This is a genomic window from Streptomyces sp. NPDC005774, from assembly GCF_042871645.1.
Lineage (GTDB): Bacteria > Actinomycetota > Actinomycetes > Streptomycetales > Streptomycetaceae > Streptomyces > Streptomyces pratens.
Genome location: NZ_JBIAIV010000010.1, coordinates 1 through 110,990, shown reverse-complemented (window position 1 = coordinate 110,990; position 110,990 = coordinate 1). Strand labels below are relative to the sequence as shown.

The following is a 110,990-nucleotide window of genomic DNA, read 5'->3' as shown; positions in this document are numbered from 1 at the left end:
ACGGACGTACCCGCTGCACCGGATCACCGGGGTCGCGGAACTGGCGAACGACGAGAGCTGAGCGGGCTCCGCCGTCCGGGGCGGGCCCCCGCGTACGCTGCACGTATGACACAGAGCACCGCGGCGGACGTCGACGGCTACCTCTCCGAGGCCCCGGAGGGACGCAGGGCCGCCCTGAGCGAGCTGCGGCGGTTGTGCGGGGAAGAGCTCAAGGGCTTCGCCGAGGTGATGGCGTACGGCATGCCCGCCTACGAGCGGGACGGCACGGCCGAGATCGCCTTCGCCTCGCAGAAGCGGTACGTCTCCTTCTACCTGATGCGAAGCGACGTCCGCGCGGCCTTCGAGGACCGACTGGCAGGGCAGGACATGGGCAAGGGCTGCCTGCGGTTCCGCAGGCCGGAGGACGTGGAGAGCATCGACTTCGGCCTGGTGCGTGATCTGCTGCGCGCCACGGCGTCCGGACCGGGCACGGTCTGCTGAGAGGCGCGGTCCACCCTGCCTCCGCTCCTGCTCCTGCTCCTGACTCCTGCTCCTGTGGCCGCTGTCACTCCGGCCCTCAGGGGCCCTCAGGCGGCGGGTGATCAGGCAAACTGGACGTTTGGCCGAGCTGTGCCCGTGCAGTGCCCGTGCCGAGCCCGTCGCAGAAAGGCAGCCGCGCGTGAATGGTCCGCTCATCGTCCAGTCCGACAAGACGCTTCTCCTGGAAGTCGACCACGAGCAGGCCGGTGAATGCCGTCGCGCCATCGCGCCGTTCGCCGAGCTGGAGCGGGCGCCGGAACACATCCACACCTACCGGGTGACCCCGCTCGGCCTGTGGAACGCACGGGCCGCCGGCCACGACGCCGAGCAGGTCGTGGACGCGCTGGTGAAGTACAGCCGCTACCCGGTGCCGCACGCGCTGCTCGTCGACATCGCCGAGACGATGGACCGCTACGGCCGGCTCAGCCTGTTCAAGCACCCCGCGCACGGTCTCGTCCTCACCAGCACCGACCGGCCCGTGCTGGAGGAGGTGCTGCGCTCCAAGCGGGTCGCCCCGCTGGTCGGCGCCCGCCTCGACCCGGACACGGTCGCCGTGCACCCCTCGGAGCGCGGGCAGATCAAGCAGGTGCTGCTGAAGCTGGGCTGGCCCGCCGAGGACCTCGCCGGGTACGTGGACGGCGAGGCGCACGACATCGAACTGCGCGAGGACGGATGGGCGCTGCGCCCGTACCAGAAGCAGGCCGTGGAGAACTTCTGGCACGGCGGCTCCGGCGTGATCGTCCTGCCCTGCGGCGCGGGCAAGACGCTCGTCGGTGCCGGAACGATGGCGCAGGCGAAGTCGACCACGCTGATCCTGGTCACCAACACCGTCTCGGCCCGCCAGTGGAAGCACGAACTGGTGAAGCGGACCTCGCTGACCGAGGACGAGATCGGTGAGTACAGCGGGACGCGGAAGGAGATCCGGCCCGTCACCATCGCCACGTACCAGGTACTGACGACCCGCCGCAAAGGCGTCTACCCGCACCTGGAACTGTTCGACTCCCGGGACTGGGGCCTGATCCTCTACGACGAGGTGCACCTGCTGCCCGCGCCCGTCTTCAAGTTCACGGCGGACCTCCAGGCCCGGCGGCGACTGGGCCTGACGGCGACGCTGGTGCGGGAGGACGGCCGCGAGTCGGACGTGTTCTCGCTGATCGGCCCGAAGCGGTTCGACGCGCCGTGGAAGGAGATCGAGGCGCAGGGCTACATCGCGCCCGCCGACTGCGTCGAGGTCCGGGTCAACCTCACCGACTCCGAGCGGATCGCGTACGCCACCGCGGAGACGGAGGAGAAGTACCGCTTCTGCGCGACGACCGCCACCAAGCGGAAGGTCACGGAGGCGATCGTCCGGCGGTTCGCGGGGCAGCAGATCCTCGTCATCGGGCAGTACATCGACCAGCTGGACGAGCTGGGCGAGCACCTGAACGCCCCCGTGATCAAGGGCGAGACGTCGAACGCCCAGCGGGAGAAGCTGTTCAACGCGTTCCGGGAGGGCGAGATCAGCGTCCTGGTCGTCTCCAAGGTCGCGAACTTCTCGATCGACCTGCCGGAGGCCACGGTCGCCATCCAGGTCTCGGGCACCTTCGGGTCCCGGCAGGAAGAGGCCCAGCGGCTGGGCCGGGTGCTGCGCCCCAAGGCGGACGGCCACCAGGCCCACTTCTACTCCGTCGTCGCCCGCGACACCATCGACCAGGACTTCGCGGCCCACCGCCAGCGGTTCCTGGCGGAGCAGGGATACGCGTACCGGATCATGGACGCGGACGAGCTCCTCGCCGACAGCTAGCGCGGTGCCCGGGTGTGCGGTCACCCCTGGGGAAGGTTGAACACCAGCACCACGGTGAAGAGCGGCGGCAGCAGCGAGAGCGCTGCCGCCGAGGCGCGCAGGGCCGACCACCGGATCCTCCACGGCAGCACCCAGGACGTGAACCAGGCGCAGAAGGCGAGGATGCCGCCGACGGGCATCGACCAAAGGACCACGTCCAGGGCGGTCATCAGCCTCTGCGAACAGCCATCGGGCCCGCAACCGTCGGTCGCCATGACGGACATCGCGCCCGACAGGAACGCCACGGGCAGCAGAGCTGCCAGGAGCACGGTCACGACGGTGGGCGCCACCCAGGCCCAGCGGTCCCGGTCGGGCGGGTGGGGCACCGCCGGCATCAGAGGCGCGAAGTGGGCTTGGCTCATGACGCCAGTCAACCCGCGTGACGGGTGCCGGACACGAGTGCGCGTACTCAGCCGGTACCTGCCCGCCTACTCAGCCCGCGCGACTGCGGGCGGGGCGGGGAAGGCCGGGGCTCGGGCGGGCCGTCACCTCCGGCGAACGCCCGCCTCCTCGCTGTACTCACCGAGGACGGCGACCGAGAAGAAGCTCTCGGCGAAGACCCGGACCGCGCGCAGGGCGTTGCCGATGCGGTGCGGGGAGTGGTGGACGGAGCCGATGGCGGTGGCACCTCGATGCGGGGCGCCCCGACCACCGGCCTGGCTGCCTGGGGTGAAGGTCGCTGTGCTCATGTATCCAGAGTGCGCCAGATCACCCATTCGGGGCATCGGTCCCTGGGCCCGACTTCAGGTCACGTCGCGTACGCCCTGAGACGCACGGTCTCCCCTTCGAGGAGTACCCGCGCCCCTGAGAGCCCTAAGGGGTGCAGAAGCCCGAACCCTGAGGCCGAAAACGAGACCGGGCGGCGGGCGGCGGGCGGCGGGCGGATTAATCGTTCGCCCCCGGTGCGGGAGCCGACTAGACTCTCCCGCTCGCCCCGGCCACCGGAACAGAAGCCGCCCGGGGCTTTCCCGCCTCCCTCGCCGGAGTGCCACCGCCCGGACGGAAACCGGACGGTCCGCCATGCCGTGATCACACGGCATCACCGCCAGCACCAGCCGGAGGCAGACCCGTGCCCGCGCACGTCCCCGAACCCGCCACCCCAGCCATGCCCGCCGCCGGCACCGAGGTCGACAGTGACGTCAACCGTGACGTCGACGGCGGAGGCCCACTGGCCCGCGAGCGCTCCCACCTCTCCGCGTCCCGTACCGCCCTGCGCGCGATGCGCGAGGACGTCGAGGCCCTGGACATCCGCGACGTCACCGCGAACTGGGTCAACGCGCAGATCCTGGAGCGGCAGATCGGGGACCGCATCAAGGCCCTGGCCGACCTCAGCGGCACCCCGCTCTTCTTCGGCCGCCTCGACTACCTGCACGCCCCGGGCGCCGAGGAGGCGGAGGGGGCGGAAGGGGAGCGCCCGCAGCCGGAGGCTGCTTATCGGAGACTGCACATCGGGCGTCGGCATGTGCACGACGCCGACGGCGACCCGATGGTGATCGACTGGCGTGCGCCGGTCTCCCAGCCGTTCTACCGGGCGTCCAAGAAGGACCCGATGGACGTCGCGCTGCGCCGCCGTTTCGGCTACACCGGCGGGGACCTCACGGCGTACGAGGACGAGCACCTGTCCGACCCCACCGAGGCGGCCGTCACGAGCAGGCTGCTCCAGCAGGAGATCGAGCGCCCGCGTGTCGGCCCGATGCGGGACATCGTCGCCACGATCCAGCCCGAGCAGGACGAGATCGTACGGTCCGGCCTGTCGGGCAGCGTCTGCGTGCAGGGAGGTCCCGGTACCGGGAAGACGGCCGTCGGCCTGCACCGGGTCGCCTACCTGCTGTACGCCCACCGCGAGCGGCTGGCCCGCACGGGCACGCTGGTCGTCGGGCCGAACCGGTCCTTCCTGCACTACATCGAGCAGGTGCTGCCCGCGCTGGGCGAGCTGGCGGTCGGGCAGGCGACGGTGGACGACCTGGTGGCCCATGTCGAGGTGCGCGGGACGGACGACGCGCGGGCCGCGCTCGTCAAGGGCGACGCGAGGATGGCCGAGGTACTGCGCCGGGCCCTCTACGCGCACGTGACCCTGCCCACCGAACCGGTCGTCGTCGTGCGCGGCTCGCGCCGCTGGCGGGTACCGGCGTACGAACTGGAGGAACTGGTCCGCCAGTTGCTCGACCGGGACATCCGCTACGGCGCCGCCCGCGAGGCCCTGCCGCAGCGCATCGCGCACGTCGTGCTGGTGCAGATGGAGCGGGCCGGGGAGGCACCGGACGACAGGGTGCAGGACGCGGTGGCCCGCAACAGCGCGGTGAAGGCGGCGGTGAAGGCGCTCTGGCCGGCCGTCGACCCGGCGAAGCTCGTCCTGCGGCTGTTGGCGGATCCGGAGTTCCTGGCCGAGCACGCGGCCGGACTGCTCGACGAGGACGAGCGGAAGGCGATCCTCTGGGCGAAGCCGGCGCGGTCGGTGAAGTCCGCGAAGTGGTCGGCGGCGGACGCGGTACTGATCGACGAGGCCACCGACCTGATCCGGCGCACCCACTCCCTCGGGCACGTGGTGCTCGACGAGGCGCAGGACCTCTCCCCCATGCAGTACCGGGCGGTGGGCCGGCGCTGCACCACCGGTTCGGCGACCGTCCTCGGCGACCTGGCCCAGGGCACCACGCCGTGGTCGACCCGGAGCTGGGAGGAGGCGCTGGGCCACCTGGGCAAGCGGGACGCGGTGGTCGAGGAGCTGACCGCAGGTTTCCGCGTCCCGACGGACGTGATCGCGTACGCCTCCCGGCTGCTCCCGCACATCGCGCCGGGCCTGACGCCGGTGGCGTCGATCCGCGACAACCCGGGCTTCTTCTCGATCCGCCCGTCCGCCACCCACGCCGGCGCCGGCGGGACCGGTGACGGCGGGACCGACGCCGACGGGACCGGTGACGTGCTGGCGGCCTGCCGCGAACTGCTGGCCCACGAGGGCTCGGTCGGCCTGATCGCCGCCGACGCCCGGATCCCGGAGCTGGCTCGGGCCCTGTCGGAGGCGGGCATCGGTTACGTCGCGCCGGGCGAGGAGACGACGTACGACACCCGGCTCACCCTGGTGCCGGCGTCCCTGGCGAAGGGACTGGAGTACGACTACGTGGTCCTGGCCGAGCCGCGCGCCGTGGTCGACGGCGAGCCCGACGAACGCACCGGCCTGCGCCGCCTGTACGTCGCCCTGACCCGCGCGGTCTCGGGCCTGATCGTGACGCACGCGGCCCCCCTGCCGGAACAGCTGCTGGACTGAGCCGTTCCGGCAGAACCGGTCCGGCGGAACCGGTCCGGCGGAACCGCCGTCAGCCGCCGCCGACCGCTCCGTCGACCGCCCCGTCCACCACCCTGCGCCACTGTGCGACGGCCTCCGCCGAGACGGGCCCGGTCCATCCGCCGGGCCGGGCCGCGCCCCCGATGTGGAAAGCGCGGATCCCGGCGGCGAGCAGGGTGGGCACCTGCTCCAGCCGCAGGCCGCCGCCGACGAGCAGCTCCTGCTGGTAGCCGGGTTCGCCCCCTCGCCCGCGCCGGGCCTCGGCGAGCAGGGTGGGCAGCCCGTCGGCGACACCGCCGGGCGCGCCGGCCGTCAGGTAGGTGTCGAGGCCGGGCAGCCCGTCGAGCTGCTTGCGGAGAGCGTCGCGGTCGGCGGCGCGGTCGATGGCGCGATGAAAGGTCCAGCGGCAGCCGTCCAGCACACCGGCCACCCGCTCCACGGCGTCCAGGTCCACCCGGCCGTCGGCGTCGAGGAACCCGAGGACGAACTCCTCGGCGCCGGCGTCCCGCATCTCGTGGGCCGTGCGCACCAGCCGGTCGGGGTCACCGGCGGCGAACCCGTCGGCGAGGCGCAGCATCACCCGCAGCGGGAGGCCGACGGCCGCGCGGACGGCGGCGACGGTGGTGGCGGACGGGGTGAGTCCGTCGGCGGCCATGTCGGTGACCAGCTCGAGCCGGTCCGCACCTCCCGCCTGCGCGGCAACCGCGTCCTCGATGTCGAGCGCGATCACCTCCAGGACAGCACGCTTGCTCATGGGACCCCATTCCTCGGCATTCAAGGGCGTCGACCGGCGACCGGACCCACCGCAGAGAGACTCGGCTCCCTAGAGGTCTAGTCCAATCCAGCCTACGCCCGCCCACCGGGGATCCGCGCCCCCACACTCCGCGGCCGGCCTCACCCCCCGAAGATGTTCAGCTCCGCGGCCTCCGCCCCGGCCAGCTCGTACGAGGCCCCCTTCACCGAACGCCCCGCGTACAGCCGCACCAGCGTCGCCCCGTCCCCGATGTACCGCGCCAAAGGACGCTCCCCGGAGACTCCCCCGAGCCGCAGCGGCTCATCGGCGTCGTCGAGGTCGGCGTGCAGCGGCAGATGCCCCATCGTGCCCGTGACGTGGGCCAGCAGATCGAGCGCGTACGGCAGTCCGGCCCCCGCGTACGCCCCGGGCTCCCCGAGCGCCTCGCGAACGTCCCCGCCATGCACCCATTCGCCCAGCGCGAGGATGTCCAGCAACCCACCGGCCCCGGCGATCACCGCCCCGGCCCCGGTCATCCCCCGCTCCAGCTCGTCCACCACACGCTGGTTGCTCCAGGCGCCCCGCTCGGCGATGTCCCGTTCGTTCGACGCGGGCGAGAACACCCCCTTCTCGAACCGGCTCTCCACCACCCGTGTGAGCGCGGCCGAACAGTGCGCCAGCACGTCCCGCACGGTCCACCCCGGGCAGGCCACGACCGGCAGGGCGAAGTCCTTCTCCGCCCGTCCCCGCAGCAACGGAACCAGCGCGTCCCGCTCAACGGTCAACAACCGCCCGGGAAGCCCGGGTTCACGCACAGCATGTACATCAGCAGGAGTCGTCATGCGGGCCAAGCCAGTAGCGGCTCGAGGCCCTGTCGCGGTTCAAGGCCACATCGCGGCTCAGCACCGGCGGAGGCTTCGTCCGTGGGCCGTCCGGGCCTGCCGACGCGTCGTCAGGCCCGGACGGAGGTCAGCTCGCCGGTACGGGTTCCAAGTCGTCGTTCTCCTTCGTGGAACCGGAGACCGGGACCGGACTGCCGGCGGTGCCGGACGTGCCGGAGCTGTCGGAACCAGGCTGTGTGCCAGGCTGCGTGCCCGGTGCCCTCCTCTCCCGGTGGGCCAGCCACAGGTCCACCAGGAACTGCAGGACCAGGCCGGCCGCGCCCCAGACCGCGATGGTCAGGAGGTTGCGGCCGATGCCGTGGCCGTCGAAGTAGACCAGCGAGCGAGCGGTGTCGACGGCGGCCGGCAGCGGGAGGACGTCCTGAAGCATGCGGAACAGGTCGGGGACCATGTAGACGGACATGCCGCCGCCGGAGGCGGGGACACCGGCCAGCATCAGGACCAGCATCACGGGGATGATCGCGGCGAGGCCGAACGTCCGGGTGAAGACACCCGTCACCAGCGAGACGCAGAAGATGGTGACCGCGCCGAAGCCGATCAGTTCGAAGGCATGGCCGTTGACGGCGCCGATCAGGACGTCGAAGAGGAACCACAGCCACAGCGCCATGCCGACCGCCCAGCCGGCGAGCTTCACCACGAAGTGGCGCAGCCGCGTCAGCTCCGGGGCGCCGCCGCGCAGGACCGCCATGATCAGGAAGCCGGCCATGATCCAGGACATGCCGACGTACATGCTGTTGCTGCCCATGGTGTCGTCACTGGTCAGCGGCTTGATGTCGGTCAGTTCCAGGGGGATCTCCGCGCCGGCGGCGACCTGCTGGAACACCGACTGCAGCGCCATCTGCTGGCTGGAACCGGCCGCCGAGGAACTGTAGAGGGTGGCTGTGCCGTCCGCCGTGGACGGCAGGACATAAGCGCCGACGACCTCCTGCTCGAGGATCCGGTCCTTGACCTCGTCGACGGAGGTGCCGGTCCGGATGTCGAGCATGGCGCCGAGCTGCGGCTTCAGGCCCTCGGCCAGCTGCTCGGCCTGTCCGGCGTCGGCGGCGACCACGACCACGGGCATGTCGTGGAGCTTCGGCTGGTGCATCGAGGCGCTCATGCTGCCGACCACACCCACCAGGATGGCCAGCGGGAAGGCGACCGCGGCGAAGTAGCGGACCTTCGGGGAGCGCACCGGGCCGCCGGCCAGCGCGGGCAGCGGGGTGCTCACGTCGGTGACCTGGGGAGCCGCCGGGATCGCGGTTCCGGAGCGGCGCTCCTTGAGCAGCGCGAGCACGAAGGCGACGACGATCCAGACACCCAGCGGAAGCAGGTAGCCGCCGATACCACGGCCGTCGAAGTACAGCAGGGAGCGCAGGGACTCGCCCGCGGCGGGCAGCGGCAGCACCCCGTGCAGGAACTGGAAGAAGCCCGGCATGTTGTGGACGGGCAGTGCCAGGTTGGACGCCGGCATGCCGAAGACGACCCACAGCAGCATCCCGAACAGGACGGCGAGCGGCCCGACGAGCTTGGTGAAGAGCACCTGCGTCATGCCGACCGCGCCGACGGCCAGCATGCCGACGCCGAGGAACTCCAGGTAGTGGCCCTCCACGGCGCCCACGACCGGGCCGAGAAGAGTCCAGATGACGGTGCTGGTCACCGCCGCCCACCCGATGAGGAGGGGGACGAACCGACGCAGCGTCAGCAGGAACGGCAGCGACATCGTCAGCACGCTGAGCGGCACATAGCCGGCCAGCATCATGCCCATACCTGCGAAGAGGACCGCGACACCCGACATGTCACCGTCGGGGAGCGGGGCGACGTCCTCGGTCGTGATCTGCCACTGGTTCTCGGCGGCCACCGGGGCCAGGAGCTGCTGGACCGTACTCGCCTGGGAGGCACCGCCGGCCGAGGCCGTGTGGATCACGGCCTCGCCCCGGCCGCTCGCGGGGATCTCGAAGGCGCCGGAGACCTCGCGGTCCTTGAGCAGGTCGAGCGCCTCGCCGGCGGTGGCGACCAGCCGCGGCTCGAGGGGGTCACCCGGCAGGGAGTCCAGCGCGGAGACGACCTTCTCCGCCATCTGCCCGGAGCCCACGACAGCCACCGGCATGCCCTTGGGGGCGGGCGCGTGCATGGTCCCGACGTAGGTCGCGTACATCATCGTCACCATCAGGAAGGGCATGGCGAAGAGGGCGACGTAGCGGCCGATCCGGGTCTTCCGGTCTTCCTCCTGGGGCGCGCCGGGCAGGCCCGGGGTGCCGGACGCGGCGGGAGAACCGGCCGGGCCGGGCGAGGGGCCGCCGGCCGGCGGGGCGGTGGTGGAGGGCTCCACGAAATCTGGCTCCTTGTCGAAGGCGAGGGCAAAGGCGAAGGCGAAGAGGGCGGGGCGTCGGAGGCCGGCCGTCCGGCCGAGGAAGGGGATGGTCCTGTCAGGGCCATCGGCCGCGGAAGCGGAGAACCGGGAAGTCCGGCGGTAAGTCACTCGACTTACAAACCCGTCACCAATGTAAGTTACATGACTTACATCCGTGTGCGTGGGTTACGTTGTCGATTCCGCCACGCACATCCGCCACGCACGGTCACGCAGGACAGGAGATGACGACTACCGATGGCCAAATCAGAGGTGGCGCGCACCGCGCTGCTCGATGCCGCCGAACGCCTCTTCGTCCAGTCGGGCATCTCCCACGTCTCGGACCGCAAGGTCGCCGAGACCGCGGGAAACACCAACCACTCGGCCGTGGGCTACTACTTCGGCGGCCGCGAGGGCCTGCTGCGCGCACTGCTCACACGCCACCTCTCGGTGCTGGAGGAACCCCGCCGGGCGATGTTCGAGCGCTCCGACTCGCTCCTGGACGACGTACGCAGCCTGGTGGTACCCGTGACGGACACCCTCGCCGAGCTGCCCCGGCCGACCTGGCGGGCACGGTTCGTCAGCCAGGCGATGCACCATCCCGTCACCACCGCGCTGCTCTACGGCATGGCGGCCCAGGCACCCACCGCCACACTGATCATCCGGTCGGTGGTCACCCGCCTCGACCACCTGCCCCGGGACATCGTCCGGGGCCGGGCCATGCTGATGACCCACATCGTCATGTCGGCGTGCGCGGACATGGAGGAACTCGCGGAACGCGACGGCAAACCGCCGCGCTGGCACGCGGCGGGCGACTTCCTCTCCGACTCCATCGCCGGACTGCTGACGGCCCCGGTCAGCCGGCGGCCGGCCGAGGACGGCGAGGGATTCCTGCCTTAGCCGTCGACGCTCCGTCCTTTGCAGCGCTCACGCTCCGCGGCAGGTCCCCCTCGGGAACACTCGGGCCGCCCCCGAAGAGGCGGCCCACGGTACGGGCCGAGTTCGACCTCTGACCCTCTCGGGGCGCGCAGCAGGAACAATGGCCGCATGGTCGACACCGGTGTTCTGCGTGAGCGTTTCGTCCGGGCTCTGGAGGGGGCCCGCGGTCCCGAGGGCGGGAGCGGGGCCGATCCCGCCCCCTACGCCGACAACCTGCTCGCCCGTTGGCAGGAGCCGCAGCGGCGCTATCACACCGTTGCTCACCTCGCCGCCGTGCTCGACCGGGTCGACGAGCTGGAGGGGTACGCGGACGACCCCGACGTCGTACGGCTCGCCGCCTGGTTCCACGACGCCGTGTATCTGCCCGACCGGTCCGAGAACGAGGAGCGGTCGGCGCGGCTGGCCGAGCGGGCGCTGGCCGAGGCCGGGGTGCCGGAGGCGAAGGCCGCCGAGGTGGCGCGGCTGGTGCGGCTCACCGTCACCCATGATCCGGCCGACGACGACCATGACGGCCAGGTGCTGTGCGACGCCGACCTCGCGATCCTCGCCTCGCCCCCGTCCGCGTACGCCGCCTACACCGCCGCCGTCCGCGAGGAGTACCACTTCGTACCCAACGATGCCTTCCGCGAGGGGCGGGCCGCCGTACTGCGCCAACTCCTCGGCCTGCCAGACCTGTTCCGCACACCGTACGGGCGGGAGCGCTGGGAGGCCACGGCCCGGTACAACCTCCGCGGCGAGCTGGAAATGCTGTCGACCCCGACGCCGCCGCCCTCGTAGCCTGCCCCTCATGCATGCCTTGGGAGCGGAACAGCCGGCGGAACGGGTGGAGGAGGTTGTCGCGGACTGCGTGACGGCCCTGCGGGCGGTCACCGACCGGAAGTGGGAAGGCGTGCGGGCCGGGCGGCTGGAGTGGGACTGCCGGGAGACCGCGGTGCACATCGCCTCCGATCTCCTCGCGTACGCCGGTCAGTTGGCCGGTCGGGCGCAGGACGCGTACATACCCTTCGAGATGACTCCGGACGACGGCACCGACAACGCCGCCCTCCTGACCGTGATCGAGACGACCGGTGCCCTCCTCGCCGCCACGATCCGCACCACCCCGCGCGCGGTCCGCGCCTTCCACCCGTATCCCTTCCGGCAAGCGAACCGCGAGGGCTTCGCCGCGATGGGGGTGGCCGAGGTGCTGCTGCACACCCACGACATCACCGAGGGCCTGGGCGTACGGCACGAACCGCCCGCCGAACTGGCCTCGTTCGTCCTCACCCGGATCTTCCCGCACGTCCGGCCGGGGCCCACCCCCTGGCAGACCCTGCTGTGGGCGACCGGGCGCGGCGAGCTGCCGGGGCGCGAGCCCGTCGGCCCGTGGCGCTGGAGCAGCAATCCGGTGCTCCGCAGCGAACGGCTCGGCCTGGAGGGCCTCACGCCGGCGAGCGCCGCCGACCTCGGCACGGGCGGTGACGGCGGCTTCGCGTGGGCCGGTTCCACTCCCGCCGACGGCACCCGGGTGGGCGCCGGGATGATGGTCAAGCAGTACGAGGAAGGGGTGTTCCGGCCGGAGTGGACCGCGTACGTCCTGGTCCGGCGGGAGGACGACCTCGCCGTGGGCGCGATGGGGTTCCACGCCGTCCCGGACGAGGACGGCCGGGTCGAGGTCGGCTACGACCTCGTCGAGGACGCCCGCGGCCACGGCTACGCCACGGAGGCGCTGCGCGCGCTGTCGGCGTGGGCGCTGGCCCAGGACGGCGTACGGATCGTCACCGCCGTCATCGACCACGACAACGTGGCCTCGCAGGGCGTCGTCACCCGCGCCGGATTCACCCGGGCCGGCGAGGACGAGGCGAAGGGCGAGTACCTCTACGAGCTCCGCCGCTGAACCGCGCCCCCGCGCACCGTACTCTTGCGTACCCGCAGGCCCGCTCCGTGCAGCAGCCGTACCACCTCGCGGCTGCTGACCTCCACCGCGCCGGCGAGCACGACGTCCGTGTACCGGTGCTGGGGGATGTCGTAGTGGTCGCGCTCGAAGGCGCGGCGGGGGACGCCGAGGGCGGCGGCGAAGGCGTGCAGTTCGTCGTAGGAGACGTCGCTGACCAGGTGGGACCAGAGGCGGCCGTGGCCCGGCCAGGTGGGCGGGTCGATGTACACGGTCATGCCGAGGCCGCACCGCCCGTCGCGCCGCCCGCCCCGCTGCCCGGGGCCCCGCTCAACGAACCCACCGCCGCGACCTGCACGCCCGCCTGGTGGCACACCCAGTGCGGGTCGGGACCCAACTCCGGTTCCACCTCCAGCGCGTGCGGGTCGTCGGAGCCGCACACCGGGCACAGCGGCCAGCGTCCGTACCGGTCCAGCAGGGCGTCCTGCACGTCCTGGGCGACCAGGCCGGCCACGAACTCGGCACCCTGAGGCCACTGTTCGACCCACCAGCGGCGCTGCGTCACGGACTCCTCGACGAGTGAGACGACCTCCGCCCCGGCGACCTCGTGCGCGACCAGGTCGGCGAGCACGAGTGCGCGTGCCGCGTGCAGGGCCTGCTCCAAAGGACTGACGGGGCCGACGGGGCTGTCGTCGGGGCCGTTGTCGGGGCCGTTGTCGAGGCCGTCGGGGTCACCGGGGTCGTCGTGGGGGTGCATGCCCCTATTGTGCGCACTCTTGACCACGCCACCGAAACGAAAATATCTTTCAACGGTGACCCAGGATGTGAAGGAAATTTTCGCGGACCGGCGCCGCACCAGCACCTCCGGCAATTCCGTTGCCGCCCCGCCCGCTCCCGCCGCCCTCGCGGCCAAGGTCCGTACGCTGGCGCCGTCGATGACCCGTTCCATGCAGCGGGTCGCCGAGGCCGTCGCGGGCGACCCGGCCGGCTGCGCGGCCCTCACGGTCACCGGCCTCGCCGGACTCACCGGCACCAGCGAGGCCACCGTCGTCCGCACGGCCCGCCTGCTCGGCTATCCCGGCTACCGCGACCTGCGCCTGGCCCTCGCCGGGCTCGCCGCCCAGCAGGAGTCGGGCCGGGCCCCCGCCATCACCACCGACATCGCGGTGGACGACCCCATCGCCGACGTCGTCGCGAAGCTCGCCCACGACGAGCAGCAGACCCTCGCCGACACGGCCGCCGGACTGGACACCGTCCAGCTCGGCGCGGCCGTCGCCGCCCTGGCCGGCGCCCGCCGGACGGACGTGTACGGCATCGGCGCCTCCGGCCTGGTCGCCCAGGACCTCACCCAGAAACTGCTGCGCATAGGGCTGATAGCCCACGCCCCCGGCGACCCGCACCTCGCCGTCACCAACGCGGTGCAGTTGCGCGCCGGTGACGTGGCCATCGCGATCACGCATTCCGGTTCGACCGGTGACGTCATCGAACCGCTCCGGGTCGCCTTCGAGCGCGGGGCGACGACCATCGCGGTCACCGGCCGGCCGGACGGGCCCGTCACCCAGTACGCCGACCACGTACTGACCACGTCCACGGCCCGCGAGAGCGAGCTGCGCCCGGCCGCGATGTCGTCCCGGACCAGTCAGCTCCTGGTGGTGGACTGCCTGTTCGTGGGGATCGCCCAGCGCACCTACGAGTCGGCCGCCCCTGCCCTGTCCGCGTCCTACGAGGCACTGGCCCACCGGCACCGGAGCGGTTCCCGCTAGCCGCGGCCCCGCCCCCACACACACCACCACAGTTCCAGCACCGGACAGACCGGAGAAATTCGTTCCATGACCCACACGTCCGAGTCCTCCGTGCCCGCCACGCCCAGGACGCCCGGCGCCCCCGAGACGCCCGGCGCGCCCGGCCCCCGTACCCTCCGCGCGGAGTTGGAGACCCTGACCACCGAGGCGTTCCGTCCGGAGCTGGCGGACGTCGACCGGCTGCCCACCCTCGGCATCGCCCGGCTGATGAACGGCGAGGACGCCACCGTCGCCGCCGCCGTGGCCGAGCGGCTGCCCGCGATCGCCACCGCGATCGACGCCATCGCCGACCGGATGGTCCGGGGCGGCCGACTGATCTACGCGGGCGCGGGCACCGCCGGCCGGCTGGGCGTCCTGGACGCCTCCGAGTGCCCGCCGACCTTCAACACCGACCCCGGCCAGGTCGTCGGCCTGATCGCGGGCGGCCCGGGTGCCCTGGTCACCTCGGTCGAGGGCGCCGAGGACTCCGCGGAGCTGGCCGCGGCCGACCTGGACGCGCTGGCGTTGACCGCCGACGACACGGTGGTCGGCGTCTCCGCCTCCGGGCGCACGCCGTACGCCGTCGGCGCCGTCACGCACGCCCGCGCGCGGAGCGCCCTGACGGTGGGCCTCGCCTGCAACGCGGGCAGCCCGCTCGCCGCCGCGGCCGAGCACGGCATCGAGGTGGTCGTCGGCCCGGAGCTGCTGACCGGCTCCACCCGCCTCAAGGCCGGCACCGCCCAGAAGCTCGTCCTCAACATGATCTCGACGATCACGATGATCCGGCTGGGCAAGACGTACGGGAACCTGATGGTCGACGTGCGCGCCTCCAACGAGAAGCTGCGCGCCCGCTCCCGCCGGATCGTCGCCCTCGCGACGGGGGCGGCCGACGCCGACATCGAGCGTGCCCTGGCCGCCACGGACGGCGAGGTGAAGAACGCCATCCTGGTCCTGCTGGCCGACGTGGACGGCCCGACCGCGGCCCGCCTCCTGAACGGGGCGGACGGCCACCTGCGCGCGGCACTGGCAAAGGCACCGGGCCCGGCACCGAGCCCGGCACCGGGCCCGCAGGACGCCACGGACTGACCTGGACCGACCCGGGCCCGAACCGGTCGCACCCGGGACTGGGATACTGGACCCGTCCACCCACTCCGGAGGCGACCATGAACCACGCGCAGCTCACCGCCCTGGGCCGCGCCCTGCGCGTCCTCGGTGAGCACGGTGAGGCCCTGTCCGGGGACGCCCCGGACGCCAAGTTGCACGAGGTCCGGGCGGACCTGAAGCGCGCGCTGGACCGGCTGGAGGAGAGCGTCAGCACGGCCGTGCCCAGCACGCGCTGCCCCGAGCACCCCACCGGCCCGGTCGACGAGAGCGCCCCCGACCTGTGCCTGCTGTGCGAGACCCGGCGGCGTACGGCCCGCCGCGCCGAGTTCAACGGGCCGGCGCACCGGCAAGCGCCCACCGGGCCCGTCCCGTCCCGGTACGGAATGCACAGCGACCGCCCCCAGCCCCAGCAGCGCTGGCTGCCGGAGCTGTGGAACGGTCGGGCGTGGCAGTTGTGCGGCACCCCGCGCCGCGACCGCCGCGAGGCCGAGCTGTTCATCGCGGCCGAGGTGCGCGGGCCCCGGTCCGCCATGGCGTACCGGCTGGTGCTCGAGTTCACCGACTACGAGGTACTGCGTGTGTGGGGTATCCCGGCACGGACCGGCAGCGAACCGACGGGGAATCTGTAACGCCGATTCCTCACGGCCTCGCGGCCTCACGGCCTCACGGCCCTGTGACTACGCCTTGGCGGCCGGAACCCCGGCGGACGCGGTCCCCGCCCCGGCCGAGCTCTCCGCGCTCTCCGCACGCGCCACGGTCGGGCCCTCCGGGCGCCTGCGCGGGATGAAGGCCGCCACGACGAACCCGACGAGCGCGGCACCCGAGCCGAGCGCCAGCACCGTGCGGAAGGCGTCCTCGGAGGGCACCGCGAACGCACCGAGCTGCGTGGTCATCTGGGCCAGGACGACACCGGCGACGGCGCTGGCGACGGACGTGCCCAGGGACCGCATCAGCGTGTTGAGGCTGTTCGCGGAGCCCGTCTCGGAGGCGGGCACGGCGCCCATGATGAGCGCGGGCATCGCCCCGTAGCAGAAGCCGATACCGGCGCCGATGACGCAGGACGCCAGCACGAAGTGCCAGACCTCGGCCATGAGGACGACGTTCAGCCCGTAGCCCGTGGCGACGATCAGGGCGCCGATCATCAGCGTCACCTTCGGCCCCTTGGCACGGGAGACGAGTGCGGAGACCGGGGCCAGCGCCATCATCACCAGGCCGGACGGGGCCATGACCAGGCCGGCCGTCAGCAGCGACTTGCCCAGGCCGTAGCCGGTCTGCTCCGGAAGCTGGAGCAGCTGCGGAATGACCAGGGACATGGAGAACATCGCGAAGCCGATCGCCACCGAGGCGGCGTTGGTCACCAGCACCTGGGGGCGGGCCGAGACCCGCAGGTCCACCAGCGGCTCGGTGACGCGCAGCTCGTAGAAGCCCCAGGCCACCAGGATGACGACGGCCGCCGCGAACAGGCCGAGCGTGGTGCCGCTCCCCCAGCCCCAGTCGGCACCCTTGGAGATCGCGAGCAGCAGGCACATCAGGCCGGCCGCCATCCCGATCGCGCCGGGCACGTCGAACCGGCCGCCGGTGCGTACCTTCGACTCCGGTACGAAGGCCGTCACCAGGGCGAGCGCGACGACGCCGAGGGCGGCCGAGACCCAGAACAGCGCGTGCCAGTCGAAGTTGTCGGCGATGAGCGCGGCGGCGGGCAGACCGAGGGCGCCGCCGACGCCGAGCGAGGCGCTGATCACCGCGGTCGCCGATCCCAACCGCTCGGCGGGGAGTTCGTCGCGCAGGATGCTGATGCCGAGTGGGATCACACCGGACGCGAGGCCCTGCAGAGCGCGGCCGACGATCATCGGGGTCAGGCTGTCGCTGAGTCCGGCGACCACGGAGCCGATGATCAGCATGCTCATACTGAGCAGGAGCATGCGCCGCTTGCCGTACATGTCGCCGAGGCGTCCCATGACCGGTGTCGCGACGGCCGCGGCGAGCAGCGTCGCGGTGATGGCCCAGGCGGTGTCCGACGCCGAGGCGTTCAGGTACGCCGGCAGCTGTCCCACGATCGGGATGACCAGCGTCTGCATCAGCGAGACGACGATGCCGCCGAAGGCCAGTACGGCCACCACGGCGTTGGGTTGGGGCGGCGCGGATTCCCCGGCCGCGGCGGGCCGGGTGGGTGCGTCGGACATCAGGGAGCTCTCCGTCGTGGCTCAGTTCTCATTGACTTGGGCAACTTTATAGAGGTTAATTGAGTTAAGCAAGTTAATGTGGCGGGGTCTTTTAGCCGGTCTTGTCACCATCGAGCGGACACCGGAGCGGACACCGGAGCAGGCCGGAGGCCGAAGCGGGGAGCCGCACCGGGGGCTCGCGCAGAGGGCAGAAACAGGCAGGAGCCCGGCGCGGGGGGGGGGGGGGGGCCCCCCCCCCCCCCCCCCCCCCCCCCCCCCGCCCCCCCCCCGCCCCCCCCCCCCCCCCCCCCCCCCCCCCCCCCCCCCCCCCCCCCACGTACGCGGGGGGGCCCCGGGGGGGGGGCGGGGGGCGGGGGGGGGGCCCCCCCGGGGGGGCCCCCCCGGGGGCCCCCCCCGGGGGGCCCCCGGGGGGGGGGGCCCGGGGCCCCCCCCGCGCCGGGCTCCCCCACCTCCGAGGATCCCCCACCTCCGGGGCTCAGTTCAGCTCAGCGTCTTGAGCGACGCCGCGTCGTACGACGCGAGCTCGTCGATGCGCCCGCCGAGGACCTTCGCCGCCCACTGCGGGTCCTGGAGCACCGAGCGCCCCACCGCGACGAGGTCGAACTCGTCGCGCTCCAGCCGGTCGAGGAGATTGTCGAGACTGCGGAGCTCCGCGCCCCGCCCCTGGAACGCCTCCTGGAACTCCCCGTTCAGGCCGACCGAACCGACGGTGATGGCAGGCCTGCCGGTCAGCTTCTTCGCCCAGCCGGCCAGGTTCATCTCCGAGCCCTCGAACTCCGGGAGCCAGTAGCGGCGGGTGGAGGCGTGGAAGGCGTCGACACCGGCGGTCACGAGCGGTGCGAGGATCGCCTCCAGCTCCCCGGGGGTCTCGGCGAGGCGGGCGTCGTAGGCGTCCTGCTTCCACTGCGAGAAGCGGAAGATGACGGGGAATGCGGGCGAGACCCGCTCGCGGACCGCCGCGACGATGTCCGCGGCGAACTTCGTCCGCGCCACCGGGTCGCCGCCGTAGGCGTCGGTACGGCGGTTGGTGCCCGCCCACAGGAACTGGTCGATGAGGTAGCCGTGGGCGCCGTGCAGTTCGACGCCGTCGAAGCCGATGCGCTCGGCGTCCGCGGCGGCCTGCGCGAACGCGCCGACCACGTCGTCGATGTCGGCCCGCGTCATCGCCTTGCCCGTACCCTCGGTGCCGTCCGTGCGTACGCCGGACGGGCCGATCGCCGGGGCATCCGGATACGGCGCCTTCCCCTGCTCTCGAACCATGCCGATGTGCCAGAGCTGCGGCACGATCGTGCCGCCCGCCGCGTGCACCGCGTCGGCGACCTGCGCCCAGCCGGCCAGCTGCTGCTCCCCGTGGAACCGCGGCACCCGGTCACTGAGACCGGCCGACTCGTGCCCCACGTACGTGCCCTCGGTGACGATCAGCCCCACACCGGCGGCGGCCCTCCGGGAGTAGTACGACACCACGTCCTCGCCGGGAACGCCGCCCGGGGAGAACATGCGGGTCATCGGTGCCATCGCGATGCGGTTCGGGACGGTCAGGCCGTTGATCACGGCCGGACGGGAGAGCATCGCGGCGACTCGGGCGGCGGTCTCCGTGGCAGTGACGGTCACGTGGGGGCTCCTCGCTGTGGATACCAGTCAGTACGTGCACGTGCATTAAATGCACACCCGCACCAACCGGCGACAACGGGGAGGCATTCCGCCCACCCCTCCCGACCGGGCGTGACCCCGGTCACACCCGCACACGGCCCGCCCGGTCGGCCGCCCACCCACTCGCCCTCCATCCGGTCGAACCCCGGAGCCCCCGAGGCTCAAGCCCCGACACCCGAGCCCTCTTTTCAAGGAATGGGTGGAGGGTCCCGACCCACCCTCCCACCCCGCATGTTGACTTGACGCAGTCGGTTTGCCACGCACAGTCACGAGGGTCTAGCGTGCCCGCATAACGAACAGCCCCCGCCCGGTGATGCCAACACCTGCGGGGGCTTGACCTACGAGATCGAAAGAGCGATCCCATGGCTGACGCCAACCTTAGTGCCGCCTTCCCGCCCGCGCACGTGTCTCCGCACCCGATGGCCGGTCCGGGGTACGGCAAACGCTCCGCTCCGGGCCAGTCCCCCCGCACGAACCACGACTTCGCGCACCTGCCGCCCCGCGAGGCGGCCATCGCCGCGTTCGTCGACCGCCTCCCCGACGGCGCCGACATCTCCGTGAAGACGCTGGCCAGGACGCTCCCGTACGGTCAGTGCGCTCTGCGGACCACCCTCAACAACCTCCATCGGGCGGGCCACTTGCGCCGCGGCCGGGAAACCGTGACGGCGACGGACACGGGCGGCGGCTCGCGCTGGATCACCCGTTCGTGGTTCTCCCGTACCGCGCGTGGCGACGACTGGTGGGCCGCGTTCACCCGTGGCGACGTACCGGAGGAAGCACCATCGGAGCAGGTTGAGCAGGCCCGCCCCACCCGTTCCCGCGCCCACGTCCTGCTCGCCGCCCTCGGCCGCGAGGTCCCCGCGCTGTCGCTCTCCCAGGCCGACTGCGCGCAGCTCGCCCCGCTGGTGGCGGAGTGGTTCGCACGCGGTGCCACCGACGAGGCCGTACGCACCGCCCTCACCGCCGGCCTGCCCGTACCGGTGCACCACCCGGCCGCCCTGCTCCGCCGCCGCCTGACCGACAAACTCCCGCCCGAACCGCCCTCCGCCCCGGCCCCGTGCCCGCCCCTGCGGCTCCTGGAATGCGCGAAGTGCCGTACGCCGGGACGTCCCGAGGCGCTGCCGGGCGGCGTCTGCGGCGCGTGTCGGGGTGAACGCGCCCCTGCCCGCTCCCACACGCCCCTGTCCGCCACCACGGTCCAGGCCCGCGCGGCCGGGATCCGCGCTGCGATGTCCCAGAAACGACGCGAAAGGACACCCGCATGACAGCTCCTACGGTCCGGCACCACCACCCCAGGGCACGATGGAGGAAAGGAGGCGACGCCATGACACCCGACACCGCTGACCGCCCGCAGATGTCCGTCGAGGACTTCGAGGAGCTCGTCCGCAGGGCTCCGAGGGAGATCCGCAACCGGCTGGAGTTCCTCGGCGGCCGGCTGTGCGTCCGGCACGGGCCGCTCGACGTCGACGAGTTCGAGGAGCTGGCCGAAACCGCTCCCGAAACGGTGCGGCTCGAGTACATCAACGGAAGGGTAGAGGTCAAGGCCATGCCGGACGGCAACCACCGGTCGATCTTCATGTGGCTGCTGCGCCAGTGCATGCAACAACGGCCCGACTTGGACCTCGTCCCCGAGTCCGGTCTCAGGGCCGAAACCTATCGCAAGGGCCGCGCCCGGACGGACGGCACTCTCGTTCCCGTGGACCACTTCAGGGGAGACGGCGAGTGGTCCGCTCCTGACGGCTCCCTCATGACGGTGGAAATCACCTCTCACGACCGCGACACCGACCGGCGTGACCGCGTCGACAAGCCCGTCGGCTACGCGGGAGCAGACATCCCCGTCTACCTCCTCATCGACCGCGACCACCACACTGTCGTCGTCCACAGCGAGCCGAAGGACGGCCGTTACCAGCAGTCCCGGTCCTACCCCTGGGGGGCGACCGTCGAGCTCCCGCCCCCGGTGAGCGTCACCCTCGACACCGAAAGGCTCAAGGACTACGCCGACTGAGCCTCGCCGGTCCGAGAACGCCCGAGGGCGGCACCCCCTGTCTGAACAGGAAGTGCCGCCCTCGGCACTGACGGACCGGGTCCGAACCTGAGGTGAGTCAGGCTCAGAAGTCCATGTCACCGCCCGGCATGCCGCCCGGAGCGGCCGCGCCGGCCTTCTCCGGCTTGTCGGCGATGACGGCCTCGGTGGTCAGGAACAGCGCGGCGATCGACGCGGCGTTCTGCAGCGCGGAACGCGTCACCTTGGCCGGGTCGATGATGCCTTCCTTGACCAGGTCGACGTACTCGCCGGTCGCGGCGTTCAGGCCGTGACCCGGGGTCAGGTTGCGCACCTTCTCCACCACGACACCGCCCTCGAGGCCGGCGTTCACGGCGATCTGCTTCAGCGGGGCCTCGAGCGCGATCTTCACGGCGTTGGCGCCGGTCGCCTCGTCACCCTCGAGCTCCAGCTTCTCGAACACCGAGGAGGCCTGGAGCAGGGCCACGCCGCCACCGGCGACGATGCCCTCCTCGACGGCCGCCTTCGCGTTGCGAACGGCGTCCTCGATGCGGTGCTTGCGCTCCTTGAGCTCGACCTCGGTGGCGGCACCGGCCTTGATGACCGCGACACCGCCGGCGAGCTTCGCCAGGCGCTCCTGCAGCTTCTCGCGGTCGTAGTCCGAGTCGCTGTTCTCGATCTCGGCGCGGATCTGGTTCACGCGGCCCTGGACCTGGTCGGCCGAGCCGGCACCGTCGACGATGGTGGTCTCGTCCTTGGTGATGACGACCTTGCGGGCACGGCCCAGAAGGTCGACCGTGGCGTTCTCCAGCTTGAGGCCGACCTCCTCGGAGATGACCTCGCCGCCCGTGAGGATGGAGATGTCGCCGAGCATGGCCTTGCGGCGGTCGCCGAAGCCCGGAGCCTTGACCGCGACGGACTTGAAGGTGCCGCGGATCTTGTTGACGACCAGGGTCGACAGAGCCTCGCCCTCGACGTCCTCGGCGATGATCAGCAGCGGCTTGCCCGACTGCATGACCTTCTCCAGGAGCGGCAGCAGGTCCTTGACGTTGCTGATCTTGGAGTTGGCGATCAGGATGTACGGGTCGTCGAGCGACGCCTCCATACGCTCCATGTCGGTGGCGAAGTACGCCGAGATGTAGCCCTTGTCGAAGCGCATACCCTCGGTGAGTTCCAGCTCCAGACCGAAGGTCTGGGACTCCTCGACGGTGATGACGCCTTCCTTGCCGACCTTGTCCATGGCCTCGGCGATGAGCTCGCCGATCTGGGTGTCGGCGGCGGAGATGGAGGCCGTGGAGGCGATCTGCTCCTTGGTCTCGACATCCTTCGCCTGCTCCAGCAGGGCACCGGAGACGGCCTCGACGGCCTTCTCGATACCGCGCTTGAGGGCCATCGGGTTGGCGCCGGCGGCTACGTTGCGCAGGCCCTCCTTGACCAGGGCCTGGGCGAGAACGGTCGCGGTGGTCGTACCGTCACCGGCGACGTCGTCCGTCTTCTTGGCGACTTCCTTGACCAGCTCGGCGCCGATCTTCTCGTACGGGTCCTCGAGCTCGATCTCCTTGGCGATGGACACACCATCGTTGGTGATCGTGGGGGCGCCCCACTTCTTCTCGAGGACGACGTTGCGGCCCTTGGGGCCGAGCGTCACCTTGACGGCGTCCGCGAGCTGGTTCATGCCGCGCTCGAGGCCGCGCCGTGCCTCCTCGTCGAACGCGATGATCTTGGCCATATGAAGTGGTCCCTCCAGGACTGGGGGTGATGACTCCAGGACCGCGCCCGCGCCCGCGACGGACGGCTCACAGACCCGGCGGTTCCTTGCTCCACCGGTCCTGCGGGCCTCACCGACCCGGTCCTTACGTTGTCACTCTCACCTTCAGAGTGCTAACGCAATGATTAGCACTCGACCCATGCGAGTGCAAGCGCCTTCGAGGATCGGCGGGTGACTCAGCCACCCGCGAACACCCCGGACAAGACGGACAACGCAACGAATCAGGGCACGGAGGCAGGGGCGGAGCAGAGGTGCAACAGGGGCGGAGCAGAGGCAGAGCAGGGACGGAGCAGGGACGGAGCAGAGGGGCGGGCGCGTCCCGACCCCCGGGCCGAGCGGCGGGACGGGCCCCGGACAAGGCGAAGGGCTCGCGCCCCCGGGGCGACCCCCGGAGACACGAGCCCTTCACTGGCAGGAAAATTCTTGTGGTTGCTGGTAGCGCGTTCAGGCGGTGACGCGAACCATGTCGGCCTGTGGGCCCTTCTGGCCCTGCGAGATCTCGAATTCGACCCGCTGGCCCTCTTCAAGGGTGCGGTAGCCGTCCATCTGGATCGCGCTGTAGTGGACGAAAACATCCGCACCACCGTCGACCGCGATGAAGCCGTATCCCTTCTCCGCGTTGAACCACTTGACGGTGCCCTGAGCCATGCCTAACTCCCCTATTACTGGCCCTTGCACAGATCCGCACTTCGCGGATCCGGGTCAGACCTCACTCCCCAAACGGTTGGGGGCGTGCGCCGGAACGCGTCGACCGCGGCTGAATGTATCTGCCCAACTGCCCTCTGCAACAGGTCAATCGGACGAGAAATCTCGACGTCGCCGGTCCGGAATGTGACGGTAGTTCGTCCGTTTTCAGGGCAAGTCAGGCCGGGCAAACGCCGCGAAAGCCGCAGAAGGGGCCCAGACTTTGGCTATATCCAGTCGGGCGGGCGGCAGGAATTAATGGTTCCCGATGGGGAAATCGGGGCCGTGTTCCCCGACTCTATCGTGTTCAATCCCACGGAATGGCCCCCTCCGCTTCTCTCGCGGAAGGGGCCATCCGATGAACGCTCAGTAATTCTGATTACCGATGGTAATGATCAGCCGCCGGCGACGGCCGGGATGATCGACACACCCACACCGTCCGGGGTCGCGGTCTGCAGGCCCTGCTCGAAGCGGACGTCGTCGTCGTTGACGTAGACGTTGACGAAGCGGCGCAGCTTGCCCTGGTCGTCGAGGACCCGGGCGGCGATCCCGGTGTGGTTCTTCTCCAGGTCGGCGATGACGTCGGCGAGAGTGGCGCCCTCGGCGCCGACCTCGGCCCTGCCACCGGTGTAGGTGCGCAGGATGGTGGGGATGCGAACGGTCACGCTCATGCGACTTGACCTCCAGTCACGATAAGATTACTTTGCGTGTCGGCCGCCGGGTCGGCGGTTTCGGCCTGTGGAGCAGATGCAGGACCTCGGCTCGGGTGCGTCCCGGGGGCCGTCGGCCGTGAAGCAGGAAACCCAGTGGGCGACCGCCGGCCTCCTCGGGGCTCCGAGGGGGAGGTCAAGCGAGGCCGGCCTCTCGGAACGACTCCAGGCTGGGACGGATGGTCGCGGTCAGGCCGGTGTCGGCCACCGCGTCCAGCGTCTTGAGGCCGTCGCCGGTGTTGAGCACGACGGTGGTCAGGGCCGGGTCCAGGTCACCGTTCTCGATCAGCTTCTTCGTGACGCCGACGGTCACGCCGCCCGCGGTCTCGGCGAAGATGCCCTCGGTCCGGGCGAGCAGCCTGATGGCCTCCACGACCTGCTCGTCCGTCACGTCCTCCACCGCGCCGCCGGTGCGGCGCGCGATGTCCAGGACGTACGGGCCGTCGGCGGGGTTGCCGATGGCGAGCGACTTGGCGATGGTCTTCGGCTTCTGCGGCCGGACGACGTCGTGGCCCGCCTTGTACGCGGTCGACACCGGCGAACAGCCCTCCGCCTGGGCACCGAAGATCTTGTACGGCCTGTCCTCGACGAGGCCGAGCTCGATCAGCTCCCGCAGCCCCTTGTCGATCTTCGTGAGCTGTGAGCCGGAGGCGATGGGGACGACGAGCTGGTCGGGCAGCCGCCAGCCGAGCTGCTCGCAGATCTCGTACGCGAGGGTCTTGGAGCCCTCGGCGTAGTACGGCCGCAGGTTGACGTTGACGAAGCCCCAGCCCTCGCCGGCCGGGTCGCCGATCAGCTCGGAGCAGAAACGGTTCACGTCGTCGTAGTTGCCCTCGATGCCGATGAGCTCCCCGCCGTAGACGGCGGCCATGACGACCTTGCCCTGCTCCAGGTCGTGCGGGATGAACACGCAGGAGCGCAGTCCGGCGCGGGCGGCGGCGGCGCCGACGGCACCGGCGAGGTTGCCCGTGGAGGAGCAGGAGAGGGTGGTGAAACCGAAGGCGCGGGCGGCCTCCAGGGCCTGGGCGACGACCCGGTCCTTGAAGGAGTGCGTCGGGTTGCCGGAGTCGTCCTTGACGTACAGGCCGCCGGTGACGCCGAGTTCGCGGGCGAGGTTGTCGGCCTGGACGAGCTTGGTCCAGCCGGGATTGATGTTCGGCTTGGTCGCCACGTCGGCGGGGACGGGCAGCAGGGGCGCGTAGCGCCAGATGTTCGCGGGGCCCGCTTCGATGCGCCGGCGCAGTTCCTCGGTGTCGTGGTCCGAGAAGTCGTAGGCGATCTCCAGCGGGCCGAAACACTCCTGGCAGGCGAAGACGGGACCGAGCGGTACGCGGTGGCCGCACTCGCGGCAGGACAGCGCGACGGCGGGGCCGAGATCGACCGAGGGCGCGGCGGATTCCGTAGTGCTTTCAACAGTCTGCACAGCCATGTGAGGCGAGGCCCTTTCTCCTCATCTTCCTCACGACGCATCTCGCCGTGAGACGGATTTGGCACCTTCCCTAGCCGGGAGCCTCGCGAGGACGATCAGCGACGCGATCCACTGCGATGCGCGGTGAACGCCGCAATGCGCGGTGATCGTCACGGTGCACGGTGATCATCACGGTGCGCTGCGATCGTCGATCGACGGTGATCTACGAGAACCGGCTGGAGGGTTGCCGGGGCTTCATCGGGCCGTTTCCCTCTGCCCCTCTGGATGAGCTGTATGCAGTTGTGTCGTGCGGTTGTGGGTCGTGCGGTAGTACGGCGCGGACGAGGACCCGAGAGGGTCGCGACCCCCGATGTGCGGGGTTCATCCGCGTTGTTCAAGACTGTAACCGAAGGCCAGGACGGTGGAGAGAGCACGTCCGAACCGCGAGACGGATCACAGGGGCATGGATCACAGGAGTACGGGCCGCCCTGATGGGAGCCGCAGGAGTATGGACCAGAGGAGTTATGGACCACAGAAGTGAGGAGCCACCGACCGTGCTGGAAGAAGTCGAGCGCTGGCTGGCCGACCGCTCCTGGTCCGTGACCGACCGCCCGGTGCACCGCCTCCTGACCGCGAAACGCGCCACGGGACAGACGGTGAGCGTGGTGCTGCCCGCGCTCAACGAGGAGGCCACCGTCGGCGGGATCGTCACGACGATCCGGCACGAGCTGATGCTGCGGGTCCCGCTGGTCGACGAGATCGTGGTCGTGGACTCCGGCTCGACCGACCGCACGTCGCAGGCGGCCGCCGCGGCGGGCGCGACCGTGGTGCACCGGGACACGATCCTGCCCCGCATCCCCGCCGTGCCCGGCAAGGGCGAGGTGCTGTGGCGCTCCCTGCTGGTCACCCGGGGGGACATCGTCTGCTTCGTCGACGCGGACCTCAGGGAGTTCTCCGCCGACTTCGTCTCCGGCATCGTCGGCCCCCTGCTCACCGAACCGGACGTGCAGCTGGTGAAGGCCATGTACGACCGGCCCCTGGGCTCCGCGGCCGGCCAGGGAGGCAGGGTCACGGAGCTGATGGCGCGCCCGCTGCTCAACCTGCACTGGCCGCAGCTGGCCGGCTTCGTGCAGCCGCTCGGCGGCGAGTACGCGGCCCGCCGCTCGCTCCTGGAACGGCTGCCCTTCCCCGTCGGCTACGGCGTCGAGCTGGGCATGCTGGTCGACGCCCTGCACCTGGTGGGCCTGGACGCCCTCGCCCAGGTCGACGTCGGCGTCCGCAGGCACCGCCACCAGGACGGCCAGGCCCTCGGCCGGATGGCCGCCGCGATCTACCGCACCGCCCACCTCCGCCTGGCCCGCGGCCACCTCGTCCGCCCCGCGCTCACCCAGTTCGAACGCACCGGCGCCGGCTTCGAGCCCCGCACCCACCCGGTGGACACGGAGGAACGGCCCCCGATGGCGGACATAGCCGAGTACCAGTCCCGCCGAGTGGCCTGACCACGACGGCCCGCGCACCCTGCCGCAGCCCTTGACCTGGCGTTCCGGGCGGGTCCGGCCGTATACGGCTCGTATACGGCCGGTTCGCCGATCCGCATACGGCTGATCCGCACGTTTGAGCGTTTCGGAGGCGGGCTAGGTTCAGGCGTATGGCTTCCATGCAGGCTGGTCAGGGTGCTCAGGTGCTGGTCGCGTCGAACCGCGGCCCCGTTTCGTACGCGGTGGACGAGGACGGTTCGCTGCGGGCCAGAAGGGGCGGCGGCGGGCTGGTGTCCGGGCTGTCGGCGATCGGGTCGGACACGGACGCGCTGTGGGTGTGCTCGGCACTGTCCGACGGCGACCGCGAGGCCGTGCGGCGCGGGATCGGCGAGGACGGCGTGCGGATGCTGGACATCCCCGCGGACGTGCACGCCGACGCGTACAACGGCATCGCGAACTCGGTGCTGTGGTTCGTGCACCACATGCTGTACCAGACACCGCTGGAGCCCGTCTTCGACGCGGAGTTCCGCCGGCAGTGGGCGTCCTACGAGGCCTACAACCGGGCGTTCGCCGTGGCGCTGGCCGAGGAGGCGGCCCAGGGGGCCGCGGTCGTGGTGCAGGACTACCATCTGGCGCTGGTCCCGGGGCTGCTCCGGGAGCTCCGCCCCGACCTGCGCATCGGTCACTTCTCGCACACGCCGTGGGCCCCGCCGGAGTACTTCCGGATGCTGCCCGACGACATCGCCGGGCAGGTGCTGCGCGGAATGCTGGGCGCGGACCGGCTCGGCTTCCTGACCCGGCGCTGGGCGGACGCGTTCACCGCGTGCTGCGAGCGGTTCGCGGACGGGCTCGGACGGACCGCGATCGGGGTGCACGGGCTGGGCATCGACGCGGACTTCCTGCGCGGCCGCGCGCACGAGACGGACGTCGAGGAACGGATCGTCACGCTCCGCGAGGAGATCGGCACGGCCCCCGACGGGACCCCGCGCAAGACCGTCGTCCGGGTCGACCGGACCGAGCTGTCGAAGAACATCGTGCGCGGCCTGCTCGCCTACCGCCAGCTCCTCGACGACCACCCCGAATGGCGCGAACGCGTCGTGCACGTCGCCTTCGCCTACCCCTCCCGGCAGGACCTCGCCGTGTACCGCGACTACACGGCCGAGGTGCAACGGGTCGCCCAGGAGATCAACGAGCGGTACGGGACCCCGGGCTGGCAGCCCGTCGTCCTGCACGTCAAGGACGACTTCGCGCGCTCCCTGGCCGCGTACCGGCTGGCCGACGTGGCCCTGGTCAACCCCATCCGGGACGGGATGAACCTGGTCGCCAAGGAGGTCCCGATCCTGTCCGACAGGGGCTGCGCGCTGGTGCTGTCCCGGGAGGCGGGCGCGTACGAGGAACTGGGCGAGGACGCGATCGCCGTCAACCCGTACGACGTGGTCGACACGGCGCGGGCCCTGCACGAAGGGCTCGCGATGCGCCCGGCGGAGCGGACCGAGCGCGCCAAACGCCTGGCCGAGGCGGCGACGGCACTGCCGCCGCAGCAATGGTTCCTGGACCAGCTGAACGCGCTGCGGGACGGAAGCTAGAACCGGGCCGCCCGCTCACCCGCCCGCTCGCCCGCCCGTTCTCCTGGCCTGCCCGCCGTCCCTGGATGGCCGGTCACGTATGCGTGTGGACGGGCGGGCGTGGATAGGTTGGCGGTATGGGCAGCTCTACGGATTCCACGGACCCGAACGCCACGCACCCCGACGCCTCCGATACCGACGCCACTGATGCCGGCGCCTCCGCCACCCTGCCGGTGCCCGCCACGCGGGCCGGGCGGGACGGGCTCGACGCGCTGCTCGCACGGCCGGGGAAGGCGCTGATCGCCCTCGACTTCGACGGGACGCTCTCGCCGATCGTGCCCGACCCCGAGCAGGCGCGCGCCCATCCCGGCGCGGTGCGCGCGCTCACCGCGCTCGCCCCGCGGGTGACCTCCGTGGCGGTGATCACCGGCCGGCCTCCCGCGGTCGCGGTGCGGCACGGCGGCTTCGCGGACGTCCCCGGCCTGGAGCACCTCGTCGTCCTCGGCCACTACGGCACCGAGCGCTGGGATGCCGCCACCGGTGACATCACCGCGCCCGCCCCGCACCCCGGGGTCGCCGCCGTCCGCGCGGAACTGCCGGGGCTGCTCGACCGGCTCGGCGCGCCGGAGGGCACCTGGACCGAGGAGAAGGGCCGCGCGGTGGCCGTCCACACCCGCAGGGCCGCCGACCCCCAGGCCGCCCTCGAGGCGCTGCGCGAACCGCTGACCGGCCTGGCACACCGGCACGGGCTGGTCGTCGAGCCCGGCCGCATGGTCCTGGAACTGCGTCCGCCCGGGATGGACAAGGGCGTCGCCCTGGCGGAGTACGCCCGCGAGATCGGCGCCGGGTCCGTCCTCTACGCGGGAGACGACCTGGGCGACCTCCCCGCCTACGCCGCCGTCGACACACTCCGCTCGGACGGTGTTCCCGGTGTGCTGGTGTGCAGCGGCAGCGACGAGGTCACGGAGCTGCGGGAACGCGCGGACGTGGTGGTCGACGGCCCCGCGGGTGTCGTACACCTGCTCGGGGCGCTGGCACGGGCCCTGGCTCCGCGAACGGACTGAGCGGCCGACCCGCCGACCGGGCGGCGCACCCGCCGGCAGCAGTCACCCCCGCCGCGCGGAACGCGGAACGCGTTCAGCGTTCCGCGCGGCGGGACTCGCGGACGCGGCGGAGCCGGTTCACGGTGACCGGGTCGTGGGCCAGGGCGCGGGGGTCGTCGAGCAGGGCGTTGAGAAGCTGGTAGTAGCGCACCGGGGCCAGGCCCAGCTCCTCACGGATCGCCCGCTCCTTCGCGCCGGGTCCGAGGAAGCCGCGGCGCTCCAGCGCGAGGATTCCCCGCTCGCGCCGCGCCGGCCACTCCTGGCCCTGTTCCCGCTCCCGCTCCCTCTCCTGTTCCCGCTCCTCGTCCGTGCCTGGGTCCTGGTCCGTGTCTGGGTCCTGGTCCATACCCCGCACGGTAGCCCCCGCCGCCGACAGCCGGTCCGCGGACGGGGGTGGACGGGGCAGGTGCCCTACTGCGCGCTCTCCGCGCGTGTGGCGGTCGCCTGGAGCCGGCCCAGTACGTCCTCGGGGCTGCCCTTCGGGGTCACGGCCTTGCCGATCCGCTGCTTGATGGCCGCGTTGACGTCGGCCCAGGAGGTGTTGCCGACCGGATAGAGCTCCGCGGTCGGCAACCGGTCGAGGAAGGGCCGGAGCTTCTTGTCCTCCGCGGACTCGTCCATCACGCGGGACGCGGAGATGGTGACCGGCAGCAGGTCGTACTCGCGGGAGAATCCGAGCCGCTCGTCCTCGCCAAGCTCCGCCGCCGCACTGTTTTCCGCTCCGACTCCGGCGCTCCGCGCCCTCCACTCCGAAAGGTTTCCGATCATCGGATCAAGGTCTCCACCACGTAAGTGGACTAGACCTCTTGCGGGTCCCGGGGTCACACTGTCCCCCGTGGAACATGTCATCGCCCTCGATGTGGGCGGCACCGGGATGAAGGCCGCCCTGGTCGGAGCGGACGGCACGCTGCTGCACCGGGCCCGCCGGGCCACCGCGCGCGACCGCGGCCCGGACGCGGTGGTCGCCGGAATCCTGGACTTCGCCGCCGACCTCCTCGCCCACGGCGCCGAGCACCTCGGCGAGCCCGCGTCCGCCGCCGGCCTCGCCGTCCCCGGCATCGTCGACGGGAGGCGGGGCATCGCCGTCTACGCCGCCAACCTCGGCTGGCGCGACCTCCCGCTGCGCGCCCTGCTCGCACAGCGGCTCGGCGGCATCCCGGTCGCCCTCGGCCACGACGTCCGCACCGGCGGGCTCGCCGAGGGCCGCATCGGGGCGGGCCGGGGCGCCGACCGGTTCCTGTTCGTGGCGCTGGGCACCGGCATCGCGGGCGCCATCGGCATCGACGGCCGGGTGGAGGCGGGCGCGCACGGCTTCGCGGGCGAGATCGGCCACATCGTCGTACGGCCCGGGGGCGCCCTCTGCCCGTGCGGTCAACGCGGCTGCCTGGAGCGGTACGCGTCCGCGGCGGCGGTCGGCGAGGCGTGGGCGGCGGCCTGCGGCGAGGAGGACGCGGACGCGGCCCACTGCGCCGCAGCCGTGGCCTCGGGCGACGTACGGGCCCGGAAGGTCTGGCAGGAGGCGGTCGAGGCGCTCGCCGACGGGCTGGTCAGCGCGCTCACCCTGCTGGACCCTCGGACCCTGATCATCGGTGGCGGGCTGGCCGAGGCCGGGGAAACCTTGTTCACACCGCTGCGGGAGGCCGTCCGGCAGCGGGTCACCTTCCAGAGACTGCCGTCCCTGGTCCCCGCGGCCCTCGGGGACACCGCCGGCTGCCTGGGCGCGGGACTTCTCGCCCGGGATCTCCTCACCACCATCGACCCCTCGGAGGTAACCACCTGATGGCCCCCACCAAGGTTCTCGCCGGTGCCCGGGTGGTACTGCCCACCGGGACCGTGGACAACGGCCGCGTGACCGTGGAGGGCACCCGGATCGTCGAGGGGGGTCCTCCCGGGGCGGAGCCCGCCGGGACCGAGACGCTCGACCTGACCGGGCACTGGCTGGTGCCCGGCTTCGTCGACCTCCACAACCACGGCGGCGGCGGCGCGTCCTTCCCCTCCGGGACGGCCGACGAGGTCCTCAAGGGCATCCACACCCACCGCCTGCACGGCACCACCACCCTGGTCGCCTCGACCGTCACCGGTGACATGGACGTCCTCGTCCGGCGCGCGGGTCTGCTGGCGGAGCTGGCCGAACAGGGCGACATCGCCGGCATCCACTTCGAGGGCCCGTTCATCTCGCCGTGCCGCAAAGGCGCGCACTCCGAGGAACTGCTGCGCGACCCCGACCCGGCGGAGGTCCGCAAACTGATCGACGCCGCCCACGGCCGGGCGAAGATGGTCACCCTCGCCACCGAACTGCCCGGCGGCCTCGACTCCGTACGCCTGCTGGCCGAACACGGCGTGATCGCGGCCGTCGGCCACACCGACGCGACGTACGAGCAGACCGTGGCGGCCATCGACGCGGGCGCCACGGTCGCCACCCACCTGTTCAACGCGATGCCGGCGCTCGGCCACCGCGCCCCCGGCCCGATCACCGCCCTGCTGGAGGACGAGCGGGTCACGGTCGAGTTGATCAACGACGGCACCCATCTGCACCCGGCCGCCCTCCAGTTGGCGTTCCACCACGCGGGCCCCGGGCGGGTGGCGTTCGTCACGGACGCGATGGACGCGGCCGGCTTCGGCGACGGCCGCTACCTGCTCGGCCCGCTGGAGGTCGAGGTCGCCGACGGTGTGGCCCGGCTGGTGGAGGGCGGCTCCATCGCGGGGTCGACGCTCACCCTGGACCGTGCCCTCAAGCGGGCGGTGACCGTCGACGGGCTGCCCGTCGAGCACGCGGTCGCGGCCCTGTCCGCCACCCCGGCACGACTGCTGGGCATGGACGACAGGATCGGCTCCCTGGAACCCGGGAAGGACGCCGACCTGGTGGTTCTCGACGCGGACTTCACCCTCAAGGGCGTGATGCGCCGGGGCGAATGGGTGATCGCTCCCCAACTGGGCTGATCCGTCCCCCCCTTCTCTCCCCGGTCGGGCCCCGGCCGGGGAGAGCGGGGCCCGCCGGGGGGTGGGCCGACGGCCGTCTCTTTGGCATGATCAGGGGCCGGCAAGACGGAGGGAGGCCGGCCCGGTGATCCTCACGGTGACGCTGAACACCGCTCTCGACATCACCCATCACGTGCCCGCCCTGCGCCCGGGCGCCTCCCACCGGGTCACCGAGGTGACCGAACGCCCCGGCGGCAAGGGCGTCAACGTGGCCAGGGTGCTCGCCGCCCTGGGCCACGAGGTGACGGTCACCGGCTTCACCGGCGGCTTCACCGGACGGCTCCTGCGCGAGGGGCTCATCGCGATACCGGGGCTGACGGACGCGCTGCTCCCGGTGTCCGGCACGACCCGGCGCACCGTGGCCGTGGTCGACGAACGCTCCGGCACCACCACCCAGCTCAACGAGCCCGGCCCGGTCGTCTCCCCCGCCGAGTGGCACGCCTTCCAGGAGGTCTACGAGGATCTGCTGGACGGCGTCTCGGCGGTGGCCCTGTGCGGCAGCCTGCCCCCGGGCGTCCCGGTCGGCGCCTATGCCGGGCTGGTCCGCACCGCCCGCGCCGCCAAGGTGCCCGTCCTCCTCGACACCAGCGGGGCACCGCTGCGCCGCGGGATCGCCGGACGCCCCGACCTCCTCAAGCCGAACGCCGAGGAACTGGCCGAACTCACCGGCTCCCACGAGCCGTTGACCGCCACCCAGGACGCCCGCCGGCGCGGCGCCGGCGCGGTGGTCGCCTCCCTGGGCCCGCAGGGGCTGCTCGCGGTGACCCCGGAGGGCCGCTGGCGCGCCACCCCGCCGGCCCGCCTGCGCGGCAACCCCACCGGCGCCGGCGACTCCCTGGTCGCGGGCCTGCTCTCGGGCCTGGTCACCAACCTCCCCTGGCCGGACCGCCTCGCCCGAGCCGTCGCGTTGTCGGCGGCGACGGTATTGGCGCCGGTTGCGGGCGAGTTCGACCGGGAGGCTTATGAGGAACTGCTCGGGCGGGTGGCGATCACAGGGGAGGTCAGCGCGGCCTGAGGCATGCCCTACGCAGTTGTCACCGATGGCTTATTTCATGTCAGGCACCGATCACCGCTGTTGAGCTTTCACCTCTCACAACTCACGTTCATGGATCAGCACTTGTGCTGGCACCCAAAGCACCGTCTCCGAGTGGAGGGGTCGTCGCAGACTGGGGACCGCCTGGCAGATGCCGGCATGCTGCGGGCCGAGCCGGTCGCCTCCGATCCGACGGTCTCCCGCCTACTGACGTTTTCTCAGCGGTGATCATTTCCAGATTCTGTTGAGGGTGAGGGCGGCGCGGGCGATGTCGCCGATCCGGCTGGGGCTGATGGTGATGTGTTGCAGGCTGCGCCAGCGCTGCTTGAGTTCGGCTGCGGCACGTTCGCCGAGAGCTCGCATGCCTCTGATCAGACTGTTGGTGGTTCGCGTGTCGGTGTGCAGAGCCTGTTCTGACTGGCCCTTTGGGCGGCGGACCGGGAGGAGGATGCCGATGCCGGCGCCGATGTATCCCTTGTCGGCCAGGGTGGGCAGCCCGTCGGCCGCCGCTTTGTAGAGGGCGGGCAGGGCGTGGATGCGGGCAGCGGTGATGTCGGGGGTGGAGCCGGGCTCGACGTCGGAGACCCACAGCGGGGTGCCGTCCGGTGCAGCCAGGAACTGCACGTTGCCGCCGAACGCCTTGTGCTTCTGGCTGAACCACAGGTCGTTGCCGTTGTCCCGGACGCCGGCGAGGCGGTCTGATGCGATCAGCGTGCCGTCGAGGATCACGTGGGTCATGCCCTCTTGTCGGCAGCGATCCAGGACCTCGTGCAGGTTGAGGGCCTGGGCGGCGAGGACGTCGACGCCTTCGTGCAGGTAGCGGTAGCCGGTGGCCTGGGAGATGCCGGCGTCGCGGGCCAGGCAGTGGACGCATCCGCGTTCGCGGAACCAGCGCAGCACCAGCACGGCTTGACGGAACGGGCCGAGCGCGCGGCTGCCGCGAGGGGTGCCGATTCGGCGGCGGTGGGCAGCGAGCAGACGCGAAAGGTGGTCCACAACGTGGCGCGGGACATCGAGCGTGGCAACATAGGTGACCAACGTGAAGCCTCTGGTGGTTACGGAAATGATCTTGTGGTGAGACCTGTCCTACCAGGGGCTTTACGTCTGTCCACGGCTGGGCCCAGCTCGTCCGGCCTGCTCACGCATCGAGTGGTTCATGCCGCTTCACGTAGATCATTTCGCTGAGAAAATGTCAGTGACTTGACGATCTATAGGAGCTTCAGAGTCAAGCCTAGAGAGTTGAGGGAAAATAGCGTCCGCAGCGTCCGCCGGGGTTCCCTTACCGGGCTCTTGTGCTGGACCTGTGAGTGTGATCATGCGAGTTGACGCCGTGGGAGGACTGGTCGGTTGCCGCCGAGGCAGAGCATGACGAGGGCGATGACGGCCTCGGCGGTGCGGAAGCCGAAGCCGCGGCGGATGATCAGGCGGGTCTTGGTGTTGGTGGACTCGGTCAGGCCGTTGGAGAGTTTCTCGGCGATGGCGTGGAGGATCGCCTCGTAGTGCCGTTTGACCTTGCGTGCCAGCTCGGTGAAGGCGGGCAGGCGGGCAGCGCACCGCCCAGGACAGCCACCGGCCCAGGGCCTTCGCGGCGGCTTCTGTGCCCTCCTCGGCAGCGATCCGGTAGATCGTGCGCAGGCCCTCCTTGAGCAGGTAGGCGCGGTGCAGGCGGGGGTCGTTGGCGGCGATCCAGGCGAGTTTGGCCTGCTGGCGGGTGGTGAGGTCCTCGGGGTTCTTCCACAGCGCGTGGCGGGAGTGCTTGAGCCGGCGGGCGAGTTCGGGGTCGTCGGCCTCGCGCCGGGCGCGGTTCCAGGCGGCCCGGCGTTCCTCGTCAAGGGCGTCGGCGGCCCAGGCCACCACGTGGAACGGGTCCATGGCGCGGACGGCGTTCGGGGCCCGCTCGGCGACGACGTCGGCAATCCACTCCGCACCGTCGGCGCTGATGTGGGTGAGCATCTGGGCCCGCTGCTCACCGAGCGCGTCGAAGAAGGAGCGCAGCACGTCCTTGCCGTGGCCGTCGGCCATCCACACCACGTGGCGACTGTCGTGGTCGACCGCGACGGTCATGTACTTCTGGCCGCGGCGGTAGGAGATCTCGTCGATGCCGATCCGGCGCAGGCCGGCCAGGCGGTCCAGGCCGGCGTCGGCCTGATGGCGGGTGAGGATGGCACCGACCGTGCGCCAGGCGGTCCTTATCACCTGGGCGGTCGCGGACTTGGAGCACTCGGTGGCCATCCAGGCGACCTGCTGGTCGAAGTCGCGGGTGTGCCCGGTATCGTGTCGCGCCCAGGGAACGGCGGCAACCACCACGCCGTGCCGGCCGCAGCGGACTCGGGGTGCTTCCGCCTCCAGGTACAGCTTCAAACCCACCGCGTCCAGGTGCCGCCAGCGCCGCCGACCGGCTCCGGTGTCGAAGAGCGGGCAGCGGGCCTGGCAAATCCCGCAACGGCGACGCGCCCGGGACCTCGGACGCACCGCGACCACGATGGCCTCTGCTTCTTCCTCGAACCATGCGTCCTCCGGCACGGCCTGCTCGCATCCGACCAAAGCGTTCAATACTATGGTGAACCGCACGCCGTCCCTCCGGTACTCCAGATCTCGGGCATAGACACCTCAAGATCTGCACCGGGAACGGCGTGTACTGCGCCAGGCGCTCCGCAGCAACCCACAGATGGAGCAGAAGAGCCCCTTACGCCTCTGGCCTGCGCCGCTCCTGGCCGACGCTAAACAAAATGTTTAGCGTCCGCCAGTGTCCGGGCGCGCTCGGTTACTAGAGCCTCATTTTGCGTAGATTGCAACCGAGTTAATGGTGCCGGGGTTGTCTGAGTAGGTGCCCGGTCCCAGAGTGATTCGCTTGGTACCGGTAGCACAGCCGGTGGTGGCGTTCCAGAACTCTATGCGATATGGCGTCTGGTTTGAGACGGACTTGGCAATCTTGTCGAGGGGATAGCAGCCGGGCGTGAGGTTATACACGATCCTGGCTCCAGTCCTGTTCGCCCCCGACCATCCGCAGAAGTACCCTTTCGTGCAGGTATTGGGATCAGCCGCCGCGGCCGGTGTGACAAAGGCGCCGCCCAGCAACGTGCCGGCCACAGCCACCGTTGTCAGGCTTTTCTTGAGCATGTTCATATGAGGTTTCCTCTATCCCTGATTGGCAGACATGGGGATGGTAGCTCAGGGAGCACAGCTTCACTAGTGTCTGATATAGCGTCAAATTCTATGTATCACCGGGCACTTGGCCCTATGGCCGTCTCTTTCTTCGTCGAGCGCGCAGGCCGCCCGCGAGGCACTCGCCGTGAGCTTGCAGTACCTGCGCAAGGACGCCGGCCTCACCGGGAAGGGACTTTCCGCCCGGCGCTGACCTAGTGGGGCCAGTCAGAACAGGCTCTGCACACCGACACGCGAACCACCAACAGTCTGATCAGAGGCATGCGAGCTCTCGGCGAACGTGCCGCAGCCGAACTCAAGCAGCGCTGGCGCACCCGGCAACACATCACCATCAGCCCCAGCCGGATCGGCGACATCGCCCGCGCCGCCCTCACCCTCAACAGAATCTGGAAATGATCACCGCTGAGAAAACGTCACTGACCTTGAATGCGTGATGTCGTCATGGTGGCTGGTGCCGGAGGTCGGTTCCGGTGAGGCAGCGTCGAGGGCGTCGTGGCGGTACTGGAGTTGGCGTAGGCCGCATCGGACCGCGGTGATCAGCTCGTCGGGGTCGACGAAGGCGCGGTTGGCCACGGTGGTGCGTCGCAGTACGGACCAGATGCCCTCGACCGGGTTGAGGTCGGGCGCGTAGGGCGGCAGCCGGAAGACGGTGAGCCAGTCGCGGTCGGCGATGCAGCGGTGCATGCCGGCGGTGAGGCGGGTGTTGAGATGGTCCCAGACCAGCACTCTCGGCCCGCCCTGTGACCAGGCTTTGCGCCGGCGCTGCACCGACCTGACGCTGACCCGCAGGTTGTGCGCGATGACTGTATTCTTATCGCCCTGTCGGAACCGCCCGGCCGCCTCCAACCGCAAATTATCGCGGAAAGTACGTCGTCCGTCGGTCAGCCCGCCGCCTTGCGCATACCTCATACAGTCGGCTTATCGCAGAGATCATGAGACGTCAGCCCCTACGACACCACGCTTTGAAGGTCAGTAGGCGAACGACGCCGCCGCATGCCCCGAAAGGCGAATCGGCGGCTCCATCCTTTTCAACCCACTCAGCCACAAGCTGACCACAGTTTTTCCTGTCGTCAGCTTGGCGGCTCCTCCGTCAGCCAGAACTGATCGAGGTTCGCATTGCACTGGTTGCCCTCATTGCAGACGAGCTCGATCGTGTTCGTGCCCTTGTTGAGGTTCACGTTGGCCCAAGTGGTCTGCCAACCCTTCTCCCAGTCCCCCTCGGGCAGGTTGCCGAAGTTCTTCATGCCCAACGAACGGGATTCGGCTTCGCCGTTGACCACCAGCGTGGCATCGGCGTCCACGCCCGGAATGCCGTAGCGCACGTACAGCCGATACGTCTCGGAATCCTTGATGCCGTCGACGGTCCAGGTGACCTTCGCGCCCACCTTGTTGAAGCCCGCTACATAGCCCCCGCCATCGGCCTTCGCGCCCTTGATCTCCGACGCCTGGACGGTCCCGCCGTCCAGGCGGAGCGCTTTCGCGTCGATGGCCGGCAGCTCGGCCTCGTCGTCCGGCGCCTTCTCACTCGTCGCCGACGGGCTGGGTTCGCTGGTCTGGGCCTGGGTCGGCGTCGAGTCGGCCTGGTTCTCGCCCTTGTCGTCCTCGCCGTCGCCGTCGCCGCCGATCATGGCCACGCTGATGCCGATGACCACCGCGGCGACCACCGCGACGGCGCCGATGAGCAGGCCCTTGGTGTTCGGGCCGCGGCCCCGGCCGCCGCCGCCGTGACCACCGCGGCTGCCCGGAAGCTGCGAGGAGACGGTGGGGGCGGCGCCGGGCAGTGTCTCCGGTGCCGCGTAGTTCGCGTTCGGCCGGCCGTGCGTTCCCTGCTGCGGCGCCTGCGGCGCCTGCGCCACGGGGCCCTGCTGGCCGTACTGACGCGTGCCGACCGGCCGCACCCGGTTGACCGAGTTCGGGTAGCCGTAGCCCCCGGACGGCGGCTGGGCTCCGTTGGCCTGCCCGTCGGCGTAGAGGTAGCCGAACGGGTCGTCGTCCTCGGGCGTGTTTGCGCCGTTGTTGCCGGACGTCATCCCTTGGTACTCCTAGCTGCGGATCGGGTGCGGTACGGGTGGTGAGGTAGGCGAGCCTACCTCCCCCCATTCTCGAATCTACTCGAACGGGGGGACCCCCATCCGACCACCCGAACGAGTTACTCGGGCCGCATCAACCCGCTGACCTGGGGCTCACCCCGCCCGCCGATGCTGTTTGGGACGAGATCGTTTCTCGATGTACATCCGCTCGTCGGCCGACTTCAGCACTTCGTCCGCCGTCATCCCGCAGTGGGCCCACCCGATGCCGAAGCTGGCACCGACCCGCACGGCCCGGCCCTCGGCCCGGATGGGCTGGATGATCTCGTTGCGCAGCCGTACGGCGAGGTCCTGGGCGTCGGCCCGGCCGAGCCCGTTGGCGAGGATCACGAACTCGTCGCCGCCGAGCCGGGCGACGGTGTCGCCGTCCCGGACGCCGTCGCCGAGCCGGCGGGCGACCTCGATGAGCACCGCGTCGCCCGCGTTGTGCCCGAACCGGTCGTTGATCGACTTGAAGCCGTCGAGGTCGCAGAAGAGCACCGCGAGACCCTTGGCGCCGTCGTCGTGGTCCGCGTCGGGGGCGATGGCGTGCACGTGGTGGTCGTACCCCTCGAACCCCTCGGCCTCGGGCGGGAAGTCGAAATCGTGGCCGCGGTCGAAGGCGGGCGGGCCGTAGGCGGCGTCCTGGGAGCCGAAGGACTCGAAGGCGGCCATGGCTTCGTCCACGGCGGCGGGCAGTATCGACGGGCGCTGCCGGCACAGGCGGGCGGAGAGCCGGGCGCGCAGCTCCGCGGAGTTCGGCAGGCCGGTGAGGGAGTCGTGGGAGGCACGGTGGGCGAGCTGCAGCTCGCGGCGCTTGCGCTCCTCGATGTCCTCGACGTGGGTGAGCAGGAAGCGCGGCCCGTCGGCCGCGTCGGCGACCACGGAGTTGCGCAGGGACACCCACACGTAGGTGCCGTCCCGGCGGGTCAGCCGCAGCTCGGCGCGGCCGCCCTCGGCGGAGGTCCGCAGCAGCGTGCCGATGTCCTCGGGGTGCACGAGGTCGGAGAAGGAGTAGCGGCGCATCGCGGAGGCGGGGCGGCCGAGCAGCCGGCACAGCGCGTCGTTGGTGCGCAGGACGCGTCCGTGCTGGTCGCCGCCCATCTCCGCGACGGCCATGCCGGACGGGGCGTACTCGAAGGCCTGCCGGAAGCTCTCCTCACTGGCGCGCAGGGCCTGCTGCTCGCGCTCCAGGCGAACCAGGGCGCGCTGCATGTTGGAGCGCAGCCGGGCGTTGCTGATCGCGATGGCGGCCTGGAAGGCGTACATCTGGAGCGCTTCGCGGCCCCAGGCGCCGGGCAGCCGGCCGTTGCGCGGGCGGTCCACGGAGAGCACGCCGACCAGTTCGCCGGCTCCGCCGCCCTGCGGGCCGGGGGCGTACATCGGGGCGAAGAGCCGGTCGGAGGGGTGCCACTCGTCCTCGAAGCGGGGGGCGGGCCCGTCGGTGTACCACTGGGGGACGTCGTCGTCGTCGAGGACCCAGCCCTCGGTGTGCGGTATGAAGATCAGGTCGCCCCAGGCCTCGCCCATGGAGAGGCGGCGCTCCCAGGACTCGCGCGAGCCGACCCGGCCGGTGATGAGGGATTCCGCGGCCGCGTTGCCCGAGAGGGCGGCCACGACCAGGTCGCCGTCGGGGCGCACGAGGTTGACGCAGGCCAGTTCGTACCCCAGGGCGTCGACGGCGCCGTCGGCGACGGTCTGGAGGGTGTCGGCCAGACTGCGGGCCGTGTTCATGTCGGCCATGCCCTGGTGCAGTTGCCGCAGGGAAGCAAGACGGACATAGGGCTCCGACTCGGTCTCCATGCTCACCCTCCCCCCGGGACCTCGCAGCGAATCAAGCGTTCTCATCGGCGTATCGTCCTGGCAGCCTCCCCGCCACTGAATCACAGCGCGCTGCCCACTCGGTACACAGGGTCAACAATTGTCGCCCCTTGTGATTCAAGTCACAACTAAACATGAACAATTGGGAGACCTTTCCGCAGTTTCTCCGGCCATTCACCGGATATGCCGAATGAACGGCATGCGCTGCATGCGCCGCATGCGAATTCCGCACCCTTTCCACAGGGTTCGGTCCGTGCGTGCCGGCTCACGCCCGTGGAGCGCAGGAGTCCGTCGCTGGTCCTAGGTCCCCGCTCGGGCGGAGGCCCGATGCGGGACGTACGGAGCGGAGACTAGCGTTTCCGGTGTGCTGAACACTCCCGTACCCCCGCCCACGATCACCGCCGTACCCGCCGCCCGGCATGCTGAGGGGGTGAGCAACGACGAGTTCCGCGCAGCCATGTCCCGTCTGGCCGCCGGTGTGGTCCTGGTGACCGCACAGGAGCCGCCGCTGGACCCGGACGACCCGCGGGCACCGGTCGGCGAGGACGTCGGCATGACCGCGACCGCGTTCCTGTCGGTGTCCCTGGACCCGCCATTGGTACTGGTCAGCCTGCGCGAGGGCTCCCGCATGGACGACCTGCTCGACGAGCAGCCACTGTGGTCGGTGTCGGTCCTGTCCGAGAGCCAGCGGCACATCGCGGGCCGCTTCTCGATGAAGGGCAGGATCAGCGACCGCCTCCTCTTCGAGGACATCCCGTACGTGCGGGGCGAGTACAGCGGTGCCCCCCTGGTCGGCGGCGCCCTCGCCACCCTGGAGTGCCGCACCGAGCAGAGGGTGCCGGCCGGCGACCACACCCTGGTGATCGGCCGCGTCCTGGCAGCGGACGCACCCAGCACGGGCGGCGGGCCGCTGGCCTACTTCCAGGGCCGTTACCGGCACCTGGCCTGAACGTTTTCCGGGCACTTCGCGAACCGGAAAATCCTTTCACCGAAAGGGAATTGCGCCCCTACGCCGCCCGGGTGACAAAGACCACAACTCCCCGCCTCGAAGGGATCACCCCGAAAAACCTCGACGCCGCCCTCGGCCTACGCGTCCGCCCCGACCAGGAGTTCGCGGTCGCCCCGGTCGCGAAGTCCCTCGCCGAGGCATACGTCCACTCCGGCTCCGCCTGATCCCGCCCGGGGTCATCCCCAGGCCCACGCGAAACACCCGGGTCCTGCCCAGGTCACCCCCAGTCGCGCGCGGAGCGTCCCCGCTTCGTCTCCGAGCGCTGCTTCTTCTCCCGCAGCCGGCGCTCGTTGATGCCGCGGGGGATGCGGGTCGGCTTGCGGGGCCGGGGCGGGGGCGCGGTGGCCTCGGCGAGGAGCGCCGTGAGGCGCACGGCGGCGGTCTCGCGGTTGCGCCACTGGGAGCGGTGCTCGGAGGCCCGGACGGTGACGACACCGCCGGTCAGCCGCCCCGCCAGCCGCTCCAGCGCCCGCTCCTTCCACACCTCGGGCAGCGCTTCGGTGGCGGCGAGGTCGAAACGCAGCTCGACCTGCGAGTCGGTGGTGTTCACGTGCTGCCCGCCGGGCCCCGACGAACGCGAGAAACGCCAGATGAGCTCGGCCTCGGGCAGGAGGACGGAGCCGCGGATGACATGGGGACCGGACATGCCGTCCATGGTCTCGCCCCTGACCGGTCCGCGTCACCCGAATATCCCGGGTAAAGAAAGTAAAGCCACCTGGAACCTCGCGTGCCCCTCTCGCGTTCAAGGGGGTAGCTGTAGCTTCTTAGCCGTACGTACACGAGGGAAGGGACTCCCAACAATGGCTGTAAGCCTGTCCAAGGGTGGCAACGTCTCGCTCACCAAGGAGGCTCCGGGCCTGACCGCCGTCACCGTGGGTCTCGGCTGGGACGTCCGCACCACCACCGGCACGGACTTCGACCTCGACGCCTCCGCGATCGCGGCCAACCCGCAGGGCAAGGTGTACTCGGACGGTCACTTCGTCTTCTTCAACAACAAGCAGACCCCGGACAACACCATCGTCCACACCGGCGACAACCGCACCGGTGAGGGCGAGGGCGACGACGAGCAGATCAACGTCAACCTGGCCGGCCTCCCGGCGGACATCGACAAGATCGTCTTCCCGGTCTCGATCTACGACGCCGAGAACCGCAGCCAGAACTTCGGCCAGGTGCGCAACGCGTACATCCGCGTCATCAACCAGGCCGGCGGCACCGAGATCGCCCGCTACGACCTGTCCGAGGACGCGGCCACCGAGACCGCCATGGTCTTCGGCGAGCTGTACCGCAACGGTGCCGAGTGGAAGTTCCGCGCCGTCGGCCAGGGCTACGCCTCGGGCCTGACGGGCATCGCCCAGGACTTCGGCGTCAACGTCTGACGGACGCCCCACGCCACGCTTCGGAGCCCCCGGCCCGCCTTCTCGGCGGCCGGGGGCTCCGGCACGCGCAGGGCACGTTCCAGGGCTGCGGGGCTTCGGCCTTCGGCTCTCCAGGGCTGCAGGCCTCAGGGCTTGGAGGGCCGGGCCGGCTTCCCCTCCCCGTACAGCCAGTCCGACCAGATCCCGTCGAACTCCTCGTCCGGGGCCGACCTCTCCACGTACGCCGTGAAGTCGGCGGTGTCCGCGTTGCCGTGGCGGTGCTTCGCCGCCCAGCCGCGGAGGAGGGCGCGGAAGGCGCCGTCGCCGACCGTCCGCCGGATCCTGTGCAGGACCAGCGCGCCGCGCTGGTAGACGGGAACACCGGAGATGTGCGCCGCGTCGGGCGGCCGCGCGGGCGGGAACGACCAGACCGCCTCGTTCGTCGCCGTGTCGGGGAAGTACGTCCCGGCGTACACCGCGTCGAAGGTCTCCTGGGCGGTGCCGTCCCCGTGGTCCTCCCGCCACAGCCACTCCGCGTAGGTCGCGAACCCCTCGTTGAGCCACATGTCCCGCCAGGTCTTCGGCGTGACGGAGTTGCCGTACCACTGGTGGGCCAGCTCGTGCACCAGGAGCAGGGTGCTGGGCGCCCCGGCGAACACGGGCCGGTTCTGGGTCTCCAGGGCGTACCCGGCGTCCTCGGGACGCTCGACGATCGCCCCCGCCGAGGAGAAGGGGTACGGGCCGAACCAGCCCTCCGCCCACTCCACGGCCTCCGGGAGCCGCGCCAGCACCGCACGGCTCGCCGCCGCCTGCCGCGGATCGACGGCGGTGTGGACGGGAAGACCGTCGCGGGTCGTGGTGCGGCCGGTCTCGTACCGGCCGACGGCGAGCACGGCGAGGTAACTCGCCATCGGCTCGGTGGTACGCCAGGTGAAGGCCGTCCGGCCCCCCTTCGTCCGCTCCCCCGCGGGCTCGCCGTTGGACACCGCCCGCAGGCCCTCGGGCACCGTCGCCGTGACGGTGTACGTCGCCTTGTCCGAGGGGTGGTGGTTGCCCGGGAACCACGCCATCGAGCCCGTCGGCTGGCCCAGCGCCACCGCCCCGTCCGCGGTGCGCAGCCAGCCCTCCTCGGAGCCGTCCGGGTCGGTGACGGTCACCGGGGCGCCGGAGTAGCGGACGACCACCCGGAACGTCCGGTGCCGGTCCAGTCCCTTCGCCGGCCGGACGGTCAGCTCCTGACCGGCGCGCCGCCAGCGGGCCCTGCCGCCGTCGACGGTGACCCGCTCGACGTCCAGGCCCTCGAGGTCCAGGTTCAGTGCGGTCAGGTCCTCGGTCGCGCGGGCGGTGATCGTCGCGGTGCCGGTGAGGTGGTGGGCGGCCGGGTCGTAGGCGAGGTCGAGCGCGTAGTGGGAGACGTCGTACCCGCCGTTGCCGGCCTTCGGGAAGTACGGGTCGCCCACACCGACGCTGCCCGGACCATCCGATCCGTCAGAACCCCCGGGCCCTCCGGACGCACCCCCCGCGCACCCGGCCACCGCCACCGCCGCGGTCACGAGGGCGACGGCGGCGAGCGGACGGGGGCCGCGGGAACGTGGGTCGCGGGAACGTGGGCCGCAGGGACGGTGAGGGCCACGGGGCCGGAAGCGGAGGCGCACCCCGCGATCCTAGGAAGAACGCGGCCGCACACCACGGAGCGACCCCGGCCCCACAGTCGTCGAGCCCCTCCACCGGACCGTCCGCCGCCGCCGCACCGCGCCCGCCGTGACACCATCACCTCCGTGCTCGACATCGGCTATGCCCTCTCCAACCGCTTCCCCGACCCCCCGCAGACCGACTACCGCCGCGCGGACGTCCACACCCTGCGGCACGACCTCTTCTGCGGCGACGTCTACCTCGCCGACACCAAGGAGGACCGGGAACTGTCCACAGCCTGGGGATGGGTGCCGGTGCTCGACTTCGCCTGGGCCCTGTGCGACATCGTGGAACGCATCGACCGGGACCCGGCGGGCTCCCGTGCCTCCCGCCCCCAGTACGCGGAACTGGACTTCACCGAATCCACCGACCGGCTGCTCTTCGAACGCCGTTTCGGCTGGGTCGACATCGAGGCCGAGTGGCTGCCGGCGGACGAACCGCCCCTGACCTTCTCCCACTCCGAACTCCGCCGCGAGGCCCGCGACTTCCTGCACGACCTGCTCGCCGACCTCATCGACCTGCACGAGGACCTGGGCGAGAACCCGGCCATCTGGACCCTCCAGGCCCGCCACCCCCGCCTCGACTGATACCACGCGCCCCGGCCCTCCTCCCCCGCCTCCCCCCTGCGCCCGCACCCTTTCCGCCCCGCTCCCCCGCCCCTCAGCCCTCCACCCGGATCCCCAGCTCCCCCGCCAGCACCGGTGCCAGATCCAGCAGCTGACCCGTACTGATCACCGCCCCCGCCAGCCGGTCCACACCCCGGGCGATCTCCAGCGAAGCGGCCCCGCGCAGATCGACGTCCGTCAGCGTGGCCCCGCTGAGATCCGCGCCCTTCAGCGCGCAGTCCACGAACTCCACCCGCTCCAGCCGCGCCCCGCCGAAGTCCGGCTCGACCAGCACGCAGCTCTCGAAGACGACGTCCCTGAGCCGCGCGGACCGCAGATTCAGGAAATCGATCTTCCCTCCCCGGACCAGCACCCGCTCCAGCTCCGCCCCGTGCAACTGAGTCCCCCCGAGACGCGCGTCCGTCAGCTCGACGTCGCGCAGCCTCGCCCCGGAGAGATCCGTGCCCACCCCTCGCACACCGGCGAGGACCGAGTCCAGCACCCGGGCCCTGGACAGTCGCGTCCCGTCCAGCGCGCATCCCGTCAGCACGCAGTCCATGAACCGCGCCCCCGCGCCGTCCTGGGCCGCGAGATCCGCCTCGAAGAACTCCAGCCCGTCGTAATCCCCGTCCGGCTCCAGTGCACCCCCCTCGTACCGCTCGGGCTCCGGCAGCCGCAGCTCCGGACGCCGAGCGCCCTTCACCCCCGTACCGCCCGCCGACACCGCTCGCCTCACCATGCCCTCATCCTGCACTCCCCCACTGACAATCGGCCTGACCTGCAAAGACCTCGGGCCTGTCACATCCTGGAGCCCTGGGCCGTCGTAGCCACGAGTGACCGGAACCATTGGAGACCGGACCGTCTCCGAAACCACCGGGCGCGCGCGACCCCGACCGAGGGAGAACCCAGCCATGCACCGCATCACCGTCATCGGCGGCGGCTTCGCCGGACTGACCGCGGCCATCACCGCCGCCGAGGCAGGAGCCGAAGTCACCGTCCACGAAGCGCACCACACCCTCGGCGGCCGCGCCCGCACCGCCGAGGGCCCCTACCGGACCAACGAAGGCCCCCACGCCCTCTACAGCGGCGGCCCGCACTGGTCCTGGCTCCGGCAACGCGACCTCATCGGCCCCCTCGCTCCCCTCCCGCCCCTGGAAGCCGTCCGCCTCCGCCTCCGCCACCACGGCACCCTGCACCGCGTCCCGCCCCTCGCCCTGCTGAAGCTGCTGCGCCGCGCCCATGTCCACGCCCCCGTCGACACCGACTTCCGTACCTGGGCCACCGGCATCGCCGGCGAGGAGGGCGCACGGGCCGCCGCCCACTACTCCGCCGTCGCCCTCTTCCACCACGACCCCGGCTCCCTCTCCGCCGCCTTCGTCCAGGAACGCCTGCGCCGCGCCACCAAGCTGCCGCCGGAGGCCCACTACCCTCGCGGCGGCTGGGGCGGCCTCATCGACCGCATGGCCTCCCGCGCCTGGAACCTGGGCGTCCGCATGGAGACCCTGTCCCGCGCGGACACCCTCCCCACGGACACCCCGGTCGTTGTCGCCACCTCCCTGGACGCCGCCCGCCGCCTCCTCGGCGACTCCGCCCTCACCTGGCCGAGCGGCCGTACCGTCCTCGTCGACCTCGCCCTGCGCACCCGGCGCGGCGACGCGTTCGTCGTCTCCGACCTGGACGCGCCCGGCTGGCTGGAACGGTTCACCGCCCAGGACCGCACCCTCGCCCCCGCCGGCGAACAGCTCCTCCAGGGCCAGATCCCCATCGCCCCGCACGAGACCAGGGCCGACGGCGTGGCCCGCGCCGAGGAACTGCTGGATCTGGGCCACCCGGGCTGGCGGGAGCGCGTCACCTGGCGACGGGAGGCGGTGGCGAACGGGCGGACCGGCGCCGTCGACCTGCCCGGCACCAGCTGGCACGACCGCCCCGCCGTCGACCGCGGCAACGGCGTCTACCTCGCGGGCGACCAGGTCGCCGCCCCCGGTGTGCTCTCCGAGGTCTCCTTCAACAGCGCCCTCACCGCCGTCTCCCTCGCCCTCGGCCGGCACGAGCTTGACCTCAAGCGAGCTTGAGGTCGAACAGTGGGTCCACCACGACGACCACGCCGAGCCGGCACCCGGTCCGGTACGCCGGCCCGGGCGTCCCCCGGCTCGGCTTCCTGGACCGGCGCCCCGGACCAGGGCCCCGGACCGCGCTCACAGGAGACGCCCATGCACGCCATCCGCCTGCACGCCTTCGGCCCCGCAGAGAACCTCACCCACGAACAGGTCCCGGACCCGCGGCCGGGCCCCGGCCAGGTGCGTATCACCGTCCGGGCCGCCGGGGTCCACCTCCTGGACACCGCCCTGCGCCAAGGCCATCAGGGGCCCGCGCCCACGCCCACCGCCCTGCCCACCGTCCCCGGCCGAGAGGCCGCCGGAGTCGTCGACGCCCTCGGCGACGGCACGCCCGCGGACTGGCTCGGCAAGCGTGTCGTCGCCCACCTCGGATTCGCCCCCGGAGGCTACGCGGAGCTGGCCGTCACCGACGCCGACCGCCTGCACGAGATCCCGGAGCGTCTGGACTTCGCCCAGGCCGTCGCCATGATCGGCACCGGGCGCACGGCCATGGGCATCGTGCAGTTCGCCGAACCCGGCCCCGGGGACGTGGTCGTCGTCCCCGCCGCGGCCGGCGGCATCGGCACCCTCCTCGTGCAGTACGCCAAGAACGCGGGCGCCACCGTCATCGGCCTCGCCGGCGGCCCCGGGAAGACCGCCCTGGTATCGGCGAACGGCGCCGACCTCGCCGTCGACTACACGGATCCGGCCTGGCCCGCACGGCTCGCCGCCCACGAGGACAAGGTGACCCTGGTCTACGACGGCGTGGGCGGCGACATCGCCCGCGCGCTCGTCGCCCTGCTCGCCCCCGACGGCCGCCACGTCGTCTTCGGCTGGTCCGCCCAGGGCCTCGACAGCACCGACCCCTACCTCGTCGACGGCGTCTCCCTCAACGTCCTCGGCCCCGAGATGATGCGCAGAGCGGGCGGCCCCCGCCCCGTACGCACCCTCGAACTGCGCGCCCTCGCCGAAGCCGCCGAAGGCCGGCTCACCCCCGCCGTCCACCGCTTCCCCCTCGCCGACGCCGCAGCCGCCCACCGCGCCCTGGAGAACCGGGGCACGACCGGAAAGGTCGTCCTGGAGCCGTGAACGCCGTACTACGGTGCCCACCGTGATCCACGTACCCGAGGAACTCGCCGCGGCACAGGAGAAGTTCAACGGGGAGGCGGGCCGCGCCTTCATCGCCCGGCTGCCCGGTCTGGCCACCGCCTTCCTGGAACGCTGGCACCTGCACCTCACCGGCACACCGATGCACGGCGTGAGCGCCCTGGGCCTCCCCGTCGAGCGCGCGGACGGCACACCGGCCGTGCTGAAACTCCAGATCCTGGACGCGGAGACCGAGGGCGAACCGGTCGCCCTGCGGATCTGGGACGGCGACGGAGCGGTCCGCCTGCTGGCGCACGACGCGACCACCGGCACCATGCTCCTGGAACGCCTCGACCCCTCCCGGATGCTCTCCCGCCTCCCGGACGCCCACGAGGCCGTCCTGGTGATCGCCCGCCTCCTCGCCCACCTCACCGCCACCCCCGCCCCACCGGGCATGCGCCGCCTCGGCGACATCGCCCGCACCACGCTGGAGCGGACCCCCCGGGCCCTGGACCGCCTCCCGGACCCAGTGGCCCGCCGCATCCTCGCCGACTGCGCGGCGGCCGTACGAGAGGTCGTGAACGAGCCCGGCGACCGCCTCCTGCACTGGGACCTGCACGAGGAGAACGTCCTGGCCACCGACCGTGCCGACTGGCTCGCCATCGACCCCAAGCCGCTCGCCGGCGACCCCGGCTTCGAACTGTGGCCGGCCCTGTACAACCGCTTCGACGCCGACGACATCCACTGGCGCTTCGACGCGATGACCGACGTCCTCGGCCTGGACCGCGAGCGGGCCCGCGCATGGACGTACGGCCGGCTGCTGCAGAACTTCCTCTGGAACCTCGAGGACGGCCGCTCCCTGGAGGACCGCCAACTGGAGATCGCCCGCCGCCTGGACGGCCGTAGGCCATGAAGCTCTCGGGCGGGAGGACCCGGCCCGGGAAGCGGAGCCCTCCTCCCGCGCCTGCGGCTACGGCACGTTGGAGGCGATGCGCCGCGCCTTCGTGAAAGCCCTGGGCACCGCTCCGGCCGAATACCGCCGTCCCTTCCGCCCGTACTCGTCCCATGAACCCACCCGCTGAAAGGCAGACGAACATGCAGGTCGCGATCGTCCTCTTCGACCGCTTCACCGCACTGGACGCGGTCGGTCCGTACGAGATGCTCTGCCGCATTCCCGGCGCCGAGACCGTCTTCGTCGCCCAACGGCCCGGTCCTGTACGCAACGACCGCGACGACCTCGCGCTGATCGCGGACAAGGGGTTCGAGGAGGTACCGGCCCCGGACATCCTCGTGGTGCCCGGCGGCCCGGGTCAGTCCGCCCAGATGGACAACGAGGCACTGCTCGACTGGCTGCGCACCGCCGCCGCGACCAGCACCTGGACGACCTCGGTGTGCACGGGATCGCTTCTGCTCGCGGCGGCCGGGCTGCTCACCGGCCGCCGCGCCACCTCGCACTGGCTGGCGCTCGACGTCCTCGCCCTGTTCGGCGCCGAGCCGACCGGGGAACGCGTCGTCACCGACGGCAAGTTCATCACCGCGGCCGGCGTCTCCTCCGGAATCGACATGGGCCTCACCCTGGTCGGCAGGGTCGCCGGCGACGAGCACGCGCAGACCGTCCAGTTGGGGACCGAGTACGACCCCCAGCCGCCGTACGACGCGGGCTCACCCCAAAAGGCCCCCGCCGTGCTCGTCGACCGCCTCCGCGCCCAGAGCCGGTTCCTCCTCCGGTAGTCCCGCCGGACGCCCGGCTCCGCGCCCGGAGGGCTGCGCAGCCGGGCGCCGATGGCCCGGCGGTCCTTCCGCGTGTGCACGGGGTACGGGCCTCAGTCGCCGCAGAACTCCGCCTCCATGATCGCGGTGCTGTTCCCCGCCCAGTCACCGTTGAAGTTGAACGCCAGGGAGTGCCGGCCGTCCTTCGTCGTGCCGGTGCCGGTCCTGGAGCCGGAGATGCCACCGCTGTGGCCCCAGACGTTCGTGCCGCAGCTCAGCGTCACCTTCATCAGGCCGAGGCCGTAGTCCATTCCGGTGGTCACGGGCACCGTGGTGGTCATCTCGTCAAGCTGCTCCGCAGGGAGCAGCCGGCCCGTCAGCAGGGCGCGGTAGAAGCGGTTCAGGTCCTTGGAGTCGGAGATCATCTCGCCCGCCGAGAAGGCCCGGGACGGGTTGAGGCGCGTGACGTCGTAGGTGGGTTCCGTGGCGGGCGGCCCCAGCTTGGAGTAGGCGCGGCTGCTGGGCCGGGGCAGGGAGACTCGGGTTCCGGGGACCGAGGTGGCGGTCAGGTGCAGAGGCTCGATGATGCGCCGGTGGACCTCCTCGCCGTAGGGGCGGCCGGTGGCCTTCTCGATCACCAGGGCGGCCAGGACGTAGTTGGTGTTGGAGTACATCCACTTCTCGGGGGCGCCGGGCTCGAAGTACGGCTCGTGGGCCAGGGCGACCCGCACCAGGTCCTCCGGGGCCCGGGTGTCGTAGCGGTGCTCGAAGAAGCCCTCCTTCGTGGAGTACGCGCGGCGGTAGTCCTCGTCCGCCGTGTAGTCGAAGATGCCGCTGGTGTGGTTCAGCAGCTGCCGCAGGGTGATCCGGGTGCCGTCGTGGCCGTTGCCGGTCACCAGACCGGGCAGCCGGGTGTCGACGGTGTCGTCCAGGGACAGCCTGCCCTCCGCCTCCAGTTGCAGCAGCACCGTCGCCACGAAGGTCTTGGTGATGCTGCCGACCCGGTAGCGGTCGTGCGGGGAACGCTTCTGTCCCGTGCGGAGGTCGCCCACTCCGGCGGTCGCCGACCAGGTGCCCCGCCGGTCCCTCGCCGTCGCCGTCACTCCGGGCACACCGGCGGCGACCGCGGCCTGCAACGCCTGACGGGTCGCCCGGTGGTCGCCGGTATCGGTGGCGTTCCCCGTTCCGGCTTCCGGGCCCGGGAGCGCCGCCACGGCGGGAGCCGCCACGGCGGGAGCCGCCACGGCGGGGGCCGCCAGGACCACCGAGAGGGCTGCCGCCACCACCGCCACCGCCGTCGTCCGCATCCGCACGCTCGTGCCTCCCCTGTCCCCTGGGTGTGGTCGCAGGAAGGGACCGCGGACAGACCCTCGGGGTTGCCCCTGTCCCGATGATCGGCCGGTTTCAGCCCTTCGGGCGCCGTTTCCCATGGCCAGTGAGATGCGCGAGGCCGGCCGTCGGTCGGTCACGCGATGCGCCGCGTGGGAGACGCCCTCATGTCCCGTCCGGAGCCTCCTACTGAGACCAGAACTGAGACCGGCGACAGCCGTGCCGCCCACGCCCGCCGTCGGCACCGCATCCTCTGAACGAAAAGCCCCAGGTCAGCAAGAAGCCTTCCAACGAGCCCTGACCGAAGGCGTTGCTTCAACGAATTGACACCGCCGATCCTTCCTGCCAGGCCACGCGCCAGCGCATCGGGCTTGAGCAGGACGAGCGTGCGCTCGACAGTGTGTGCCTGAACCTCGGGCATTGACTCCCTTTCGCCTTGTTAGTAAACGAACATGACGTGCAATCAGCCGTCATCTGTTGAGGTTACCGGCGCCGGCAGGGCGGTTCGGGCATGCGAGCAATTCCCCGGACGGGTGAACGCTTGCGTGGTGCGGCCGATCAGCCGACCAAGAGGCCCGATTCGGTCAACTTCTCTTTCTCCGCTATCCGCTGGGGATACCCGCCTAGAATCTCCTCGTGATTGTTCGGCGCTCTCGCGCCTCGCATGCATCTCCCCGGGGCCGAGCCTTCGGCAGGTGATTACTTGGCCCCTGATGACTCCGATTCTTCCGGGGTTCTTCTTCCGCGACCATGAAGTGCCAGTGCAGTGAGAGTGCACTTTCGGCGCGCAGATTCCTGCACCGGGACAGCAACGAGGGGCAGTGTTGTGGACGTGATCGAGCGCTGGAGCGGCCGGTATGCCTGTCTGCTGCAGTCCGCCCTACGGCTCGGCAACGAGCAGTTCGCCGCCCACCTGGGCATCGCAGTGAGGACGGTGGCTGCCTGGCACTCCGACGCGTCCGTCATCCCCCGCCGGGAGATACAGCAACTCCTCGACACGTCGTATGAGCAGGCTCCTCCGGCTGCGCGACAGCGCTTCGCACTTTCACTGGCGAAGGAACGGGTTTCAGTGGACTCGACGCCGCCCGGCGCGCAAGCGCTGCGGGTGGCCATCTCGGTGGTCGTCCGCGACAGCGATGTCCTCCTGGTGTGCCGACGGGACGTCGGTACCGCTGGAATCACGTGGCAGTTTCCGGCAGGCGTCATCAAGCCGGGAAGCAAGGCGGAGACCACCACCGTGCGGGAGACCTTGGGCGAGACAGGTGTCCACTGCGCGGTCCGGCAGCATCTCGGGAACCGGCTTCACCCCGTGACCGACGTGTTGTGCGAGTACTTCCTGTGCGAGTACCTGGCCGGCGAGGCCACCAATAGCGACGCGGCCGAGAACATCGACGTCATGTGGGTCCCCAGAAACGCGGTGCTCCGCTTCATTCCCATCGATACGATCTTCCCACCCATTTTGGCTGTCCTGGAGGAGCAGACGTGACGCAGCAGAACACGGGCGAACGGCCGGGCATCGCCGCTGCCATCGTCGTGAACGAGGGGCGTGTGCTGATGGTGCGCCGCCGGGTCAGCGAGGGACAGCTCTCCTGGCAGTTTCCGGCCGGAGAGGTCGAGCCCGGCGAGGCCCGCGAGGACGCCGCTGTGCGGGAGACCCAGGAGGAAACCGGGCTGGCCGTGGCGGCTGTGAAGCTGCTCGGCGAGCGGGTTCACCCGAAGACGGGCCGGCTGATGTCGTACACAGCCTGCGAGGTGGTGGGCGGCACTGCTCACGTCGCGGACGCCGAGGAGTTGGCCGAGCTCGCCTGGGTCACCCACGGCGAGATTCCGCAGTACGTGCCGTACGGGCTGTTCGAGGCCGTGCAGAACTACCTCGACACAGCCCTTCTCTCCTGACTGGCTCTGCGGCCCGGGGCCATGTCCCCTTGCCGCTGTCCTGAGACTTGATCGAAGGCACCCGAGCCAAGCTGAAACGCCTGTTCAGGCTCGGCTTGCTCACCGAGATCGACACCGGCATTTTCGCCCGGCAGCGGTAGCCGACCAGTCAGAGTGTCCTGCCCCAGGTCGGTAAGAGCGCCGCCGAGACCACCATCAAGCTGGTCCCGCTCCAGCGGAAGGCGGAAGCGGGGAGGCCGCGCTCCAAGCGGAGAAGGCCCGGCGGAAGAAGCCCAGGTCGGCCACCGCTGCAAGCTCCAGCTCGCGCAGCCTGGCGCACAGCTTCTCGTAACGGGCGGCCGTGATCTCGCTGCAGGCGCCGCGGCGGGCCGAGGAGATCCACAAAAGCCGCCCCTGCGCATCGGTCAGCGCGAGAAACAGCAGGCCATGCGCCTTGTGTTTGCCCGAGTAGTTCTTCCGGTTCGCCCGACCGGTGCGCCGCCGGGTGCGGATCAGCGTGCCGTCCAGCAGCACCAGGCAGCCGCTGTCCTTCGCCACCTTCGCCAGCGCGCGGTCCAGGCGCGGGGCGCGTGCGGCCAGCAGGCCGATCACCTCCAGCACCCAGCGCCGCACCGTGGAGGCCGAGACCGCGTTCCCGCCGGCCAGGTCGGCCAGCCGCTCGTCGTTGCGCAGGTGGGCCAGCACGATCACCGCGATCTGCCCGGCGTCGAGCTTGCGCCACCGGGAACGGATCGTCTTGCGGTGGGCGCGGATCAGGCCGGCCACGTGGTTGACGGTCCGGCTGGACAGCGGCAGGCGGACGGAGTAGACAAGGCCGGTGTCGCCCCCGGTGAGGCTGGTCTTCTTGTTCACGCATGGGCCAACTCCCGCCGGGGGTACTTGCGTTGCGGCCCAAATCAGCCGTTGTGGCAGGTCGGCCGCAGGCTACCGGGGCAGGTAGCGTCCGGCCGGGGTGAGGGTGATCCAGCCGCGCTCGGCCAGCTTGCGCAGCTTCCCGCGCACCGCCTCCACCTTCGCCGGCACCGCATCCAGCCCCAGCCGGTGGGCCACGTCCCTGGCCTGCAGCGGGCCGTCACCGCCCTCGACGATCTCCATGATCTTCTGGTAGTCGGCGGGCAGGTCGCCGGTGCCGGTGCCGGGGCCGTGGCGGGGAATCAGCAGCTGGCCTGCGGCTCCGGGCGTGGTGACGGGCCGCGGGGGCGCCGCGGGCGTGCCTCCGGTGGCCTCTTCCAGGGCCTGCTGCCAGGCCGCGGCGTTGGGGTGCCCGGCGTCGGCGTCCTGTTGATACTGCTGGTAGACGACCTCGGCGGCCCCGAGCCGGGTCACTTCGGCCTAGGTGTCGGCCAGCTGCTTGCGCAGCTGCTCGGCGCGTTCTTCCAGCACCACCCGGCGCTCCAGCAGCCACACCATCAGGTTCTGGGCCATGTCCCCTCCTTCGCGGGCCTGCCGTCGCGGCCCTGCACGCACGGTAGGCGGACCAGTGCGCAGCGTGCAGGAGATCCGAGGAAGACGACCGAAGCGGGCCGACAGATGATCTCCCTGACGCGATCACGCTTGTGACATGCGTAAGCAGCCCAACCGCCCGTCACACCAGGACCATTGACCTGCACGAATCACGATGAAACTTCCTCAGAGCGCCCGCTTCTGCTGATCCTGGCGCTTGGTGGTGTCGAGGGCCGCGTGAGAACGGCGATACCGTGCGCGCCAGCCGCCGGGCTGAGGGTGCGCAGCGTCGCCGCTGCCGACCCAGTCACGCCTAACTGCTCGGGCGGCGGGGTCCTGGATGAGCGCGAGCGTCATCGCAATGACAGTGCCGATGCCCACTGCCTTGCCTGCCAGCCAGGTTCACCAGTTGCAATGAGGGACGCGCTGGGAACCTCAGCTTCCGGAAACCTTTTCGCCCGTGCCTCCGCCCTGCCTATGCTGCGACCCGCCCCTTTCCTCGACTGACGAGGCCGACATGCACCAGTCATGGAACAGCGACCGCCGCCGTACCGCGATCGGTCGCTCTAGCCTCTCCGTGCCAGCGCGCCAGGCTCTGGCCGACCGCCAGCTGCACGCGGACCGCACGATCCTCGACTACGGCTGCGGCCGAGGCGGCGACGTCGCATCCCTCCAGCGCCTCGATTGCAAGATCACCGGTTGGGACCCCTACTACAGCTCGAACGCGCCGGTGGCCCCCTCCGACGTCGTCCTCCTCACCTACGTCCTGAACATCATCGAGGACCCCGTCGAACGTCGGCAGACTCTCAAGGAGGCATGGAGACTCGCCACCTCCGTACTCATCGTCTCGGTTCGCCTCACCTGGGAGCGGTCCAAAGTCCGCGGCCTGGAGTACGGCGACGGCCTCCTCACCAGTCGGCAGACGTTCCAGCACCTCTTCAGCCCGGACGAGCTCCGGATCTACGTTGAGGAAGTCACAGGAACACGTTGCATATCAGCGGCCCCCGGCATCGTGTACGCCTTCAAGGACGACTCAGCCCGACTGGGCTACCTCGCACACCGCATCGTCCCCAACGCCGAGTGGCTCGCTTCAGCCGATACCGCTTCCGCTATCGCCTCCCTGGTCGACTACGTCCAACGGCGTGGCCGCCCGCCTCGTGTCGACGAGATGCCCCGGTCGATGGCCGAACAGCTCGCCCACCTGAAACCCGGCGAACTTAAGCGCCTCATACGCGACTCCGCCGACGCCGAGAAGGTCACCGAGGGTGCCAAGCGCACGACGCTGAACACGCTACTGTTCCTCGCCGTCGAGCTCTTCAACGGCCGAGGCCCGTTCAGCAGACTCCCCCTCAGCGTCCAGCTCGACGTCCGCTCTTTCTTCACCTCGTACAAGGAAGCCTGCAGGCGCTCCGACCGTCTGCTCCTCAAGCTCCGGGACGACGCTTATATCCGGGGCGCCATGAACGCATCCAGCGTCGGCAAGATCACCCCGACCGCGCTGTACGTGCACCGCCGGGCGATCGACCGGATGCCGACAGTCCTGCGCCTGTACGAGCACTGCGCCTCCGTCGCCGCCGGCCGCCCTCAGGAATGGACCATCGCCAAGCTGAAACACCAGGGGCGAGCCATCAGCTGGCTCGACTACCCGGAATTCGACAAGGCCCCACACCCGCGGATCACGTCCTCGTACCTGGTAGATCTCAAGACCCTCGAGACCTCGCACATGTCCTACGCGGACTCCGCCAACCGTCCTCTGCTCCACCGCAAGCACGAATTCCTGGCGCCCGACGACCCGGACGTGCCGCGTTACCTCCGTCTGACCGAGTCCGAGCTACGCGCTGGCCTCTACGAGCATCCGCACCTGATCGGCACCGAGAATGGCTGGGAGGCCGAACTGATCAGGCGCGGTCGCATGCTTCGGGGGCACCGGCTGGTCCGGCGCCCCGAAGACTAAGCAGCTCAAACTCTCAGCGGGCATCCGGTTGCATGTACGCGATAGTCTCTGCCAAGCCGTCCGGGTCGAAGTCCGAGACCTGCCCGGGGAACCACGAGAAGCGGAGGCCATTGGTGGCCACCTCCTCCGGGAGGCCCATTGCGGTCAGCACGTGGCTCGCCGTGTACGAGGCGCTGGTGCATGCGGAACCGGTCGCCACGGCCACCTGGTCCTTGATCCGTACGATCAGGGCCTCGGCGTTGAGCCCGTCGAAGGTCACATTGAGGATGTGCGGGACCGCATGGTCGGCATCACCGTTGATCTGGAAGCGGGTCTTCCCGAGCGCTGCGAGCAGACGCTCCCGCATTGCCTTCGCGTCCCGCTCCCAACTCGACCGGTTCTCCTGGAAGACCTTGGCTGCTTCATAAAACCCCATGATCAGCGGCACGGGGAGGGTCCCGGGGCGCAGCTTTCGTTCCTGCCCGCCGCCGAACATGATCGGCTCCAGCGGCACCTTGTTCCAGCCTCGACGCCGGGTCACCAGAGCGCCGCTTCCTTTGGGTGCACCGATCTTGTGACCGCTAATGCTGGTCAAATCGATGGGTGCCCTCAGGTCCTCGGGAACCTTTGCGTACCCCTGCGCGGCATCCACGTGCAGATAAGTCGCGGTCTTCTGGAGCTTCTCCGCTAGCTCGGCCACCGGCTGGATGACGCCCGTCTCATTGTTCACGTGCATTAGCGAGACGAGCAGAGTGTCCGGCCTCAGCTTCTCCAGCACGGCGTCCGTGGAGATCCGCCCCGATGGGCCGGGCTCCAGGAAATCGACCTCGAACCCCCGCTTCTCCTGCAGGTGCAGCAGGGGCTCGATGACCGCCTTGTGCTCAATGGCGGAGGTGATGATGTGTTTCCGGCCGTGCTTCTCGCCGTACGGGGCCATGCCGAGCAGCGCGATGTTGTTGGACTCCGTCGCTCCACTGGTGAAGATGACCTCTTCGCTCCTCACGCCGACTGTCCCGGCGAGGAACGCCCTGGCCTCCTGGACTGCCTTCTTTGCCCGGGCTCCGTACTCATGGGTGCGGCTGCCAGCGTTGCCGAAGTCTTCGGTCATCCAGTGGAGCACCACATCAGCCACCTGCGGCTCCACACGGGTCGTCGCCGCCACATCCAGATACGCCACCACCGCACTCACCCATCCCAGAGCAATCATCCCGCCGTGTACGTCAAACCGTTAACGTACACGCATGCTTGGCTGACGCATAGCGCGGCGCCTCAGAGTTGCCAACGCAGACATCGACGTACGTCTTCCCGGGCAGGAACGCCCTTGGCTCGAGCCAAGGCACACCCCGGACACGCCGGTGCGCCTTACGTACGTGAAGGTAACGTAACTTCAGCAAGCTACGTACGTTAACTGGATGACGTACGTTAGGGTTGCCGGGTGGAGATCAACGCAGCGAAACCAGCTACCAGAGTCGTAGCTCCGCGGACCTCAACGGGGTTCGAGTACACGTTCCCTGCGATCCGCGGCATTCAGGCAGGGCGCGAGTACTACGTCTCGATGTGCCCCCTGCGCCTCATCCCAAAGATTTTCATCTTCGACGAAGACGAGCTCTCGCCGGAACTGCGCGCCCAGCGGGTCCTCAACAAGGGGCGCCTTCCGGCACTCACGAAGTATATTCTGGACAATCCAGGAGATTACGTCTTCAGCGCTCTGACCGCATCCGTGGACGGCGACGTGGAGTTCGACCATCTCGGCTCCGACGGCAACGCCTTCCGCACCGGTCAGCTGCGCATCCCCATGGACTCTCGCTTCCTGATCAACGACGGCCAGCACCGACGCGCCGCCATCGAGCACGCCCTCAAGGAAAACCCGGACATCGGCAACGAGACAATCGCCGTCGTCTTCTTCCACGACGCGGGGCTCGCCCGCTCGCAGCAGATGTTCGCGGACCTCAACCGGCACGCGGTGCGTCCGGCACGGTCCATCGGCGTCCTCTACGATCACAGGGACAGCGAAGCCCAGGTCGCACGTACACTGGCCGGCCAGTGCAAGGTCTTCAAGGGTTACGTCGAGATGGAGAAGAGCACCCTCTCCGCCCGTTCCCGGATGATGTTTACCTTGAGTGCTCTCTACTACGGCACCCAGTCCCTCCTCCAGGGCCTGAAGATCGAGGCAGACACCGCAGCCGAGCTGGCGCAGGAGTACTGGGAGCACATCGACACGACGCTTCCCGAGTGGGAGATGGTTCGCAAGCGAGAACTCTCGGCACCCGAGATGCGGCGCGACTTCATCCACAGTCACGGTATCGCGTTGCATGCTCTCGGCCGCATTGGAAATTCCCTATTTCGAGAATCCACCGCGCCCAGTAAATGGAAACGGAAACTCTCCCCTCTGAAAATGGTCGACTGGACTCGGGCGAATGCAGATTGGGAGGGCCGTGCCATCGTGGGCGGCCGCGTTTCCAAAAGCCACCAAAATGTAGCTCTTACAGTCAACTACCTGCGCAATCACCTGCGCCTCGGCCTCAGCGCCGAAGAACAGCGGGTAGAGGACGCATACCTGCGAGGCGAAGCATGAGCACCATCCCTCTGCAACTCGGCATCACGCCTGTCCGGCGGAAGCCGTTCGACGGCCAACCCCTTGAAGAGGTCATCGCCAAGCTCTCAGAAGAGGTGCGTGAGCTTTACACCGCCGACCAGGTGCCCTGGGTCATCGGATACAGCGGCGGGAAGGACTCCACCGCGGTCCTTCAACTCGTATGGAACGCCGTCGCCGCTCTGCCAGCGGAGCAACGCACCAAGACAGTCCACGTCATCAGCACCGACACCCTCGTCGAGAACCCCGTCGTCGCGGCGTGGGTGACAACATCCCTGGAGACGATGGAGAAAGCCGCCGCCGAGCAAGGCCTACCCATTGAGCCTCATCGCCTGACGCCGGAGATCAAGGATACTTTCTGGGTCAACCTGATCGGGCGGGGCTACCCGGCGCCGCGCCCCAAGTTCCGCTGGTGCACCGAGCGCCTCAAGATCAAGCCCTCCAACTCCTTCATCCGGAACGTTGTGGCAGCACATGGCGAGGCGATCATGGTGCTCGGTATCCGTAAGACCGAAAGCCAGGCGCGCGCCCGTGCTATGGAGAAGCACGAGAAGCGGCGCGTCCGTGATCGTCTCTCCCCCAACGCAAACCTTCCCAACTCCCTCGTCTACAGCCCGGTCGAAGACTGGACCAACGACGACGTCTGGGAGTACCTGATGCAGAAGCCCAACCCTTGGGGCTACAACAATCAGGATCTCCTCACCATGTACCAGGGCGCCTCCGGCGATGGCGAGTGCCCGCTCGTGGTCGACTCGACCACTCCCTCCTGCGGCTCCAGCCGCTTCGGGTGCTGGACGTGCACGCTCGTCGAGCAGGACAAGTCGATGTCGGCGATGATCCAGAACGACGAGGAGAAGGAGTGGATGAGGCCGCTTCTTGACCTCCGCGACAAGCTCGACGCCCCGTTCGGCTACTTCGAAGAGGGCGAGGAAGGACTCCCCGCTGGCCGGAAGCTCCCGTACCCCCGCCCTGACCAGCCGGCCCGAGACTTCCGTCGCATGAACGGCAAGGTCATGGTCTACACGCGCCGGACCGACGGCGAAGAGGTCCCGATCCACGGCCCGTACCTGCAGAAGTTCCGCCAGGACTGGCTCAAGGACCTACTGGATGCCCAGACCTGGATTCGCGCCAACGCCCCGGAGCACGTCAAGAACATCGAGCTGATCACCCTCGACGAGCTGCACGAGATCCGTCGCCTCTGGGTCTTCGACAAGCACGAGGTCGAGGACTCCCTGCCCCGTATCTACAGGGAGTGCACGGGCGAGGACTTCCCGGGCGGCCCTCTGGACGAGCAACTCGTCATGGGCGCGGACGAGATGGAGCTCCTGAAGGAGCTCTGCGGGGACGACGACCTGCACTACGACATGGTGCGTGAGCTGCTCTCCGTCGAGCGGAAGTACCGGACAATGTCCCGACGCGCTGGCCTCTTCCAAGCCCTGGAGACCGCCGTAAAGAAGGGTTACTACGAGGACAGCATCGACGCCATCGACTTCGCGCAACGAAAGAACAAGTGGCTTGAGGAATCTCAATCGCAGGCCCACCTGACCCTGGACGAAGAAACCAATATCGATGCTACTGCGTAAGATCACTCTCGAAGAGTTCGGGGCCTACCGCGGCACCCAGTCGCTGGATCTGACCACCAAGAAGAACAAGCCGATCGTCCTCATCGGCGGTCTCAACGGCTGCGGTAAGACGACCCTCCTCGACGCCATTCAGTTGGCACTGTACGGGCCGCGAGCGCGTTGCAGCGGCCGAGGCAGCAAGTCTTACGAGACATATCTCCGCGAGAGCATCAATCGGCAGGCCGACCCGACCCGCGGTGCGCAGATCACCCTCGAGTTCACGGTCACGGTGGACGGCACGGAGCACTACTACAAGGTGGTCCGCAGCTGGCACACCAGCGGCAAGGCGACGCTCAAGGAATTCGTGAACGCGTTCGTCGACGAGGAGTACGGCTCCAGGGCGAAGCCGGAGCGACGCGTCGAACCTGAGCTGAAGTACAGCCGGGTTCTCAGCCAGGAGTGGGCCGATCATATCGAGAGCCTGCTTCCCCTCGAAGTCGCCTCGCTATCGTTTTTCGACGGAGAGAAGATCGGATCGCTCGCCGACCCCGAGCGCGCGGCATCGGTCATCGAATCGGCCATCCACTCGCTGTTGGGTGTCAGCACCGTCCAGCAGCTCCGCACGGACCTGCTCGCGCTCCAGCGCCGGCAGAAGCTGTCGGACGAAGAGCAGCACTTGATGGACAAGATCCACGCGGAGGAGCAGGAACGGCAGGCGGCCGACGCCGCTCTGGAGAACGCAGAACAGCGGGCCGCGCAACGCAACAGCGAGCTCGTCAAGGCTCGGCGCATTCTCGAAACACTGGAGACTGCCTACAAGCAGGAGGGCGGAAACCTCTTCGAACGTCGCACCGAAATCGAGCGCGAGTACGCGCAGGTTTCCGCTCGCCTCGCCGAAATCCGCAGCTCCCTTGTCCAGTTGGCTGCAGGCCCGCTTCCGCTCCTCATGATGGAAAGCCACCTCAAGGATCTACGCAAGCAGGCAGGTCGCGAACGGACGGCAGCCGAGTCCCACCAGGTACTGGGGGTGCTCGAAGAGCGTGACCAGTGGCTACTGGACATGCTCCCTGACGAGGCCAAGGCCGCCGTAATGGAGAAGCTGGAGGCTGACCGCACCAAGCGCGCCAAGTCCGCCGGTCTCAAGGTGGATCTGAGCCTCTCCCAGGACACACTCCCCCAGCTGTCGGCACTCGACGAGGCACTCAGTCGCGACAAAGCACAAGCTGCCGAGCTCCTTCATCAGGCTGCGGAAGCCGCCGAAGAGCGTGTGCAGCTGGAGCGTCAGCTAGCGGGGGTACCGGCAAAGAGCAAGGTCGAGGCCATCCAGAAGAAGCGTGCAGACCAGCTCCAGGAAGTCGCACGGCTGTTGCGGGAGCACGAGAATAGCCTCAACAACGTCGACGAGTTGAAGCGCCGCCTCGAATACGTCTCCGCCTCCCTGCGGCGTGCCCACGAAGAGTTCGTTCGTACCAAGGTGAAGGCCGAAGAGGTCGAGCGGATCATCAAGTACTCGGAGAAGGCCCGGAAGACGCTGGACCAGTTCGGCGATGCCCTCCTCAAGCGGCACATCAGCCGCCTCGAGGTAGCAATGCTCACGAGCTTCCAGGCCCTCATGCGCAAGCAGGGCCTGGTGAACGACCTCCGCATCGATACCGACAAATTCACGCTCACCCTGACTGACACCGACGGTGAACCGATCGACCCCGGCCGTCTCAGCGCGGGCGAGCGCCAGCTGCTCGCCGTCTCTCTCCTCTGGGGCTTGATGAAGGTCGCCGGCAAGCACCTGCCCAGCGTGATCGACACGCCGCTCGGCCGGCTCGACAGCCGCCACCGTGAGCACTTGGTGGACCGTTACTTCCCATACGCCAGCGACCAAGTGCTCCTCCTCTCCACCGATGAGGAGATCGATGAGTACCTGCTTGGCCGCCTCAAGAAGTCCGTCGCCCACACCTACACCCTGGTCCACGACGACATCACCTTCACAACCAGCGTCGTCGAGGGTTACTGGTGGAACGCAGGAGCCAGCAATGTCGCTTGAGACCATCCGCCTCGCCACCGCAAGCAAGGACCGCCTGAGCCGTCTAAAGCACACCACCGGCATCACCCAGTGGAACGTCCTGTGCCGCTGGGCCCTGGCGCTCTCTCTTGCGGACGCCTCTACCCCCCTGGTTCGTGAGGTCGTCACCGACTCCAACGTCGAGATGTCCTGGAAGACCTTCGCCGGACCCCACGGCGACCTCTACCTCGCCCTGCTCAAGCAGCGCTGCGTGGCCGATGGGCTGGAGACGACAGACGAGAACGTCTCCAATACGCTAACGATCCATCTGGCCCGGGGGGTCGGATACTTGGGTGCGCACAAGGAGATGACGGCGATCGAGGGGTTGATCGGGGCCGTAACAACCGTCTGACGTCAAGAATCGCCCAGGGCCGACTCGCCAGCGTGGGTCGGCCCCTTTCCTTCACCCCCACACGATGGCCACCCGTCATCAGCAAACACAGATCCACTTAACTCATCGACACATAAGCTGCGCTGCATGGCATCGGGACATGGCAGCACCTCGCTTCAGCTCTACCTCGTCGGCATCGGTGAGGTCCTGCGCAACAATCGCCTAATCGTTCCCCAGTTCCAGCGCTCGTACTGCTGGAAGGTGGAGCAGGAGGTCCTCGACTACTGGACCGACCTGAGCCGGGCGATCAACGGCGGGGCGAAGGAGGAGTACTTCTTCGGCACGATCGTGATCACTCAGGACGGCGACGGGACTCGGAAGCGGATCATCGACGGCCAGCAACGGCTGGTCACCTCCTCCCTCCTGATCGCTGCCATCCGCGACGAGCTGCGAGCCCTGGAGGGGAACCTGCTCAAGGCGGACGACTCCCAGGCTGTGGGCATCAGCCGCACCTTCCTGGCCAGCAAGGCATGGAACGACAGGTACGCGGAGTCGCACCTAAAGCTCAACGAGAGCGACAGCCCCGACTTCCTCGGGATCACCACTGAGACCGCGCTCCCGGGGAAACCCGCAAGGACCGACTCTGACATCGTCAAGGCGTACCGGTTCTTCCAGGAAAAGGTCTCGCAGTTCCGCAGCCTGCATGGGATGGATGCAGCCAACGTCCTTGAGAAATGGGTTAGTTACATCCAGCACCGAGCGCAGCTCGCCGTGGTCGAGACCCCGACCGAGGCAGACGCCTACGTGATCTTCGAGACTCTCAATAACCGAGGCGCCGACCTGACCACCGCGGACCTCCTGAAGAACCACCTCTTCGGAGCCGCCGGTGAGCAGCAGAACCTCAACGCAGTGCGGAACAACTGGCACCAGTCACTCGGGACACTCCAGCTCGGGGCCGCCGATGCGAAGTTCACCAAGTTCCTGCGCCACTACTGGAGCTCGAAGGTCGGCAAGATCACCGAGCGCGATCTCTACGCGGAGATGCGCAAGGAGGTGACTCACCGACAGGAGGCGCTGCTCTTCTCGGAGAACCTTCTGTCAGCCGCACACACCTCCACCGCGCTCTCTAACCCGGAGAGCGACTTCTGGGCGACCAAGTGCAGCGGCAACGGTCACCGTCCCGCTCTCGACACGCTCGCCATGTTCGGCCTGGTTCCCAACAAGATCCTCCTGCTGGCGGCAGTCGAGCACTTCCACTCCCACGAGCTCGAGAAGCTTCTCCGGGCCATGGTGAACTGGTCAGTGCGCGGCATGATTATGAGCATGATGAACCGCGGCCGCTTTGAGGACCAGTACTCTCAGATCGCGGTCGCCATCCGGAAGGGCGAGGTCACCACCACCGCGCAGGTCCGACTGCGCGTCGAAGACCTCATCCCCTCCGACACCGACTTCAGGGAGCAGTTCGCGCTCGCCACCGTCGGAAGAAGTGACTCCAAGCTTGCCCGGTACTACCTGAGCGCCTTGGAGACGACAAGGCGAAAGGAGTCCCAGCCGGAGTTTGTCCCCAACAGCAACCCGAGCCAGGTCAACCTGGAGCACGTGTTCCCACAGAACGCCAAGGAAGCCGACTGGGAAGACTTCATGGAGGAGAGCGGAGACAAGCAGGACGCGGCCAGCTGGGTCTACCGCATTGGCAACATGGTGCTCCTGCAGACTGGAGTGAACTCTAAGATCGGGAACAAGTCGTTTGCCGAAAAGGTCGAGGTCTTCAAGGCGTCGGGCTTCGAGCTGACCAGAAAGATCAGCGAGAAGAGCGCGTGGACCCCGGACAGCATCCGACTTCGGCAGACCGTCCTTGCCGGGCTCGCTGTCAAGACCTGGCCGCGCTGACGCAGGGCACACCAGGGGTGGCAGCTGAATGGATTCCGGCTGCCACCCTGCCCTGGAAAGGCGGCTTTACCAGTCCAGATCAGCGCTGGCAAGGATGTCGCCAACGTCGTCCTTCTCTTCCTCTGGCGGCGTCCTAAGTCCCTCGAGGACGAGGTTCGAAATGATTGTGTCCAGGTCCTGGTCGGACTGACGATTTATAAGGGTCTGCAGGTGGGACAAGCCGGCGTTCGCGTACTCCTCGAAAATGAGGACCCGCTCGGGCTGGCGGTCCGCACTGAGGATCTTCGGGTCGTCAGGGCATTCGACGGCTCCAAGCATGTCGAGAAGCACCTCCCCGTAGTCCCGGCTCTCCATGAGCGCGAGGCGGATCGGCTCGTCCGCCTCGCCCAACGGCTGGCGCTCACCTCGGCGGCGGCCGAGCAGCGCGGCGAACATCATCGCTTCAACCATGGTCGCAAACGTCCCGGTCTTTCTGTCCGTGAGCTTACCGAGCAGATCCTCATGCTCTTGGGGACGGCGAAATCGGTCTGAGTAGGCCATCAGAAGGTCACCTTCTCCAGAACAGTGTGCTCAAAGTCGCCGTGTGACACGTACGGAACCTCCCGGTTGTTGATCACGATCATCTCTTCGTCCGCCGACCGATTCGGCGTGTAAGAGCGCAGTACGTACATCTGATTGGCAGCCTGCTGGAGGTTCTCCAGAACCTTGCCCCGCGCCTGCGACTGCGAGAGCAGGGTGATGATCTGGGAGGTCAGCGCCGGCAGGGCCTTGGAGATCTCTTCCTGGTAAGTCAGGTCGAGGCTGCCGAAGGGGGCATCCATGACGACCGGGTAGACACCGCCACTGCCGGTCTCGATGGTCACCTCCCCCTTGTTCTTCTTTCGAGCACTGATGTTCCTGGCAACCTCCGAGACAGCGCCGACGAAGCTGAGGCCGAGGATCTGGTTCTCACCAGTGGAGCGGATGGCCACTCCGCTCGCGGTATGCAGCTCCAGCTCAAAATCGTCGTTCAGTTCGGGTACGTAGCTCTTAATGAAGATCCGGGAGAAGACCGCCTTTACCTTCTTGTCGAGCTGGTCGCGGACTTCCTCGGTCTTGATCTCGAGGATCTCCTTCAGCGCGGCACGCACCTTCTCGACGAGCTCGACCTGCTTCTGAACCTTCCGAGCCTTCTCGCTCTTGCCCTCAGCATTCCGGTACTGACGGGCTGTAGCCTCCGCCTCCTGCTTGATCGTGGCGACCTTGTTCTCGGCCTCCTTGTACGCGACGCGGGCGTCAGTCTCCTTGGAGGCATAGTTCTTGCGGCGCTCGATGAGGCGCTGAACATCCTGGATGTCCACCCCCTCCAGCTGCCGAACGACATCGGAACGCTCAGCCTCCAGCTCGCTAATCTCAGCGTCCGCCTTCTGCAAGTCGGAAGCATTGAGGGTGAGCTGCTCCAGGAGCTCCTGGCGCCTCTCCTCCAGGTTCTTCATCTTGCCGCTGACCCGCATCCAGCTCTCCTGGACGTCCTCGAGGCCAGCGTTGTACTTGCGCTTGTCCAGCTCCTCGTACTCCGGGGTACCTTCGCGGACCTCACGACCGCACATGCACAGGCGGGCTTCGAGGATGTCCTCGATGAAGCTGCGCTGGATTCCTGCGGGCAGCTGGCGCCGCTCGCGCATCTCGTCCGCGAGCTCAATCACCTTGGTATCGATGCCGTTGGTAAGGGCCAGGAAGCCGTGCCGCGACAGCAGCTCGCGCTTGCGGCTCTTGTACTCCGCCTGCCGGTCATGCGCGGTCTTGATCCGGCGGGTCAGTGAATCCCGCTTCTTCTGGAGCGGCTCCGCCTCCCTGTTCTGGAGCAGGGCGCGGTCAATAGACTGGACTTCCTTCTGGAAGGCACTGATCTCTTCGGAGAGGCGCAGCATATCTGCTACCTCTTGCTTCTCGCGAGTGGCGAGGTGGTCCATTTGGTCGGACAGCTGTTTCAGCCTCCTGTCCTCCTTGGAGTCGATCTCGCTGGCGAGCTTTCGGGAGACCTTCGGCAGGTCCTCCAGAGCACGCTCGATGGCCTCCAGATCCAGAAGCGTCTTGATGGCCTTCTGCACCTCCTGGTTCTTGCCTTCGCCTTCCCGCTTCTCGTCGCCGGAGAACATCTTCTCCATGCGCTCACCGTTGAAGAAGAAGAACTGGCGCAGGCCCTGGGGAAGGATCTTCTCAATCCGGTCCTGGCCGTTGTGGATGCTCTGAGCTTCGCCGTCCGCCCCAATCTCTGTGACTGTCAAAACAGGCTTGACGGACTCCTGCTCCTCTTTCTCCTTGGTGACGGTCACCTGCCGAACCGCAGAAAACCGGGTCCCGTCGTGCTCGAAGTCCAGCCGCACCGAGGCCGTGATGTCCTCCCCGAACGCCGTGTCCGCCCATGCCTTGTCGTGAATGACGCGGTGCTGCTGCTCCACGTCGTCCGAAAAGGTGCCGTAGAGGGCCCAGGCAAACGCGTTGAGCAAGGTGGTCTTGCCGGCACCGTTGTTTCCGAAGATGAGGACGGCGGGCTTGCCATCCTCCACGGATAGGTCGAGGATCTGCTCGCCGTAGAAGGCGCGGAAGTTCTTCAGCGTCAGCTTGAGCAGCTTCACTTGGTCAGCTCCCTCACGGTCTCGATAATCTTCGGGACGACCTTGCTTGTCTCCCTGATGTGGATATTCTCGTTCTCCAGGTTGATGACCTTCTGGACGAGGATCCTGGCTTCCCGCGGCAGCTCGTTTAGGACGTCACGCACCGTTCGTGCAGGGGGCTGGCCGGCTGTTTCGTCGCTCACGGGTGTGACTCCTGGTTGTTGAGGTAGCGGGTACAGAAGGAATGGGGACTTGCAGTGGGTCTCAGGTGTCGAAGAGGCCGTAGCGCTCGCGTACGGGGCGGAGGACATTGAGGGTGTCCCCCTCGTTATCCGCGAGGTAGGCGAACTCTTCGACGCGGGCCAGCTCGCGGCGGAGCAAGCTGCGTTCGGTCTCGTACTGGATCGCGTCCCCGCCTGCGGGAGGCACGACGACGAAGTCGATGATGTCCGCGCGCTCCTTGCCGGGCGCCTTACGCAGGACGCGACCGCGGCGTTGGATGAACTGGCGGGGGTTAGAGGAGCTAGACAGGAGGTAGGCGGTCCGGGAGGCCGGGACGTCCACGCCTTCGTCCAGGCAGCGCATGGAAGAAATGACCTGGAGGTCGTTGTTCTCGAAACGGCGCAAGATGTCCAAACGGGCGGAACGCTTCGTCTCCGAGGTGTAACGGGCAGCAGGCATGTGCAGCTCGTTGCCGACCATCTCCATGACCTGGTCGATCTGGCGCGGGCCGTCGGTACCTTGCTCGAAGAGAAGCGGGTGCTTGCCCTCAGCGCAGTAGATCAGCTGGTGGCTGATGTCCCAGCGCTTCTCGATCTCCGCGTAGAGGATCTCCAGCTTGCCGCGGGCGTGGCCGATGATATCCGCGCGCTTCTTCAGGAGTCGGCCCAGCGGGCTGTCCCGGTCGGCGGTCTCCTTCAAGTCCGTGCCAGCCGCGATCAAGCGGGCGATCTTCGCGCTGGTCTCTGCGTACAGCTCGGCCTCTTCGTCGTCCAGCTCCACGAGGATGGGTGTGTAGGTGTAGCGGCACAGGGCACCGCGGTGGATGGCTTCGCCGATGCCCATCTCGAAGACGACTCGGTCAAAGTAGTCGGTGAGGGCGTCGGTGCCCTCCTCATCGAACCACCGCTCCGGGGTGGCGGAGAGACCGAGGCGGTACTGGGCCCTCTCCGGGAGGCGGGTACGCAGGTGCGCGGCGCCTAGGTTGTGGGCCTCGTCCGCAATGAGGAGGAGGTGCCCCCGGTAGGAGCCGAGCAGGGTCTGGAAAGCATCGCCGCCGAAGGTAGCGTTGGTGGTAACGATGACGCCGCCACGGCTACCTCCTAAGGCGATGCTCTGGAGCAGGTTGTGGGCGCGCGGGGACCATTTGATGGTCGACTCGTAGGCGCGCAGCGGTGTCACGCCGAACCACTCGATGTCCTTGGCCCACTGGTCGACCAGATGCTGGTACGGGGCCACAACGACAGTGAGGAGCGAGGCGGCCGCGTCGTTCTGTCGCAGGAGCGTGCCGAGCTGGGAGGCGGCGGAGAGTGCGGTCAGGGTCTTGCCTGTGCCTGTGGCCATACGGAGGATGCCTCGGCACTGATTGCGGAACCAGTTCTGGACGGCTTCCTTCTGGTAGTCGCGGACCTTCAGGCTGGGCGGGATCGCCAGAGTGCCGGGCAGAGGCAGCGGCGTGGTGCGGATGGGGGTTCCGCCGGTCGGCAGGTCGTCCAACTCAGACTGGCCGGCGGTGGCCAGCGCGCTGCGCTCGACAATCACCGTGGCGGCCTCGGTGAATGGGATGACGCGCAGCATCTGCGTGCGGTTTTCCCAGAGATCATCGAAGTCTTTGCTTATGCGCGCGGCTCGACGTGCGTCGCCCGGGTCCCAGCTCCGGTAGACCTCGATCGCCTCGAAGTTGCCGACGAGACCGGAGCGGGTCTCGTTGGCGCTGCCCTTGAAGGCGATGACGTCTCGACCGTCGCGGAAGACACCGATCTTCTCGTGGTACATGCCGACTCGGCCCCGTTCTTCGACGTATGCCAGCTTGAAGTCGACTCGGTTCTCGGCTACCAGTCGTCCAAGCTTGCCGAGGCTGCGGGCTGCCCGCGCGTCCTCGACCGCTTGCTCCAGGTCGCGGAGGGCAGCGCGCTGGAGGACCTCGCGCACCGCGTAGCCGTTCTCGATGTCCTTTATGTCGGCCGGATCGAGGTAGGGGGAGGCAATGATCCGCATGGTGCCGCCGCGTGCGGTGAACTCGTCGATTCCCTGACCGAGTGTGGCGACCACGGACGCGGCGAAGTAGCCCACGGCCCGATCGTAGGTGGTGGAGGCAGCGAGGACAGGCAAGTAGAAGTCCTCGACCAGGTTGTTGCGGTCGCTGCGGTAGTCGGACTCCGCGCCGCAGTCGCGGAGGAAGGGGGGAGCCGCCATCAGATCAATCCCAGGTGGTCCATGAGGTCGTCCACGTCGGGGGCCTCGTCGACGGGGCGGGGCTGCTGCTCGGCCGACGCGTCGGTCTCAGAGGTGCGGGCTGCGGGGACAGCTGCTTCCTCGGAGCCCAGGTCTTCCCCTATACGGCGGACGACCCCTCCGCGTGCGGTGAATGGCGCAATGGACATGGCGGCCCGAAGGCTGGACTCCTTGATGTCGAAGTCTCGGCGAAGAAGCGCCACGACCTTGTCTGCCTCGACCTGGCCGCCGTGCGCATCGACCAGGTCAGAGATCAGTTCCTTGATCGGCTTGTACACCGGGAGGTGCCACTCAGCCAGCGCCCACTGGTTCCGCTGGCTCCGGCTGAAGCGGGCGTCCCCTTCGATCTGCTGCCGGAGATAATGGATCCCGATGGCGACGTCCGTGCGCTCCTTCAGCTCCTCGACAGTCAGCGGGGCGTCCGCCTCGCGCAAGGCGGCTTCCACCTTGTCGAGGCGCTCACGCTCACGCTGAAGCCCGCCGCGCGAGCCGACGCTGCCGACAGCCTCGGTGATCGAGGCAGGCGCTGCGTCTTCTCGGGAGGAAAGTCCCTGGGCCGGGATCGCTGCAGCGGAGGGTGCCGTCGTATCGGAACCGGCTTGGAGGCACCAGGCTCCCCTGGCCGTGATCGCGAAGCGCGCATCCGTGAAGAGCGCCTCTGTCACTTCTCCATGTGGCGCGACTCCGTCCAATACCCCCTCGATGAGCGAGGTGCTCATGCCCTCAGCGCAGCCTTCGAGGAGCTGCGCGATGAGGTCTCCGGGCGACGTCTCCAGACCCGCTTCGCCGGCATCCGACAGCGCGCCTGTAAACGGAATGGACCCGTCACTCTCTGCTTCCCTGTTTTTGACTTCCTCGGCCGCACTCGAAGGGCTATCACCCTCCGTAGCACTTTGTTCCGCCGAGCTCCCTTCGCCCTGCACTACTCGACGGCGCTTGGAATCGGTGGAGCGATTCTGGACAACCCAGCCCTCACCCGCCGTGAAGGTGGCGTCGCGGAGCATACGCGAGACCATTCCAAGCTCCCCGTCCGCCTCCTCCGCCTCACCAAGAAGGTCACCGAGAGTAAGCTTGCTCTCGCCGTTCATATTTACTAGCAGGAGGGCGGACAGCTGCTCGACCAGCTCGGACAGCCCGCCGGAGACGACAGCGGTCTCGATTGGCTTGGGCTTGAAGCGAGTCAACGAGATCTGGTTGCCCTCACAGTCAAGACCGCACTGGATCAACCACCGACGCAGGGTGTCGAGATCGCTCGGGACAGGCACCTGGCGTGCATCGAGAAGAGCGGAGGCTGTCGACAGGCTCATCACCTCACCGACATCAAGATCAAGGGCTCTCACCGCGGCGGCGGCACACTCTTCCAGATCATCCATGAAGATCCACTGTCCGGTCGGGGACGCGAAGGTGGTCGCGTCCATCCAGCGCATGCCGATGAACAGGCGGAGGACGGTGAGCCTGTCCCCAATATTCTCACCAAGCCAGGCGTGGCGGTCCAGAAGCGAACTGACGAGGCAAGGTTTCCGCAGGTCAAGCTCGGCGTGCTCTATCCAGGCACAGAGAATCGAATCCCCCTCGACACTGCGGTTGAACTCGTCCATGAGGAAGTTTCGACACTGCCGCGCAGTCTCCCGAAGAAGGGCATGCTGGGAAGCAAGTTCACCCAGCGGAACTGGAGCCTCTGCGCAGAAGTGCTGCAGGACGAGGTCCCGGTTGAAGCTGCTGAGCCCCTTGTACCAACGGTCAAACGCGTTCATGGCCTTCAGAGGTAGGAGTGGACGATAGTCAGCGCGGTGGGAGCAGTTCCTCATCACACGTGGCGATCGGGTGGCCGATCACCACGCGCTAAAAGGCGTCATTGGGTTGTCCGTGCCAGCACACCTCTCCCTCCTGGTGGACCAGCGACAGCGCTGATGCCAACGGTACGGGCGACGCCTTGAATTGATCCATGGTTCCCTGAACTGCAGCAGACGCGAAACGGCGGTCGCGGTCCTACAGCCTCACGCCCGCCTCCATGCGCGGGGCACACCCCGGACGGGAACGTGGCATGGGTGATCTGATCGAAGAGTGGGCAACGAGACTGGCGGAAATCGAACTCAGTACCGCGCTTCCACGTCGATGGGCGCATACACAGGGAGTGGCAGAACGTGCGACCGAGATCAGGCAGGTCCTCGGTAAGAACGCTGGACTACTCGTCGCCGCCGCCACGCTGCACGACGTCGGCTACGCGCCGCAGCTGGTTGTGACGGGGTTTCATCCACTGGACGGAGCGCGGTTCCTTCGGGACGAGCATGGGGCTGACGAGCGGTTGGTACGGCTGGTGGCGAACCACTCGTTCGCTCTTCTGGAAGCCGAGGAGCGGGGGCTGCAGGGGGAGCTGGCGAGCGAGTTCCCCTTGCTGGCAGAGCCGTTGCTAATGGACGCGCTCGTGTACTGCGACATGACGACCACGCCCGAGGGCGGCCGGACCAGCGTGCAAGACCGGGTCGCGGAGATCATCAGCCGCTATGGCGGCGACAGCGTGGTCGGGCGGTTCATCCGCCGGGCAGCCCCGGAGATCTTCGGCGCCGTCGGCCGGGTGGAAGCAGCCCTGGCCGCTCAGCCCAGGTAGGGGTACGTGCCGGCGAGGTAGTCGCCGATCTGCTGGCGCATGCTGGGATGGATGTCGTAATCGTCCAGATCGTTCGGCTGGACGTAGCGGACGCCGTCGGCCTCGTCGTTGATCGTGGGCTCACCGCCCACCGGCCGACCGATATACGTGTTCTCGTACTGCTGGCGGATCTCGCCGTCGGTGTAGGCCACGATGTGGTTCGGGTTCGTGTAAACCCCAAGGAAGCCCGTGACCTGGGCGATGATTCCGGTCTCTTCCAGGCATTCACGCACGGCGCACTGGGCCGCCGTCTCGCCGATGTCCTGGGCTCCTCCGGGCAGGGCCCATTGGCCGGTGTCCCGGCGGCGCTGGAGGAGTATGGCGCCGCTGTCGTCGACGACGAGCAGGTTGTTGGCGGGGATGAGCGTGTTCGCTTTGGGGGCCTTGGGGTCGTTGTAGTACTCAGTCCTGCCCATGCGGCGAGGGCCCCTCCTGGTCGGGTGTCCAGGGCCGTGCGGTGGCCCAGACAGCTTCGAAACTCTGAGCGTAGTTGTCGAACCAGCCCGCCGTGTCTGCTCTGCGGAGATGGAGGAGGGGGTTGGCGCTGGCCGGCTGGCCCCAGACGTGCGGGTTGATCAGAAGGTCATCGTCGTAACGGAACATGGAGGTGTAGAGCGTGGTGTCGTGCAGCCTCACCTCGCATCCGGCCTCGGACAGCAGGGGCCGATAGTAGGTCAGGGAGGCCCGGATCTTGGCGCCGAGCGTGTCGCCGATTCCCTCTTCGTGGCCCCGGATTGCTGCGGCCTGGCCCTTCGAGTCGCCGAAGCAGAGCCGCACTCGCACCCCGCTCGATGCGCGCTCGGCGAGCATCTTGGCGACGTGCGGGTTGGACTGCGCGAAGAAGGTGCCGGAGAAAACGAGGACGCTGATCTGCTCCTGCGCGCTATTGAGCAGCGACAGCCATGTGTCCCGTGGGACGCTCGCCCGGTTCTGGTAGGTCCCGACCAGCTCCTGACCTGAACCTGCGAGTTGCTGGGGCGTGCTCGGCGCCGGTGCGGGCCAGAGGAACAGTTCTTCGACCCGTAAGTGCTTGGCGACGCGGAAGCGGTGGCGAGGATGGGGAACGCGCCCGCCGAGCCACCGGCCAACGGTCTTGGGGTCCACCTCGCAGACTTCCGCGAGTGATTCAGGTGGAATGCCGCGCTGGGCGAGCACGGAGTGCAATCGCTCGTTCACAGGCGCCATACAAGCCGAGACGGCCAGGAGCGGCAAGGACGTTTCGGGACGTTCCACGGAAGGAGGGGGCCATGACCGCTGTATTTACGCTTGATGCATGGAGCTCATCGTCCTGTGGGACATCGACCACACCCTCATCGAGAACTCAGGGGTCAGCAAGGAGATCTACGCCGCCGCCTTCACGGCCCTGGCGGGAAGGGCGCCCGCGGGGCCAGCGCGGACGGAAGGGCGTACGGACCGGCTGATCATGCGCGACATGTTCGAGCGGAACGGCCTGGCCGAACCGGACTGGACCGCCATCGAGGGGGCGCTGTCCGGCGCAGGTGAGGCGCGTCTCCAGGACCTCAGCCGCCGGGGGACAGCCCTGCCCGGCGTGCGAGAAGTCCTGAAGGAGGTTTCCGTACGCAGCAGTTGGGTGTCGTCGGTGCTCACAGGCAATATCGCGGACAACGCCCGCGTGAAGGTCGCGGCCTTCGGTCTTGATCCCCTTCTCGACCTGGCAGTTGGCGCCTACGGGGCCGATGCCGTCCAGCGCCCCGACTTGGTCGCTGTCGCCCGGGAGCGGGCCCAGCGGCTGCGGGGCGCCCCGGATGGCGTGCCCGTCGTGCTCGTCGGAGACACCCCGAGGGACGTGGAGGCCGCACTCGCCACAGGCTCCGAGATCATCGCGGTCGCCTCCGGCGTCCACAGCCCCCAAGAGCTGGCAGACGCCGGTGCCCATACGGTTCTGCCCGATCTGACGGACACCGGCCGTGTACTCGAGATTCTGGAGGCGCTCTCCGCACACTGAAAACGTCCCAGGACGTCCTCGGAGCGTCCCGATACGCGGTGACGAGGTCCGTACCTGTCCCGCCAATATCAGGTCTCCCACCAGGCAAGCGCCTCGAAGGAGACCCTCGTGATCAGCGAAGTCACCGGGATCCGCAGGATCCGGATGCTGTACCTGCAGCTGCTCTACCGTTGCAACTTCGAATGCCTGCACTGCTTCCACGGCAAACGGCTCCAGCACGCCGACGCTTTCACCACGGACGAGGCGGTCAACCTCCTCACGCTGATGCGCGACGAGTACGGCACCGAGGCCGTCACCCTGCTAGGCGGCGAGCCGTTCGTCTACCGAGACCTTGCCCAGGTCGTCCGGTACGCCAAGCGGAACCTGGGCATGCAGGTCGAGATCTGCACCAACGGCTACCGCATCGAGCGCCGACTGACCGAGATCGCCCCCGACCTGGACCTGCTCCGGGTATCGCTGGAGGGCATCGGCACGACCAACGACAAGATCCGCAAGTTCGGAAGCTACCGCAGCGCCCTGAGCGCCCTCGAAATCGCCCAGCAACTCGGCGTCCGCGCCGGCGCGACCATGACGGTCACCTCACGCAACATCGACGAGGTCCTGCCGCTCGCCCGCACACTGCAGCACTACGGGGTGGAGCAGCTGAAACTCCACTGCCTCCGGCCGGTCGGCAACGCAGCCGATCACCCCGAGCTCCTCGTCAACGACGCCACGGCCTACACCCGTCTTCGTGACCGCCTGGCCTCGGCCGAGCTGGACATCGAGGTGATCCTCGACGAGGACCTGTCCGAGCTCGGTGCGCCGGACGCCTGCCTCCCCGCCAGGGGCCCTGTGGAGATCGAGCGGATCGAAGCTGACCCGCGCGGCGCGCTCACCATGTCCTGCAAGGCCGTCGGCAAGGACTCGCACGCCTTCTGGTACGACAAGCTCACCGACCACATCGACCACCGGCCCTCCGCCACCGACGAACTCACCCTCGCGGTGCCGGACGTGGTGTACGGACGTGTCTGACCCGGCGTCGTTCGAGAGCGTCGAAGGACTCCGCGGCACCGGCAAATCCACCCTCGCCCCCATGCTCGCGGCCGCCCGTGGCGCGGTACTGGTCCCGACCGTGCCGCCCACCTACCAGGCACTGCGGCAGGAGGTCGACCGGCTGGGAAACGCAGAGGCACGCATGTGCTTCTACCTCTCGGCCCTGTTCACCGCCACCGATCAGATCCAGCGGTACCTGTCCGCCGGCACCCCGGTCGTCGTCGAAAGCTACTTCGCACGCTGCCTGGCCAACCACCGCGCTTTCGGAGCCAACCTCTCCGTATCCCTGCCGCCGGGCATCCCTCGTCCCGTCACCTACTACCTCGCCTGCGCGGAGAGTGAGCGTCAGCGCCGACTCGCCAGGCGTGACAAGCCTGTCTCGCGTTGGGACGCCCTCGCCGAGATCACCGCAGACAAGATCACCGACGCCTACGCCTCGTTCCCGATGCACCGCGTGAACACCACCGGACTCACCCCCGACGAGGTACTCCGAGCCGTCCTGAGCACCCACCCGCAAGGAGAGCAACCCCGTGCAGACACCCAGCATGTGGCGGCACACCCTCACCTTCTTCCCCCAGTTCCTCGCCGCGCTCAAGGAGCGTACGGAGCCTGACTCCACCGTGACGGTCATCGGCGCGAGCGACGGCAGACTCGTCGTACCACTGGCCGCGGCCGGCTACCGCGTCATCGCCATCGAGCGCGACCCGCTCGCCCTCCACGGCGGCGAGGTCCAACTTCCGGGTGACAGAACCGGTCACGCGATGGGCATGATCGAGCGGCTGAAGCAGGAAGGGCTTCACGACCGTGTCCAGGTCGTGGAGGAGGACTTCCTCGCCTCCGAACCCGTCACCGCCCCCTGCGACGCTGTCTGGACGAGCTGTTCGTGGCATTACAGTGCCAACCACCACCGGCCGTTGGGCGAGTTCGTCGACCGCATGCAGCGCCTGGTCCGGCCTGGCGGTCTGTTCGGCGCGGAGTTCATGATGCCCCTCACGCAACGCCACCACGTGCTGGAGCACTACACATCCCCCGAGAAGCTACGGCGTTACTTCATCGGGGACTGGGACGTCCTGCTCACCCTGCGGACCAACGAGTTCACCGAGCAGGCTCACGTCGGACAGCTGCAGGACCACAACCACCGCATGGGCCTTCTCCTCGCCGCCCGTGCGTCCACCCCCTCCTAGAGCTACGGGAAGAAGGACCTATGAAGCACGAGTACGAGGCCAAGTTCCTCGCCGTCGACGTCGCCGGCCTCCAGGCCAAACTGATCGCGCTCGGAGCCGTCCAGGCGTTTGAGCGCACCCTCCTCACCCGGAAGATCTTCGAGAACGACGCCCTCGAAGGCGGTGCCTGGGTCCGCCTGAGGGACGAGGCCACCCGCTCCACGCTCACGCTGAAGCAGGTCACCGACTCCACGACGATCGACGGCACCACCGAGATCGAGACCGAGGTGTCCGACCTGCACGCCATGGCCGAGATCCTCCGCAACGTCGGCCTGCGCGAGGTGCGCTACCAGGAGAACTACCGGGAGGAGTGGCGCCTGGGCGAAGTCGCCTTCGACTTCGACACCTGGCCGGACCTCCCCACCTTCGTCGAGATCGAGGGCCCCGACGAGGCATCCGTCCGACAGGCGGCAGATCTGCTCGACCTCGACTACGCACAGGCCCGGTTCGGCAGCGTCGACGAGATCTACAAGAGCGAGGCCGGCAGGGACATTTTGGCCGAGCCCACGCTCCTCTTCGCCGACGCCGACAAGCAGGCTTCGGCCAGGGCAGCTGTCCCGAGCGAGTGATCTTGGGGACCGAGCTGTGTTTATGGAACTGGCCGTGACGCCGCGGTTCATACCCGGGCATCGCCGAGTTCGCCCGCGGCGGTCTGCCCGCCGCGGCAGACACTGACGACGGCAATACGTGGACTGACGGCTACTGCTGGCTCTACTGCGGCCAGCGATGGACCCGTGTTCTATGGATCGGCCCCGTGAGTGTTGCGGGTGCCCAGGCGGCGATGTTCGCCTGCGGCCCGTGCATCCGCGCCTTGCAGGAGCAGGTCTGGCAATCACTCCTCCTTCACGATGAACCGACTCGCCCGCCACCTGTGAGCATGGCTTCTGCGACCGAGCAGCCTGAGGGACGCCGCGTTGGAAAGCATCGCGGGCGGGGCGGCGTGTTCCGTCGGGAGTGAGGCCGAGAACGGACAGTAGGCGCATCAACGGTTGGGCCGGTCACCACGCGTGGTGACCGGCCCAACCGTTGATATACAGGCGCCTCTCCGACGCGGATCCACGCTTCCGGGAAGAGGCCCTCGCCGACGCTGCTGGCGGGTCTCTGGGAATTTGACTCTCCTACCGGGTCATCGTCGGTGGCGGCTCGGCTGGCTCGTGGGCGCTGCGGTTGTCCTCGGCTGGGCGGCAGGGGAAGGGGCGCCCAAGGCCGTACGGCAGCCTCAAGGCGGCCCAGGCCGACCTCGACCACGTACGCGCCCTCCTGGGGCTGGCCGAGTCGGACGACCCCGAGGGCATCGACCTCATCGCCGAGATGCTGGCCGAGGTCAGCCGCGAACGGTCGCCTCTGCCCGAGGTCGAAGAGACGAGGCGGCGGCTCAACGCCGGCCAGGACCTCATCGGCAGCCTGACCGTCGCCGAGTGGCTCGACCGGTGGCTGGCCGGCAAGCGCATACGCAAGTCCGGCCTCAACCGCTACGAGACCGACATCCGCATGCACCTGAAGCCGCGCATCGGCAACCGACGCCTTGACCGGCTGCGCGTCAGCCACCTCAGCGAGATGTTCACCGACATCCGCGACGCCAACGCCCAGATCCTGGAGGACAACGCCCAGCGCCGAGCCGCGCTCGACGAGATGGCGACCGTGCCGTGGAAGGGCGCGGAGAACCGAGCCCGACGCAAGGCGATGAAGGTCGCCATCGACGAGATGCCGCCCTTCCGCCGCATCACCGGACCCGCCACGCGCCAGCACGTCAAGGCCACCCTCCGGGCATCGCTGAACGACGCGATCGGGCAGCAGATCATCACCTTCAACCCCGCCGCCCACGTCGAGATCGACCCCGTACGCAAGCCGAAGGCGCTCGTGTGGACCGACGAACGGGTCACCAAGTGGGAGCAGACGGGCGAGAAGCCGTCGCCCGTCATGGCCTGGACACCTCAGCAGACCGGCGCCTTCCTCGACTTCGTCGCCGAGGACCGGCTGTACGCGATGTGGCACCTCATCGCCTTCCGCGGCCTGCGCCGTGGCGAGGCGTGCGGGCAGCCCTGGTCGGAGACGAACCTCGACACCCACTCCCTCACCGTCTCCTCCCAACTCGTGCAGGACGGATGGGAAATCGAGGCGTCTGATCCCAAGACCGACAGCGGCTACCGCGTGGTCGCGCTCGACGACGACACCGTCGACGTCCTGAAGCGCTACCGCGAACGGCAGGGCCAAGACCGCGAGAAATGGGGTACGGCCTGGGTCGAGACCGGCCACGTCTTCACCCAGGAAGACGGCTCCTGGCTCCATCCGGGCAAGGTCACCGACCTCTTCGAGCGCCTCGTCGCCGCTTCCGGCCTCCCGCCGATCCGACTGCACGACCTCCGCCACGGCGCGGCGACTCTCATGCTCGCCGCCGGTATCGACATCAAGATCGTGTCGGACACCCTCGGCCACAGCGACACCCGGATCACACGGGACATCTACCAGAGCGTCCTGCCCCACGTCGGCAGGAGCGCCGCCGAGGCCACCGCGAAGCTCGTCCCCCTCCAGCGCAAGGCCGAGGCCGAGAAGGCGGCGCTCAAGGCCGCGAAGAAGGAGAAGGTCAAGAAGGCTGGCGAGGGTAAGGGCGGGACATCCAAGGGCAGGGCGAAAGCCCAGACCAAGGCCGCCAAGAAGACCAAGCGGCAGAAGCCCAAGAAGTAGGTCCCCGAGCGGCTCCGCTCACGCATCGCTCACGCAGACAAAGTCACGGCACCCTGACCGTGTGACCCGCCATGCCCTGAGCAACAGAAAACCCCAGGTCACGGGCTATGTGACCTGGGGTTCCGTTGAGCCCCCTGTCGGATTCGAACCGACGACCTACGCATTACAAGGTCTTTAGCGCTCTCGCGGTGACCAGCAGCAGGACCCTCATAGGCCGGTTGACCTGGGGATTTGGCATCCCGCCTGATCCCAAGTAATCCCGGCTGATCCCGTTCTCATGTGTACGGAATGTGTACGAGAACGGGGCGGCCCCGGGCGGTGTCCAACCACCGACCACGGGGCCTACGGCCGGACCCTTCACCAGCAAGGAACCCGAGCCATGCAGCACAACGTACAGCCCACCACGCCCCTGTGCGGCGCCCGCCGCCCCGGATGGGAGCGCCCCGGGCCCGGCCGTCACCGCCTCCCCTGCATACTCCCCGCCGGCCACACCGGTGAGCACCAGAACGCCCTCCACCAGACCTGGGACGCTCCCTCGCTCGCACCCGTTGATGCGGACCTGATGCGCCTTGATGCGCCGCAGGTCAGCGCCCCGCGCGTCCACACGATCCCGCTGCTCGACGCCCCCGGCGCAACCCTGACGGTCACCTGCCCCGACTGGTGCGTGTCCGACCACGCCGACGAGAAGACCCGCGGGACGTTCGCGCCCGACTTCACGCACCGGGGGGAGGAACTCGTCTTCCCCGCCCCCGGCGGCAGCGAGACCATGCTGTCCGCCCAGATCACGCACGCCCCGTTCAGCAGCATCCTCCGAGAGCCCGTCATGGGCGTGGGGTCGGCCAGCGAGGACATGGGCCCGGACCAGGTCCACGAGTTCGCCGACCGGCTTCGCGCCTACGCGGACGCTCTCGACTGCCTGAGCGTCGACCTGGACGACGCCCGCCTGAACGCCCGCGGGGGTGCCCTGTGAAGCGCGACCCCCTGCTCTGGGCCGCGCTCGCCGCGGTCCTCGCGGTCCTCGCCAGCGCGGAGTACGAGCTGGCCGTCGCGTGCGGCTTCGGCACCTACGTTGCCGCCGGCGTCCCGGCGGCCCTGGACGTGTACGCCATCGCCGCTCTGCGGGCCCGCCGTGACGTGTTCGCGGTCGTCTGCTCCCTGATCGTGGTGAACGCTGCCTCGCACCTTGTGGCGGTGAAGCTGCTGCCGGTGAACGCGCCCCTCGTGGTGGCCGTGTCGGCGATCGCTCCGCTCGTCCTGTGGCGGGTGCACCGCCTCTCCGAGGGCCCGGCGGAACCGGTCGCGGAACCGAGTGCCGCCCCGGCGGAACCGGTGGCGGAACCGGCGGAACCGATCACCATCGAACGGGCCCCCGAACCCGCCGACGTGGCCCCCGTCGGCCCCGTCCTCGGCCCCTGGCCGCCCCTGGCGGAACTCGCGGGCGGAACCAGCGGAACCGACAGCGGAACCGGCCCCGAACTGGACGATTACCGCGCCTGGGGCATCGTGTCCGAGCGGACCGCACCCGCCCCGGAACCGGCACCGGAACCAGTTCCGCCCACGGTTCCGCACCTGGTTCCGGTCCCCGGAACCGGCGCCGACGACCTGGCCTCCGAGGACAGCGGCAACACCACCTTCGAGGCCCGCGTCGCCACCGTCCGGACGTGGCTGGAGACCGAACCGGAACTCACCGGAACCGAGATCGGAACCCGCCTCGGCGTGAGCGACGGCTACGGCCGGCGCCTCCTGCGCACCGCCCGGGAGGACACGTGATCCTCGCCGTCGCCTTCACCCTCGCGGCCCTCGTGGCCCTGGCAGGGCTCGCCCTGGTCGACGTCCGCACCGTGCCCCCGGTCACCGGGACGTGCGCCCTCATCCTCACCGTGGCCGCGCTCGCCGCCGCCCTCTTCCGCTGAAGGAACCCACCATGCAGATCGTCACCATCGGCGGCGTCACCATCGGCGTGTGCATCCTCGTCGCCACCCTCGTCCAGTGGTACCCGGGCCACAAGGCCCTGCAGAAGAAGCCCCAGCTCGTCGGCAGCCTCCTGCCGTTCGTCCTCGCCTGGGCATACGGCGTCCTCGCGATCCTCACCGTCGGCGGCCTGGTCGGCTGGGTCGCCGACACCACCCTGTGGATCACGAACTGGCTCGGCGACGTCGCCCTCGTCTGGGGCGTCGGCGGGCAGACCGGCCAGTCCGCCACCGGTAGCGCCTACCTGCCGCTCACGCAGACCGGCGGCGCCCTCGTCCTGATCCTCACCGTGGCGATGGTCGCCGCGGCGAAGAAGTCGAAGTACGGCCGGGACCTGAAGGCCGGCGCTTGGTGCGGCATCTGCCTCGGCACCAGCGCGGGCGTGGCGGGGTTCGCGGCGGTGCCCCTGGCGCAGGCCGTGAACTGGCTGGGCCAGGCCGTGTACGGGGTCCTGTGATGGCGGCGAAGGAGCGGGCCGTCGAGGAGCCGTCGAGGGCGGCCGGCGGGTGCGTCCTGGTCGTCCTCGGCGGCGGCGCCCTGGCCGCGGTGTTCGCCGCCTCCGAGGAGGCCGGAGTGCTCACCGTGTGGGCGGTCGCCGTGACCGCCCTGTGGCGGGCCGCCCGCAAACCGGTGGCCGATGCAGCTAACCCCGCTCCCCCACCGGGGTCCGCCCCTCTCTCCGAGGGTGAAGAGGCTGGTCACAACGGTGTGCGTGTCGAGCGTCGAGAGGGGATGTTGATCATTCACGACCTCTCCGAACAGGTCCGGTACGACGTCGTCGAGGGGGAGGTGAACCAGGCATGATCCGTCGATTCCTCGCCCTCGTCCATGAGTACTGCGGGCAGTGCGGATGGTGGGTAGAGAACTGCCCGCACCAGAACTGACCCAGCACGGCAACGGCCCCCGCCTCGGTCATCGAGGACGGGGGCCGTTCCCATGCCCGGCCCGACCGCTCCGCCCGGGGGAAGCTTCAGCGGCCGGACCGGAGTCTCATCGAGGGCGCGCGGCCTCCCGCAGGGTCCGCACCAGCGCCCGCCCGGTCGCGCACTCCTGCACGTCGTCTACGCACTGCTCGCACTGCTGCGTGTGCTCCAGCAGCGCCCGGTAGGCCAGTCCCGCGGGCCCTGCCCGGTAGGTGCCTGTCGCTGCCGGCGGGCCCTGGGTACGCTCGCTCATGTCGACTCCATCCAGTCGTCCATGCCCCCGAACCCTGGCCGGTTGCGGGGGCTTTCCGCTGGTCGGACCGTACCGCTATAGGCCACTACAGGGCACCCCATACGGCCACATGACGCTACCTACGGGTGCCCGTCGCGGGATGCCGCCCTACGTTCCGGAGCATGAGCGAAGACCCGTTCGTCTACGTCTACGTGCGCGTCGCCAACGAAGTGGAAGCCGAGATCCGATCCGGTCGGCTCCCGCACGGGGCACGCCTGCCGAACGAGCGGGACATGGGCGCTCAGTACGGCGTCGCCCCGGGCACCGCCCGGCGGGCCGTCCAGGAACTCCGGGACCGCGGCCTGGTCGTGACGCTGCCCAACAAGGGCACGTTCGTCGTCGCCCCGGATCCGTCTACCGGGGGGTGACTCCCTTCCCCACCCCACGGCCACCCGCCGGGGAGGGTGGCTTGCGCGATGGCCGATTGGGCCGTTCCTGCGGGTGATCAGAACCCTCTGATTCGCGGGCGCAGGATTTTCCCTCCCCGGCGGGTGGCCGTGGGGGCCCGGGGGGAGTCACCCCCCAGGGGCAGGCAGGCGACGAGGGCCGTCGACTTCGGCGGCGCGGCTGTGTCGAGGCGCTGTGGCGTCCGTCGTGCAGCTGCTCGACATGACCGAGGCCCGCCGGATGCGAGGTGTCCGGCGGGCCTACTGGTGGCGCTGGTCGGGTCACTGCGGAGAAAGGGGCCCGAGGGCTGTGGCTCCGCTCTCCGGCCATGGCTCCCCGTTCGTCACGGGGTGGCTTTGACGCCGCGGTGGTTGGTCATGCGGCCGGCGGGAGGTCCGGCGGGTCGATGGGCTGGCCGTTCGGTCCGGTCGGTGTCAGGTCGATGGTGATGACGTCGCCGTTCGGTCCGCGCTTGCGTCGTGGTCCTCGCGGCATCGGCGCCTGGCCGTCGACCGCTTGCCCATCGGTCATGGCGTGGTCGGACCACAGCGGCCTGCCTTGTGCATCTCGGGGGAAGTGCGGATAGGTTCCGTCCTCGCCCGGGTCGAGTGCGTCTGTGGTCATCAGTCGGTCCCCTTCACGTATGCGTCGCGCTCGGCCTGGAGCCGCGCGGTCTCGGCGTCGGCAGCGTCCTGGCCCTGGTCCTCGATGGCCTTGATGATGGTGTCCCACAGGATGGTGGGCTCCCGGTAGTTGAGGAGCGGGATGACGGCCCCCTCCTGGGTGGGCCTCCCCTCCCGGACGGCCCCCCGGTACCGGGCACCGTCGGCGGTGGAGCGGATGGCGTTCCGGCGGTGCCAGGTGGCACGCATGCGGGTCCAGGCGGCCCATACGGGGTCGTTCTGGAGGGCGGCGAGGAAGTCCGCGCGGTGCTGCTTCTCTTCGGCTTGCAGCTGGACATCCATTTCCTCCCAGCCGTTGAGGAGTCCGCGTTCCCAGTCCTCGCCGCGCGTGGCCTGACGCGCCGCCTCGGCTTCGCGCGCGGTCTCCAGTTCGGCGCGCACCTGCTCGAGTTCGGTAGTGGGGCCGGCGGCCTGCTTCTGGAGGTCGGCGACGCGCTGCTCGAGTGCGGTGATGGGGGTTGCCATGGTCATTCTCCGATCAGTTGTTGAGGTCTTCGTGCGCGGCCTTGTCGTTGGCGTAGGTGGACACGCACAGCCGCAGGTGAGGGGTGAGGGTGTCGGCGTAACCGGGGTCCTTGGCCATGTCGGCGAGGATCCGGTCGTACCCGGGGTCGGGCGTGTAGTTGGAGGCGCGGCCCTGGAGGACGTGTGCGCGCCGCTCGGGGGTGAGGCCTTCGGCGATGTCGGTGTGCTGGTCGGTCATGGCTGGCCTTTCGTCAGGTGGTCCGGGTGTGGGGCCGGATGGCCCAGATGAGTTCGCAGGCGCGGTCGGCGCACCGTGCGAGGTCGAAGGGTTCGCCGCTGACCGTGGTGTGGCCGACGGTGCGGATACCGCGGATGCGGCGGCAGCTGGGGCAGTACGAGGTACGGGGCTTGGGGGTCGGCATGGGGGACTCCTAAGCAGCGGGGCGGCAGTCGAGACAGAGGGGCGAGCCTTCGGCGTTCCACTGAGGGCGGGAGCATCGGGCGCACCGCGTCTTGGGCCGAAGCTGCGCCAACAATGGAGAATTGCCCGGCTCACCCGGCTCACCCCGGCTCACAGCTTCCTGGCCTGCGCTTTCACTGAGCCGGGCAATTCCGTCGTCCCGGCTCATGCCCGGCTCATCGTCGAACAGTGAGCCGGGGTGAGCCGGGGTGCCCGGCTCACGCGCAACGCCGTGACCTGCGGCGTTGCCGGGTGAGCCGGGTGAGCCGGGCGAATCGCTATTGTCGGCGCACCTTTTGGCTCCGATGCCCTCGTATACGGGCACCTGCTTGCCGCCGATTCGCGGCTTCGCCCTGCGGATGCGCGGCTCGACGGCAAGCAGGTCACGGCCGAGCAGCGCCTTCGTACCGGGCCGCATTCCCTGGTCCTCGGCCCAGTCCTTCCACATCTCCCACAGCACATCGACCGGAACTGAGCAGTCCTGGCCGACGTCGCAACGGTCGCGGACGAACGCGGACGTGGGAGACGCGGTGTCCTGCATGGTGGTGATCGCGTCCGTCGACGAACGCGGCTGCGTGATACGGCCGTTGCGCTCCAGCCGGGCCAGGCCATGCAGGGCCCAGTTCAGGATGCCGGGAAGTTCCGCGGCCAGCTTGCCGGTCAGCGCGGTGTCTTCCTTGCCGAGCCAACTCACGGTCATGTTCAGCACGATGAAGCGGCGCGCGATGACCCCGGAGGAGTCACCGAAGTTCGGCAGCTCGTTGGACAGGATCATCAGCCGAGCCGGGATCTTCCCCGTCCAGGGCTCCCGGTACTTGCGGTCCACGTCGATGGTGTCCTCACCGGAGATGGTCAGCAGCCGTTCGACGATCTGGTGCCCGTCGCGGCCTGCAAGGCGCGCATCGGAGATGACCGCGAGCGGCTTGCCCAGCAGCGGGGACAGACCGAAGTTCGTGGAGAGGCCGGCCAGCGTCGGCCCGGCAACGTTGCCCTTGCCGACGAGCAGACCGAGGATGCGCGCGATGGTGCCCTTGCCGGAGCGGGTGGGACCGACGACGAGCAGGATCTTCTGTTGGTCGGTGCGGCCGGACAGGACGTACCCGAACCACTCCTGTACGGCCTTGATGGACTCGATGTCGTCCGGCCACGCCTTGCGCAGGAACGCCAGCCACGTCGGGCAGTTGGCATCGGGGTCGTAGTCGAACGGGACGGACACGAGGTTGAAGAACTCAGGTGTGAGCGGCCGCAGTTGCTGCGAGGCCACGTCCAACAGGCCGTTGGTGCACGCGACGATCGGCGTGCGCGGCTCCGTGCCGTCGGTCCACGCCGGAGCGTCCACGGACGGGGCCAGGATGCGAATCGCGGCCATGGCTTCCATCAGATCAGCGATCTTCTTCTTGTTCGGCGCCCAGTCCTTCACCTCGGTGCCGCCCTTGGGCGTCTCCGCCTCGTACTGGGCGTGCTCCAGCTCCTTGTACGCCACGGCGCGCACCTCGGCGGCGTCCAGCTCCCGCCAGTGCGCGCCTTCCCACTGCATCCACTGGCCGCGCCAGTGCAGCAGCGTCGGCCGCTGGGCTTCGTCGGTCCAGGACGGCAGCAGGACGCGCGCCACGGCCATCGGGTTGCTGGGCGGTGGGGTCGTCATGCGGTGGCTCCCGTGCGGTTGTACGCGGATCGGATGGTGGCGGCGGCCTCCCGGGCCTCCAGGCCCGCCTGGACGGCCGCTTCCAAGAGGGCGTCCCGGGCGTCCTGGTGGCCATCCCGGGCGGCCTCGGCGGCCCGGCAGGCGGCCCAGAACAGCCGGTTGTTCCGCTGCCCGGGGCGGGAGTCGAGAACGAACGCGACCAGGCCGCGGGCGCTGCGGGGCGCTTGCCCGGATGCCGGATGGGATGCGTCCCGCCACTGCGCCCGGCGGGCCTCAAAGTGCGGACGCGTCACGAGCGCGTCCAGCAGCCAGGCAGGCGCCAGGACGGGCGGCTGTTCGGGGTCGTCCACCACGTACCGGACGCCGGACGCGTGGCGCGCCCCGGGCCCGATGACGTAGGCGTTCCCCGCCCGGACGTCGCCGTCGAACTCGCCCTGCAGCGTGCCGAGCCCGTTGCCCAGCTTCAGCGTGGCAGGGACCCAGAGGTAATCGTGGTGCCCCTTGGCGGTGAGGACGCGCATGGTGGCCAGCCACTGCTCGCCGCGGGCGCTTGCTACGTCCTCGATGGCTCCGGGCCGGTCGCTGTCGACCACGAGCAGCCGCATCCCGCCGGGACCCGAGCAGGCGCCTACGGCCACGGCAGGGTTCCGAAATCCGCGACTGAAGGTCTCGTGCACGCGCCGTTCGTCGAGCGTCCACGCTCGGGTGAAGGCCACAGTGGGGTGCTTGCCGCGGGATCCGTCGCACGTCTTGTGCAGGCCGGTACAGCGGGGCGTGCGGGGGTGGTCGCAGGGGAACACGGGGAAGCCGTGCCGGATGAGCCACAGCGCGCCATCGAGGGGCGTGCAGACGTCCCGCTTCCTGGCGTCAGTGGCCTGCGCTACGGTGTGCGAAGACCCGGCGCTCAGCTGGTCTTCCTCGTTCGCCCCCGTTGCTGCGGGGGCGTTCGTCTTTTCGGTGGTCACGCCGCGGCCCCGCTCTCCCGGGCCTTCAGCCATGCGTCGACGTCCGCGCGCCGGTAGCGGACGCGAGCGGTGCGCCCGTCCCCGAGCTTGGTGTAGCGGGGGCCGACCCCGGACCACCGCCAGTTCGCCAGCGTCCGGGTGCTCACCCCCAGTTCCTCTGCCAGCTGTCGCGGCGACAGCTTCACTTCCGCCATGCAAGCTCACCCCTTAGATGCGTGACGCATCATGATGATGCGTGAACGATCAAGAGTGACGATACATGCGTAACGCGAGACATCCAAGGGGTTGCGCTCACATCATTTTGATGCGACGGTTTCTCTCGTGGCAGACGAACGAACAACATCGCTCGGCCCGACCGGGGAGCAGGTGCGCGCCAACGTGCAGCGACTCCGCGAGTCCGCCGGCCTGACGAAGAAGCAGCTTTCTGACCGCGTCGGCGAACTCGGACGCGCCATCCCGCCCCTGGGTATCTCCAGAATCGAGATGGGCACGCGCCGGGTCGACGCCGACGACCTGATGGCGCTGACTGTCGCCCTCGGTGTGCACCCCGCGGCGCTGCTTCTGCCGCCGACCGCGAGGACCCACGACTTCACAGCATCCGGCGAGGCCGTTCCGACCACGGTGGAGATCACCGGTGCTGGCGAGGTCGCGGCTCGGGCCGCGTGGGAGTGGGCGCACGGCATGCGGCCGTTGCCCTCCGACACGGACGACCCGGACAAGGCTTGGCGCTACTTCAGCGCCGACGCCCTGCCGGACGGGTGGCGCGGCATGCCGGCGAGCACCTACGCGCAGTGGGACGCCGAGCAGGCCCGGAAGGACTACGAACGGCTGCTCGACCTGACCGGCGACAACGCGGACGGGTCATGGAAGGACAGGGGGGACGATGGCTAGGGTCTGGATCGAGGACCGCGCCGGCCACGCCGACTACCGGAAGTCGCTGGAGTCCTGGCAGGCGGCAAAGCGGGAGGGCTCCAAGCGGCAGGCTCCCGGCCGCTGGCGGGTGCGCTGGTACGGGCCGGATGGCCGGCCGAAGTCGAAGACGTTCGGGAAGCTCCCGCAGGCCGAGGCGGAGAAGGCCGCGATCACGGCGCGGCTCGACAAGGGGTCCTACCGCGACCCGAAGTCGGGCAAGGCCGCGGTGAAGGTCGTCGCCGAAGAGTGGTTCGCGTCCAAGCGGAAGATCGGCCGGACCACGAAGCGGGACTACCGGGATCTGCTCGACAACTACGTGATCCCGAAGTGGGGTGACTGGCAGGTCTCCGCCGTGCAGTGGGAGGACGTCGACGCCTGGGTGACCGAGCTGGAGACGAAGCCTGGAAAAGCCGGGCGGGTGCTCGGGCCGGCGCGGATCGTCAAGGCGTACCGGGTGCTGGCCATGGTCATGAAGCACGCGGTGTTCTCGAAGCGCGTCTCTGTCAGCCCGTGCCACGACCACGAGCTTCCCCGGCCGGACGACGAGGACGAGCACGTCTACCTGTCCTACGAGCAGCTGGAGCAGCTGGCGGCCGCGGCCGACGAGTACCGGTTGCTGCTGCTCACCCTCGGGTACTGCGGCATCCGGTGGGCGGAAGCGTCCGCGGTGAAGGTCGGGCGCCTGGCCGTCACCCAGCGACGCATCCGGATCGTGCAGAACTACACCGACGTCTCGGGCGTGCTTGCCCTGGGGCCGGTGAAGAACCACGAGAAGCGATCGGTGCCCGTCCCCCGCTCGTTCGCCGACGAGCTGGGCCAGCTGGGCGTCAGCCGGAAGGCTGACGACCTGCTGTTCACCGCGCCCGAGGGCGGGCCGCTGCGGTACGCGAACTTCCGCTCGAGGGTGTTCGACCCCGCGGTGAAGGCGGCGGGCCTCGAGGGCCTGGGCGTCACCCCGCACAAGCTGAGGCACACGGCCGCCTCGCTCGCCATCGCGGCCGGCGCGGACGTGAAGGTCGTCCAAACGATGCTCGGGCACAAGGACGCGGCCATGACGTTGAACGTCTACGGCCACCTGTTCCCGGACCGGCTGGACGAGGTGGCGGACCGGCTGGACGCCGGGCGGGCGCTCGCACTGTCCAAGCTGCGTGCGCCAGTCACGGGGAAGGCGTAGCCGAGATCATGTGTACAGAATGCGTACTGCCCGCCCGGGGGCCTCCCCGAACGGGCAGTGACTAAACGGCCTATGACCTGCTGCTTTACCTGAGAGCCCCCTGTCGGATTCGAACCGACGACCTACGCATTACAAGTGCGTTGCTCTGGCCATCTGAGCTAAGGAGGCGCCGCGCACGCGCGGAGCGCGCGAGGGCGGGTCCACTGTACACAGAGCGGCTTTCGCCGAGCCACGCACTTGAGGGCGGCGGACCCGGTCCGCTCACTCCAGTTCGTACGCGAAGGTGTACGGCACCTTCGTCTCCCCGTGCCGGTAGGTGAACCCGCCGGTGCCGCGCAGCCCGGCCAGTTCCCCGGTGCCCGAGCCCTCGACGACCTCGAAGGAGCAGTGCACGGTCCCGTCGGGGGCGAAGCGTCCGCGCTCCTCGACGACGAAGGTGCCCTCGCGCCCGTCGACCCGGCCGCGGACGAGTTCCATTCCGGCGAAGGAGCCGGTCGTGCCGGTCAGGTAGGAGATGGCGTAGTCGCAGGTCGTGGACTCGGCCTCGATGCCGCCCGCGAAGGCGTTGGTGACGGTGGCGTGCGCGAGCCGGGGGTGGGTGTCCTCCGGGCCCACGGGGACCTCCTTCCAGTCGGCAAAGGTGAAGTGGCCGGTGGTCCGGGTGGTGGTGGGCATGGGAGTGCTCCTTCGGTCGTGCCGCCGGCGAGGACCGTCCCGCGCCGGCCCGGCACGACCATCCTGGGGGCCGTACCTGACATCTCCTGTCAGGTACGTCCGGGGCGGGGGAGAATGCGTTCCGTGCGTGCCGACCGGCTTCTCTCCCTGCTCCTGCTGCTGCAGAACCGCGGCCTGATGACCGCCCCCGAACTCGCGGCGGAGCTGGAGGTCTCGGTGCGCACCGTGTACCGGGACGTCGAGGCACTCGGCGCGTCCGGGGTGCCGGTCCGCGCCGCGCGCGGGCCGGAGGGCGGCTACCGCCTGATGGAGGGGTACCGCACCCGGCTGACCGGGCTGACGGACGCGGAGGCCGGTTCACTGTTCCTGGCCGGGCTGCCGGGACCGGCCAGGGACCTCGGCCTGGGTGCCGTGCTGGCGAGTGCCCAGTTGAAGGTGGAGGCCGCTCTGCCGGGTGAACTCGCGGATCAGGCGCGGCGGGTGCGTGAGCGGTTCCACCTGGACGCGCCCGCCTGGTTCCGCGACGCGGACCCGGTGCCGCACCTGGAGCGGATCTCCGGGGCGGTATGGGAACGGCGGGTGCTGCGGACCCACTACCGGCGCTGGCGGGGCGAGGTGCACCGGGAGGTGCACCCCCTGGGGCTCGTGCTGAAGGGCGGCATCTGGTACCTCGTGGCGCTGTCCGAGGACGTCGTGCGCACCTATCGGGTGGCGCGTTTCCAGGTGGTGGAGGAGACGGGTGACCTGTTCGTCCGTCCCGCCGGGTTCGAACTCGCCGCGTACTGGGCGGAGTCCTCCCGGCGGATGGAGGCGGCGCTGCGGCAGGGCACCGCCCGGATGCGGCTCTCGCCCCGCGGACAGAAGCTGCTGCCGATGCAGTTCGGGGCGGCGGGCGTACGGGCGCTGCGGGACGCGGGGCCGCCGGACGGTGAAGGCTGGGTCGAGGTGGAGCTGTCCGTCGAGTCGGAGGCGATCGCCACCGGCGATCTGCTCCGGCTGGGCACCGAGGCGGAGGTGCTCGGGCCGCCGGGGCTGCGGCAGGCGGTCGCGGGGGCCGTGGCGGTCCTCGCCGAGCGTTACGCGGCCGGACGGTGAGGGGCGGTGAGGGGCGGTGACGCCGGCCTTCGAAAGTTTCCGCGAAGTTCACAGGGCCGCGGGTACTGACAGACCAGGTGAACGCCGGGTACCGTCCTGTGCCAGTTCACCCTCGTGGACTGCACCAACGGAACCACAACGGAACATCCCGTCGTGGCACCACCTTCCTACTCGGATCGTCCGGCACGTTCCTGCCGGTAGAAGGGGGCCCTTCACCATGGCCACTGTCACGTTCGACAAGGCGACCCGGATCTACCCCGGTTCGACCAAGCCCGCCGTGGACGCGCTCGAGATCGACATCGAGGACGGGGAGTTCCTCGTGCTGGTCGGCCCGTCCGGTTGCGGCAAGTCCACCTCGCTCCGCATGCTGGCGGGGCTCGAGGACGTCAACGGCGGCGCCATCCGCATCGGCGACCGCGACGTCACGCACCTGCCGCCGAAGGACCGGGACATCGCCATGGTGTTCCAGAACTACGCGCTGTACCCGCACATGTCGGTCGCCGACAACATGGGCTTCGCGCTCAAGATCGCCGGTGTCAACAAGGCGGAGATCCGGCAGAAGGTCGAGGAGGCCGCGAAGATCCTCGACCTGACGGATTACCTGGACCGCAAGCCGAAGGCGCTCTCCGGCGGTCAGCGCCAACGTGTCGCCATGGGACGCGCCATCGTGCGTGAGCCGCAGGTGTTCCTCATGGACGAGCCGCTGTCCAACCTGGACGCAAAGCTCCGTGTCTCCACCCGTACGCAGATCGCCTCGCTCCAGCGCCGCCTGGGCATCACCACCGTCTACGTCACCCACGACCAGGTCGAGGCCCTGACCATGGGCGACCGTGTCGCGGTCCTCAAGGACGGTCTGCTCCAGCAGGTCGACACCCCGCGCAACATGTACGACAGGCCCGCCAACCTCTTCGTGGCCGGCTTCATCGGTTCCCCGGCGATGAACCTCGTCGAGGTGCCGATCGCCGACGGCGGCGTGAAGTTCGGCAACTCGGTGGTGCCGGTGGACCGCGACGCGCTGGCCGCCGCCACCGACAAGACCGTCACCGTCGGTGTCCGTCCCGAGCACTTCGACGTGGCCGGCGCCGACTCCGACCAGGGCCTCGCGGTCACCGTCAACGTGGTGGAGGAGCTGGGCTCCGACGCGTTCGTGTACGGCACCGCCAAGGTCGGCGAGGAGTCCAAGGACCTCGTCGTCCGCGTCGGCGGCCGCAATGTGCCGGAGAAGGGCAGCACGCTGCACGTCGTGCCGCGGGCCGGCGAGAGCCACGTGTTCTCGACGTCGTCCGGCGCGCGCCTGTCCGACTGAGCCGGGCGTCGTCGCATCCGAAACGCGAGGGCTCGGGTAATTCACCCGAGTTGATGAAGAGGGCCCCGCAGTTCGCTGCGGGGCCCTCTCCGTTACGTCTTCATTGTCGACAAATACGCCGACATACAAGCCATTTCGAGCATTGTGCGTCAACGCACCATCCAGGAATCGCCCCCGCCGCGTCACCCGAACCGGTGACTGCATGTCTTCATTCCATTACCGGACGCTACTCTCACACGCGTGAAGCACTCCACTACCCCTCAGATGCGACGTGGCCGGGGCCCCGCCCGCCGGGTCGGCCGCACCCTCGCCTTCGTCCTGCCCGTCGTCCTGGTGTTCTCCGGAACCCTCGCGGTCGCCGGGGTCAACTGGTCGGGGAGGCCTTCGGGTCCGGTCCTCGCCGCCGCCGACACCACCGTGTCCGACGCGTCCTCGCGTGCCGCCGAGCGAGTCCCGCACGAGGCCCTGCGGGACAGGCTCCTGGTCGAGTTGCACAAGGAGAACCCGGGCGTCGCCCTCACCCACCTCCAGCAGGCGGTGAACGACCGCCCGTCGCTGGCGCGGCACTGCATGTCGATCGCGCGTGAGCTCGGCAAGGCGGCGGTCCGGGTGTACGGCCCCACCAGGGCCCAGTCCTACGCCCGTCCGGTCTGCGACACCTCCTTCGCGTCGGGGGTGCTCACCGCCCACGGCTGAGCCTTCGCCCACCCCTCGGCCGGACCTCGCGGCCGGAGCTCACGGTCGGAGCTCACGGCCGGAGCTTCAGCAGCCCCTCTGTCGGATCCTCTGTCGGGCCCGCTGCCTGTCCCGCGGGCAGCGGGGCATCCGTGGCCCCGGGGCCCACGGTCCGGCCCTCAGGGCGCCACGTACAGTGCGCTCATGACCCATCCGAGCGCCGCGTCGCGCCCCGTTCAAGCCGTCGTCCTGGCCGGCGGGCAAGGCTCCCGGCTTCGTCCGTACACCGACGACCGGCCCAAGCCGATGGTCGAGATTCCCGGTACGGGAACCCCGATCATCGGCCATCAACTCTCCTGGCTCGCCGAGGAGGGCGTGACGGATGTCGTCGTCTCCTGCGGTCATCTGGCGGAGGTGCTGCAGGAGTGGCTGGAGGCCACCGATCTACCGCTCTCCGTCACCACCGTCGTCGAGACGGAGCCGCTCGGCCGCGGCGGCGGTCTGCGGTACGCGGCCGCCCGCCTGCCGCACCCGGCTCAGCCCTGGTACGCCACGAACGGCGACATCTGGACCCGTTTCTCGCTGCGCGACATGGCGGACTTCCACACCGAGCGGGACGCCGTCGCGACCCTCGCCCTGGCCCGCCCGCGCCTTCCCTGGGGTGCGGTGCAGACCGACGGGTTCGGTCACATCACCGACTTCATAGAGGCACCGCCGTCCCCGTTCGAGATCAACGCGGGGGTGTACGTCTTCTCCCCCGAGTTCGCCGGCCTGCTGCCGGAGCGCGGCGACCACGAACGCACCACGTTCCCGCGGCTGGCCCGGGAGAACCGGCTGGCCGGGTTCCCGATCCCCCAGGGCTCCTACTGGCGGGCGATCGACACCGCGAAGGACCTGACGGAGGCGGCGAAGGAACTGGCCTCCCAGAACCGCTGAGTCCCCGGCGCCGCCCTCCCCCGGCCACATCGTTCCCAGCACGACGAAGGGGTCCCGCACACAGTGTGTGCGGGACCCCTTCGTCGTCGCGACCGCGGCTTGACGACCGGACCGCCGGGCTGCCGGACCGCCGGGCTGCCGGACCGCCGGGCTGCCGGGCCGTTTATCCCAGCAGCCCGCCCACGAGCCGGCCGGGCTGCTCGGGCGCCGGAGCCTCGTCCCCGTCCCCCGCACCGTCGCTCGGGACGCCACTGTCGCCGCCGCCGGTGGTGCCGCCGCCCGTGGTGGCGCCGGCGCTGGTGCTCGGGGCCTGTTCCACCGGGGACGACTGCTGGGGCGGGGCTTCGCCGGTGGTGCCCTGGGTCTGGCTGGGCGCGCCGGTGACACCACCGCCGGTGTCGCGGGTCGCGTCGGGGGTGGTGTCACCCTCGGAGGGACCGGCGCTGCCGGCTCCGGACGTGGCGCCCTGGGTGGGCGAGGTGGAGGCGGACGGGGTCCCCTTCCGGTCCTCGCCGGGCTCCTGCGGAAGCGGGGAGCCGGGGAGTTCGTTGCGCGGGGCCTCGCCGGGGCCGGGGACGACCACGCGGTCGGCGTCACGCACGGCGTCGCCGAGCAGCGAGCCGACGAGCAGGGTGAGTCCGCAGACGACGACGGTGACGAGGGCACCGCGACGCAGCACGTAGCGGCGCAGGTCCCAGAGGTCGGAACGGGGTCCGAGGTGGCGCCAGGCACGGGCGACGAGGCGGCCGTCGACGGAGTAGACGGGTGCGCCGGCGATGATCAGCGGGGACCAGGCGGCGAGGTAGATGATGTCGGGCGCGTCGTAGGCGGGAACGCTCTTCCAGCTGACGGTGACCAGCAGCGCGACGGAGAGCAGGGCACCGATGACGGCGCCGACGCGCTGCCAGCAGCCGAGGACGGTGAGGACGCCGACGATCACCTGGAGGAAGGCGACGAGGAGTCCGGAGCCGATGGGGTGTTCGAGGGCGAACTGCTGGAGCGGCTGGGCGACTTCCCAGGGGTGCAGGGTCTTGAGCCACGTCACCATGGAGCCGCGCTCGCCGCCGTCGAAGTAGAGCGGGTCACAGAGTTTGCCCATGCCGGCGTAGATGGAGATGAAGCCGAGGAAGAGCCGCAGCGGGAGCAGGACGACCCCGAGGTTCATCCGGCGGCCGGGGTAGTAGGCGTGCCGGGCCGGGTCGTCGCCGTGGCGCCTGGCGCGGCGGCCACCGGTGTTCGGTTCGGTGGCGGTCCGGTGGCCGCCGGTGTCCCCGAACTCGTCGCTTTCGTAACCCTGTTCGCCGTATCCCTGCCGGCCGTAACCCTGTTCGCCGTAATCCTGCTCGCCGTATCCCTGCCGGCCGTAACCCTGCTCGTCGTAGTCCTGGTCCCCGTAGCCCTGGCCGCCGTACGCCGGTTCGTCGTAGGCACTGCCTACGGTGCGCATGGGGGGCAGCAGGGGCTGCCGGCCGCCGTGGGTGCGCTGGGGGCCAACGACGGGCGTTTCGAGGGTCTGGGCGGCCGGGTCCTCGGCATAGCCGTAACCGTCGCCGGCGCCGGGGACGACCTGGGTGGCGCCGGCGTCGGTGAGCGGTTCGTCGGCGTGGCGGACGCCTTCGTGCCGCATGGTCTGGAGGAGTCGGTGCGCGCCGGTGTCGTCGGGGGCCGAGCGGCCGCTCCAGACGACGGGGCGCCGACGGGCCGCGGTCCGGCCCGGGGCGCCCACGGTGGTGACGACGGGGATGCGGGCCGTGTCCTCGGCCGCGATCAAGTGCCGTGCGATCCGCTGGGATTGGACGCGTCGGTTCGAAACGCCCAGCTGCACGCGGAAGCTGGCGTGATTGACGATGACCTGCGCCGGATCACTCGGCACCTTCACCATGCTCAGCGCGGGAGCGTCGTCGAGTCCCGACGAGGGGTCCCCCGTAGGAGTGCGGGGTGTTCTGGTGTCCACACTCATCTAACCGAGTGACCCGACGTTAGGACACTGTCTTGACGCGCCGGATGTGTCCGGACCGCGTCAAGCATGTCCCCCACCCGTACGGAGCACCCGGAACACCCCGTACGAGTGAAGGCGTCGAACGACCGTTCAGGCGCGGCGCCGTGCCGCCTCGTACAGCACGACTCCCGCGGCCACACCGGCGTTGAGGGATTCGGTGCCACCCGGCATCGGGATCCGCACCCGGAAGTCGCAGGTTTCGCCGACGAGTCGGGAGAGCCCCTTGCCCTCGCTGCCGACGACGATCACGACGGGGCCCGCCAGTGCCTGCAGTTCGCCGACCTCGGCCTCTCCGTCGGCGGCCAGCCCGACGATCGCGATCCCCGCCTTCTTGTACGCCTCCAGGGTGCGCGTCAGGTTGGTGGCCCGCGCGACGGGCGTACGGGCGGCGGCACCGGCGGACGTCTTCCAGGCGCCGGCGGTCATCCCGGCGGCACGCCGCTCGGGGACGACGACGCCGTGGCCGCCGAAGGCGGAGACGGAGCGGACGACGGCGCCGAGGTTGCGCGGGTCGGTGACGCCGTCGAGGGCGACGATCAGCGGGTCCTGGCCCGCGTCGTGGGCGCCCGCGACGAGGTCCTCGGGGTGCGCGTACTCGTAGGGCGGGACCTGGAGGACCAGGCCCTGGTGGTTCAGGCCGTTGGTCATCCGGTCGAGTTCGGGGCGGGGGGCCTCCATGAGGTTGATGCCGCCGCGCTCGGCCGCGAGCTGGAGCGCCTCGCGCACCCGCTCGTCGTTGTCGATGAACTGCTGGACGTACAGGGTGGAGGCGGGCACGCCCTCGCGCAGCGCCTCGACGACGGGGTTGCGCCCGACGACGAGTTCGGAGGTCGAGCGTCCGCCGCCGCGCCGCTGCGGGGCGCGTCCGACGGTCCGGCGGGTCTTCGCCTGGGCGATGCGCTGCTTGGCGTGCCCCTTGCGCATCTCGGCGGGGGGCGTGGGCCCCTTGCCTTCCAGGCCCCGGCGTCGCTGGCCGCCACTGCCGACCTGCGCGCCCTTCTTGCCGGACATGCGGCGGTTGTTCGCGGCCATGATGTACCCGTCTCCATGAAGTCGTGTGTGCGTACGGATCTGCGTACGCACATCGGTGTCGCGTCCGTCGCGTCGGCGACTCGGTCCTGCGTCTGTCGCGTCGGTCGCGTCGGTGTTCGGTGTGTCGGTGTTGCGTCTGTGTCGGTGCTACGTCTATGCAGTGTGCCGCCCGGGGGCCCGGACGGCACACTCGATCTTGCGGCCGTGCCGTGGCCGTGCTCCGGCCGTGCTTCCGCCGTGCTGCGGTCGCGCGTCCGCTTCAGCGCGGGCCGAGGCTCCAGCGTGGACCCTGCGGACCGTCCTCGACGACCAGTCCGGACTGGCCGAGCTGGTCGCGGAGGGCATCCGCGGTGGGCCAGTCCTTGCGGGCGCGGGCGGCCTCGCGCTGGTCGAGGACCATGCGGACGAGGGTGTCGACGACGCCGTTCAGCTCGTCGCCGCGGTCGGTGTCGCCGGCCCAGTGGGGGTCGAGGGGGTCCAGGCCGAGGACGGCGAGCATGGCGCGCACCTCGGCGAGGCGGGCGACGGCCGCTTCCTTGTCGTCGGCGGCCAGCGCGCTGTTGCCCTGCCGGACGGTGGTGTGGATCACCGCCAGGGCCTGCGGTACGCCGAGGTCGTCGTCCATGGCCTCGGCGAAGGCGGGCGGCACCTCGGCAGCCGGTTCGACGGCGCCCGCGGTGCCGGTCAGCTCGCCGACCCGCTGGATGAAGCCCTCGATCCGCGCGAACGCGGACTCCGCCTCACGCAGGGCCTCCTCGCTGTACTCGATCATCGAGCGGTAGTGCGGGGTGCCGAGGTAGTAGCGGAGCACGATGGGCCGCCACCGCTTGACCATCTCGCTGACGAGCACCGAGTTGCCGAGCGACTTCGACATCTTCTCGCCGCTCATGGTGACCCAGGCGTTGTGCACCCAGTACCGGGCGAACTCGTCGCCGTAGGCCTTGGCCTGGGCGATCTCGTTCTCGTGGTGCGGGAAGATCAGGTCGAGACCGCCGCCGTGGACGTCGAAGACGGTGCCGAGGTATTTGTGCGCCATCGCCGAGCACTCGAGGTGCCAGCCGGGGCGCCCGCGGCCCCACGGCGACTCCCAACTCGGCTCGCCGGGCTTGGCTGCCTTCCACATGGCGAAGTCACGCGGGTCGCGCTTGCCGGTCTCGCCCTCGCCCGACGGCTGGAGCAGATTGTCGAGCTCCTGGTTGGACAGCCCCAGGTACTCGGGGAACGAGGTGACGGCGAAGTAGACGTTGCCGTCGGCCTCGTAGGCGTGACCGCGCTCGATGAGGCCGCGCATCATCTCGACCATCTCGGTGATGTGGCCGGTGGCGCGCGGCTCGTAGGTCGGGGGGAGGCAGCCGAGGGCCTGGTAGCCGTCGGTGAAGGCGCGCTCGTTCTCGTAGCCGATGGACCACCAGGGGCGGCCCTGCTCCGCGGACTTCGCGATGATCTTGTCGTCGATGTCCGTGACGTTGCGGATGAACGTCGTGCGCAGACCGCGGTACTCGAACCAGCGGCGCATGATGTCGAAGTTCAGCCCCGAGCGGATGTGTCCGATGTGGGGTGCTGCCTGCACGGTGGCACCGCACAGGTAGATCGAGACACAACCCGGCTGGAGCGGGACGAAGTCACGAATCTGCCGGGCGCTGGTGTCGTACAGGCGAATAGTCACCCCTCCAGGGTAGTCGGCCCGGGGCGGTGCCTCGCGCCCCTTACGCGCCGTCCTCGACCCGTGTTTCGGTCGCCCCCGGCCCCCGGTTCGTACGGCCGGCGGTCAGCCCCGGCCCGTGCGGACGACGAGGGCGGTGGCGACGGCCATGAGCCCTTCGCCGCGGCCCGGGAAGCCGAGCCCGTCAGTGGTGGCGCCGGAGACCGACACGGGTGCCCCGGCGGCCTCGGAAAGGATCTTCTGGGCCTCGTCCCGGCGCTTGCCGACCTTGGGCCGGTCCCCGACGACCTGCACCGCCACGTTGCCGATCCGGAATCCGGCCGCCCGGACGATCCGCGCGGCCTCGGTCAGCAGGGTCACGCCGGAGGCGCCGGACCACTCGGGCCGCCCGGTGCCGAAGTGCTGTCCCAGGTCGCCGAGGCCGGCGGCGGAGAACAGGGCGTTGCACGCGGCGTGCGCCACGACGTCGGCGTCGGAGTGCCCGGCGAGTCCGGGCCCCTGGCCCTCCCACTTCAGGCCGGCGCACCACAGCTCCCGGCCGTCCTCGAAGGCATGGATGTCGGTACCGATGCCGACCTGCGGGAGGACGGGCTCGGGGCGTGCGGATTCCGCGCGTACGGGCTCGGCGTGGAGGGGCTCCGCGCGTATGGGCCCGGCGTGGAGGGGCTCCGCGCGTGCGGCCTGCGGCTCAGAAGCCATCGTTGAGCCTCCTGCGGGCGAGGACCGCTTCGGCGAGAACGAGGTCGAGGGGACGGGTGACCTTGAACGCCTCTTCGTGGCCGGGCACGGTGACGACGGCCAGACCCAGCTGCTCGATCATGCTCGCGTCGTCGGTGACGTTGTCGGTCACCGTCTCGTGCGCGCGCACCAGGGTGTCCCGGTCGAAGCCCTGCGGGGTCTGCACGGCGCGCAGCAGGGACCGGTCGGGGGTGGCGACCACGGGCTCCGGCTCGCCGGGGACGGCGGCGGGCTCGACCTGCTTGACGGTGTCGGCGAGCGGCAGCGCCGGGACCACGGCGAGGGCGCCGTCGCGGACGGCCTCGACGACGGCGTCCACGGTGTCGACGGGGACCAGCGGGCGGGCCGCGTCGTGCACCAGAACGATGTCGAACCCGGGCGGCAGCGCGTCGAGACCGAGCTTCACGGACTCCTGACGGGTCTCCCCGCCGGGGACGACGACGAACTCGGTGCGGTCGGGCAGCGCGTGCGCGTCGAGCAGCGTCCTGACCTCCGCCGCGCCCTCGGGCGGGGCCACGACGACGACCAGGGAGACGGCTCGGGAATCGGCCATCGCGCGGACGGCGTGGATGAGCATGGGCGTGCCGCCCAGGGTGCGGAGCGCCTTGGGCGCGCCCGGACCGAGGCGCACACCCCGGCCGGCGGCCGGGATCACGGCCGCCGTGCGGGCGGTCGTACGGCCGGGCACGGGCTGCGCCGGCGGCTGCGGGAAGGGATCGTCAGACATCGGTTCCTGTCAGGTTTGTGTGCTGGACCCGAGTGGGTATGGCCTGGACGTACCCCTTGCTCCCGGAGCGGGGGAAGTGCCGGGCGTACCGCCTTGACCAGCCCCTTCCGTGACTCTGGTCGAGCCGGCCGCCCGGACCCGACAGGGTGCGGGGAAGCGCGGCGGGTGCGAAGCGTACGGGCCGAGCGGCATACGGACGGTGTCCGGATATGAACATGCCGCAGCGCCCGGCGACTTCACACATGTCATCGGGCACCGCGGCATTTCGATGTGCTGGTCCTCGAGGTGCACTGGGATCAGGTGTGCACCGAGCACCGGGCGACGAAGCTCCGTGCGTGCCCCGCCTGCTGCCTTTTCCCGTCTCAGGAGGCGAGGACCTCGTCGAGGAGAGCTTCGGCCTTGTCCTCATTGGTCTTCTCCGCGAGGGCAAGCTCGCTGACCAGGATCTGGCGCGCCTTGGCGAGCATGCGCTTCTCACCGGCGGAGAGTCCGCGCTCACGCTCACGACGCCACAGGTCACGCACGACTTCCGCGACCTTGATGACGTCACCCGAGGCGAGCTTCTCCAGGTTTGCCTTGTACCGACGGGACCAGTTCGTGGGCTCCTCGGCATACGGTGCGCGCAGCACCTCGAAGACCCGGTCCAGCCCGTCCTGGCCGACCACATCACGTACGCCGACGAACTCCGCATTGTCCGCTGGCACACGTACCGTCAGGTCGCCCTGGGCGACCTTCAGCACCAAGTAGGTCTTGTCCACGCCTTTGATCTGGCGAGTTTCGATAGCCTCGATCAGCGCGGCCCCGTGATGGGGATAGACCACGGTGTCGCCAACCTTGAACGTCATGTGACAGGTACCCCTTCCGTGGCTATCCAGGGTAACACGGATACAGCGTGTTCTGAATGGCGTTTTCGCAGGTCAGGGCCATTCTCGGGGCTTGACAACAGCATCAGGAACGTGCTTCGATCGCCGAGTGGAAGCAGGTATTCGCAGGTCGGAGGGGCTCTCCGGGGCAAGCGAAACGCGTACGCTACACGCATCTGAAGCCCCCCGGAGACGCCCATACATCCCCATATGTCTTCCTCCGAGTGCTCGACTTCCGCTACTCCGTTCGGTGCGTGCTGCCGGGTTCCGGCCGAATCCGGAATTGATCACGAGCCCACCCGGGACACGCCAACGGTGATCCATTTTCGGACCGCCCGCCGCATTTTCCGGCCCGGCCCCGCATTCCTTCACGGAATATGCGCCACGCCGAGGCGAGGACACCCCCGGCCGCACTTATGTGAATGCCGGATGAGTGTCCGGACGGAGTAACCCGCGAGTCACTTGCGCGAGTCGGTGGCGGGCATCACGCCCCCGTACGGCGTCATCACGCCCTCCCATATGCAGGCTCGCGCTCGGGCAGCACACTCCGGGACCGCACGCGAGCCGGGGCGTCCGCGGTTCACCCCGGTGTTCACCCCGGACGGCGCCCGTGCGTGTCATCCGGGGTGAACCGCGGACGCCCCAGGGAGGGTCGGGTGCGGACGCGCGGGACCGGCTCGATAACCTGAGACCGCTGGCAGAGACCCACTGACAGCGACGACAGACACTCAGGGCGGCTGACCGGTCGCCACCGCTTGCACGAGTCAAGGAGTTGCCGCCGCCGTGAGCAGCAGCCTTCGACGCGGGGCCATCGCCGCCGCCGCCATCGCGTTCTCGATCGCCTCGCTCTCCGCGTGCGCGGCCGGCAACAACGCCCAGACCCTGCAGGTCCAGCCGGACAACGCCGCGACGACCGTCGACAACATCAAGGTCCAGAACGCCATCGTCGTCACCCAGCCGGACCTCGAGTCCACGGGCCCGGCCGTCGTCTCCGCGACCCTGTTCAACGAGGGCAGCACCGACCAGACGCTGGAGTCGGTCACCCTCCCCGGCACCGGCAAGACCGCCGAGCTGACCCCCGCCGAGGGCGGCAGCCTGACCGTCCCGGCCGGCGGCCGGCTCATCCTCGGCGGCGAGGGCAACGCCTCGGCCGTGCTGTCCAGCAGCCGTGAGTCCGTCCAGGACGGCAACGCCCAGCCGGTCACCTTCACCTTCAGCGAGACCGGTGACGTGAGCCTGCGCGCGTTCGTCTACCCGGCCGAGAGCTTCTTCACCGGCTGGGGCCCGAGCGGCATCCCGACCGCGCCGGGGGCCTCGACCGAGCCGGCGGCGGAAGCGTCCGCGACCGAGGGTGCCGCCGACGCGACCGGCGCTCCCGAGGGCACCCCGACCGATGCCGCCTCGGCCAGCCAGCCGGCCGGCAACTGAACGACAGCCGCAGCACACATACGTGTGTACGCGGCTACGCATACACACGTAGCCGCGTAGCCGCATTGATACGACGGTGGGCGGGGACCCCTGCGCAGGGGTCCCCGCCCACCGTCGTATCAATGGCTGGTGCCGGCCGGTGCCGGTCGATGCCGGGCACCGGGCACCGGGTGATGGGCACCGGGTGATGGGCACCGGGTGATGGTGGCCCGGTGCCCGGGGCCCGTCTACGGCTCGAACTTGTAGCCGAGCCCGCGGACCGTCACCAGGTAGCGCGGCGCGCCCGGGTCCGGCTCGATCTTGGCGCGCAGTCGCTTGACGTGGACGTCGAGGGTCTTGGTGTCGCCCACGTAGTCGGCGCCCCAGACCCGGTCGATGAGCTGCATCCGGGTCAGCACGCGCCCGGCGTTGCGCAGCAGCATCTCCAGCAGGTCGAACTCCTTGAGGGGCAGGTCGACCTTGGTGCCGCTCACGGTGACCACGTGCCGGTCGACGTCCATGCGGACGGGACCGGCCTCCAGGGCGGCGGGGGCGACCTCCTCGGGCTCGCCCCTGCGGCGCAGCACGGCGCGGATACGGGCGACCAGCTCGCGCGAGGAGAACGGCTTGGTGACGTAGTCGTCGGCCCCTATCTCCAGGCCCACCACCTTGTCGATCTCACTGTCCTTGGCGGTCACCATGATGACGGGGACGTTGGAGCGGCCGCGCAACTGACGGCACACCTCGGTGCCCGGCAGGCCGGGCAGCATCAGGTCGAGGAGGACGAGGTCGGCGCCGTTGCGCTCGAACTCGTCGAGGCCGTCGGGCCCGGTGGCCGCGACGGCGACCTCGAAGCCTTCCTTGCGGAGCATGTACGACAGGGCGTCGGAGAAGGACTCCTCGTCCTCTACGACGAGCACTCGGGTCACGGAAGGACCTCCGGGGAGGGAAGCGTTTCGTACGCGGATGGATCGGGGGAGTGGGGGGAGTCGGAGGAGACGGCGGTCCGTCCGGCCTCGGCATCGAGGCTTTCGGGTTCGTCCTGGTGGGACGGCCGGGGTGCGCGGTCGCGGGTGGGGGCCGCGGCGGCCTCGGGAAGCCGCAGGGTGAAGGTGGAGCCCTGGCTTTCGGCGCTCCACACGGTGACTTCCCCGCCGTGCGAGGCTGCCACGTGCTTCACGATCGCCAGGCCGAGACCCGTACCGCCCGTGGCACGGGAGCGGGCCGGGTCGACACGGTAGAAGCGCTCGAAGACCCGCTCCTTCTCCTTCTCCGAGATGCCGATGCCCTGGTCGGTCACGGCGATCTCGATCATGTCCCCGCCCGGCCGGGCGACCCTGCGGGCCGCTATACCGACGCGGGTGCGGGCGGGTGAGTAGTTGACGGCGTTCTCGACGAGGTTGCCGAGAGCGGCGGCGAGCTGGCCGCGGTTGCCCCAGATGCGGAGGTCGCCGTGGGTGGTCGATTCCGCCTTGTGTCCGGTGTCGCCCGGCTCCGCTCCTTCGGGTGTCCACACGTTGGAGGCCATGGTGATCTGTTTGGTGCCCGCCGCGTGCCGGCAGCGGCCGACGGCCTCGGCGACGAGTTCTTCCACGCGGACGGGTTCGGCGTCCTCGAGCGGGTCGTCGTTCTGGACCCGGGAGAGGTCGATGAGTTCCTGCACCAGGTTGGTGAGGCGGACGGCCTCGCCCTGCATGCGGCCGGCGAAGCGCTCCACGGCCTGGGGGTCGTCGGAGGCGTCCATGACGGCTTCGGAGAGCAGGGAGAGCGCACCGACCGGCGTCTTCAGTTCATGGCTGACGTTGGCGACGAAGTCACGCCGTACCGCTTCTATGCGGCGGGCCTCGGTGAGGTCCTCCACGAGCAGCAGGACGAGCCGGGAGCCGAGGGGGGCCACCCGGGCGGAGACGGCGAGGGCCTCGCCGCGTCCGGTGCCGCGGCGGGGCAGGTCCAGTTCCACCTGGCGTATCTCGCCGTCGCGCCGGGTGTCGCGGGCCATCTGCAGCATGGGCTCCACGGCGAGCTTGCCGCCGCGGACCAGCCCGAGGGCGTACGCGGCGGAACTGGCCTTGACCACGCCGTCCGCCTCGTCCAGAACGACGGCGGAGGAGCGCAGGACGGACAGCACGGTGTCCACGCCCGGCGGAAGCACCGGGTCCGTGTTCAGCGAGGAACGCGTGGGGCGCCTCTGCTCGCGCTCGCTGAAGCGGAACGCCAGCATGGCGATGACGCCGGTGAGTACTCCGGCGATCGCTGCCATTGCGGCGACCGCCGCGTTCACGTCCATGTGTCCAGGTTAGGCATGCGCCGGCCGGTGGCCACAGCCATGGGACGACAAGCTCGAACACTCGTCGCCCAGAGTTCACCTCGGAGCCAGGGATGATTCATGTAGGGGGCCGGATTCGGACGCGTGGAGAACGGAACGTGGGACCGTGGGTTTCGCACCCTCGGTCGCGCGGGGTTCGCGCCGTCGGCTGCGTGGCGGGGTACCTGCCCCGGGAACCCACGGGGGCCCCGGCTCCCGAAACCCCTTCGAACGCATGAGAGGAACCCTGATGCGGGACGCGTACCACGAGGAACTGGATTCGATCGGCGACGGTCTGGTGGAGATGACCCGACTGGTCGGGTCGGCGATCGGGCGCGCCACGACCGCGATTCTCGACGCCGATCTGAAGCTGGCCGAGCACGTGATCGAGGGCGACCAGAAGGTCGACGAGCTCCAGCACGACCTGGAGGCCCTGGCCATAGCTCTGCTGGCGCGCCAGCAGCCGGTGGCGACCGATCTGCGGATCGTCGTCACGTCGCTGCGGATGTCGGCCGACCTGGAGCGCTCCGGCGACCTGGCGCAGCATGTGGCGAAGCTCGCGCGGCTGCGGTTTCCGGAGCGTGCCGTGCCGGGCGACCTGCACGCGACCATCCTGGAGATGGGCCAGCTCGCCCAGCGCCTGATGGCCAAGGCGGCCGAGGTGATCATCACCAAGGACGTCGACCTGGCACTCCAGCTGGAGCAGGACGACGACGAGATGGACCTGCTGCACCGCGCCCTCTTCCAGCACCTGATGGACGACCGCTGGAAGCACGGCATCGAGACGGCCGTCGACGTGACGCTGCTGGGCCGCTACTACGAGCGGTACGCCGACCACGCGGTCTCGGTCGCCAAGCGGGTGGTCTACCTGGTCACGGGCGAGCACGCGGACGAGATCCAGCCGGACATCCAGCCCGACATCCAGGCGGCGCCGGGGACGGACGCCTGACCGGAGCAGGCGGGGAATCGGCCGGGGGCACGCGCGCGTCCCAATGCGCCGTTGATGCGCCGTTGATGTGCCCGGTGGCGCGGGCATCCAATGGGCACAGGCACCAGTCTCGAGGAGGGACCCATGGCCGATTCCCCCGGATCCACCGGATCCACCGGCACGACGCCCGATCCCGCGCGGGAGCGCGAGACCGAGCAGCCGGCCGAGATCAGAAGCCTGACCCTGATCGCCGCGTGCGGCTGCGGATCGGGCTGCGGCTGCGGCTGCCAGTCGGGCGGCCCCTGCCAGTGCGGCTGAGCCCGTCCGCTCACCGCTCTGTACACGCCGAGGGCCCCGGCGGTCGTCGGGACGACGGCACTCGTTGCCGCCGCCGTCCGACCGCCGGGGCCCTCGGCGTGCCTCATGGGCGGCGCAGGCGCAGCATGGAAAGTACCCAGACCCGAAGCAGACACGTACGCCCGGAGGAAGGTCCGTACAGTTCGCACGGCCGAACAAAGGTGCGTACGACCGGCTGAAGCCGGAAGGAGGTGCGAGGCCATGGCGCGGTACATGGATATCCACCACAACATGCGCGGCATCACGGCGGACCAGCTGGAACAGGCCCACGCGGCCGACCTCGCGATTCAGCAGGAAGAGGGCGTCCACTTCCAGCACGCGTGGGCGGACCCGGAGTCCGGCACGGTCTACTGCCTCTCGGAGGCGCCCTCCGCCGAGGCGGTCCAGCGCATCCATGAACGCACCGGCCACCAGGCCGACGAGATCCACCCGCTGCCGTTGTCGGTGCGGTGAGCCTCAGGAGGCGCTGACCTCCGACCGCCCCTCGCCCCCACACCCCGGCACCACGGCCTTCTGCACGCTCGCGTCCACTCCTGTGGCGACCACCGGCGCCTCCTCGACGATGACGGGGGCGGCGCCGGCGGCAAGGGCTGGGGCAGGAGGTGGGGCCGGGGCAGCGAGGGTGGAGGTCTCGGACGGCAGCCGCCGCATCAGCAGCGCGTACCCGAGTCCCGCCACCGTGCCGACGACGGCGCACATGCCCCACAGCCACTCCGCCCCGTACCGGTCGATGACGAGTCCCGACATCAGCGGGGCGACGAGCGCGGCGACGGCCCAGGACATGGTGTACATGCCCTGGTAGCGCCCGCGCCCGTGGGCCGGTGACAGCTGGACGACGAGTCCGGTCTGGGTGGGCGCGTTGATGATCTCGGCGAGCGTCCACACGCAGACGGTGAGGGCGAAGACGCCGACCGACCCGGCGAAGGCGGTGAGGCCGAAGCCGTACCCGGCGAGCAGCGCGGAGGCCACCAGCAGGCGGCCGGGATCGCGGTGCTCGATGAACCGGGTGACCGGAATCTGCAGGACGACGATGAGGACGCCGTTGACCGCGATGGCCATGCCGTACTCGGCCGGGGTGAACCCGGCCGCACCCATCGCGACGGGCAGCCCGACGGCCCCCTGCTGGAAGATCAGCGCGACGAGGAAGGACAGCCCGACGACGCCCATGAACCGCCCGTCGCGGAGCACGGTCCCGAGCCCGACGGAGTCCTCGTGCGCCTCCCCCGCGGCCTGGACGGGTTTCGACTCGGGGAGCTTCACGAAGACGACGATCGCGCAGATCATCGTCATCACGGCCTCGAGGAGGAACCCGGCGGCGTAGCTGTGCTCGGCGATGAACCCGGCGGCCGTGGTGGAGACGGCGAACCCGAGGTTGATGGCCCAGTAGTTGAGGGAGAAGGCGCGGATGCGGTCCTCGGGCCGGACGATGTCGGCCATCATCGCCTGGACGGCGGGCCGGGAGGCGTTGGAGGCCATCCCCACGAGGAAGGCGACGACGGCGATGGCGACGGGGTCGCGCACGAAGCCGAGCAGGGCGACGGACACCGCGGTGGACGCCTGCGCGGCCAGCAGCGTGGGGCGCCGCCCGAGCCGGTCGGTCATCACCCCGGCGCCCAGCGAGGACAGCACCCCGCCGAGGCCGTGCAGGGCGGCGATGAGACCGGCGTAGGTGGCGGAGTAGCCGCGGTCGAGGGTGAGGTAGAGCGCCATGAAGGTGGCGACGAAGCCACCGAGCCGGTTGACGAGGGTGCTCGTCCACAGCCACCAGAAAGCAGGCGGCAGCCCGGACACGGTCTCCCGCATCGCACGCCCGGTACGCCCGATGGACACCACGAAGACCCCCCGAATGTAAGCGCCTGAACCGGCAGGCACACATTACGAAGGCCGTCGGGGTGCCCACCACTCGATTAGCAGATCCCGTCAACCCGTCGAGCTCGCCCTTCACCCACCGGACAGGGGCGCGGGCCGCGCGAGGCTTCGATTACGCTCGGAGCCATGGCCGACGCACCGTACAAGCTGATCCTCCTCCGCCACGGCGAGAGCGACTGGAACGCGAAGAACCTGTTCACCGGCTGGGTGGACGTCAACCTCACCGAAAAGGGCGAGAAGGAGGCAGTCCGCGGCGGTGAGCTGCTGAAGGACGCCGGCCTGCTGCCCGACGTACTGCACACGTCGCTCCAGAAGCGCGCCATCCGCACCGCCCAGCTCGCGCTGGAGTCCGCCGACCGCCTGTGGATCCCCGTGAGCCGCAGCTGGCGCCTGAACGAGCGGCACTACGGCGCCCTCCAGGGCAAGGACAAGGCGCAGACCCTCGCGGAGTTCGGCGAGGAGCAGTTCATGCTGTGGCGCCGCTCCTACGACACCCCGCCGCCCCCGCTGGACACCGACGCCGAGTACTCCCAGTTCGACGACCCGCGCTACGCCACCCTCCCGCCGGAGCTGCGCCCGCGCACGGAGTGCCTGAAGGACGTCGTCGTCCGCATGCTGCCGTACTGGTTCGACAACATCGTCCCCGACCTCCTGACCGGCCGCACCGTCCTGGTCGCCGCCCACGGCAACAGCCTGCGCGCCCTGGTCAAGCACCTCGACGGCATCTCCGACGCCGACATCTCCGGCCTGAACATCCCGACGGGCATCCCCCTGTCCTACGAACTCGACGCCGACTTCAAGCCGCTCAACCCGGGCGGCACCTACCTCGACCCGAACGCGGCCGCGGCCGCCATCGAGGCGGTCAAGAACCAGGGCAAGAAGAAGTAAGCAGACGCCAGTAAGCCCCCACCTGCGGTTTTCTGACAGGTCGGGGGCTTCTTGCTGGGGTAACGCCGTTCCTGAGCCGCCAGTTGCCCGGCCGAGCCCACCCGGGTGTGACAGAGGAGTGCCGGATCCAGCAGAGAATCTTGGGGGGCGCCGGGCAACAGCCGGGGTACCGGAGAGCTGCCGACCGAGCACCGCTCCCATCAGCCGCTCGCTAGCTCACGGCTCCCGGTCCATGGCGTAGAGCGGCCACGGACTCGGTGAGACCTGATCTTTCCAGCTGCCCCAGTACGTCGTCGAATGTCTGCGGCGGACGCCGTCGAGAGGTGGCGATCTCCTGCACGCAGGCATACACGACACGATCGTCCAGCCCTATGAGATCCATCATGAACTCGTCGGCGTTCTTGCGTTCAATCCCCCAATTGGCCAGGTAGTCGGATGGGAAGTCCTTGCGGTTGTTCGTGACGATCACTTGGGCTCCCGCCTGGATGGCAGCAGCCAGAACGTGCTTGTCGTCCATGTCCGGCAACTTGAGCCCCTCGACAAGGGGCTCAAAGCCCCTGACCAAGCAGTCGCGTACGGCTCCGTTCATGAGAGCTCTCCGACGCGCCAGAGTTTCAGGAGCGATGTCGTAGTCCCGTGCAATGTTCCGGTCCACCTCGTCGAGGATCACGTCTGTCCACCTGGCGCGGACAAACCCCCTCCGGCTGACACGGATCAGCAGGTCACGCAGCGTGTTGGGATATAAGACGCACGCGTCATAGAGCACGACGAAGGCCATGTCAGAGAAGCCCCAGCTCCTGGTCCAGCTCCATCAGCTCGTCGGCCGCACCCTTGCGCCTCGCGTCGTCCTCACGCAGATACTGGCGCAGATCGGTGAAGCGGATACGGCGGTGACGCCCCACAAGCCTGAAGGGGATCTCGCCGGACTCCAGCAGACCGATCAAGTACGGACGGGACACGTTCAGCATGTCGGCGGCCTGCTGGGTCGTCAGCTCCGCGTCGACCGGCATGATCTGAACGCCTTGTCCATTGGCGAGAGCCGCCAGTATCGATGCGAACATTTCCGCCACCGGCCGCGGCAGAACGAGAGCTTCGTCGCCAGCGCCCGTCTCCAGGTGAACCTGGATGTCCTCGTCGCTCTGCGCTGCGCGTGAAAGGTAGCCGTTGATCCGCCGCAGAGCCCGCTGCGCATCGTTCGCGTCAACCACACCTGGTTCGAGCTTCTTGCCTGTCGCAGTTCCCATGACGCCCTCCACTGTCGTATTCGAATTATTCGCAATAAACGAAGCGGACGCAACCCTGTATCAGGTACCTCTCCACGAACGGATGAAGCCCTTTCCGCTGCCGGACGCTCGGACCTGCCTCCTCTGCACCTATCCAGCCGAAGCCGGCGCCGGCCGACCCGGGGGCCGGCCGCCGAGCGCCTCCACGTAGCGGGCGATGACGTCCGGCGTGGCCCCCTCACCGTGCTCAGGGCTCCGGCAAAGTCGTTTGGTAGCCCTGTGACATGTGGTTTTGCGGGTGGGTGAGGTGCGCGGGCGTGTTCCGGTCCGGTTGGATGGAGGT

At 69.6% G+C, this 110,990-nt stretch carries 110 protein-coding genes, 1 tRNA gene, 7 pseudogenes and 1 riboswitch (1 of these 119 running past the window's edge); of the genes and pseudogenes, 61 read left to right on the top strand and 57 right to left on the bottom strand.

What is annotated here, in order from left to right; genetic code table 11:
* The 3 genes from ACFYQA_RS12465 to ACFYQA_RS12455 form a co-directional block, all read left to right on the top strand.
* On the top strand, positions 1-61 hold the end of the coding sequence (locus ACFYQA_RS12465) for a helicase C-terminal domain-containing protein (RefSeq protein WP_388915461.1). The gene continues 2,630 nt to the left of window position 1, outside the view; only the last 61 of its 2,691 coding nucleotides appear in the window; its start codon lies beyond the left edge, outside the window; its stop codon occupies positions 59-61.
* A 44-nt stretch (positions 62-105) separates the two neighbouring features.
* Positions 106-480, top strand: coding sequence for an iron chaperone (locus ACFYQA_RS12460; RefSeq protein ID WP_388915458.1), 375 nt, complete (start codon positions 106-108; stop codon positions 478-480).
* Positions 481-658: 178 nt separating this feature from the next.
* Positions 659-2,302: a DNA repair helicase XPB gene (locus tag ACFYQA_RS12455; protein WP_388915455.1), complete on the top strand. Its 1,644-nt coding sequence runs from the start codon at positions 659-661 to the stop codon at positions 2,300-2,302.
* Positions 2,303-2,322: 20 nt separating this feature from the next.
* On the opposite strand, the gene ACFYQA_RS12450 is transcribed toward ACFYQA_RS12455, so the two are convergent.
* Both ACFYQA_RS12450 and ACFYQA_RS12445 read right to left on the bottom strand, forming a co-directional pair.
* Positions 2,323-2,703 carry a hypothetical protein gene (locus ACFYQA_RS12450; protein ID WP_388915452.1) on the bottom strand — a complete coding sequence of 127 codons (381 nt, stop codon included), beginning with the start codon at positions 2,701-2,703 and terminating at the stop codon, positions 2,323-2,325.
* A 123-nt stretch (positions 2,704-2,826) separates the two neighbouring features.
* A complete protein-coding gene (locus ACFYQA_RS12445) occupies positions 2,827-3,030 on the bottom strand; it encodes a hypothetical protein (protein ID WP_388915449.1) in 204 nt (67 codons plus the stop codon).
* Positions 3,031-3,446: 416 nt separating this feature from the next.
* Here ACFYQA_RS12445 and ACFYQA_RS12440 point away from each other — a divergent pair, with 416 nt between their 5' ends.
* Positions 3,447-5,603: a HelD family protein gene (locus ACFYQA_RS12440; protein ID WP_388915663.1), complete on the top strand. Its 2,157-nt coding sequence runs from the start codon at positions 3,447-3,449 to the stop codon at positions 5,601-5,603.
* Positions 5,604-5,652: 49 nt separating this feature from the next.
* On the opposite strand, the gene ACFYQA_RS12435 is transcribed toward ACFYQA_RS12440, so the two are convergent.
* The 3 genes from ACFYQA_RS12435 to ACFYQA_RS12425 form a co-directional block, all read right to left on the bottom strand.
* Complete coding sequence (locus ACFYQA_RS12435; RefSeq protein ID WP_388915446.1) at positions 5,653-6,375, bottom strand: copper homeostasis protein CutC; 723 nt, start codon at positions 6,373-6,375, stop codon at positions 5,653-5,655.
* A gap of 140 nt (positions 6,376-6,515) precedes the next feature.
* Positions 6,516-7,196 carry a maleylpyruvate isomerase family mycothiol-dependent enzyme gene (locus tag ACFYQA_RS12430; RefSeq protein ID WP_388915443.1) on the bottom strand — a complete coding sequence of 227 codons (681 nt, stop codon included), beginning with the start codon at positions 7,194-7,196 and terminating at the stop codon, positions 6,516-6,518.
* A gap of 127 nt (positions 7,197-7,323) precedes the next feature.
* Entirely contained in the window at positions 7,324-9,567 is a 2,244-nt protein-coding gene (locus tag ACFYQA_RS12425) for an ABC transporter permease (protein WP_388915440.1), read from the bottom strand.
* 276 nt (positions 9,568-9,843) lie between these two features.
* Here ACFYQA_RS12425 and ACFYQA_RS12420 point away from each other — a divergent pair, with 276 nt between their 5' ends.
* The 3 genes from ACFYQA_RS12420 to ACFYQA_RS12410 all read left to right on the top strand — a co-directional run bounded on the left by ACFYQA_RS12420 (position 9,844) and on the right by ACFYQA_RS12410 (position 12,397).
* On the top strand, positions 9,844-10,485 hold the full coding sequence (locus ACFYQA_RS12420) for a TetR/AcrR family transcriptional regulator (RefSeq protein WP_388915437.1): 642 nt from the start codon (positions 9,844-9,846) through the stop codon (positions 10,483-10,485).
* Between the two features lie 147 nt (positions 10,486-10,632).
* Positions 10,633-11,301, top strand: a complete 669-nt coding sequence (locus ACFYQA_RS12415) for a hypothetical protein (RefSeq protein ID WP_388915434.1) — start codon at positions 10,633-10,635, stop codon at positions 11,299-11,301.
* A 10-nt stretch (positions 11,302-11,311) separates the two neighbouring features.
* Positions 11,312-12,397, top strand: a complete 1,086-nt coding sequence (locus ACFYQA_RS12410) for a GNAT family N-acetyltransferase (protein ID WP_388915431.1) — start codon at positions 11,312-11,314, stop codon at positions 12,395-12,397.
* Here the strand turns inward: ACFYQA_RS12410 and ACFYQA_RS12405 are convergent.
* Both ACFYQA_RS12405 and ACFYQA_RS12400 read right to left on the bottom strand, forming a co-directional pair.
* The gene (locus ACFYQA_RS12405) at positions 12,379-12,672 is read right to left on the bottom strand and encodes a DUF4031 domain-containing protein (protein WP_388915428.1); all 294 of its coding nucleotides are present in this window, start codon (positions 12,670-12,672) and stop codon (positions 12,379-12,381) included. The two genes, ACFYQA_RS12410 and ACFYQA_RS12405, sit on opposite strands and share 19 nt — an antisense overlap.
* On the bottom strand, positions 12,669-13,151 hold the full coding sequence (locus ACFYQA_RS12400) for a hypothetical protein (RefSeq protein ID WP_388915425.1): 483 nt from the start codon (positions 13,149-13,151) through the stop codon (positions 12,669-12,671). Before ACFYQA_RS12400 ends, ACFYQA_RS12405 begins: the two co-directional genes overlap by 4 nt.
* 55 nt (positions 13,152-13,206) lie before the next feature.
* Here ACFYQA_RS12400 and ACFYQA_RS12395 point away from each other — a divergent pair, with 55 nt between their 5' ends.
* The 3 genes from ACFYQA_RS12395 to ACFYQA_RS12385 all read left to right on the top strand — a co-directional run bounded on the left by ACFYQA_RS12395 (position 13,207) and on the right by ACFYQA_RS12385 (position 15,908).
* Entirely contained in the window at positions 13,207-14,157 is a 951-nt protein-coding gene (locus ACFYQA_RS12395; RefSeq protein ID WP_388915422.1) for a MurR/RpiR family transcriptional regulator, read from the top strand.
* A 66-nt stretch (positions 14,158-14,223) separates the two neighbouring features.
* Positions 14,224-15,261 (top strand): N-acetylmuramic acid 6-phosphate etherase, encoded by a 1,038-nt coding sequence (gene murQ / locus ACFYQA_RS12390; RefSeq protein WP_388915420.1) that lies wholly within the window; start codon positions 14,224-14,226, stop codon positions 15,259-15,261.
* A gap of 77 nt (positions 15,262-15,338) precedes the next feature.
* Positions 15,339-15,908 (top strand): hypothetical protein, encoded by a 570-nt coding sequence (locus ACFYQA_RS12385; protein ID WP_388915418.1) that lies wholly within the window; start codon positions 15,339-15,341, stop codon positions 15,906-15,908.
* 48 nt (positions 15,909-15,956) lie between these two features.
* Here the strand turns inward: ACFYQA_RS12385 and ACFYQA_RS12380 are convergent, their stop codons facing one another.
* Positions 15,957-17,462, bottom strand: coding sequence for an MFS transporter (locus tag ACFYQA_RS12380; protein ID WP_388915416.1), 1,506 nt, complete (start codon positions 17,460-17,462; stop codon positions 15,957-15,959).
* A gap of 480 nt (positions 17,463-17,942) precedes the next feature.
* Complete coding sequence (locus ACFYQA_RS12375; RefSeq protein ID WP_388915413.1) at positions 17,943-19,073, bottom strand: NADH:flavin oxidoreductase; 1,131 nt, start codon at positions 19,071-19,073, stop codon at positions 17,943-17,945.
* A 401-nt stretch (positions 19,074-19,474) separates the two neighbouring features.
* Between ACFYQA_RS12375 and ACFYQA_RS12370 the strand changes: the two genes are divergently transcribed.
* Positions 19,475-20,377, top strand: a complete 903-nt coding sequence (locus ACFYQA_RS12370) for a hypothetical protein (RefSeq protein WP_388915410.1) — start codon at positions 19,475-19,477, stop codon at positions 20,375-20,377.
* Between the two features lie 59 nt (positions 20,378-20,436).
* Entirely contained in the window at positions 20,437-21,117 is a 681-nt protein-coding gene (locus ACFYQA_RS12365) for a Uma2 family endonuclease (protein WP_388915407.1), read from the top strand.
* A gap of 103 nt (positions 21,118-21,220) precedes the next feature.
* Here ACFYQA_RS12365 and groL read toward each other — a convergent pair whose 3' ends face one another.
* The 4 genes from groL to thrC form a co-directional block, all read right to left on the bottom strand.
* Positions 21,221-22,843 carry a chaperonin GroEL gene (groL, locus tag ACFYQA_RS12360; protein WP_388915404.1) on the bottom strand — a complete coding sequence of 541 codons (1,623 nt, stop codon included), beginning with the start codon at positions 22,841-22,843 and terminating at the stop codon, positions 21,221-21,223.
* Between the two features lie 483 nt (positions 22,844-23,326).
* Complete coding sequence (locus tag ACFYQA_RS12355) at positions 23,327-23,530, bottom strand: cold-shock protein (protein ID WP_004986573.1); 204 nt, start codon at positions 23,528-23,530, stop codon at positions 23,327-23,329.
* Positions 23,531-23,961: 431 nt separating this feature from the next.
* Positions 23,962-24,237, bottom strand: a complete 276-nt coding sequence (locus ACFYQA_RS12350; RefSeq protein WP_388915399.1) for a MoaD/ThiS family protein — start codon at positions 24,235-24,237, stop codon at positions 23,962-23,964.
* Between the two features lie 175 nt (positions 24,238-24,412).
* A complete protein-coding gene (gene thrC / locus ACFYQA_RS12345; protein WP_388915396.1) occupies positions 24,413-25,705 on the bottom strand; it encodes a threonine synthase in 1,293 nt (430 codons plus the stop codon).
* Positions 25,706-25,723: 18 nt separating this feature from the next.
* Positions 25,724-25,976, bottom strand: a riboswitch (SAM riboswitch).
* 262 nt (positions 25,977-26,238) lie between these two features.
* On the opposite strand from thrC, the gene ACFYQA_RS12340 reads away from it, so the two are divergent.
* From ACFYQA_RS12340 to otsB, 3 genes are all read left to right on the top strand, one after another.
* Positions 26,239-27,183, top strand: coding sequence for a glucosyl-3-phosphoglycerate synthase (locus ACFYQA_RS12340; protein WP_388915660.1), 945 nt, complete (start codon positions 26,239-26,241; stop codon positions 27,181-27,183).
* A gap of 158 nt (positions 27,184-27,341) precedes the next feature.
* On the top strand, positions 27,342-28,748 hold the full coding sequence (locus ACFYQA_RS12335; RefSeq protein ID WP_388915657.1) for a trehalose-6-phosphate synthase: 1,407 nt from the start codon (positions 27,342-27,344) through the stop codon (positions 28,746-28,748).
* Positions 28,749-28,864: 116 nt separating this feature from the next.
* Positions 28,865-29,791: a trehalose-phosphatase gene (gene otsB / locus ACFYQA_RS12330; RefSeq protein ID WP_388915393.1), complete on the top strand. Its 927-nt coding sequence runs from the start codon at positions 28,865-28,867 to the stop codon at positions 29,789-29,791.
* Between the two features lie 73 nt (positions 29,792-29,864).
* Here otsB and ACFYQA_RS12325 read toward each other — a convergent pair whose 3' ends face one another.
* Together ACFYQA_RS12325 and ACFYQA_RS12320 are read right to left on the bottom strand one after the other, a co-directional pair.
* Positions 29,865-30,176 (bottom strand): DUF3263 domain-containing protein, encoded by a 312-nt coding sequence (locus ACFYQA_RS12325; protein WP_388915390.1) that lies wholly within the window; start codon positions 30,174-30,176, stop codon positions 29,865-29,867.
* A gap of 65 nt (positions 30,177-30,241) precedes the next feature.
* Positions 30,242-30,520: pseudogene (locus ACFYQA_RS12320) on the bottom strand (sugar ABC transporter substrate-binding protein); the annotation flags it as partial.
* A gap of 145 nt (positions 30,521-30,665) precedes the next feature.
* Between ACFYQA_RS12320 and ACFYQA_RS12315 the strand changes: the two are divergent.
* The 3 genes from ACFYQA_RS12315 (at position 30,666) to ACFYQA_RS12305 (ending at position 33,824) form a co-directional block, all read left to right on the top strand.
* Positions 30,666-31,610 (top strand): ROK family protein, encoded by a 945-nt coding sequence (locus ACFYQA_RS12315; protein ID WP_388915387.1) that lies wholly within the window; start codon positions 30,666-30,668, stop codon positions 31,608-31,610.
* A complete protein-coding gene (nagA, locus tag ACFYQA_RS12310) occupies positions 31,610-32,770 on the top strand; it encodes an N-acetylglucosamine-6-phosphate deacetylase (protein WP_388915384.1) in 1,161 nt (386 codons plus the stop codon). The genes ACFYQA_RS12315 and nagA overlap by 1 nt, the downstream gene beginning before the upstream one ends.
* A 124-nt stretch (positions 32,771-32,894) precedes the next feature.
* Positions 32,895-33,824 (top strand): 1-phosphofructokinase family hexose kinase, encoded by a 930-nt coding sequence (locus tag ACFYQA_RS12305; RefSeq protein WP_388915381.1) that lies wholly within the window; start codon positions 32,895-32,897, stop codon positions 33,822-33,824.
* A gap of 246 nt (positions 33,825-34,070) precedes the next feature.
* On the opposite strand, the gene ACFYQA_RS12300 is transcribed toward ACFYQA_RS12305, so the two are convergent.
* The 3 genes and pseudogenes from ACFYQA_RS12300 to ACFYQA_RS12290 form a co-directional block, all read right to left on the bottom strand.
* Positions 34,071-34,880 carry a transposase family protein gene (locus tag ACFYQA_RS12300; RefSeq protein ID WP_388915378.1) on the bottom strand — a complete coding sequence of 270 codons (810 nt, stop codon included), beginning with the start codon at positions 34,878-34,880 and terminating at the stop codon, positions 34,071-34,073.
* A 275-nt stretch (positions 34,881-35,155) separates the two neighbouring features.
* Positions 35,156-36,413 (bottom strand): annotated as a pseudogene (locus ACFYQA_RS12295) (ISL3 family transposase).
* A gap of 204 nt (positions 36,414-36,617) precedes the next feature.
* Entirely contained in the window at positions 36,618-36,968 is a 351-nt protein-coding gene (locus ACFYQA_RS12290) for a peptidase inhibitor family I36 protein (protein WP_388915375.1), read from the bottom strand.
* Positions 36,969-37,074: 106 nt separating this feature from the next.
* On the opposite strand from ACFYQA_RS12290, the pseudogene ACFYQA_RS12285 reads away from it, so the two are divergent.
* Positions 37,075-37,194: pseudogene (locus ACFYQA_RS12285) on the top strand (transcriptional regulator); the annotation flags it as partial.
* Positions 37,195-37,268: 74 nt separating this feature from the next.
* Positions 37,269-37,403: a hypothetical protein gene (locus ACFYQA_RS12280; protein ID WP_388915372.1), complete on the top strand. Its 135-nt coding sequence runs from the start codon at positions 37,269-37,271 to the stop codon at positions 37,401-37,403.
* 43 nt (positions 37,404-37,446) lie between these two features.
* Here ACFYQA_RS12280 and ACFYQA_RS12275 read toward each other — a convergent pair.
* The 3 genes and pseudogenes from ACFYQA_RS12275 to cdgB form a co-directional block, all read right to left on the bottom strand.
* Positions 37,447-37,916, bottom strand: a pseudogene (locus ACFYQA_RS12275) (transposase).
* A 161-nt stretch (positions 37,917-38,077) separates the two neighbouring features.
* The gene (locus ACFYQA_RS12270; RefSeq protein ID WP_388915369.1) at positions 38,078-39,037 is read right to left on the bottom strand and encodes a CBM35 domain-containing protein; all 960 of its coding nucleotides are present in this window, start codon (positions 39,035-39,037) and stop codon (positions 38,078-38,080) included.
* Positions 39,038-39,190: 153 nt separating this feature from the next.
* Positions 39,191-40,876, bottom strand: coding sequence for a diguanylate cyclase CdgB (gene cdgB / locus ACFYQA_RS12265; protein ID WP_388915366.1), 1,686 nt, complete (start codon positions 40,874-40,876; stop codon positions 39,191-39,193).
* Between the two features lie 382 nt (positions 40,877-41,258).
* On the opposite strand from cdgB, the gene ACFYQA_RS12260 reads away from it, so the two are divergent.
* Together ACFYQA_RS12260 and ACFYQA_RS12255 are read left to right on the top strand one after the other, a co-directional pair.
* Positions 41,259-41,843: a flavin reductase family protein gene (locus ACFYQA_RS12260; RefSeq protein WP_388915363.1), complete on the top strand. Its 585-nt coding sequence runs from the start codon at positions 41,259-41,261 to the stop codon at positions 41,841-41,843.
* Between the two features lie 71 nt (positions 41,844-41,914).
* Positions 41,915-42,064, top strand: a pseudogene (locus ACFYQA_RS12255) (GNAT family N-acetyltransferase); the annotation flags it as partial.
* Positions 42,065-42,120: 56 nt separating this feature from the next.
* Here ACFYQA_RS12255 and arfB read toward each other — a convergent pair.
* Positions 42,121-42,558 (bottom strand): alternative ribosome rescue aminoacyl-tRNA hydrolase ArfB, encoded by a 438-nt coding sequence (gene arfB / locus ACFYQA_RS12250; RefSeq protein ID WP_388915360.1) that lies wholly within the window; start codon positions 42,556-42,558, stop codon positions 42,121-42,123.
* 145 nt (positions 42,559-42,703) lie between these two features.
* On the opposite strand from arfB, the gene ACFYQA_RS12245 reads away from it, so the two are divergent.
* The gene (locus ACFYQA_RS12245; protein ID WP_388915357.1) at positions 42,704-43,279 is read left to right on the top strand and encodes a TerD family protein; all 576 of its coding nucleotides are present in this window, start codon (positions 42,704-42,706) and stop codon (positions 43,277-43,279) included.
* A 125-nt stretch (positions 43,280-43,404) separates the two neighbouring features.
* On the opposite strand, the gene ACFYQA_RS12240 is transcribed toward ACFYQA_RS12245, so the two are convergent.
* Positions 43,405-44,811 (bottom strand): M1 family metallopeptidase, encoded by a 1,407-nt coding sequence (locus ACFYQA_RS12240; RefSeq protein WP_388915354.1) that lies wholly within the window; start codon positions 44,809-44,811, stop codon positions 43,405-43,407.
* Positions 44,812-45,036: 225 nt separating this feature from the next.
* Between ACFYQA_RS12240 and ACFYQA_RS12235 the strand changes: the two genes are divergently transcribed.
* Positions 45,037-45,537 (top strand): hypothetical protein, encoded by a 501-nt coding sequence (locus tag ACFYQA_RS12235; protein WP_388915351.1) that lies wholly within the window; start codon positions 45,037-45,039, stop codon positions 45,535-45,537.
* A gap of 73 nt (positions 45,538-45,610) precedes the next feature.
* Here the strand turns inward: ACFYQA_RS12235 and ACFYQA_RS12230 are convergent, their stop codons facing one another.
* Positions 45,611-46,294, bottom strand: a complete 684-nt coding sequence (locus ACFYQA_RS12230) for a pentapeptide repeat-containing protein (RefSeq protein ID WP_388915348.1) — start codon at positions 46,292-46,294, stop codon at positions 45,611-45,613.
* A gap of 172 nt (positions 46,295-46,466) precedes the next feature.
* On the opposite strand from ACFYQA_RS12230, the gene ACFYQA_RS12225 reads away from it, so the two are divergent.
* From ACFYQA_RS12225 to ACFYQA_RS12205, 5 genes and pseudogenes are all read left to right on the top strand, one after another.
* A complete protein-coding gene (locus ACFYQA_RS12225; RefSeq protein ID WP_388915345.1) occupies positions 46,467-47,627 on the top strand; it encodes an NAD(P)-binding protein in 1,161 nt (386 codons plus the stop codon).
* Positions 47,628-47,765: 138 nt separating this feature from the next.
* Positions 47,766-48,740: a zinc-binding dehydrogenase gene (locus ACFYQA_RS12220; RefSeq protein WP_388915342.1), complete on the top strand. Its 975-nt coding sequence runs from the start codon at positions 47,766-47,768 to the stop codon at positions 48,738-48,740.
* 13 nt (positions 48,741-48,753) lie between these two features.
* A complete protein-coding gene (locus ACFYQA_RS12215; protein ID WP_388915340.1) occupies positions 48,754-49,650 on the top strand; it encodes an aminoglycoside phosphotransferase family protein in 897 nt (298 codons plus the stop codon).
* Positions 49,651-49,684: 34 nt separating this feature from the next.
* Positions 49,685-49,819, top strand: a pseudogene (locus tag ACFYQA_RS12210) (GlxA family transcriptional regulator); the annotation flags it as partial.
* Positions 49,820-49,832: 13 nt separating this feature from the next.
* Positions 49,833-50,468 carry a DJ-1/PfpI family protein gene (locus ACFYQA_RS12205; RefSeq protein ID WP_388915654.1) on the top strand — a complete coding sequence of 212 codons (636 nt, stop codon included), beginning with the start codon at positions 49,833-49,835 and terminating at the stop codon, positions 50,466-50,468.
* A gap of 92 nt (positions 50,469-50,560) precedes the next feature.
* Here the strand turns inward: ACFYQA_RS12205 and ACFYQA_RS12200 are convergent, their stop codons facing one another.
* Positions 50,561-51,754, bottom strand: a complete 1,194-nt coding sequence (locus tag ACFYQA_RS12200; RefSeq protein ID WP_388915651.1) for a serine hydrolase domain-containing protein — start codon at positions 51,752-51,754, stop codon at positions 50,561-50,563.
* A gap of 356 nt (positions 51,755-52,110) precedes the next feature.
* Positions 52,111-52,197: pseudogene (locus ACFYQA_RS12195) on the bottom strand (nucleoside-diphosphate kinase); the annotation flags it as partial.
* A gap of 405 nt (positions 52,198-52,602) precedes the next feature.
* On the opposite strand from ACFYQA_RS12195, the gene ACFYQA_RS12190 reads away from it, so the two are divergent.
* Positions 52,603-53,262: an NUDIX hydrolase gene (locus tag ACFYQA_RS12190; RefSeq protein ID WP_388915337.1), complete on the top strand. Its 660-nt coding sequence runs from the start codon at positions 52,603-52,605 to the stop codon at positions 53,260-53,262.
* Complete coding sequence (locus ACFYQA_RS12185) at positions 53,259-53,672, top strand: NUDIX hydrolase (protein ID WP_388915334.1); 414 nt, start codon at positions 53,259-53,261, stop codon at positions 53,670-53,672. Before ACFYQA_RS12190 ends, ACFYQA_RS12185 begins: the two co-directional genes overlap by 4 nt.
* A 195-nt stretch (positions 53,673-53,867) precedes the next feature.
* Here the strand turns inward: ACFYQA_RS12185 and ACFYQA_RS12180 are convergent, their stop codons facing one another.
* Positions 53,868-54,524 (bottom strand): transposase family protein, encoded by a 657-nt coding sequence (locus ACFYQA_RS12180; protein WP_388915331.1) that lies wholly within the window; start codon positions 54,522-54,524, stop codon positions 53,868-53,870.
* Positions 54,525-54,596: 72 nt separating this feature from the next.
* Positions 54,597-54,998, bottom strand: a complete 402-nt coding sequence (locus ACFYQA_RS12175) for a hypothetical protein (RefSeq protein ID WP_388915329.1) — start codon at positions 54,996-54,998, stop codon at positions 54,597-54,599.
* Positions 54,999-55,632: 634 nt separating this feature from the next.
* Here ACFYQA_RS12175 and ACFYQA_RS12170 point away from each other — a divergent pair.
* Positions 55,633-57,069, top strand: a complete 1,437-nt coding sequence (locus tag ACFYQA_RS12170) for a DNA phosphorothioation-associated putative methyltransferase (protein WP_388915326.1) — start codon at positions 55,633-55,635, stop codon at positions 57,067-57,069.
* Between the two features lie 13 nt (positions 57,070-57,082).
* Here the strand turns inward: ACFYQA_RS12170 and dndA are convergent, their stop codons facing one another.
* Positions 57,083-58,255: a cysteine desulfurase DndA gene (gene dndA / locus ACFYQA_RS12165; protein ID WP_388915323.1), complete on the bottom strand. Its 1,173-nt coding sequence runs from the start codon at positions 58,253-58,255 to the stop codon at positions 57,083-57,085.
* Positions 58,256-58,483: 228 nt separating this feature from the next.
* Here dndA and dndB point away from each other — a divergent pair, with 228 nt between their 5' ends.
* The 5 genes from dndB (at position 58,484) to ACFYQA_RS12140 (ending at position 65,480) form a co-directional block, all read left to right on the top strand.
* The gene (dndB, locus tag ACFYQA_RS12160) at positions 58,484-59,623 is read left to right on the top strand and encodes a DNA sulfur modification protein DndB (protein ID WP_388915320.1); all 1,140 of its coding nucleotides are present in this window, start codon (positions 58,484-58,486) and stop codon (positions 59,621-59,623) included.
* Positions 59,620-61,224: a DNA phosphorothioation system sulfurtransferase DndC gene (gene dndC / locus ACFYQA_RS12155; protein WP_388915317.1), complete on the top strand. Its 1,605-nt coding sequence runs from the start codon at positions 59,620-59,622 to the stop codon at positions 61,222-61,224. The genes dndB and dndC overlap by 4 nt, the downstream gene beginning before the upstream one ends.
* Positions 61,211-63,241 (top strand): DNA sulfur modification protein DndD, encoded by a 2,031-nt coding sequence (gene dndD, locus ACFYQA_RS12150; protein ID WP_388915314.1) that lies wholly within the window; start codon positions 61,211-61,213, stop codon positions 63,239-63,241. The genes dndC and dndD overlap by 14 nt, the downstream gene beginning before the upstream one ends.
* A complete protein-coding gene (gene dndE / locus ACFYQA_RS12145; RefSeq protein WP_388915311.1) occupies positions 63,231-63,611 on the top strand; it encodes a DNA sulfur modification protein DndE in 381 nt (126 codons plus the stop codon). The genes dndD and dndE overlap by 11 nt, the downstream gene beginning before the upstream one ends.
* Positions 63,612-63,737: 126 nt before the next feature.
* A complete protein-coding gene (locus ACFYQA_RS12140) occupies positions 63,738-65,480 on the top strand; it encodes a DUF262 domain-containing protein (RefSeq protein ID WP_388915308.1) in 1,743 nt (580 codons plus the stop codon).
* Between the two features lie 66 nt (positions 65,481-65,546).
* Here the strand turns inward: ACFYQA_RS12140 and ACFYQA_RS12135 are convergent, their stop codons facing one another.
* From ACFYQA_RS12135 to ACFYQA_RS12115, 5 genes are all read right to left on the bottom strand, one after another.
* On the bottom strand, positions 65,547-66,020 hold the full coding sequence (locus ACFYQA_RS12135; RefSeq protein WP_388915305.1) for a DNA phosphorothioation-associated protein 4: 474 nt from the start codon (positions 66,018-66,020) through the stop codon (positions 65,547-65,549).
* Complete coding sequence (locus ACFYQA_RS12130) at positions 66,020-68,098, bottom strand: AAA family ATPase (protein WP_388915302.1); 2,079 nt, start codon at positions 68,096-68,098, stop codon at positions 66,020-66,022. Before ACFYQA_RS12130 ends, ACFYQA_RS12135 begins: the two co-directional genes overlap by 1 nt.
* Positions 68,095-68,280, bottom strand: a complete 186-nt coding sequence (locus ACFYQA_RS12125) for a hypothetical protein (RefSeq protein WP_359112892.1) — start codon at positions 68,278-68,280, stop codon at positions 68,095-68,097. Before ACFYQA_RS12125 ends, ACFYQA_RS12130 begins: the two co-directional genes overlap by 4 nt.
* A 61-nt stretch (positions 68,281-68,341) precedes the next feature.
* Positions 68,342-70,492, bottom strand: coding sequence for a DEAD/DEAH box helicase family protein (locus ACFYQA_RS12120; RefSeq protein ID WP_388915298.1), 2,151 nt, complete (start codon positions 70,490-70,492; stop codon positions 68,342-68,344).
* Complete coding sequence (locus tag ACFYQA_RS12115) at positions 70,492-72,129, bottom strand: hypothetical protein (protein WP_388915295.1); 1,638 nt, start codon at positions 72,127-72,129, stop codon at positions 70,492-70,494. Before ACFYQA_RS12115 ends, ACFYQA_RS12120 begins: the two co-directional genes overlap by 1 nt.
* Positions 72,130-72,575: 446 nt before the next feature.
* On the opposite strand from ACFYQA_RS12115, the gene ACFYQA_RS12110 reads away from it, so the two are divergent.
* Positions 72,576-73,139, top strand: coding sequence for an HD domain-containing protein (locus ACFYQA_RS12110; protein WP_388915292.1), 564 nt, complete (start codon positions 72,576-72,578; stop codon positions 73,137-73,139).
* Here ACFYQA_RS12110 and ACFYQA_RS12105 read toward each other — a convergent pair.
* Together ACFYQA_RS12105 and ACFYQA_RS12100 are read right to left on the bottom strand one after the other, a co-directional pair.
* Positions 73,127-73,594, bottom strand: a complete 468-nt coding sequence (locus tag ACFYQA_RS12105; RefSeq protein WP_388915289.1) for an NUDIX hydrolase — start codon at positions 73,592-73,594, stop codon at positions 73,127-73,129. The two genes, ACFYQA_RS12110 and ACFYQA_RS12105, sit on opposite strands and share 13 nt — an antisense overlap.
* On the bottom strand, positions 73,581-74,354 hold the full coding sequence (locus ACFYQA_RS12100; protein ID WP_388915287.1) for an XRE family transcriptional regulator: 774 nt from the start codon (positions 74,352-74,354) through the stop codon (positions 73,581-73,583). The genes ACFYQA_RS12105 and ACFYQA_RS12100 overlap by 14 nt, the downstream gene beginning before the upstream one ends.
* A 97-nt stretch (positions 74,355-74,451) precedes the next feature.
* Between ACFYQA_RS12100 and ACFYQA_RS12095 the strand changes: the two genes are divergently transcribed.
* From ACFYQA_RS12095 to ACFYQA_RS12045, 11 genes are all read left to right on the top strand, one after another.
* The gene (locus ACFYQA_RS12095; protein ID WP_388915285.1) at positions 74,452-75,144 is read left to right on the top strand and encodes an HAD family hydrolase; all 693 of its coding nucleotides are present in this window, start codon (positions 74,452-74,454) and stop codon (positions 75,142-75,144) included.
* A gap of 108 nt (positions 75,145-75,252) precedes the next feature.
* Positions 75,253-76,155 carry a radical SAM protein gene (locus ACFYQA_RS12090; protein ID WP_388915282.1) on the top strand — a complete coding sequence of 301 codons (903 nt, stop codon included), beginning with the start codon at positions 75,253-75,255 and terminating at the stop codon, positions 76,153-76,155.
* On the top strand, positions 76,148-76,789 hold the full coding sequence (locus tag ACFYQA_RS12085) for a hypothetical protein (RefSeq protein ID WP_388915280.1): 642 nt from the start codon (positions 76,148-76,150) through the stop codon (positions 76,787-76,789). The genes ACFYQA_RS12090 and ACFYQA_RS12085 overlap by 8 nt, the downstream gene beginning before the upstream one ends.
* Entirely contained in the window at positions 76,707-77,360 is a 654-nt protein-coding gene (locus tag ACFYQA_RS12080) for a class I SAM-dependent methyltransferase (protein WP_329210440.1), read from the top strand. The genes ACFYQA_RS12085 and ACFYQA_RS12080 overlap by 83 nt, the downstream gene beginning before the upstream one ends.
* A 20-nt stretch (positions 77,361-77,380) precedes the next feature.
* The gene (locus tag ACFYQA_RS12075) at positions 77,381-77,968 is read left to right on the top strand and encodes a class IV adenylate cyclase (protein ID WP_388915277.1); all 588 of its coding nucleotides are present in this window, start codon (positions 77,381-77,383) and stop codon (positions 77,966-77,968) included.
* Between the two features lie 598 nt (positions 77,969-78,566).
* On the top strand, positions 78,567-80,084 hold the full coding sequence (locus tag ACFYQA_RS12070; protein ID WP_388915274.1) for a tyrosine-type recombinase/integrase: 1,518 nt from the start codon (positions 78,567-78,569) through the stop codon (positions 80,082-80,084).
* A 379-nt stretch (positions 80,085-80,463) separates the two neighbouring features.
* Complete coding sequence (locus tag ACFYQA_RS12065; RefSeq protein ID WP_388915271.1) at positions 80,464-81,054, top strand: DUF6907 domain-containing protein; 591 nt, start codon at positions 80,464-80,466, stop codon at positions 81,052-81,054.
* A complete protein-coding gene (locus ACFYQA_RS12060; protein ID WP_388915268.1) occupies positions 81,051-81,854 on the top strand; it encodes a hypothetical protein in 804 nt (267 codons plus the stop codon). The genes ACFYQA_RS12065 and ACFYQA_RS12060 overlap by 4 nt, the downstream gene beginning before the upstream one ends.
* The gene (locus ACFYQA_RS12055) at positions 81,851-81,997 is read left to right on the top strand and encodes a hypothetical protein (RefSeq protein ID WP_388915265.1); all 147 of its coding nucleotides are present in this window, start codon (positions 81,851-81,853) and stop codon (positions 81,995-81,997) included. Before ACFYQA_RS12060 ends, ACFYQA_RS12055 begins: the two co-directional genes overlap by 4 nt.
* Positions 81,998-82,008: 11 nt before the next feature.
* The gene (locus tag ACFYQA_RS12050; protein WP_388915262.1) at positions 82,009-82,512 is read left to right on the top strand and encodes a hypothetical protein; all 504 of its coding nucleotides are present in this window, start codon (positions 82,009-82,011) and stop codon (positions 82,510-82,512) included.
* Positions 82,512-82,859 (top strand): hypothetical protein, encoded by a 348-nt coding sequence (locus tag ACFYQA_RS12045; protein ID WP_388915259.1) that lies wholly within the window; start codon positions 82,512-82,514, stop codon positions 82,857-82,859. The genes ACFYQA_RS12050 and ACFYQA_RS12045 overlap by 1 nt, the downstream gene beginning before the upstream one ends.
* 186 nt (positions 82,860-83,045) lie before the next feature.
* Here the strand turns inward: ACFYQA_RS12045 and ACFYQA_RS12040 are convergent, their stop codons facing one another.
* Positions 83,046-83,231 (bottom strand): hypothetical protein, encoded by a 186-nt coding sequence (locus ACFYQA_RS12040; RefSeq protein WP_388915256.1) that lies wholly within the window; start codon positions 83,229-83,231, stop codon positions 83,046-83,048.
* Between the two features lie 161 nt (positions 83,232-83,392).
* On the opposite strand from ACFYQA_RS12040, the gene ACFYQA_RS12035 reads away from it, so the two are divergent.
* On the top strand, positions 83,393-83,638 hold the full coding sequence (locus ACFYQA_RS12035) for a GntR family transcriptional regulator (RefSeq protein ID WP_388915253.1): 246 nt from the start codon (positions 83,393-83,395) through the stop codon (positions 83,636-83,638).
* Between the two features lie 394 nt (positions 83,639-84,032).
* Here the strand turns inward: ACFYQA_RS12035 and ACFYQA_RS12030 are convergent, their stop codons facing one another.
* From ACFYQA_RS12030 to ACFYQA_RS12000, 7 genes are read right to left on the bottom strand one after another with little or no spacing between them, the layout of a single operon-like run.
* A complete protein-coding gene (locus tag ACFYQA_RS12030; protein WP_388915250.1) occupies positions 84,033-84,281 on the bottom strand; it encodes a hypothetical protein in 249 nt (82 codons plus the stop codon).
* Positions 84,281-84,805, bottom strand: coding sequence for a hypothetical protein (locus ACFYQA_RS12025; RefSeq protein WP_388915247.1), 525 nt, complete (start codon positions 84,803-84,805; stop codon positions 84,281-84,283). Before ACFYQA_RS12025 ends, ACFYQA_RS12030 begins: the two co-directional genes overlap by 1 nt.
* 13 nt (positions 84,806-84,818) lie before the next feature.
* Complete coding sequence (locus ACFYQA_RS12020) at positions 84,819-85,043, bottom strand: hypothetical protein (RefSeq protein ID WP_388915244.1); 225 nt, start codon at positions 85,041-85,043, stop codon at positions 84,819-84,821.
* A 13-nt stretch (positions 85,044-85,056) separates the two neighbouring features.
* Entirely contained in the window at positions 85,057-85,227 is a 171-nt protein-coding gene (locus ACFYQA_RS12015) for a hypothetical protein (RefSeq protein ID WP_388915241.1), read from the bottom strand.
* 9 nt (positions 85,228-85,236) lie between these two features.
* Positions 85,237-86,910, bottom strand: coding sequence for a phage/plasmid primase, P4 family (locus ACFYQA_RS12010; protein WP_388915238.1), 1,674 nt, complete (start codon positions 86,908-86,910; stop codon positions 85,237-85,239).
* Complete coding sequence (locus ACFYQA_RS12005) at positions 86,907-87,875, bottom strand: bifunctional DNA primase/polymerase (RefSeq protein ID WP_388915235.1); 969 nt, start codon at positions 87,873-87,875, stop codon at positions 86,907-86,909. The genes ACFYQA_RS12010 and ACFYQA_RS12005 overlap by 4 nt, the downstream gene beginning before the upstream one ends.
* A complete protein-coding gene (locus tag ACFYQA_RS12000; RefSeq protein WP_388915232.1) occupies positions 87,872-88,069 on the bottom strand; it encodes a helix-turn-helix transcriptional regulator in 198 nt (65 codons plus the stop codon). The genes ACFYQA_RS12005 and ACFYQA_RS12000 overlap by 4 nt, the downstream gene beginning before the upstream one ends.
* 127 nt (positions 88,070-88,196) lie before the next feature.
* Here ACFYQA_RS12000 and ACFYQA_RS11995 point away from each other — a divergent pair, with 127 nt between their 5' ends.
* Together ACFYQA_RS11995 and ACFYQA_RS11990 are read left to right on the top strand one after the other, a co-directional pair.
* Entirely contained in the window at positions 88,197-88,766 is a 570-nt protein-coding gene (locus ACFYQA_RS11995) for a helix-turn-helix domain-containing protein (protein WP_388915229.1), read from the top strand.
* Positions 88,759-89,961 carry a tyrosine-type recombinase/integrase gene (locus tag ACFYQA_RS11990; RefSeq protein WP_388915226.1) on the top strand — a complete coding sequence of 401 codons (1,203 nt, stop codon included), beginning with the start codon at positions 88,759-88,761 and terminating at the stop codon, positions 89,959-89,961. Before ACFYQA_RS11995 ends, ACFYQA_RS11990 begins: the two co-directional genes overlap by 8 nt.
* A 94-nt stretch (positions 89,962-90,055) precedes the next feature.
* On the opposite strand, the gene ACFYQA_RS11985 is transcribed toward ACFYQA_RS11990, so the two are convergent.
* Positions 90,056-90,129: transfer RNA gene (locus tag ACFYQA_RS11985), tRNA-Thr, on the bottom strand.
* Between the two features lie 93 nt (positions 90,130-90,222).
* Positions 90,223-90,636 (bottom strand): DUF3224 domain-containing protein, encoded by a 414-nt coding sequence (locus tag ACFYQA_RS11980; protein ID WP_388915223.1) that lies wholly within the window; start codon positions 90,634-90,636, stop codon positions 90,223-90,225.
* A 114-nt stretch (positions 90,637-90,750) separates the two neighbouring features.
* Here ACFYQA_RS11980 and ACFYQA_RS11975 point away from each other — a divergent pair, with 114 nt between their 5' ends.
* The 4 genes from ACFYQA_RS11975 (at position 90,751) to ACFYQA_RS11960 (ending at position 94,648) form a co-directional block, all read left to right on the top strand.
* The gene (locus tag ACFYQA_RS11975; RefSeq protein WP_388915220.1) at positions 90,751-91,731 is read left to right on the top strand and encodes a helix-turn-helix transcriptional regulator; all 981 of its coding nucleotides are present in this window, start codon (positions 90,751-90,753) and stop codon (positions 91,729-91,731) included.
* A gap of 217 nt (positions 91,732-91,948) precedes the next feature.
* Entirely contained in the window at positions 91,949-93,037 is a 1,089-nt protein-coding gene (locus ACFYQA_RS11970; protein WP_388915216.1) for an ABC transporter ATP-binding protein, read from the top strand.
* Between the two features lie 240 nt (positions 93,038-93,277).
* Positions 93,278-93,733, top strand: a complete 456-nt coding sequence (locus ACFYQA_RS11965; protein WP_388915213.1) for a hypothetical protein — start codon at positions 93,278-93,280, stop codon at positions 93,731-93,733.
* Positions 93,734-93,916: 183 nt separating this feature from the next.
* A complete protein-coding gene (locus ACFYQA_RS11960) occupies positions 93,917-94,648 on the top strand; it encodes an NDP-sugar synthase (protein ID WP_388915211.1) in 732 nt (243 codons plus the stop codon).
* 163 nt (positions 94,649-94,811) lie between these two features.
* Here ACFYQA_RS11960 and ACFYQA_RS11955 read toward each other — a convergent pair whose 3' ends face one another.
* The 6 genes from ACFYQA_RS11955 to ACFYQA_RS11930 all read right to left on the bottom strand — a co-directional run bounded on the left by ACFYQA_RS11955 (position 94,812) and on the right by ACFYQA_RS11930 (position 101,652).
* Entirely contained in the window at positions 94,812-96,608 is a 1,797-nt protein-coding gene (locus tag ACFYQA_RS11955; RefSeq protein ID WP_388915208.1) for a DoxX family membrane protein, read from the bottom strand.
* A gap of 129 nt (positions 96,609-96,737) precedes the next feature.
* Positions 96,738-97,679, bottom strand: a complete 942-nt coding sequence (gene rlmB / locus ACFYQA_RS11950; protein WP_388915205.1) for a 23S rRNA (guanosine(2251)-2'-O)-methyltransferase RlmB — start codon at positions 97,677-97,679, stop codon at positions 96,738-96,740.
* A 259-nt stretch (positions 97,680-97,938) separates the two neighbouring features.
* Positions 97,939-99,345, bottom strand: a complete 1,407-nt coding sequence (gene cysS, locus ACFYQA_RS11945) for a cysteine--tRNA ligase (RefSeq protein ID WP_388915202.1) — start codon at positions 99,343-99,345, stop codon at positions 97,939-97,941.
* 102 nt (positions 99,346-99,447) lie between these two features.
* Positions 99,448-100,041 (bottom strand): 2-C-methyl-D-erythritol 2,4-cyclodiphosphate synthase, encoded by a 594-nt coding sequence (gene ispF, locus ACFYQA_RS11940; RefSeq protein WP_388915199.1) that lies wholly within the window; start codon positions 100,039-100,041, stop codon positions 99,448-99,450.
* The gene (gene ispD / locus ACFYQA_RS11935; RefSeq protein ID WP_388915196.1) at positions 100,031-100,807 is read right to left on the bottom strand and encodes a 2-C-methyl-D-erythritol 4-phosphate cytidylyltransferase; all 777 of its coding nucleotides are present in this window, start codon (positions 100,805-100,807) and stop codon (positions 100,031-100,033) included. The genes ispF and ispD overlap by 11 nt, the downstream gene beginning before the upstream one ends.
* A gap of 362 nt (positions 100,808-101,169) precedes the next feature.
* Positions 101,170-101,652: a CarD family transcriptional regulator gene (locus ACFYQA_RS11930; protein ID WP_042168913.1), complete on the bottom strand. Its 483-nt coding sequence runs from the start codon at positions 101,650-101,652 to the stop codon at positions 101,170-101,172.
* Positions 101,653-102,453: 801 nt separating this feature from the next.
* On the opposite strand from ACFYQA_RS11930, the gene ACFYQA_RS11925 reads away from it, so the two are divergent.
* On the top strand, positions 102,454-103,098 hold the full coding sequence (locus ACFYQA_RS11925) for a DUF461 domain-containing protein (protein ID WP_388915193.1): 645 nt from the start codon (positions 102,454-102,456) through the stop codon (positions 103,096-103,098).
* A 227-nt stretch (positions 103,099-103,325) separates the two neighbouring features.
* On the opposite strand, the gene ACFYQA_RS11920 is transcribed toward ACFYQA_RS11925, so the two are convergent.
* Both ACFYQA_RS11920 and ACFYQA_RS11915 read right to left on the bottom strand, forming a co-directional pair.
* Positions 103,326-104,006, bottom strand: a complete 681-nt coding sequence (locus ACFYQA_RS11920; protein WP_042168908.1) for a response regulator transcription factor — start codon at positions 104,004-104,006, stop codon at positions 103,326-103,328.
* Positions 104,003-105,364: a sensor histidine kinase gene (locus ACFYQA_RS11915; RefSeq protein WP_388915190.1), complete on the bottom strand. Its 1,362-nt coding sequence runs from the start codon at positions 105,362-105,364 to the stop codon at positions 104,003-104,005. The genes ACFYQA_RS11920 and ACFYQA_RS11915 overlap by 4 nt, the downstream gene beginning before the upstream one ends.
* 268 nt (positions 105,365-105,632) lie before the next feature.
* Here ACFYQA_RS11915 and phoU point away from each other — a divergent pair, with 268 nt between their 5' ends.
* The 3 genes from phoU to ACFYQA_RS11900 all read left to right on the top strand — a co-directional run bounded on the left by phoU (position 105,633) and on the right by ACFYQA_RS11900 (position 107,120).
* Positions 105,633-106,331, top strand: coding sequence for a phosphate signaling complex protein PhoU (phoU, locus tag ACFYQA_RS11910; protein WP_388915648.1), 699 nt, complete (start codon positions 105,633-105,635; stop codon positions 106,329-106,331).
* Between the two features lie 123 nt (positions 106,332-106,454).
* Complete coding sequence (locus tag ACFYQA_RS11905; RefSeq protein WP_388915187.1) at positions 106,455-106,628, top strand: hypothetical protein; 174 nt, start codon at positions 106,455-106,457, stop codon at positions 106,626-106,628.
* Between the two features lie 240 nt (positions 106,629-106,868).
* The gene (locus tag ACFYQA_RS11900; RefSeq protein ID WP_388915184.1) at positions 106,869-107,120 is read left to right on the top strand and encodes an SCO4226 family nickel-binding protein; all 252 of its coding nucleotides are present in this window, start codon (positions 106,869-106,871) and stop codon (positions 107,118-107,120) included.
* Positions 107,121-107,123: 3 nt separating this feature from the next.
* Here the strand turns inward: ACFYQA_RS11900 and ACFYQA_RS11895 are convergent, their stop codons facing one another.
* On the bottom strand, positions 107,124-108,470 hold the full coding sequence (locus ACFYQA_RS11895) for an MDR family MFS transporter (RefSeq protein WP_388915181.1): 1,347 nt from the start codon (positions 108,468-108,470) through the stop codon (positions 107,124-107,126).
* A gap of 192 nt (positions 108,471-108,662) precedes the next feature.
* Here ACFYQA_RS11895 and ACFYQA_RS11890 point away from each other — a divergent pair, with 192 nt between their 5' ends.
* A complete protein-coding gene (locus ACFYQA_RS11890; protein ID WP_388915178.1) occupies positions 108,663-109,424 on the top strand; it encodes a phosphoglyceromutase in 762 nt (253 codons plus the stop codon).
* A gap of 211 nt (positions 109,425-109,635) precedes the next feature.
* Here ACFYQA_RS11890 and ACFYQA_RS11885 read toward each other — a convergent pair whose 3' ends face one another.
* Complete coding sequence (locus ACFYQA_RS11885) at positions 109,636-110,202, bottom strand: PIN domain-containing protein (RefSeq protein ID WP_388915175.1); 567 nt, start codon at positions 110,200-110,202, stop codon at positions 109,636-109,638.
* A 1-nt stretch (position 110,203) separates the two neighbouring features.
* Positions 110,204-110,668: a helix-turn-helix domain-containing protein gene (locus tag ACFYQA_RS11880; protein ID WP_388915173.1), complete on the bottom strand. Its 465-nt coding sequence runs from the start codon at positions 110,666-110,668 to the stop codon at positions 110,204-110,206.
* Positions 110,669-110,990: the final 322 nt, after the last annotated feature.

Excerpts from the sequence above, each read along its gene's own strand:
- ACFYQA_RS12460 (WP_388915458.1), top strand. The coding sequence starts at position 106 with ATGACACAGAGCACCGCGGCGGACGTCGACGGCTACCTCTCCGAGGCC.
- ACFYQA_RS12450 (WP_388915452.1), bottom strand. The coding sequence starts at position 2,703 with ATGAGCCAAGCCCACTTCGCGCCTCTGATGCCGGCGGTGCCCCACCCG.
- ACFYQA_RS12445 (WP_388915449.1), bottom strand. The coding sequence starts at position 3,030 with ATGAGCACAGCGACCTTCACCCCAGGCAGCCAGGCCGGTGGTCGGGGC.
- ACFYQA_RS12440 (WP_388915663.1), top strand. The coding sequence starts at position 3,447 with ATGCCCGCCGCCGGCACCGAGGTCGACAGTGACGTCAACCGTGACGTC.
- ACFYQA_RS12435 (WP_388915446.1), bottom strand. The coding sequence starts at position 6,375 with ATGAGCAAGCGTGCTGTCCTGGAGGTGATCGCGCTCGACATCGAGGAC.
- ACFYQA_RS12430 (WP_388915443.1), bottom strand. The coding sequence starts at position 7,196 with ATGACGACTCCTGCTGATGTACATGCTGTGCGTGAACCCGGGCTTCCC.
- ACFYQA_RS12420 (WP_388915437.1), top strand. The coding sequence starts at position 9,844 with ATGGCCAAATCAGAGGTGGCGCGCACCGCGCTGCTCGATGCCGCCGAA.
- ACFYQA_RS12415 (WP_388915434.1), top strand. The coding sequence starts at position 10,633 with ATGGTCGACACCGGTGTTCTGCGTGAGCGTTTCGTCCGGGCTCTGGAG.
- ACFYQA_RS12410 (WP_388915431.1), top strand. The coding sequence starts at position 11,312 with ATGCATGCCTTGGGAGCGGAACAGCCGGCGGAACGGGTGGAGGAGGTT.
- ACFYQA_RS12405 (WP_388915428.1), bottom strand. The coding sequence starts at position 12,672 with ATGACCGTGTACATCGACCCGCCCACCTGGCCGGGCCACGGCCGCCTC.
- ACFYQA_RS12400 (WP_388915425.1), bottom strand. The coding sequence starts at position 13,151 with ATGCACCCCCACGACGACCCCGGTGACCCCGACGGCCTCGACAACGGC.
- murQ (WP_388915420.1), top strand. The coding sequence starts at position 14,224 with ATGACCCACACGTCCGAGTCCTCCGTGCCCGCCACGCCCAGGACGCCC.
- ACFYQA_RS12385 (WP_388915418.1), top strand. The coding sequence starts at position 15,339 with ATGAACCACGCGCAGCTCACCGCCCTGGGCCGCGCCCTGCGCGTCCTC.
- ACFYQA_RS12380 (WP_388915416.1), bottom strand. The coding sequence starts at position 17,462 with ATGTCCGACGCACCCACCCGGCCCGCCGCGGCCGGGGAATCCGCGCCG.
- ACFYQA_RS12370 (WP_388915410.1), top strand. The coding sequence starts at position 19,475 with ATGGCTGACGCCAACCTTAGTGCCGCCTTCCCGCCCGCGCACGTGTCT.
- ACFYQA_RS12365 (WP_388915407.1), top strand. The coding sequence starts at position 20,437 with ATGACACCCGACACCGCTGACCGCCCGCAGATGTCCGTCGAGGACTTC.
- groL (WP_388915404.1), bottom strand. The coding sequence starts at position 22,843 with ATGGCCAAGATCATCGCGTTCGACGAGGAGGCACGGCGCGGCCTCGAG.
- ACFYQA_RS12355 (WP_004986573.1), bottom strand. The coding sequence starts at position 23,530 with ATGGCTCAGGGCACCGTCAAGTGGTTCAACGCGGAGAAGGGATACGGC.
- ACFYQA_RS12350 (WP_388915399.1), bottom strand. The coding sequence starts at position 24,237 with ATGAGCGTGACCGTTCGCATCCCCACCATCCTGCGCACCTACACCGGT.
- thrC (WP_388915396.1), bottom strand. The coding sequence starts at position 25,705 with ATGGCTGTGCAGACTGTTGAAAGCACTACGGAATCCGCCGCGCCCTCG.
- ACFYQA_RS12335 (WP_388915657.1), top strand. The coding sequence starts at position 27,342 with ATGCAGGCTGGTCAGGGTGCTCAGGTGCTGGTCGCGTCGAACCGCGGC.
- otsB (WP_388915393.1), top strand. The coding sequence starts at position 28,865 with ATGGGCAGCTCTACGGATTCCACGGACCCGAACGCCACGCACCCCGAC.
- ACFYQA_RS12325 (WP_388915390.1), bottom strand. The coding sequence starts at position 30,176 with ATGGACCAGGACCCAGACACGGACCAGGACCCAGGCACGGACGAGGAG.
- nagA (WP_388915384.1), top strand. The coding sequence starts at position 31,610 with ATGGCCCCCACCAAGGTTCTCGCCGGTGCCCGGGTGGTACTGCCCACC.
- ACFYQA_RS12290 (WP_388915375.1), bottom strand. The coding sequence starts at position 36,968 with ATGAACATGCTCAAGAAAAGCCTGACAACGGTGGCTGTGGCCGGCACG.
- ACFYQA_RS12280 (WP_388915372.1), top strand. The coding sequence starts at position 37,269 with ATGCGAGCTCTCGGCGAACGTGCCGCAGCCGAACTCAAGCAGCGCTGG.
- ACFYQA_RS12270 (WP_388915369.1), bottom strand. The coding sequence starts at position 39,037 with ATGACGTCCGGCAACAACGGCGCAAACACGCCCGAGGACGACGACCCG.
- cdgB (WP_388915366.1), bottom strand. The coding sequence starts at position 40,876 with ATGGAGACCGAGTCGGAGCCCTATGTCCGTCTTGCTTCCCTGCGGCAA.
- arfB (WP_388915360.1), bottom strand. The coding sequence starts at position 42,558 with ATGGACGGCATGTCCGGTCCCCATGTCATCCGCGGCTCCGTCCTCCTG.
- ACFYQA_RS12245 (WP_388915357.1), top strand. The coding sequence starts at position 42,704 with ATGGCTGTAAGCCTGTCCAAGGGTGGCAACGTCTCGCTCACCAAGGAG.
- ACFYQA_RS12230 (WP_388915348.1), bottom strand. The coding sequence starts at position 46,294 with ATGGTGAGGCGAGCGGTGTCGGCGGGCGGTACGGGGGTGAAGGGCGCT.
- ACFYQA_RS12225 (WP_388915345.1), top strand. The coding sequence starts at position 46,467 with ATGCACCGCATCACCGTCATCGGCGGCGGCTTCGCCGGACTGACCGCG.
- ACFYQA_RS12220 (WP_388915342.1), top strand. The coding sequence starts at position 47,766 with ATGCACGCCATCCGCCTGCACGCCTTCGGCCCCGCAGAGAACCTCACC.
- ACFYQA_RS12205 (WP_388915654.1), top strand. The coding sequence starts at position 49,833 with ATGCAGGTCGCGATCGTCCTCTTCGACCGCTTCACCGCACTGGACGCG.
- ACFYQA_RS12200 (WP_388915651.1), bottom strand. The coding sequence starts at position 51,754 with ATGCGGACGACGGCGGTGGCGGTGGTGGCGGCAGCCCTCTCGGTGGTC.
- ACFYQA_RS12170 (WP_388915326.1), top strand. The coding sequence starts at position 55,633 with ATGCACCAGTCATGGAACAGCGACCGCCGCCGTACCGCGATCGGTCGC.
- dndA (WP_388915323.1), bottom strand. The coding sequence starts at position 58,255 with ATGATTGCTCTGGGATGGGTGAGTGCGGTGGTGGCGTATCTGGATGTG.
- dndC (WP_388915317.1), top strand. The coding sequence starts at position 59,620 with ATGAGCACCATCCCTCTGCAACTCGGCATCACGCCTGTCCGGCGGAAG.
- dndD (WP_388915314.1), top strand. The coding sequence starts at position 61,211 with ATGCTACTGCGTAAGATCACTCTCGAAGAGTTCGGGGCCTACCGCGGC.
- dndE (WP_388915311.1), top strand. The coding sequence starts at position 63,231 with ATGTCGCTTGAGACCATCCGCCTCGCCACCGCAAGCAAGGACCGCCTG.
- ACFYQA_RS12140 (WP_388915308.1), top strand. The coding sequence starts at position 63,738 with ATGGCATCGGGACATGGCAGCACCTCGCTTCAGCTCTACCTCGTCGGC.
- ACFYQA_RS12135 (WP_388915305.1), bottom strand. The coding sequence starts at position 66,020 with ATGGCCTACTCAGACCGATTTCGCCGTCCCCAAGAGCATGAGGATCTG.
- ACFYQA_RS12120 (WP_388915298.1), bottom strand. The coding sequence starts at position 70,492 with ATGGCGGCTCCCCCCTTCCTCCGCGACTGCGGCGCGGAGTCCGACTAC.
- ACFYQA_RS12115 (WP_388915295.1), bottom strand. The coding sequence starts at position 72,129 with ATGGACGAGTTCAACCGCAGTGTCGAGGGGGATTCGATTCTCTGTGCC.
- ACFYQA_RS12110 (WP_388915292.1), top strand. The coding sequence starts at position 72,576 with ATGGGTGATCTGATCGAAGAGTGGGCAACGAGACTGGCGGAAATCGAA.
- ACFYQA_RS12105 (WP_388915289.1), bottom strand. The coding sequence starts at position 73,594 with ATGGGCAGGACTGAGTACTACAACGACCCCAAGGCCCCCAAAGCGAAC.
- ACFYQA_RS12095 (WP_388915285.1), top strand. The coding sequence starts at position 74,452 with ATGGAGCTCATCGTCCTGTGGGACATCGACCACACCCTCATCGAGAAC.
- ACFYQA_RS12075 (WP_388915277.1), top strand. The coding sequence starts at position 77,381 with ATGAAGCACGAGTACGAGGCCAAGTTCCTCGCCGTCGACGTCGCCGGC.
- ACFYQA_RS12065 (WP_388915271.1), top strand. The coding sequence starts at position 80,464 with ATGCAGCACAACGTACAGCCCACCACGCCCCTGTGCGGCGCCCGCCGC.
- ACFYQA_RS12050 (WP_388915262.1), top strand. The coding sequence starts at position 82,009 with ATGCAGATCGTCACCATCGGCGGCGTCACCATCGGCGTGTGCATCCTC.
- ACFYQA_RS12045 (WP_388915259.1), top strand. The coding sequence starts at position 82,512 with ATGGCGGCGAAGGAGCGGGCCGTCGAGGAGCCGTCGAGGGCGGCCGGC.
- ACFYQA_RS12040 (WP_388915256.1), bottom strand. The coding sequence starts at position 83,231 with ATGAGCGAGCGTACCCAGGGCCCGCCGGCAGCGACAGGCACCTACCGG.
- ACFYQA_RS12035 (WP_388915253.1), top strand. The coding sequence starts at position 83,393 with ATGAGCGAAGACCCGTTCGTCTACGTCTACGTGCGCGTCGCCAACGAA.
- ACFYQA_RS12030 (WP_388915250.1), bottom strand. The coding sequence starts at position 84,281 with ATGACCACAGACGCACTCGACCCGGGCGAGGACGGAACCTATCCGCAC.
- ACFYQA_RS12025 (WP_388915247.1), bottom strand. The coding sequence starts at position 84,805 with ATGGCAACCCCCATCACCGCACTCGAGCAGCGCGTCGCCGACCTCCAG.
- ACFYQA_RS12020 (WP_388915244.1), bottom strand. The coding sequence starts at position 85,043 with ATGACCGACCAGCACACCGACATCGCCGAAGGCCTCACCCCCGAGCGG.
- ACFYQA_RS12015 (WP_388915241.1), bottom strand. The coding sequence starts at position 85,227 with ATGCCGACCCCCAAGCCCCGTACCTCGTACTGCCCCAGCTGCCGCCGC.
- ACFYQA_RS12010 (WP_388915238.1), bottom strand. The coding sequence starts at position 86,910 with ATGACGACCCCACCGCCCAGCAACCCGATGGCCGTGGCGCGCGTCCTG.
- ACFYQA_RS12000 (WP_388915232.1), bottom strand. The coding sequence starts at position 88,069 with ATGGCGGAAGTGAAGCTGTCGCCGCGACAGCTGGCAGAGGAACTGGGG.
- ACFYQA_RS11990 (WP_388915226.1), top strand. The coding sequence starts at position 88,759 with ATGGCTAGGGTCTGGATCGAGGACCGCGCCGGCCACGCCGACTACCGG.
- ACFYQA_RS11980 (WP_388915223.1), bottom strand. The coding sequence starts at position 90,636 with ATGCCCACCACCACCCGGACCACCGGCCACTTCACCTTTGCCGACTGG.
- ACFYQA_RS11975 (WP_388915220.1), top strand. The coding sequence starts at position 90,751 with ATGCGTTCCGTGCGTGCCGACCGGCTTCTCTCCCTGCTCCTGCTGCTG.
- ACFYQA_RS11970 (WP_388915216.1), top strand. The coding sequence starts at position 91,949 with ATGGCCACTGTCACGTTCGACAAGGCGACCCGGATCTACCCCGGTTCG.
- ACFYQA_RS11960 (WP_388915211.1), top strand. The coding sequence starts at position 93,917 with ATGACCCATCCGAGCGCCGCGTCGCGCCCCGTTCAAGCCGTCGTCCTG.
- ACFYQA_RS11955 (WP_388915208.1), bottom strand. The coding sequence starts at position 96,608 with ATGAGTGTGGACACCAGAACACCCCGCACTCCTACGGGGGACCCCTCG.
- rlmB (WP_388915205.1), bottom strand. The coding sequence starts at position 97,679 with ATGGCCGCGAACAACCGCCGCATGTCCGGCAAGAAGGGCGCGCAGGTC.
- ispF (WP_388915199.1), bottom strand. The coding sequence starts at position 100,041 with ATGGCTTCTGAGCCGCAGGCCGCACGCGCGGAGCCCCTCCACGCCGGG.
- ispD (WP_388915196.1), bottom strand. The coding sequence starts at position 100,807 with ATGTCTGACGATCCCTTCCCGCAGCCGCCGGCGCAGCCCGTGCCCGGC.
- ACFYQA_RS11930 (WP_042168913.1), bottom strand. The coding sequence starts at position 101,652 with ATGACGTTCAAGGTTGGCGACACCGTGGTCTATCCCCATCACGGGGCC.
- ACFYQA_RS11915 (WP_388915190.1), bottom strand. The coding sequence starts at position 105,364 with ATGGACGTGAACGCGGCGGTCGCCGCAATGGCAGCGATCGCCGGAGTA.
- phoU (WP_388915648.1), top strand. The coding sequence starts at position 105,633 with ATGCGGGACGCGTACCACGAGGAACTGGATTCGATCGGCGACGGTCTG.
- ACFYQA_RS11905 (WP_388915187.1), top strand. The coding sequence starts at position 106,455 with ATGGCCGATTCCCCCGGATCCACCGGATCCACCGGCACGACGCCCGAT.
- ACFYQA_RS11900 (WP_388915184.1), top strand. The coding sequence starts at position 106,869 with ATGGCGCGGTACATGGATATCCACCACAACATGCGCGGCATCACGGCG.
- ACFYQA_RS11895 (WP_388915181.1), bottom strand. The coding sequence starts at position 108,470 with ATGCGGGAGACCGTGTCCGGGCTGCCGCCTGCTTTCTGGTGGCTGTGG.
- ACFYQA_RS11890 (WP_388915178.1), top strand. The coding sequence starts at position 108,663 with ATGGCCGACGCACCGTACAAGCTGATCCTCCTCCGCCACGGCGAGAGC.
- ACFYQA_RS11885 (WP_388915175.1), bottom strand. The coding sequence starts at position 110,202 with ATGGCCTTCGTCGTGCTCTATGACGCGTGCGTCTTATATCCCAACACG.
- ACFYQA_RS11880 (WP_388915173.1), bottom strand. The coding sequence starts at position 110,668 with ATGGGAACTGCGACAGGCAAGAAGCTCGAACCAGGTGTGGTTGACGCG.